Genomic DNA, 115,343 nt, shown 5'->3' on the forward strand with positions numbered 1-115,343 from the left:
GGGTTCTTTGGCTCAGGTAAATCACACTTTATCAAGATTCTGTCGTATCTATTGTCTAACCGCAAAGTCAGCCATAACGGTACAGAACGTAATGCATACTCCTTCTTTGAAGACAAAATCAAAGATTCTCTGTTCCTCGCTGATATCAACAAAGCGGTCCATCATCCGACGGAAGTGATTCTGTTCAATATTGATTCTCGTGCTAACGTCGATGACAAAGAAGACGCTATCCTTAAAGTCTTCCTGAAGGTGTTTAACGAACGGGTTGGCTACTGCGCTGATTTTCCGCACATCGCCCATCTGGAGCGTGAGCTGGCTAAACGCGGCCAATACGACGCGTTTAAGACCGCATTCTCCACTATCACTGGTTCAAGCTGGGAAAAAGAGCGTGATTCCTACTATTTCATCAGCGATGAAATGGCAGAAGCCCTAAGCCATGCCACAGGTCAAAGCGTTGACGCCTCGCGTCAATGGGTGGAACAGCTGGATAAGAACTTCCCATTAGATATCAATAATTTTTGCCAGTGGGTCAAAGAGTGGCTGGATGAAAACGGCAAAAACATCCTCTTCATGGTGGATGAGGTCGGCCAGTTCATCGGTAAAAATACGCAGATGATGTTGAAGCTACAGACTATCACTGAAAACTTGGGTGTGATCTGCGGTGGACGCGCATGGGTTATTGTTACCTCCCAGGCAGATATCAATGCGGCCATTGGTGGGATGAGCAGCCGCGATGGACAAGACTTCTCTAAAATCCAGGGCCGCTTTTCAACTCGCCTGCAGCTTTCAAGCTCCAACACCTCCGAAGTTATCCAAAAACGTTTGCTGGTGAAAACCGATGCTGCAAAACCCGCGCTGGCTAAAGTCTGGCAGGAAAAAGGCGACATTCTGCGCAACCAGCTTGCCTTTGATCCTACAACCACCGCTTCTTTGCGCCCCTACACCAGCGAAGAAGAATTTATTGATAACTACCCGTTTGTCCCGTGGCACTACCAGATTCTGCAGAAGGTTTTTGAGTCTATCAGGACCAAAGGTGCCGCCGGTAAACAGTTAGCCATGGGTGAACGCTCACAGTTAGAAGCGTTCCAGACTGCGGCGCAGCAAATCGCCCCGCAAGGTCTGGATTCTCTGGTGCCGTTCTGGCGCTTTTATGCCGCGATTGAAAGCTTCCTGGAACCAGCCGTCAGTCGTACCATCACGCAGGCCTGTCAGAATGGCATTCTTGATGAGTTCGATGGTAACTTACTGAAAACACTGTTCCTGATCCGCTATGTCGATGTGCTGAAAAGTACACTCGATAACCTGGTCACCCTTTCTATCGATAAAATCGATACCGATAAAGTCGAACTACGCCGTCGCGTTGAGAAAAGCCTGAACAAGCTGGAACGGGAAATGTTGATTGCACGCGTTGAAGACAAATACGTGTTCCTGACCAACGAAGAAAAAGAGATCGAGAACGAGATCCGCAACGTCGAAGTCGATTTCTCTGCAATCAATAAAAAACTGGCATCGATCATCTTTGATGACATTCTGAAAAACCGCAAATATCGCTACCCGGCTAACAAGCAGGACTTTGATATCAGCCGCTTCCTTAACGGGCACCCGTTGGACGGCGCGATGCTTAACGATCTGGTGGTGAAAATCCTCACACCAAAAGATCCGACCTATACGTTCTATAACAGCGATGCCGCCTGCCGTCCTTATACTTCGGAAGGTGATGGCTGTATTTTGATTCGCCTCCCAGAGGAGGGGCGCACCTGGACCGACATTGATTTAGTCGTTCAGACCGAAAAATTCCTCAAGGACAACGCCGGACAACGCCCGGAACAGGCCAGCCTGCTTTCAGAAAAAGCCCGCGAGAACAGCGTTCGCGAAAAAATGCTGCGCGTCCAGCTGGAGTCGCTTATTGCCGAAGCAGACGTCTGGGCGATTGGCGAGCGCTTACCGAAGAAATCTTCGACGCCATCCAGCATTGTGGATGAAGCCTGCCGTTACGTGATTGAAAACACGTTCGGCAAGCTAAAAATGTTGCGTCCTTACAATGGCGAAATCGCACGTGAGATTAATCACCAGCTTACTTTAGAAAATGATGCGGAACTGGATCTGGGCGACACAGAAGAATCCAATCCCGACGCAATGCGCGAAGTGGAAACCTGGGTCAGCATGAACATCGAGTTCAATAAGCCGGTCTATTTACGCGATATTCTGAACCACTTTGCTCGTCGTCCTTATGGATGGCCAGAAGAAGAAGTGAAGCTGCTGGTTGCTCGCCTGGCGCGTAAAGGCAAATTCAGCTTTAGCCAGCAGAATAACAATATCGAGCGTAAGCAGGTTTGGGAGCTGTTCAATAACAGCCGTCGCCACAGCGAGCTACGTCTGCACAAAATTCGTCGTCACGACGAATCACAAATTCGCAAAGCCGCCCAAACCATGGCGGAGATTGCCCAACAGCCGTTTAGCGAGCGTGAAGAACCCGCCCTGGTTGAACATATCCGCCAGGTCTTCTACGACTGGAAGCAGGAGCTGAATGTCTTCAGAGCAAAAGCGGAAGGTGGAAACAATCCAGGGAAAAATGAGATTGAAACAGGCCTGCGCCTGCTGAATTCCATTCTGAGTGAAAAAGAAGATTTTGCCCTGATTGAGAAGGTCACCAGCCTGGCAAATGAACTGCTGGATTTCAGTGAAGATCGCGAAGATTTGGTCGATTTCTACCGCAAGCAATTCACCACCTGGCAAAAGCTGGGGGCTGCGCTGAACGGAAGCTTTAAATCCAACCGCAGCGCACTGGAAAAAGACGCCGTGGCGGTAAAAGCGTTAGGTGAGCTGGAAAACATCTGGCAGATGCCGGAGCCTTACAAGCATCTCAATCGCATCACGCCGCTGATTGAACAGGTTCAGAACGTTAACCATCAGTTAGTTGAACAGCACCGCCAGCACGCCCTGGAACGTATTGACGCCCGCATCGAAGAGAGTCGTCAACGCTTGCAGGAAGCGCATACCACATCGGAGCTGCAAAACAGCGTTCTGCAGCCAATGCAGAAAGCCAGAAAGCGCGCTGAGGTCAGCCATTCGATTCCGGAAATTCTGGCGGAACAGCAAGAGACGAAAGCGCTGCAAACGGATGCTGAGAAGAAGATTAACCAGTGGATCGACGAGCTGCGTAAAAAGCAGGAAGCCCAGCTACGAGCAGCGAATGAAGCCACACGCGCTGCAGAATCACAACAGACCTATGTTGTGGCAGAAAAACCCGTTATCCAACCGGTACCGAAAAAAACACATCTGGTGAATGTAGCCAGCGAGATGCGCAAAGCCACCGGTAGTGAAGTGCTGGAAACCGCCGAGCAGGTTGAAAAAGCGCTTGATACGCTTCGTGCTGCCCTGCTGGCAGCCATTGAGGCAGGTGACCGGATTCGTCTTCAGTAACCCACATTTCAGGGCAGCGCTCTGCTGCCCTTTGCAGGATTTTCTATGAATACCAATAACATCAAAAAATATGCTCCACAGGCTCGTAACCAGTTCCGCGATGCAGTGATCCAGAAGCTAACCACGCTGGGGATTTCCGCCGATAAAAAAGGTACTTTGCGAATTGCGGATGCTGAGATCGTCGGCGAAACCGTGCGCTATGGTCAGTTCGACTACCCCAAATCCACCCTCATTCGCCGCGATCGTCTAGTCAAACGCGCCCGCGAGCAGGGCTTTGACGTACTTGTTGAGCACTGTGCCTACACCTGGTTCAACCGCCTGTGCGCCATTCGTTATATGGAGATTCAGGGTTACCTTGACCACGGCTTCCGTATGCTCTCTCACCCGGATAATCCTACCGGTTTTGAAGTGCTGGACCACGTGCCGGAAGTGGCGGAAGCGCTACTGCCGGAGAAAAAGGCGCTGCTGGTCGAGATGAAACTTTCCGGCAACCAGGACGAAGCCATCTACCGTGAATTGCTGCTGGCCCAGTGCCACGCCCTGCACCGCGCGATGCCGTTCCTGTTTGAAGCAGTCGACGATGAAGCCGAACTTCTACTGCCGGATAACCTGACCCGCACCGACTCTATTCTGCGCGGTCTGGTAGACGGTATTCCGGAAGAAGACTGGCAAGACGTTGAGGTTATCGGCTGGCTATACCAGTTCTATATCTCTGAGAAAAAAGATGCCGTTATTGGCAAGGTAGTAAAGAGCGAAGATATTCCTGCCGCCACCCAACTGTTTACCCCGAACTGGATTGTGCAGTATCTGGTGCAGAACTCCGTTGGCCGCCAGTGGTTGCAGACCTACCCGGACTCGCCGCTAAAAGGCAAAATGGACTATTACATAGAGCCCGCCGAACAGACGCCGGAAGTGCAGGCGCAGCTGGCTGCTATTACCCCTGCCAGCATTGAACCGGAAAGCATTAAAGTGCTCGACCCGGCCTGCGGTTCCGGCCATATTTTGATTGAAGCCTATAATGTGCTGAAAAATATCTACGAAGAGCGCGGCTATCGCGCCCGTGATATTCCACAGCTGATTCTGGAAAATAATGTTTTTGGTCTCGACATTGACGACCGTGCCGCACAGCTTTCCGGCTTTGCCTTATTAATGATGGCCCGTCAGGATGACCGCCGGATATTCACCCGCGAGGTGCGTCTGAATATTGTCTCCTTGCAGGAGAGCCTGCATCTGGATATTGCTAAACTGTGGCAGCAACTGAACTTCCACCAGCAAAATCAGACCGGCAGCATGGGAGATATGTTTGCCGAAAATGCCGTATTGGCCCATACCGACAGCGCGGAATATAAGCTCTTAATGCGCACGCTGAAGCTGTTCGTGAACGCCAAAACGCTGGGCTCGCTAATTCAGGTGTCGCAGGAAGAAGAAGCGGAGTTGAAGGCGTTTCTTGATGCGCTGTATCGCCTGGAGCAGAAAGGGGATTTCCAGCAGAAGACGGCAGCAAAGGCGTTTATTCCGTATATTCAACAGGCGTGGTTACTGGCTAAGCGGTATGATGCGGTGGTGGCAAATCCTCCGTATATGGGTAATGGTGGCATGAATAGTGAGTTAAAAACGTTTGCTAAAATAAATTTCCCAGACAGTAAAACAGATTTATTTTCCATTTTCATGCAGCATGCTTTTTCATTGCTCAATGCCCATGGTTTTAACGCACAGATAAACATGCAGTCGTGGATGTTTCTATTAAGCTATGAAAAATTAAGAGATTGGCTCTTAGAAAACAAAGCATTTATTACTATGGCCCACCTTGGGCCTCGAGCATTCAGCCAAATATCTGGAGAAGTGGTACAAACAACAGCTTGGGTGATCGGGAATTTTGAGCTAAAAAGAAACAAACCAGTTTTTTTTCGCTTGACAGAAGGAAATGAAATAGAAAAAAGTAACAACCTTAAAAACAAATATTTTATTTTCAACTCAATACAACAAGATGAATTTAAATGTATCCCTGGTGCGCCTATTGCTTATTGGGAAGAAAGTCATGTTCGGGATCTATTTATTAATTCTCAACAATTAGGTGAACAATGTGAGCCCAGAGTCGGTCTACAAACGAATGACAATGAGCGTTTTTTGCGTTTTTGGCATGAAGTAAGCCTCAACAATATATGCTTTAATGCAACTGATTCTGCTTCTGCTATCCAAAGTCATAAAAAATGGTTCCCTATTATAAAAGGCGGTGAGTATAGAAAATGGTATGGCAATTCAGAATATGTTGTTAACTGGGAAGATGACGGAAAAGAAATAATTGAGCTCGCCACAAAACTTTATGGCAGCCCTACCAGAACAGCCAAAAACATGCCTTATTATTTCCGAGAAAATATAGGGTGGTCAAGAATTTCGACGGGTAAAATTTCTCTTCGTTATTATCCAAATGGGTATATATTTTCCGATGCAGGCTCATCTATTTTCTTCGATAGGAAAGAAGATTTATTTTTTATCCAAGCGATACTAAATAGCACTATTTCTCAAAGGTTATTCAAAATATTATCGCCAACCATTACTTTTGAATCAGGAACAGTTCGCAAATTTCCAATCCCAAAAAACATCTCCAACTCAGAGAGAGAGGAGATAATAAAAACAACTCAGTCTCTTATTGAATTTCATAAAAAAGACTGGGGTGAACATGAAGCAAACTTAGGTTTTCAAGCACCTCTTTTAACTATTGCATTTAAACAAACCGAAACCATCGAGCAAGGTTGGATATATCTTTCTACTCATGTTGAAGATACTATACATTGCTGTTATGAACTTGAGATAAAATTGGAAAGATTGCTTTCGAAAATATATGGACTAGAAAGCTCGTATCATGATGAATTAACCTTAGTTAAAAATAAATACCTGAAAAACAAAGGTCCAGGAAGTTATATTATTGATATGTTGAGTTATATAAGTGGTGCCATGATGGGCCGTTATTCCCTCGATCGCGAAGGCCTGGTCTACGCCCACGAAGGCAACAAAGGCTTTACCGAACTTGTCGCTGAAGGTGCCTACAAAACTTTCCCTGCCGACAATGACGGCATCCTGCCGCTGATGGATGACGAGTGGTTTGACGATGACATCACCTCTCGCGTTAAAGAGTTTGTCCGCACCGTCTGGGGCGAAGAACACCTGCAGGAAAACCTTGATTTTATTGCCGAAACTCTCTGTTTATACGCGATAAGTCCTAAAAAAGGCGAATCTGCGCTGGATACCATCCGTCGCTATCTTTCCACTCGGTTCTGGAAAGATCATATGAAAATGTATAAAAAGCGCCCGATCTACTGGCTGTTCAGCTCAGGTAAAGAGAAAGCGTTCGAGTGCCTGGTCTATCTGCATCGCTACAACGATACGACGCTGGCGAGAATGCGTACCGAATATGTTGTGCCGCTGCTGGCGCGCTACCAGGCTAATATCGATCGCCTGAACGAACAGGTCGATGGTGCCTCCGGTGGAGAAGCCACCCGGCTGAAACGTGAACGTGATAGCCTGAGCAAAAAATTCAACGAACTACGCAGTTTTGACGATCGCCTGCGTCACTATGCTGATATGAGAATCAGTATTGATCTCGACGACGGCGTTAAGGTTAACTACGGTAAGTTTGGCGATCTGCTGGCGGATGTGAAAGCCATTACCGGCAATGCGCCTGAGGTGATTTAATCAAATAACTTACCTTCCCACACCACCGGGCTTCTGCCTGGTGGTGATCTCGATACGGGAAACCAGCCTTATTCAGGCATTCATCACCTCCAGTTCATGATAAAATGCGGCTTTGTGTCAGAACGCGGAACACGGTTCCCAAGGCGTTCAGACATCTTCGAACTTACCGAATCAACATGGGATTGTGACCTTGCAAAATCAGGAATTTATTGCCGGCCTTAAAGCAAAATTCGCCGAACACCGCATCGTTTTCTGGCACGATCCCGATAAGCGTTTCCTCGAAGAGCTGGGCAACCTCGAACTGGAGAACGTCACGCTGCTCGATATGACCGACCAGTCGCAGCTGGCGGTGAAAAAGCGCATTGAAATTGATGAGCCTGAACAGCAGTTTTTGCTATGGTTTCCCCGCGATGTGCCTACAAAAGAGTTCGACTGGCTGCTGGATATTCGTCTTTACAGTACGGAATTCCATGCCGACTTCGCCGCCATCACGTTGAATACGTTAGGCATTCCGCAGCTTGGCCTACGTGAGCATATCCAACGCCGGAAGGCATTTTTCAGCACTAAACGTCTTGCTGTCTTAAAAGGCCTGGTGACTGAGCAGGAAAACGAAGCCTCCCTTGATAAGAAGATGGTTGCGGTCATCGCTGGCGTGAAAACAGCAAAAACGGAAGAGATTCTGTTCAGCCTGATTACCCAATACGTTAATCAGCAAAAAGATAACGACAGCGACCTGGAAAACACGCTGGCGATGCTGAAACGCCACGACCTGGAAGGCGTTCTGTGGGACACTCTGAATCAGGAAATGGGCTACCAGGCCGAACAGCCTTCTCTGGAGAACCTGATCCTCAAGCTGTTCTGTACCGATCTCTCCGCGCAGGCTGATCCGCAGAAACGCGAATGGCTGGAAAAAAATATGCTGACCACGCCGTCAGGCAAAGCATCCGCGCTGGCCTTTATGGTCACCTGGCGTGCCGACCGTCGCTACAAAGAAGCCTATGATTACTGCGCACAACAGATGCAAGATGCGCTGCGACCAGAAGACCAGTATCGTCTCAGCTCGCCATATGATCTGCACGAGTGCGAAACCACACTGAGCATTGAACAGACCATTATTCATGCGCTGGTGACGCAGCTTCTGGAAGAGAGCACCACGCTTGACCGTGAAGCCTTCAAGAAGCTTCTGTCTGAACGCCAGAGCAAATACTGGTGCCAGACGCGTCAGGAATACTACGCTATTTATGATGCACTTCGTCAGGCTGAGCGGCTGCTGAATCTGCGCAATCGTCATATTGATGGTTTCCACTATCAGGACAGCGCAACGTTCTGGAAAGCGTACTGCGAAGAGCTGTTCCGCTTTGACCAGGCCTACCGCCTGTTTAACGAATACGCGCTGTTGGTTCACAGCAAAGGCGCAATGATCCTGAAAAGCCTGGATGACTATATTGAGGCGCTGTATTCCAACTGGTATCTGGCAGAATTAAGCCGGAGCTGGAATAAGGTTCTGGAAGCCGAAAACCGTATGCAGGAGTGGCGTATTGCGGGCGTTCCACGGCAGCAGAACTTCTACAATGAGGTGGTTAAGCCGCAGTTTAATAATCCACAAATCAAGCGCGTATTCGTGATTATCTCCGACGCGCTGCGTTACGAAGTGGCAGAAGAGCTGGGCAACCAGATCAATACCGAAAAACGCTTTACTGCCGAACTGCGTTCCCAATTGGGCGTGTTACCCAGCTATACCCAGCTGGGAATGGCGGCATTGCTGCCACATGACGAGATATGCTACCAACCGGGTAATGGTGACATCGTTTATGCGGACGGGTTGTCTACCTCAGGTACGCTTAACCGCGATACCATGCTTAAGAAATATAAAGGGATGGCAGTAAAATCGGACGATCTTCTGAAATGGAAAAATCAGCAAGGACGAGATCTTATTCGCGATTACGAAGTCGTTTATATCTGGCATAACACCATTGATGCCATGGGTGACAGCGCATCTACGGAAGAAAAGACCTTCGAAGCGTGCCGCAACGCAGTGGTTGAACTGAAGGATTTAGTGACCCGTGTAATAAACCGTCTTCATGGTACACGCATTATCGTCACGGCGGACCACGGTTTCCTGTTCCAGCAGCAGCCCCTTTCCGGGCAGGATAAAACCACGCTGCAGATCAAACCGGACAATACGATTAAAAACCACAAACGCTTTATTATCGGTCATCAGCTCCCTGCCGATGATTTTTGCTGGAAAGGAAAAGTGGCGGATACGGCAGGCGTGAGCGATAGCAGCGAATTCCTGATCCCGAAAGGGATCCAGCGTTTCCATTTCTCAGGTGGAGCGCGGTTTGTCCACGGTGGTGCCATGTTACAGGAAGTCTGCGTTCCCGTATTGCTGGTGAAAGCGCTGCAGAAAACGGCTGCCGAGAAGCAACCTCAGCGTCGTCCAGTAGACATTGTGAATTACCATCCGCTGATCAAACTCGTCAATAACATTGATAAAGTCAGCCTGCTGCAAACCCATCCGGTAGGTGAGTTATACGAAGCGCGAACTCTGAACATCTTCATCGTCGATAACGCCAATAATGTGGTATCCGGTAAAGAGCGAATCTGCTTTGACAGCGATAACAACACAATGGAAAAACGTGTGCGTGACGTTACGCTGAAGCTGATTGGCGCGAATTTTAATCGCCGTAATGAATACTGGTTGATACTGGAAGATGCGCAAACGGAAACGGGTTACCAGAAGTACCCTGTGATTATCGATCTGGCATTTCAGGATGATTTCTTTTAAGTGAGGCGATATGCAAACCCATCATGACTTACCCGTTCCAGCCGTCTCCGAAGGGGAACTCGTCGCAGAAGGTTACGATCTGGACGCCTTACTGAATCAGCATTTTCGCGGTCGGGTGGTGCGTAAAGATCTGACCAAGCAGCTCAAGGAAGGGGCTAACGTCCCGGTCTATGTGCTGGAGTATCTGCTCGGTATGTACTGCGCTTCCGACGATGACCAGATCGTCGAGCAAGGGTTGCAGAACGTTAAGCGTATTCTGGCTGACAACTACGTCCGCCCTGATGAAGCAGAGAAAGTGAAATCGCTCATTCGTGAGCGAGGATCCTACAAGATCATCGATAAAGTATCGGTAAAGCTCAATCAGAAGAAAGACGTTTACGAAGCCCAGCTCTCCAACCTCGGCATTAAAGATGCACTGGTTCCGCCGCAGATGGTCAAGGACAACGAAAAACTGTTGACCGGCGGCATCTGGTGCATGATCACCGTGAACTACTTCTTTGAGGAAGGACAAAAAACGTCGCCCTTTTCTCTGATGACGCTTAAACCTATCCAGATGCCCAATATGGACATGGAAGAGGTATTTACCGCACGTACGCACTTCAACCGCGACCAGTGGATTGATGTCCTGCTACGTTCCGTGGGTATGGAACCTGCTAACATTGAGCAGCGAACCAAGTGGCACCTGATCACCCGCATGATCCCTTTCGTGGAAAACAACTATAACGTCTGTGAACTGGGTCCACGCGGTACCGGTAAAAGCCACGTCTATAAAGAGTGTTCGCCAAACTCACTGTTAGTTTCCGGCGGGCAAACCACGGTTGCAAACCTGTTTTACAACATGGCTAGCCGCCAGATTGGCCTGGTCGGCATGTGGGATGTGGTCGCGTTTGATGAAGTAGCGGGGATCACTTTCAAAGATAAAGACGGCGTGCAAATCATGAAAGATTACATGGCGTCTGGCTCGTTTTCCCGCGGCAGAGATTCGATTGAAGGCAAAGCATCGATGGTGTTCGTCGGCAACATCAATCAAAGCGTAGAGACATTAGTCAAAACCAGCCATCTGTTAGCTCCCTTCCCTGCCGCGATGATCGACACGGCATTTTTCGACCGCTTCCATGCCTATATCCCCGGCTGGGAAATTCCGAAAATGCGCCCGGAATTCTTTACCAACCGCTACGGCCTTATCACAGATTATCTCGCCGAATACATGCGGGAAATGCGTAAGCGCAGCTTCTCCGACGCAATCGATAAGTTCTACAAGCTGGGTAATAACCTCAACCAGCGCGACGTTATCGCTGTAAGGCGCACGGTTTCTGGTCTATTGAAACTTCTTCATCCCAATGGCTCTTACAGCAAAGAGGACGTCCGAGTTTGCCTGACCTACGCCATGGAAGCCCGACGTCGTGTCAAAGAACAGCTTAAAAAGCTGGGCGGACTGGAATTTTTCGATGTGAATTTCAGTTACATCGATAACGAAACGCTGGAAGAATTCTTCGTCAGCGTGCCAGAACAGGGCGGCAGCGAATTAATTCCTGCTGGCATGCCCAAACCTGGCGTTGTGCATTTGGTCACGCAAGCGGAAAGTGGCATGACGGGTCTGTATCGCTTCGAAACTCAGATGACCGCAGGCAATGGTAAGCATAGCGTTTCTGGTCTGGGATCAAGTACCTCGGCTAAGGAAGCTATCCGGGTTGGATTTGACTATTTCAAAGGCAACCTCAGCCGCGTTAGTGCAACAGCGAAATTTTCTGAACATGAGTACCACCTGCACGTAGTCGAATTGCACAATACTGGACCAAGTACCGCGACCAGTCTGGCAGCACTTATTGCGCTGTGTTCCGTTTTACTGGCGAAACCCGTTCAGGAACAAATGGTCGTGTTAGGTAGCATGACGCTCGGTGGAGTAATCAACCCCGTTCAGGATCTGGCGGCTAGCTTACAACTTGCTTTCGATAGCGGCGCGAAAAAGGTCCTTCTGCCGATGTCTTCCGCGGTAGATATCCCGACGGTGCCAGCCGAGTTGTTTACCAAATTCCAGGTCAGTTTTTACTCTGAACCTGTAGATGCGGTTTATAAGGCGCTGGGAGTAAATTAAGACATACCGAGGAATGGATCACATTTCTCGGTATGTTAATGCCCATATTATTTTTATTTAATATAACATCATCCTAAATACATTTATTTTATGAAAAATTTCCCGGTAAAATAATAATGAAACTTATTGCTAACGGATTAAATAGAGAGTTTTTTAGATCATGTTTACCTCCTCCAGGTAAAGAAATTGATGGTGTTGTTGCCGCCATTGCTTATGGAGATGATAAAACCACGCTCCTCGATCATTGCATAAAAAACCATCACCGACTTGATATTTGGATGCGATATGATCATACAGTTCCTGTATCGCCTGCATTTTTATCAAAACTACTCGTTAACGTTAAAAATAATATTTTTTGTAAACTTATACCAGATTACCTGCACAGCAAAGTTATTTGGTGGAAGGGATATGGCGCTTATATTGGTTCAGCCAATTTAACTGAGCGTGCATGGTACTCGAATATAGAAGCTGGTATTTTCTTCACTGAGAGTGATTTATACAGTTCTAATTTAATTGAACAACTAGAGGAATTCTTCGATAACTTAGCATCGCTTGACTCTTGCGTTGATCTTAGTAAAGAGATTATTGATGAACAAAGACAATTATTAAAACTAAAAATCGAATTAGAGAAAAAAGAACGAGAGCTTATCAAAAAGCGGGAAATACCTGAATGGGGTGGTGTGAATTTTGTTGATAACAAAAAAACTAAAGATAGAAGGAAAGAGAGTTTCCATAAAGAATGGGAAAGCACATTTTCAATCATTAAGAGTATCTCAGACCAAATTAATGATTACAGACCTGTATGGATATCAGAAGATACTCCACAATTTTGGCAAACCGATCAATTTTTACACGCATACTATTATAAGAAAGTTCATCAACAAGATAATACTTATCCTTTTGAGGATTATCACCGTACCAATAGTAAAAACCCACAAGCAGCATTGATGAGTATGCTCTCCTGGTGGAAAAGCCAATCAGTTCCTCCGTCTAATGAGGATATTCATCTTGGGATTTACGCTCCCTATATTCGCGAACACTTTTCAAAAAATAATATTGGCTCATTGACAGAGGATAAGCTCTATCAAATATTCGCTTATACACATGCAACAATGGACCATGTGATAAAAATGAGCGCTGAAACATTTGGCTATTCAGCCAAAACATCCTTAAATAAGGAAGAGCGCGCCGTTTTATTCACAAAATGGATCATGGGCCAAACCAATCAAAAAGGCATGACTATTGCTGAATTGCTCAACTATGTCCTCTACGGTGGAAAGCCTTCCTTAATGTGGGAAAGGATCTATCTGGCAGGCAAAGACGAGGAGTACAAATTCCAGCATTACGGTATTAACTCTATTGCTGAAGTGGTCGGTTGGGCAAGGCCAGAAGATACGCCTCCCAGAAATGGCAGAACCAATAAAGCCTTGCGTGCATTAGGCTATCCAGTTCGAGTGAATATTTAGTATCGCCTTTCACTCAAACCTATAGCAACGCCTGTTTAAACATAAACAGGCGTCGAAAACTCAGGCAGGCAAATACGTTTTCTTGAGTGGAACTAATAGCTTAGTCTCTATATCCACTTGCTCATAGTTTTCCACTAACGCACGAACCAGATCGTCAAGCGTCCATAGCGTCAACGGGATTGTAGAACGATCGGCTTCATAGCGCGCATCCTTGCTGAATCCGCCTGTACTGACATACAGCCCGCGATCGTCTTTATGACGGCCACCGATAAAGCTACGAATTTGCTGGCTACTCATCTGTTCCCGCCGATGCTTTACCTCAACAATAATGCGTGGATTTTCGAACCCAAAGCCGTCAGGTGAAGCAATGATATCTTTCCCACGGTCAGCACCAGCAGGCGATACCTGAGTTTTATATCCCATGCTGCGTAACACGCCAGCGACCAGATTTTGCATCTCATCCCAGTCGAGACGGTTGATACGATCCTTGATACCTTCAAAAGCGATCATTTCCATGTCGCGCAGAGGATTAGAAACAACCTCATCCTCTTCACCTAAAACAGTTACTTCCGGCACGACATCTGAAACAGGCTTTTTGCCCTGCATTAATTCATTCACGGCAAACTCAGGCACCTGAAAAACCGTTAGCGTAGAGCCAAGGGTGTTTCTAGTTGCATCACTCAGACTATCGCGCTTAATCTCTTCCGCGTTCCACTTCACTTTACGGGCAATGCCCATGCCATCTTCAAGCCACTCGGCATGAAACTCAAAATCTGAGGCGATTTTCCCTATCAAATAAGTCCGATTAGAAGGTGAATAAGTGATAGCCCAGTCACCTTTCTGCATCTCATTCACAAAGCGCCAGACCTGGGAAGCACCGGAACGAACTGTGCCTGGCTTAGTCTGTGGCTCAAGCTCCTGATACCGGGTAAACAACTGCTCTCTTGAGCATCCCGTTTTCACATAGGGAGCGAGCTGCGACCAGCCGATTGCAACAACCTGTTTGTCCCTGAAGTCATCGTACAATTTTCCGCCATCACCGCGGATCATCCACATTTTAGTCGCCACAATAATTCCTTCTGAAAATGCCTCACCGTGCGGGCAGAAACTGTCTACCAGAATATGGTCATTCCATTCAACCATCTTATGCTGGAAAACAGTCGATAAGATGGCCAATCAAATTCCTACCCTAAACCTGACGCCTCTCAAGACTATTGTAAATTGCCTCAATCTCGCCCTTCAGGTTATCACCGCAATAAACCATTGATGTATCGTATCGTTCATATCGCGCTTCACGTGTCGCGCTAAACCAGTTGAACGATCCCACGCACAGCAAACCATCATCTCCAATAACAATTTTGCTATGAACACGATTGACCAGTTTTGTCGCAATACCAAGGGCGTTCAGTTTCTCCAGCGCCGCTTTGAGGTTCTGCTGCTTCTCTTTTCGCTTCTCAAAATCATTATGTTCAGTGTTGTAGCTTCTGTCAGTGACAATCGTGACGTTAATACCACGTGAACACGCCGCAATCATAGAATCAAGAAAACCGGTTTGCTCCAGTTTTTGCCAGGTCAGCCATGGAGAAACTATCGTGATGTGTTTACCGGTATTTTCAAACGTCTGATTCAGGAAATTATCATGCTGCTCCACACCATGGAGTGTGTATATTTTGGTCTCGGCAGTTTTTAAATCCTTACGCTCTTTATAGTCAAAAGAGAGCGCATTCTTTTCTGACTCAAAGAGATATTTTGCCAGTAATCCCCGCGGAGATGAGGCTGGCTGGATCTCAAACAGGTCCATATCGCCGAAGACCAGGAAACTGTCCTTCGCACGGGAGATAGCAACGTTCAGCATGCTGTTATCGCTATCAATAAACCCGCCATCCTCATGCTTTGAATAGACTGGCGAGAATATAACAATCGCTCTTTCCGCCCCCTGAAGAGAATGCACGGTGCCCACCGTGAGCGACGTTTCATTCGCGCCTGTACTGATGCCTTGTTTACCCAACGCCTGTTTGATGGTCGATACCTGAGCGCTAAAAGGCGTCACGATACCGACAACCTCATGAAGCGATTTGCCGTAATGCGCTTCAATATCTTGCTGGTTATCTGTCAGCCAGGCAGCTATCGTTTCAGCTTCAAGCAAATTATATCGACTTCCGCTACTTGCCAGTTCTCCTTTACCATCAATATGGAGATAACCCATGGCGGGCATTAAATTGCTCTCTTCACACCCTCTTTTAGGCAACAACTTACCGTGATAGCAGAGCGTATTGCAGTATCCAATAATATTATCGAAGCACCGGCGGTGTTCATATAAGTACATTCCACGAGCCAGTTCGGGATCATATTGATAGCGTGAGGCACACTGCGCTATTTTCATGACGCTGCCAGATGCGGCGCTTTTACCAAGCTCTGCGATTGCCGTATATTTCTCAGTAATCTCTTCTTGTGTACTACCTGACAGAATTTTTTCCGCCAGCATGTTACCTATATCAATAGCGGGAGCAATACTCCATATTGGCGGGATCTGTTCCGTATCACCAATCACTAATGCCTTTTTAGCTAAGGCAAACGAGGCAGCAGCCACTTCAGGAAGCACCTGCCCGGCTTCATCGACAATGAGTAAATCGGCAAAATCATATAAATAACTTTTCTCGAATTTACGCTGACCTTTGTGTTCACTTATCTGCATATTGCCGGGCAGCATATAGCAGGTCATGACCACGCATGGGGTAAGTTTCATTCGGCGTTGCCAGCGGGCGGCTACCCCTTTAGCACCTTTCTTGCCCTTCTCTTTTTGCAGATCATCGATCTTCGCCATATCCATTAGCCAACGACCTTCCCAGTAGTGGGTCGTCAGTAAGAATGCAGGGAAGCGAATCTGCGTATCAGCCAGTTCATCTGCCTGTGAGAAGCTCAGCTCCTCGTTGCCCTCATGCCCTAAATCAAGTGCCAGATTCTGCCACTTCTGAGCCGCCTGCTGTTCTTTAAGAACAATTTCATGGGCGGAGTCAATCTGCTGCCGGTAGGTTGTTTGCTCGCGCTCAGCGGAGTTGAGCAGTCCATCTATATTACGTTCGATGGTTTCAGGATCAGACCAATTATTTCCCGCAATCAACGCACCTAATTTATCTTCTAGAAACAGCTGTATTTGGTACTGCCGCTTACTGCGAACCGCTGGTAGCCATGAAAATAATGAATAGATCAGTGATTCACTGGCTCGATATTTTTTCCATTCCGCTTTAGCACTCTTCAGTAGAGTGACTTTTTGTTCTTGCCCGGAAAGTAATTTATTTAAATTAGCGAGATATTGCTCAATGTCGTTAGCAATAAGCTCACGCGCAGCCCGAACCTGGCTTAACGTTTGCCATGTTGCGTTCAGTCTTACCAGTTGTTCGAATTTTTCTGCCAACTGGCTATGCAGGAGTTCAATGACCTTTTCAGGGGATGAACAATCTTTTTCAGGAAAGGCTGCCTTAGCTTTCTCCAGATAAAACAGCAGTGCATCCTCTACATACTCTTTTGACTCAACCTGGTTGAAGAAATCTTCAGTTTGGTATTTTTTGGCTGCTTCGGCTTTACGAGTGCTTGAGGGGAAATAAGCGCCGAAGCTTTTCAGCTCTGGCAACCATCGTCCGGCCATAGCACCAGTACCCTGGGAAAAGTCTTTCCCGAACGCCTCGATAATGTTCGTTACAGCCTGGTTATTCGTTGAAGTTGCGATAATAACCGGAGGTTCTGCTTTTTTGAGAGCCGCTCTGGCCCATTGAGTGGCAATAATAGAAAGCACCAGCGTAGTTTTCCCGGTACCCGGAGGGCCGTTAACGGCAAGGATATCGCCATGCCTGGCATCCAGAAAATGGCTTAAGGTATCGCGCTGAGCCTTTGCAAGCGGGAACTTATCTCCGGAGTGTCCAAGCCTGTCGCTGAATTTTGCTTCCGGAGCGAGCAAAGACTCTGCAGCATGAACCTCCCGCGAGGCGAAACGATTGAAGAGCGGCACATCCTTTTTGCAAATAAGCAGGTGATCATAAAGCGAAAGGATATGGAAACTGGCACCGCCAGATTGCGCAGTTTTAACAATATAACCGTGCTCAGCGAGTTCATATTGCTCGGGATTTTTAATCCAGTCGCCGACAACGTTCTTCAGTAGTCTCTCTGAATCATCCAGATATTGACGCCAATCCTGCTGCCAGGCTGCATATCGTGCTTCTCGTTCTTCATCTGTTTCGGCGGTCTTATCAACGCTGTCATCAAAGTTGATAGAGAATGACGTATGTGTCGTTATGTATTTGTCATACTGCTCAATCTCACCAATCGAAAATGCTCCTTTTAGCAAAGGTTCAAGCAGGTCTCTGGGAATGGTGGTCGCTGGCGTCGGATATAAAAAACCTTCACGGCTCAACAGGGCTGGCGTCACTATCGGGGTAACAATATCAGGCGCACCAGCGGAACGGTCCTTTCCATGCTGCAGTAACCGGAAATAAACCTTTGGCCGCAAGATGACATCGACTGTTTCGACGTCGTCTTTTTCTCCTTCAAAAAATTTATCGACGATCGCTTCGTCAATACGTCCCGCCGCTATCCCATGCCAGTGAGTGAAATTTTTGGCATCTTTCCGTTCAAAACTGCCCTTTCCTGACTCAGCATCTGCAAGCGAGTTGCGCCAGTATGAGGCAAACCCTAAAGCATTTTCATCCATTATCAGTCCTATGACTCAATGAAATCCATTGATTTATCGAATATAAAATCACCGTATGGATAACCATTGTCCACGTTGAAAAGCTGGCTGCAATGTTTTGTTCACGCTTCGATAAAAATACTCGGGTTATACGGAGTTCAGGAGGCAAGCATATCCTGCTGCATGGCGCATAAAAGCTTTATAACCGAAGCAGCAGAGGGTTACCGGTTACACGGCACGCTCCAGAAGCCCGTGAGCCCTACTGGCAGCGTTCAATGCAATATTGGAACCTGTAAATTCAGACAATAGCGCTGTCGAAGATGGTTCTGTATGTAGGCTCTCCAGCTATTGTTTTGTCCGATGCTTGCGAATAAAAGCATTCAAAGTGTCGCCTTCACCATGCATGACAGAAAAAGAATATTCACATTCTTTCTTTATCAAGATTCCACATAACTCCTAGTGCAAATCTACATTAACTCCCTTTCCTTTCTGCGCTTTCTTCACACCGAGCTCACATGAACTGATTAATTCAACGTTACAGGGTTTCTTCAAACAATTCACACCATCAATAAAGCCCTGGAGAATGCATCTATTTGCGGTCGTATCACTGTAGGAGAAGGTCAGATATTTTATTTTCCCTTCGCATTCCAACACAACTTCCGCCGAACCTTCACGTGTTGCAGCATCACAACTTCCTGTTGAATATATTTTTACCATCTTCACTTTGTACCTTTCCCCCTACCAAACGAATCATTACATCCTATATCAAAGGCATTCTCGTCAAAACTTAACTATCTCAGTAAATTCTCACGATGCCATTCCAGATAACAATACGATTCAACAGAAAACGCCTTTATTTTCTCGGGCAACAAACACTGCTCTTTAACACTAATATCCAGCTCATTACTAATTAATAAACGCCCATCGTTCTCAAACGAAATCCATCCCTGATCAAATAGAATATCAATGTGCGCAGATAATATAATACCATTATAAGGATCAAGACGTTCATTCCCATTCTCGCAGGCAGCCCACGGTTTTATATGGCTGGCACGGAGTAACGGCGCAAACGTCGTCCCCGTAACAGGGCATGCCGGATACAACATGAGACAATCTTTCCGAAAGGTACCCTGCCCCAGCCGTGCCGCAATCAACTGCTCGCGTACAGTATCTTCAATACTTTTATCCTGCTGGATAGCCAGGCAATCACGTTGTGCCTGTTCCTCTCCATCAGACGATATTAACGAAAGAACGTGCTGCTCAATTGCACTATCAGAAAGCACACTCAATCGCTGATGCACACGCTGCGCTGAATGAGAAAGCGCAGCAGGAGCGCCCTGCTCGTCACACCAGCCGACACGCACATCACTAAGCCAGGAATCAAAACGGTCACGGCTATTTTTCAGACTATTGTGAAACTCGCTGGCGGTTTTACCCGCTCCAAAGCGAGGATAAAACAAGGCAAAAGCCTCTTTCCATTTCTGAACACCCAGTCCTACGGGTGGTTGAGATTTACCGTACTTCGACAAATACCACGCCACTTCAAGCAAATCGTCTTCCGAGCTATTCAATGTTACATCCTGTTTTTCCAGCGTAATTCATCACCAGATTATGTCTGAAAAGATCGTTAACTAAACTGATCAGGTTAGTTGTTTTAGAAAAAACATCTCACATCGGTTTTCACCATCAACAAGCACGACACGCAACCAACAACACAAAAAGGAATACGCCATGCCCCCAAATAGAATCCGCCTGGAGTGGCTGGCGCTGGACGAGGCCGCATAAGTCATCCAGCAGCACAACACCACATCACCTTATAAAGATTATCCAATAAACTGTCAGGTATGCTGGTTGCCGATACAACCAGCAATCAATGTGGCGAATATTAGTTCACCGTACCAATCAGCGCGGACATGAATGTGCTGAAGTTAGCGTATGTTTCAATGACATAAGCCGTAGATGCTTTATCGCGGCTCTCGAAACAGTCATCAGCGAAGTTGTAGGCAAAGACGGACAAAACATCTTCACCAATCAGTACCTTTTCAGAAAGGTTCGGATCGACATACATCTCGTTGTCACGTGTTTCAAAGTTGCGTATGTAGATATTCGACCATACGGGTTCACCGTTCTCCGCCTGCACCACGCTATATAGCGTCAAACCGTTGTACTTAAATCCATCCATGATTTTGAACATATCTGAGTAGTCCAGCCGTTTGAACATCAGGCGCTGGATATCCTCAAAAACCTTTCTCTTCTGTGCCTTCCATTCAGCAGGGGCTATTTGGCGCATCAAGTCTGCCATTACGTCTGGGTCTACTGAGTTGACTACCGGGTAATTATTTTCAACAAGCATTTTTTTGAGGATGCCAGGAGTGAGTTAACTCTTTAGCTGAGCAGGTAGCAAAGCAGGCATTGCTATTGTTCTTCCTTCCTCGTCGCAAAACTCGACAAGATAGCCCAATGTCGGGGTATCGAAAACGATGACAATCGTACCAACAGCCCCTTTTACCAGTCCTTCATTCGGTAAATCCTCGTCTAAAACCACTACGTCTAATTCGGCTCTTTTCATTTTTTTCTCTCATTTAACGAATATGGTTGTAAGTCGGGGAACTAGCGCGTCTGTTTCATACATCCAGCCTGTACGCACGATCGCTGTTTCACCGTTAACGCCTAAAATGGGCATATCGACAGCTATTGTTTGGCCATAATTATTTGCCTGCAACACTTTAGCTGGGGCCGATAATACGCCTTCCTGAATTCTTGCTGCTAAGACATTTGCATTAGTTGGGTTGTATCCCAGCGCTGACTCAAACACCCGGGCTTTATGCCCCCCTGTAGGATGTGTTGAATCTAAAGCATAGGCCGCGAGTTTTTTCGGGTCGATAACGGCGTGTTCAGCATTCACTAATGTACCACTCTCAGAGGTGAAACCTTTTACATATGGGCTTTCAAGTGCTGGTATTTTACTGAGCCCCGATAGTTCATCTATTTCGCTTAAAGGGTTCAACCTGCCCATTGTTAATCCTGCCGCAACAGAGGCACCCGCAATGATTAACCCTTTGTTGTTCATAATTTGATCGTAGCCCGCTGGAGCATCCCCACCAAGCTGCTGCGCTGTTTCATGGAAACCATCAATATTGCCGTTATACACACCACCAGCGGCCAGCATTCGGCCAACGGCTTTACTATTCAGCGTCTTCCCCGATGGTGCAGTTGTTGGCCCGTAATAATCGTAATGCATCCGTTGAGTGGGGGCAGGCTTCCTGCCTTGCCGATCGGCTATTGCGTAACGATAAGCGCTAGTAATTTCGCCCTTAAACCATGAATGCCGCGATGAGGCGGTAGGTGTAAAAATCAAATCACCATTATCGTCGATGTAAAATGGATTCCTGTCGCTACTCCAACGCCTAGAGATATCTACACCAACAAGCCAGCCAATTTGTAGTTCTTGCTCTACCTGATCGTAGATGGGATCTGCGTAGCTACGATCTTTTCGCTCATACGGTCTTTGATGTGGAGATACGGTATATTTCTTTTCTGGAAGACCAAAAGAGAGACTGTGACCGTTCGCTTCATAAGATAGATCGTAATGAATACACGCTTCTCTCAGCGAGACAGCTGGCGTCAGAATGTATTGAAAATCTTCTGGGTCTAATCGCCGTGTTAAATCGTGTGACCGGTAAAGTCGAAACATGTGAAATCCTTATCCTTGAATTTGATAAGGATTCTCCGCCCCGACAGATTAAAAATCAACCGCTGAATACACAGAATTTATAATAATTCGTTGCTGACAACTAATAAAGGCAGAATTTCAGTTCAAAAAAATACTTTAAATTCAGCCAGCAAATACCTACAGAAAATATAATAAATAATATTTATCATTTAAACCATAGCAGCCTTCTTAGCGTAATAGATTTCTCAGATATCCATTCCAGATAACAATACGACTCAACAGAAATGGCTTTATTTTTGAAGCAACAAAAGCTGATCATATTAGTTGTTTTAGTAAAAACTTCTCACACAGGTTTTCATAATCAACAAGCACTACACGCAAACTACAATAAAACAAGGAACGACCCGCCAAGGTTCATCTGAATGTAGAGACCGTTACAGTCAAAGTATCTGTATTCCGTGCCAGGTGGCCAAGGTGCGGATAGATAAAAATGAATAAAACGGAAAGACCATAAATTAAGAATGTTTACTTTCGAGAGGTAAATTATGTTTTTACTACAGTCGGATATGGACAATTACGGACGGAAATGGACACAAAAAAAGCCGCCCTTAAGCGACTTTGATTTGCATCTTATGGTGCCGAAGGCCGGACTCGAACCGGCACGTATTTCTACGGTTGATTTTGAATCAACTGCGTCTACCGATTTCGCCACTTCGGCACTGAAGGGGATGCGGAAACGTTTTGGATTATACCTGTCGCGCGCCGCCATGCAAGCGACGACGCGCTAAACCTGCGCTAAGTGCCCAAAAAACCAGCGCCCTTCGTCAGTCCAGCTCAGACACCGCCAGCCGAATCACCCTCGCCGCCTTCTGCTCCGGCAGCGCCAGCACCTTGGCCCACATCTCCTGCACCATATCGCAGGAGAGCTTCTCTTTGCCCACTGCCTTCTCCGGCATCTGCAGCAGCTGGATGTCCTCGCCATACTTATCGGCAAGCGTCTTCATAATCGGCCGCACATCCTCGACAGCCGCCTCACGCTCGGCCGGGGTCACGGTGTGGCGGTTTTTGCCGTAGGCCGCGCGCATCATGTCGGCGTCGGCCTGCATGCGCCGCGCCATCAAATCTTTATCCAGCATGCGCATCGGGTTGATGCCGCCCTTCACCATCGGGTAGAGGAAGCGGAAGCAGGCGTCGTCGCTCACCTTCTGGATGGCGGCGGTCTGCTCCATGTTGATGGTCATGTAGTTCACCACGTTGGCGTCCGGGGCGTTTTGCAGGCGCGACATCTGCAGATGCAGGATCTGCGGCTGGATGGTGTCGATAATCTGCTGCTCCGGCTCGCCCGCTTTTTGCAGGGCGGCCATCTGGTCGAGGATGCGCTGATGCAGCGCGGGCTCCTGCTCCTTAATCACCTGCCAGGCGGGCATCGCGTTGAGGGCGTTATCCATCTGTCGTTCCGGGGCGCGCTGCCTGTCGAAAAACACCCAGAACGCCACGGCGGCAGCCGCAATGACGACAATCACAATACGGGTCCACGTTTTATTCATCTCGCATCCTTATCCTTGAGTTATGCCGGTTTACACCGGCACGCCGCTGTGGAAGCGAAACTCGTTGTCCGGTGTCGAGATAAGTGTGGCTTCAATTTCGCCAAAAAGCTTTATACGCGGTGAGATATCGTCGTCGCTCACCTGCTGGGCCAGCGTCAGGTAATCCTGATAATGGCGCGCTTCCGAGCGCAGCAGCGAGAGATAGAACTTCTGCAGGTCGTCGTCGAGGAACGGGGCCAGCGCGGCGAAGCGTTCGCAGGAGCGGGCTTCGATGTAGGCGCCGCAGATGAGCTTGTCGATCAGCGTCAGCGGTTCGTGGGTGCGCACGTCCTTCAGCATCCCTTTGGCATAGCGGCTGGCGGTGATTTTGACGTACGGAATGTCGCGGGCCAGCATCGCCTCGCGGACCTGCCAGAAGTGGTGCAGCTCCTCTTTAATCAGCAGCACCATACTGTCGATGAGCGCCTGGCCCCACGGGTCGTCGGTTTTGGGCATCACGCTTTTGCCAATCTGCCTGTGCAGGGCGATGAAGTCCGGCTCCGGGCCGTCGCGGAAGGTAAACAGCTCGTAGGGTTTAAGCCAGTCGAGCAGCGCGTCAGCACCGCTTTCGTCGGCGACGTATTTACGCACGAGTAATAGCGCGGTCTGGGCGGCCTTGAGCTCGCACACCATGTGGTCGGTGAGCAGCAGCGGCAGGTTCGCCGGGTCGCGGGCTTTATCAATCCATGCTTGCGGGGTCGGGCACTGGAGGAAGTTAAGTACAGGGGCGAGTATCTGCGGGTAATCCATGGTTCTGCCTTGAAAAAGCGGTGGCGTGCGCCACCGCCTGAAACGCTTAGTGACGCACGCCGTCGTCGTCTTCGTCGACGTAATCTTCGTCGTCGCCCTCTTCGCCGTCTTCACCGTTCGGATCTTCGAAGTAGGTTCCCCAGCCGTCGTACTCCACGTCAAACTTCTCGGCCAGGTTCATCAGCTGTTCTACCTGCGCGTCGATCAACTCGGCCTTCAACGCGCCTTCGCTCAGGATGTCGCAGCAGATGACGGTGTCGCCCTCTTCCACTTCCAGCTCTTCCGGCTCGGTCACTTCGTAACCCAGTTTAAAAGCTTCCACCGCCATTTTTTCCAGCGCGTCGAAATCATCCGCAGAGAAATGGTGCTCGATGGTGTACAGCGCGTCCGGATCGCTACCGTCTTCCAGCAGTTCTTCAATAATCAGACGCGTCTCTTCGCGTTGCTCTTCCAGGTGTTCCGGGTTTGCCATGGCTCAATCCTCTTTAAAGTACGGCAGATACTTCTATTTTCACACACGGACGGGTTTGCCTCCACCTTTGTTGGAAAGATTTGTGAAACGGGGTTGCAAATGAATAATTACACATATAAAGTGAATTTTAATTCAACAAGTGGCGTTCGCCATGTGAGGATAAAATGTCTGATCTGTACAAGAAACACTTTCTGAAATTGCTCGACTTTACCCCTGCACAGTTCACTTCTCTGCTGACCCTTGCCGCACAGCTCAAAGCCGATAAAAAAAATGGCAAGGAAGTACAAAAGCTTACCGGTAAAAACATCGCGCTCATCTTCGAAAAAGACTCAACCCGTACACGATGCTCTTTCGAAGTTGCCGCATTTGACCAGGGCGCGCGCGTTACCTATTTAGGGCCGAGCGGCAGCCAGATTGGGCATAAAGAGTCAATTAAGGACACCGCGCGCGTGCTCGGGCGGATGTACGACGGCATTCAGTATCGCGGCCACGGCCAGGAAGTGGTTGAAACGCTGGCGCAGTACGCGGGCGTGCCGGTGTGGAACGGGCTGACCAACGAGTTCCACCCCACGCAGCTGCTGGCTGACCTGCTGACCATGCAGGAGCACCTGCCTGGCAAGGCGTTTAACGAGATGACGCTGGTCTACGCGGGCGACGCGCGCAACAACATGGGCAACTCGATGCTGGAAGCGGCGGCGCTGACCGGGCTGGATCTACGCCTGGTGGCCCCGAAGGCCTGTTGGCCGGAAGAGAGCCTGGTGGCAGAGTGCAGCGCGCTGGCGGAAAAGCACGGCGGGAAAATCACCCTGACGGAAGACGTGGCGGCGGGCGTGAAGGGCGCGGACTTTATCTATACCGACGTGTGGGTGTCGATGGGCGAAGCCAAAGAGAAGTGGGCGGAGCGTATCGCGCTGCTGCGCGGGTATCAGGTGAACGCGCAGATGATGGCGCTGACCGGCAACCCGAACGTGAAGTTCCTGCACTGTCTGCCGGCGTTTCATGACGACCAGACCACGCTCGGCAAGCAGATGGCGAAAGAGTTCGATCTGCACGGCGGGATGGAAGTGACGGACGAGGTGTTTGAGTCGCCGGCGAGCATCGTGTTCGACCAGGCGGAAAATCGGATGCATACGATTAAGGCGGTGATGGTGGCGACGCTTGGGGGTTGAGTCCTCTGCGCGTTGGTGCCCTCACCCCGGCCCTCTCCCACAGGGAGAGGGAGAAAACCCAGCCCGTAGGCCCGTGCAAGCGCAGCGCCGCCGGGCAAATCAGGCGACGATGCGGCTGATGCCCTTTCTCCCACAACCCGCTCTACTCAATTGATTTTTCACCCCGAAAAAGGTACGTTTTCGCCTTAATTCCAGCGTGGACATACCAGCATTATGCCGATTATTCAGTCTGTTGAACGTGCGTTGCAGATCCTCGACCTGTTCAACGAGCAGGCCACCGAGCTTAAGATCACCGACATCAGCAAACTGATGGGGCTGAGCAAGAGTACCCTCCACTCGCTGCTGAAAACCCTCCAGCTTCACGGCTATATCGATCAGAACCCGGAGAACGGTAAGTATCGCCTCGGCATGAAGCTGGTCGAGCGCGGTCATTTTGTCGTGGGCTCGATGGATATTCGGCAGAAGGCGAAAGGCTGGCTGACGGAGCTGTCCCGGCGAACCGGGCAGACTACCCATCTGGGGATCCTGGACGGGCGTGAAGGGGTCTATATCGAGAAGATTGAAGGCAAGCTCGCTGCCATCGCCTATTCGCGCATCGGCCGCCGCCTGCCGGTTCACGCCACCGCCATCGGCAAAGTGTTGATTGCCTGGCTGGGCGAGGCCGAGCTGAACGCCCTGCTGGAGGGCTATCAGTACACCACCTATACCCCTTCTACCCTTGCCTCTCGCGAAGCCTTAATGAGTGCCCTGGCGCAGACCCGCGAGCAGGGCTATGCCCTGGATAGCGAAGAGAACGAGCAGGGCGTGCGCTGCGTGGCGGTGCCGGTGTGGAACCACGAGTCCCGCGTCATTGCCGCCCTGAGCCTGTCGACGCTGACCTCCCGCGTGGACGACGCAGAGCTGGCTAATTTCCGCGAGCAGCTTCAGCAGGCCGGGCTCCAGCTCTCACGCGCGCTGGGCTACCCGGCCTGAGCCGTCAGACCGGCTCGTAGGTGAAGTAGTCGAAGTCAGCGTGGCAGCCGTCGCCGCTGATGTCCTCGCAGTGCAGTCCCACAAACGCGCCGGTGAAGAAGCCGCGCCCGCCGATATAGTCATCCGACAGCTTCCACGCCTCATACGTCACCGGCACGGTGTGCCACGTCTCGCCGTCGAACGAGTAGCTGTAGCGGTAGACCAGCGCATCCACATCCACCCTTAGCCAGACGCTCTCCGCACTCTCCGGCACGGGAATGGGCTGCTCGTGCAGCGGCCATGACGGCACGTTGTGGTCAAGCTGAATAACCTTAATCGTTCTGCCCTGCCCCTCCTCGTAGTCCACAAAGCAGTAGCTCCAGTTTTTGCTGTTGTAGTAGCAGGTCAGCCCCGCGCTCTGCTGGAAGTGCACCGGCGAGAACTGCATCCGCGTCTCGGCCCGGAAGGTGAAATGCTGCCAGCGGCGCGCCACGGTCGACTGGGTAAAGGTCGAGTTGAGCGAGTCGTTGCCGTACAACCGTAAATAGCCGGGACGGGCGGTGAGCGAGCCGAGGGTGTCGTCGAACGGAATGCGCAGAGTCTGCAATTCAGGGTCAAGCGTGCTGCCGTCGAAATCATCCCGCCAGCTACCCTGAACGGCGGCGGGCTGCTCCGCCACCTGCGGGCCTTTCACGGTCAGCTGCGCGTGCTTACCGCCCTCCACGTACGGCCAGCCATCGCGCCATTCAATGCGGGCGATGCCGGTCTCGCGCCCGAGCGGACAGTAGCCGCGTCCGCCGGAGGCCAGCAGCGGCACGCCGGGCAGGCGCAGCGGGCGGCTGGTAAGGTAGGCCATATACCACTCCCCGGTGTGGGTTTGCAGCAGCGAGCCGTGGCCGCTCTTTTGCAGCGGGTTCTCCGGCAGGTGCCAGCTGGTCATCATCGTCACGTCCGGGTGAAGCTCGTACGGCCCGTCGATGGTTTTTGCACGCAGCACCACGACGGCGTGCTCGTAGCTGGTGCCGCCTTCGGCAACCATCAGGTAGTACCATCCCGCGTGGCGATAAAGATGCGCCCCTTCGGTGTAGCAGAGCGGCGTGCCGGTAAACAGCGTTTTGCGCTCCGGCGAGAGGGTGCCGGTCTGCGGGTCAAACTCCTGCATCACGATGGTGTTGTGCGGGTTGCTGTGATGGCGCGGCCCCCACGGGCGGTAGAGGTAGTATTTGCGGCCATCGTCGTCGTGGAACAGGGACGGATCGAACCCGCCGTTGCCCATCGGGTTCGGCTCGCTCCACGGCCCTTCGATGGACGGCGCAGTGACGAGGAAGTTACGGCCATTTTTCCACGGCGAGTCGACAATCTTCACGTCGGTATAGAGCAGCCAGAATTTGCCGTCGGCGTAGCTCAGGCACGGCGCCCAGATACCGCCGGAGTCCGGGTTGCCCTTCATATCCAGCATCGACACGCGGTCCAGCGGCGTGCTGACCAGCGTCCAGTTTTTCAGGTCGCGGGAGTGATAGATGCGCACGCCCGGGAACCACTCGAAGGTCGAGGTGGCGATGTAGTAGTCCTCGCCCTGGCGGCACAGGGACGGGTCCGGGTTGAAGCCGGTGAGTATCGGGTTAGTGATTTCCATGTTGCCTCCGGTTAATGGGATGCGGCTGTCGCGGCGTCGGGAATGGCCTCGCCCTGCGCCGCGCGGTGCTTGATCAGCTGCTGGCTGATGGCCTCCACGCGGGCGTCGGTGAGCTTATAAAACGACAGCATGATGAACATGCCCGCATAGAGCACCACGGGCACCACGCAGAACAGAATTTTGATGGTGGTCAGCACCTCGACCGGCTGCACGCTGCTGCTGGCGGAGTAGTTCACGTACGCCAGGATCCAGCCCACCACTGCCCCGCCAATCGCCAGGCCAATCTTCAGGCTGAACAGGTAGGTGGAGAACACCAGCCCGTCGAGGCGGCGCCCGCTGCGGCTCTCCTCGTAATCCACCACGTCAGAGGCCATCAGCCACTGTAGCGGCGTGGTGGTGTTAAAGACGAACAGGAACAGGATGTTGAGGGCGAAAATCAGGGCAATATGCTCCGCCGGCGTGAAGAAGATCAGCAGGCTAATCAGAGAGTAAGCGACAATGATCCACTTAAAGGCGGTGACGCGGTCGAAGCGGCCCAGCAGACGAGACGAGCAGAGCGAGCCGAACATGGTGGCGAGGCTGCCGTAGAGTAAAAACTGCGTCGCCATCTCCGGGTGATCCATCACGTATTTCACGAAGTAGAGCGTCGCCCCGCCGCGCACCACGTTAGAGCAGGTCGCCATCATCTTGAAGGCACACATGATCCGCCACTGGCCGTTGCCCAGCAGCAGCTTAAGATCTTTCGCCACCGACGAGCCAGGCTGTACCTCAAAGGTGTAGCGCTCTTTGGTGGTGAAGAAGCAGACATAAAGCAGGACTACGCCGCTCAGACCCAGCACGCACATGGCGCCGAAATAGCCCACCTGCTCGTTCCCTTTGCCGATGATGCTGACCAGCGGCAGCGCGATGCCGCTGATGGCGAGCGACCCCGCGGCGGCGAGGAAGAAACGCCAGGACTGAAGGGCATGACGCTCTTTCGGGTCGGCGGTGATCACCCCCGGCATGGCGCAGTAAGGGACGTTAACGAAGGTGTAGACCAGAGTCAGCAGAATATAGGTCACGCAGGCATAGATGATTTTGCCCTGCGCGGAGAAGTCCGGCGTGTAGAAGGTCAGCATGCAGACGATGCCGAACGGGATGGCGCCCCACAGCAGGAACGGGCGGAACTGGCCGTAGCGGGTGCGGGTGCGGTCTACCAGCAGCCCCATCAGCGGATCGGTCACGGCGTCGAGCACGCGGGAAACTAAAAACAGCGTCCCCATTATGCCCGCGGAGAGACCGAACACGTCGGTGTAGAAATAGGCCAGCAGGAACATCGTGGCCTGCCAGACGAAGCCGCAGGCGGTATCACCCAGCCCGTAGCCAATTTTGTCTTTCATGGTTAATTGCGTCATCAGAATTACACCCTTATGTAGTGTGCTGAATTACAACATTGTGTTACTGGAGTGTAATGAGATGCTCAATTAACCAGCAATGGTCATATCTTATTTCTGAATTACGTTATTTCGCTTTTGTGACGCTAACGATATATCACAACCTATTGTTTAAAATAGAAAATTAAAGACAAGAAAAAACCGCCCGCGGAATATTTTCCGCAGACGACTTTCTCTCAAAAAATAATTAAAGGCCGAGTGCTTTTTTACCGGCGTTAATTACCTCAATGATTTTATCGGTGTCATAAATACAGCCTTTCCAGGTGCCGCCGCTCACGGACTGTAATGCCGCCCACAGCCGGGTATCGTCCGGCAAAAAGTCGTGAGCGTGCAGGTCCGGGTGCGTCTGCCTTACTGCCAGCTCGCGCGCCCCCTCTTCCGGCGTCAGCGGGTTGTCCGCGGTACCGATGAAGTTCACGCTACCGGTCAGAGTCAGGCGGTCCACGGCAATCTCAATGATGTCGTTATCGCGCAGCTTACCAATCGGCCCTCCCGCCAGCGCCTCCGGCGATACGTGGCCGAAGCAGGCCCCCGTCGACACGCCCGAGAAGCGCGCATCGGTGATTAACGACACCGTCTTGCCCCACGAGATATGCTTCAGCGCGGAGGTGAGCTGGTAGGTCTCTTCCATGCCGGTGCCGGACGGGCCACCGCCGATCACCACCATGATATCGCCCTGCGCAATCTCTTCCCGCTTGATGGCCCTGATTGCCTGCGCCTCCGAGACAAACACCCGCACCCGGCCAGTGTGGCGGTAAACTCCATCTTCACCCACCACCGACGGGTCGATCGCCGTGGCCTTGATCACCGATCCTTCCGGCGCGATGTTGCCCGTCGGGAAGCAGACCGTCGAGGTCAGCCCTTTCGCTTTTGCCTTCTCCGGCGGCAGGATCACGTCATCCGGCTCCACGCCGTCCTGCTCGCGCAGGCACTGGCGGAAGCGCTTACGGCGCTCCGAGCTCTGCCACCAGTCGAGGTTCTCGCCCACTGTCTGGCCAGTGACGGTCATGGCGTCCAGATGCAACAGCCCGAGATCGCGCAGGTGGAGCATCACCTCCGGCACGCCGCCCGCGAGGAAGGCGCGCACGGTCGGGTGATAGTCCGGGCCGTTGGGCAGCACGCTCACCAGGCGCGGCACCTTGCGGTTGACGCGCGTCCAGTGCTCAACGTCCGGAATAGTGCAGCCCGCTGCGTGGGCGATGGCCGGAATATGCAGCAGTAAATTGGTGGAGCCGCCGAACGCCGCGTGGATCACCATCGCGTTTTCGATGGCTTTGTCGGTGAGGATATCGCGCGTGGTGATGCCGCGGTTATCCAGTTCACTGACCGCGCGCGCCGACTGGCGGGCGATCTCCAGCCACACCGCCTGCCCGGACGGCGCCAGTGCAGAGTGCGGCAGCGCCAGACCCAGCGCTTCCGCCACCACCTGCGAGGTGCCCGCCGTGCCGAGGAACTGACACCCGCCGCCCGGCGAGGCGCAGGCGCGACAGCCCAGCTCGGCGGCCTCCTGCAAGGAGAGCTCATGGTTGGCGAAGCGCGCGCCGATGGTCTGCACTTTGCCCGCATCTTCTCCCACGGTGGGCGGCAGCGTCGCCCCGCCCGGCACCAGAATGGTCGGCAGATCGTGCATGGAAGCCAGCGCAATCATGGTGGCGGGCAGCCCTTTATCACAGGTCGCCACGCCGATCACCGCCCGGCGCGTCGGCAGGGAGCGGATCAGGCGGCGAAACACGATCGCCGCGTCGTTGCGGTACGGCAGGGAGTCGAACATGCCGTGCGTGCCCTGCGAGCGACCGTCGCACGGATCGCTGACGAAGGCGGCGAACGGGATCCCGCCGTTGCGGGTGATCTCCTTCGCCGCCGCCTGCATCTGCATGCCGATCTCCCAGTGCCCGGTGTGGTAGCCCAGCGCGACCGGGCGTCCGTCTCCGGCGCGGATGCCGCCCTGGGTGCCGATGATCAGCACCTCTTTGCCGGTGAGCTTGTTGGCATCCCAGCCCATCCCGGCGTTCTGCGTCATACCGAACAGGTTGCCGCTGGGGGATTCCATCAGCATCTGCGGTGTCAGCGGCAGCGTGCCCTGCGGCCCCGCCGCGTGGGTGATCACCGCATAAAACGCATCGTCCTGTGGGGTGAAAATTTTCTCAATGGTCATCGTTATCGTCCGGCTCAGCAGAGCTTGAGCTGTTGTAACAGGGTTTTCAGCTGCGCCTTGCGCGGCTCGTCCAGCGGCGAGGCTGGCGGCAGGACGTGCGTAGAAATAGGACGACCGCAGAGCACGATCGCCTCTTTAATGACGTTCACAAACGGCGTATCCAGCTGATACATCTGCGGGATTTGCAGCAGGGTCTGATGATACTCAGCCGCTTTCGCCACGTCGTTATCCCGCCAGGCTTTCAGAAGATTTACCGACACCTGTGGGGCAAAGTTGCCGCTGGCCGAGATCGCCCCGTCGCCGCCGAGCAGCAGGGTATTAAACAGATGATCGTCGTAGCCGCACAGCACCGTGAAATGAGGATGGGCGCCTTTAACGGTGTGGATCATGCTGCGCAGGTGGGCGACGGAATCGATGGTGTCTTTGATGCCGACGATGTTACTGCGCGAGTCGGCGAGGGTTTTCACCAGTGCCGGGGTCAGATCCTGCCCGGTCAGCGCCGGGAAGTTATAGAGCATCACCGGCAGCGTGACGCTGTCGACCACCTGCTCGAAGTAGCGGATCAGATTCGCTTCCGACACTTTCCAGTAGTAAGGGTTGATCACCACGATGCCGTCCGCGCCCGCCTGCTGCGCGTGCTGGCTCAGCTCAATGGTTTCCCGGGCGTTGGTGCCGCCGGTGCCGATCAGGACCGGCACACGACGATCGACATGATCGATCGCAAACCGGGCAATGGTTTTACGCTCTTCGGCGCTGAGCTGGGAGAACTCGCCGCCGCTGCCCAGGAAGAACAGGCCGTCGACGCCCGCAGCAATCAGATCGTCGATCAGCGCGGCGGTACCCGGTTTATCGAGCTGGCCATCGGCGGTAAAAATGGTGGAGACAGGGGGAATGATACCCGTGAACAACGCGGACTGCGGCATGAGATCTCCTTGCTGAATCATTTTGTTCTACATTATAGAACAGCGTTCATTAATTTAACGATCATACTATGACGCAGAAAAAGCGCAGGTAAATGGGAGATGAGGAGGGAGTGCGGGAAGTTTAAGCTGGATCACATTATGCGTGGGTGCGGTCTGGTTCCCTCACCCTAACCCTCTCCCAAGGGGAGAGGGAACTTTTACACCCTCTCCCCTTGGGAGAGGGCCGGGGTGAGGGGTTACTCTACCAGCATCTTCACCACAACCTTACGCACCTGCGCCGGCGCTCCCGCCGCGCACAGCGGCTTATGCACTTCGCCCGGCCAGAACACTACAAAATCCCCTTCGCTCAGCACCACGGTTTTCTCCTGCTCGCCTTCCGGCAGGAACGCGATGTCTTTGTCCGCCAGCCAGTCGGTGTCCGGCGTACCGTGCGGCAGGGTACTGAAGGTCATCCCTTCCTGACCTTTTAGCACAATCTGAATATCCAGATAGCGTGCATGGTATTCAGCGCGACGCTCGGCGAACGGCTGGGTCATGTCCTCCGAAACCAGATAAAACAGGCTGTTGCCATTGATGTCGTGCTTACCGGTCGGCGTTGCGTCGGTGACGTGGGCCTTAACGTGCTCAATGGCCTGGCGCAGCTCTTCTGGCAGCCAGGACTGGAGATGATGAATATTGCCAATAATCATGATACAACCCTCAGATTAAAACATTGTTTCATTTTTATGTTTTATACGAGAATTGCCTCTTCCATACCAGCCCTTTTTTGACAAGATTTGCGTCAGCGCATGTTTATCGGGAAATGTGTTAATCCACTGTTAATTGCACACAGGCATTTATGCAGTGGTTATGCATAACCTCATTTCATGCACTTTGCACACAGGATCTAACTCACTGAATTTAAAACATAACTCACAAAACCTGTTGGTGTATCACACTTTACCACTTTGGTTATTTCCTTTAAAAATCCATAATTATTTATTGATTTCTCTTAAGTGAAAAATAGTTAACTGTCATTATTGCATAGCTATTCCCGTGACAACATTTTATCCATTAAAATCAACAACATAACTAAATATTTCAAAGCGTGTGATTCTACAAAATAATAACAACTTCAAATATTGCCACCCGTTCCTGCTTAGCTATTCATCCCTTAATAATATGAAATTAATCATTATCTGATACGAATCATGCAATTGAAAATAAACTGCTCAATATCGGTTTTCGCGTGAGCAATGTCACAATAACCATTATTTAAGCGCCTACTATAAATCACGAAATCAATTGAGCTTAGCCGCCATGAAATTAAACACATCACATGGCGCATGCCCTTTTTATTCTGAAAAAAAGTTAAAGGAATAATTATGGAAAAGCATTACGTCGGTTCTGAAATTGGTCAATTGCGTAGCGTTATGCTGCACCGTCCTAATTTAAGTCTGAAACGGTTAACCCCCTCAAACTGTCAGGAGCTGCTATTTGATGACGTGCTCTCGGTTGAACGGGCGGGTGAAGAGCATGACATCTTCGCAAACACGCTGCGCGAGCAGGGTGTGGAAGTCCTGCTGTTGACCGACCTTCTTACGCAAACGCTTGATATTGCTGAAGCAAAAGCCTGGCTTCTTGAAACACAAATCTCCGACTATCGCCTGGGACCAACCTTTGCCGCCGACGTGCGCGGCTGGCTGGCGGATATGCCGCACCGCGAACTGGCGCGCAGATTAAGCGGCGGATTAACCTACGGTGAAATTCCGGCGGCCATTAAAAATATGGTGGTCGATACCCACACGGCGAATGATTTTATTATGAAGCCGCTGCCGAACCACTTATTTACCCGCGATACCTCCTGCTGGATATATAACGGCGTCTCCATTAATCCGATGGCGAAACCCGCCCGCCAGCGTGAAACCAATAACCTGCGGGCAATATATCGCTGGCACCCCGCATTTGCCGACGGCGAGTTTATTAAGTATTTCGGCGACGAGAATATTAATTACGACCACGCCACATTAGAAGGCGGCGACGTATTAGTGATTGGTCGCGGGGCGGTACTGATCGGCATGTCCGAGCGCACGACGCCGCAGGGCGTGGAGTTCCTCGCCAACAGCCTGTTTAAACATCGCCAGGCCGAGCGCGTGATTGCCGTTGAGCTGCCGAAACACCGCTCCTGCATGCACCTCGACACCGTGATGACCCACATCGATGTGGACACCTTCTCCGTTTACCCGGAAGTGGTGCGCAAGGACGCCCAGTGCTGGACGCTCACCCCGGACGGACGCGGCGGCCTGCTGCGCACTCAGGAAACCGACCTGCTGCACGCCATCGAGAAAGCCCTCGGCATTAACCACGTCCGCCTGATCACCACCGGCGGCGACGCCTTTGAAGCCGAACGCGAGCAGTGGAACGACGCTAACAACGTCCTGACCCTCCGCCCGGGCGTGGTGATCGGCTACGAGCGCAACGTCTGGACCAACGAGAAATACGACAAAGCAGGCATCACCGTGCTGCCGATCCCGGGCGACGAGCTGGGACGCGGTCGCGGCGGCGCGCGCTGCATGAGCTGCCCACTGGAACGCGACGGAATTTAAAGGAGCCATCATGGAACGAAAACCCACTCTGGTTGTGGCCCTTGGCGGCAACGCGCTGCTCAAGCGCGGCGAGCCGCTGGAAGCGGAGATCCAGCGTCAGAACATCGAGCAGGCCGCCCGCACCATCGCCGGCTTAACGGAACAGTGGCGCGTGGTGCTGGTGCACGGCAACGGCCCGCAGGTCGGACTGCTGGCGCTGCAAAACAGCGCCTACGACAAAGTCACTCCCTACCCGCTGGACGTTCTTGGCGCCGAAAGCCAGGGAATGATCGGCTACATGCTCCAGCAGGCGCTGAAAAACAATCTGCCCCAGCGCGAGGTCAGTGTCCTGCTCACGCAGGTGGAAGTGGACGCCGCCGACCCGGCGTTCAGCAACCCGACCAAGTACATCGGCCCGGTCTACAGCGAAGCCCAGGCTAAAGCGCTGGCCGCGGAAAAAGGCTGGGTGTTTAAGGCCGACGGCAGCTACTTCCGCCGCGTGGTGCCGTCGCCGCAGCCGAAGCGCATCGTCGAGAGCGACGCCATCACGGCGCTGATTCAGCGCGACCACCTGGTGATCTGCAACGGCGGCGGCGGCGTGCCGGTGGTGGAAAACGCCAACGGCTATCGCGGCATTGAGGCGGTGATCGACAAAGACCTCTCCGCCGCCCTGCTAGCGCGCCAGATCGAGGCCGATGCCCTGCTGATCCTCACCGATGCCGACGCGGTGTACCTCGACTGGGGCAAGCCAACCCAGCGCCCGCTGGCGCAGGTGACGCCGGAGCTGCTCAGAGGCATGCAGTTCGACGCCGGATCGATGGGGCCGAAAGTGGCCGCCTGCCGCGAGTTTGTTGAGGCCTGCAACGGCATTGCCGGGATCGGCGCGCTGAATGACGGCGCGGAGATCCTGGCGGGCGAGAAAGGCACGTTGATTCGTAACTGAGTCGTTTTCCCCTCACCCTAACCCTCTCCCAAAGGGAGAGGGAATGTACGCCCCCTCTCCCTGTGGGAGAGGGCCGGGGTGAGGGCATCAGACAGCTAAATTTTAAAAAGGATTTCCCCATGACCATTAACCTGAAAAACCGCAACTTCCTGAAACTGCTGGACTACACCCCGGCGGAGATCCAGTACCTGATCGATCTCGCCATCGAGCTGAAGGCCGCCAAAAAAGCCGGACGCGAAAAACAAACCCTGGTCGGGAAAAACATCGCCCTGATCTTTGAAAAAACCTCCACCCGCACCCGCTGCGCCTTCGAAGTGGGTGCGTTCGACCAGGGCGCGCAGGTCACCTACCTCGGCCCAAGCGGATCGCAGATCGGCCACAAAGAGTCGATGAAGGACACCGCGCGCGTGCTGGGCCGCATGTATGACGGCATCGAGTATCGCGGCTACGGCCAGGCCATCGTTGAAGAGCTGGGCGAGTACGCGGGCGTGCCGGTGTGGAACGGCCTGACCGACGAGTTCCACCCCACCCAAATTCTCGCCGATCTGATGACCATGCTGGAGCACTCTCCGGGCAAAACCCTGCCGGAGCTGAGCTTTGCTTACCTGGGCGATGCGCGGAACAACATGGGCAACTCCCTGATGGTCGGCGCGGCCAAAATGGGGATGGATATCCGCCTTGTGGCACCGAAATCCTTCTGGCCGGAGGCGGGCCTGGTTGAGCAGTGCCGCGCCATCGCCAAAGAGACCGGCGCGCGCATCACCCTCACCGACGACGTGGAGGAAGGCGTGCAGGGCACCGATTTCCTCTACACCGACGTGTGGGTCTCCATGGGTGAGCCGAAGGAAGCCTGGGCCGAGCGCGTTAGCCTGATGAAGCCGTATCAGATCAACGCGGACGTGATGAAGGCCACCGGTAACCCGAACGTCAAATTCATGCACTGCCTGCCGGCATTCCACAACGAGCACACCAAAGTGGGCCGCGAAATCGAAATGGCGTACGGCCTGAAGGGGCTGGAAGTGACGGAAGAGGTCTTCGAATCACCGAACTCCATCGTCTTCGACGAAGCAGAGAACCGCATGCACACCATTAAAGCGGTCATGGTGGCGACACTCGGCGACTAATCACCGCCCGGCGCGCCGCGGGGTGCGCCGGGTTCAGGAGAACATCATGGGCAAGTTCAAGTTTCCCTCCGCTTACACCATTCTCTTTTTTCTGATTGCCGTGGTTGCCGTGCTGACGTGGATTGTTCCGGCCGGGCAGTACCATATGGCAATGAACGAGGCGCTCGGTAAAGAAGTGCCGGTTGCTGGCACCTACGCGCACGTGGCAGCGCACCCGCAGGGGCTGGTTTCGGTGCTGATGGCGCCGATTGCCGGGCTGTACGATCCAGAATCCGGCCAGGCCGGGGCCATCGACGTGGCGCTGTTTATCCTTATCATCGGGGGATTCCTCGGGATCGTCACTAAAACCGGGGCGATAGACGCCGGGATCGAGCGCGTCACTACCCGACTACGCGGCCGCGAAGAGTGGATGATCCCGATTCTGATGGCGCTGTTTGCCGCAGGCGGCACGATTTACGGCATGGCAGAAGAGTCGCTGCCCTTCTATACCTTACTGGTGCCGGTGATGCTGGCGGCGCGGTTCGATCCGGTGGTTGCTGCGTCCACCGTGCTGCTCGGCGCGGGGATCGGCACCCTCGGCTCCACCATCAACCCGTTCGCCACGGTGATCGCCGCCAACGCCGCCGGGATCCCCTTCACCAACGGCATCATGTTGCGCATCGCGCTGCTGGTGATCGGCTGGATCATCTGCGTGGCGTGGGTAATGCGCTATGCCCGCAAGGTGCGCAAGGATCCGTCGCTGTCGATCGTGGCGGATAAGCAGGAAGAGAACCGCGCCCACTTCCTCGGCAACAAGGGCGAGCAGTCGCTGGAGTTTACCCCGGTGCGCAAACTCATCCTGGTGATCTTCGCCCTCGCCTTCGCGGTGATGATCTACGGCGTGGCGGTGCTGGGCTGGTGGATGGCGGAGATCTCGGCGGTGTTCCTCGCCAGCGCGATTATCGTCGGGCTGATCGCCCGCATGAGCGAAGAGGAGCTGACCTCAACCTTTATCAACGGCGCGCGAGATTTGCTGGGCGTCGCGCTGATTATCGGCATCGCGCGCGGTATCGTAGTGATCATGGATAAGGGCATGATTACCCACACCATTTTGCACAGCGCCGAGGGAATGGTCACCGGATTGTCGACGGTGGCGTTCATCAACGTGATGTACTGGCTGGAAGTGGTGCTGTCGTTTCTTGTGCCTTCTTCATCCGGCCTGGCCGTTCTGACGATGCCGATCATGGCGCCCCTTGCCGATTTCGCTAACGTCAACCGCGACCTGGTGGTTACGGCTTACCAGTCGGCGTCCGGCATCGTTAACCTGATCACTCCCACCTCTGCCGTCGTGATGGGCGGGCTGGCTATCGCCCGCGTGCCCTACGTGCGCTATCTGAAATGGGTCGCGCCGCTGCTGGGGATTTTAACGGTGGTGATTATGGTGGCGTTAAGCCTGGGCGCCCTGTTGTAATTTGCCGGATGGCGCTGCGCTTATCCGGCCTACGGATCGGTGCGGTGCCACCGGTTATTTCGGGAACTGATATGGGAACTATGATGGATTACGAAGAGTACTCTCCCAAAGAGCAACTACAGCTAACGGTCTGCCAGCGTCTGATCGCGGAAAAGAGCTATCTCTCCCAGGAGGAGATCCGCCGCGACTTACAGGAGCGGGGTTTTGAGACCATCAGCCAGTCCACCGTTTCACGTCTGCTCAAGTTGCTCGGTGTCATAAAAATTCGCAATGCCAAAGGGCTAAAGATTTATTCGCTGAATCCCCAGCTGCGCCCGGCCCCCGACGCGGCGCGTACCGTCTCTGAAATGGTGGTGAGCGTGGAGCACAACAGCGAATTTATCCTTATCCATACCGTCGCCGGATATGGCCGCGCGGTGGCGCGTATTCTGGATTATCACCAGTTACCGGAAATTTTAGGCGTGGTGGCCGGAAGCAGTATTGTCTGGGTCGCGCCCCGCGTGGTGAAGCGCACCGCGCTGGTGCATAAGCAAATTAATTATTTACTCAGAACGCATTAATATTCATAAAGAACCGTTTGCATTGAGTAAAGCGTGCATTAAATCGCTTGATCCCAAAAGCGAGCTGCGTATAATGCCCGACAATTTGCCGGGAGGAAGCATGGTCAAGCGTGTACGACATATCGTCTTACCGCGTCTGAAATCAGACGCTGGCCTGCCGTTTTTCTTCCCGTTGCTAAACCTATTCCCAGAGCCCCTCATTTGAGGGGCTTTTTTTTGCCCGGCGTCAGGAGATAAACATGAATCCGCTTTATCAAAAACACATCATTTCCATAAACGACCTCAGCCGCGAAGAGCTGGAACTGGTTCTGGAAACCGCGGCAAAACTGAAGGCCAATCCGCAACCGGAGCTGCTGAAGCACAAGGTGATTGCGAGCTGCTTCTTCGAAGCCTCCACCCGCACGCGTCTCTCCTTCGAAACCTCCATGCACCGCCTGGGCGCGAGCGTGGTGGGCTTCTCGGACAGCAGCAACACGTCGCTGGGCAAAAAAGGCGAGACCCTGGCGGATACCATTTCAGTCATCAGCACCTACGTGGACGCGATTGTGATGCGCCACCCGCAGGAGGGCGCGGCGCGTCTGGCGACCGAGTTTTCCGGCGGCATTCCGGTGCTGAACGCCGGTGACGGTGCCAACCAGCACCCGACGCAGACCCTGCTGGATCTGTTCACCATTCGGGAGACGCAGGGCACGCTTGAGAACCTGAACATCGCCATGGTCGGCGACCTGAAATATGGCCGCACCGTCCACTCCCTGACCCAGGCGCTGGCGAAATTTAACGGCAACCGCTTCTTCTTCATCGCGCCGGACGCGCTGGCGATGCCGCAGTACATTCTCGATATGCTGGACGAAAAAGGCATCGCGTGGAGCCTGCACGCCAGCATCGAAGAGGTGATGGGCAACGTGGATATTCTCTACATGACCCGCGTGCAGAAAGAGCGTCTTGACCCATCCGAGTACGCCAACGTGAAGGCGCAGTTCGTACTGCGCGCCAGCGACCTCGAGGGCGCGCGCGACAACATGAAGGTGCTGCACCCGCTGCCGCGCATCGATGAGATCACCACAGACGTGGATAAAACGCCGCACGCCTGGTATTTCCAGCAGGCCGGAAACGGCATCTTCGCCCGCCAGGCGTTACTGGCACTGGTTCTGAATCGCGAATTAGCTCTGTAAGGGGAGACGACCATGACACACGATAACAAACTCCAGGTTGAAGCCATCAAGCGTGGCACCGTGATTGACCACATCCCTGCGCAGGTGGGCTTTAAGCTGCTGACGCTGTTCAAACTGACTGAAACCGACCAGCGCATCACCATCGGCCTGAACCTGCCGTCGGGCGAAATGGGCCGTAAAGACCTGATCAAGATCGAGAACACTTTCCTGACCGACGAGCAGGTCAACCAGCTGTCTCTGTACGCGCCGGACGCCACGGTTAACCGCATCGACGATTACGACGTGGTGGGCAAATCCCGCCCAAGCCTGCCGGATCGCATCGAAAGCGTGCTGGTCTGCCCGAACAGCAACTGCATCAGTCATGCTGAGCCGGTTTCCTCCAGTTTCGCAGTGAAAAAACGCGCCAATGACATTGCACTCAAATGCAAATACTGCGAAAAAGAGTTTTCTCATTATGTGGTGCTGGCCAACTAATTGAGGTTGGTAATGAAATCCCGGCTGTTATAATGGCCGGGAACATTCTTAACGCTGTAATTCTGGAGAAAAAATGAGCAAAGTACTCGCGACGGAAAATGCACCAGCGGCTATCGGCCCATACGTTCAGGGCGTTGATCTGGGCAGCATGATCATCACTTCTGGTCAGATCCCGGTGAACCCAAAAACCGGTGAAGTGCCAGCCGACGTAGCGGCGCAGGCGCGTCAGTCGCTGGAAAACGTGCAGGCGATCGTCGAATCTGCCGGTCTGAAAGTGGGCGATATCGTCAAAACCACCGTGTTCGTGAAAGATCTGAACGATTTCGCCACCGTTAACGCCACTTATGAAGCGTTCTTCACCGAGCACAACGCCACCTTCCCGGCGCGCTCCTGTGTGGAAGTGGCGCGTCTGCCAAAAGACGTAAAAATTGAAATCGAAGCGATTGCCGTACGTCGCTAATTTATTTCAATAAAGAGAAGGCAGCTCAGGCTGCCTTTTTTATTGCGACCATTTTTACTCTCTCCAGGCAATGACGCATCCCCACTCCATTAATAGACTGACGCTGCCTTGTTATATTCTAATTAATGGATGAAGAATGAAACTCTCTAAGATCGCGCTGGCCGTTGCCACATTAGCGGTTGCGTCTTCCGCACTTGCACACGGATATATAGAATCCCCCGCCAGCCGCGCTTATATGTGTAAGCTCGGCCAGAATATTGACTGTGGCTCTGTACAATATGAACCGCAGAGTGTAGAAAAGACCTCCGGCTTCCCGACGGGCGCAATGCCGCCTGACGGCCAGCTTGCCAGCGCCGGTATTGCCAGCTACTCCCAGCTTGATAAGCAGAGCCTGAACGCCTGGACCAAAAGCCCCATGACGGCAGGCCCGCATGAATTTGTCTGGCACCATACCGCGCCGCATAAAACCACCAACTGGCGTTATTACATTACCAAACAAAACTGGGACCCCAATAAACCGCTGACCCGTGACCAGTTCGAATTAACGCCGTTCTGTACTATTAACGGGAATGGTCAGGCACCGTCCATGACAAAATCCATGACCTGTAATGTCCCGGAACGTACGGGCTACCAGGTTATTTATGGCGTGTGGGAAATTGCGGATACCGCAAACAGTTTCTATCAGGCCATTGACGTTGATTTCGGTAACGGCGGCAACGTCACGCCGGACGATACCCCAGCGGTAATATCCCAGTGGAGTAAAACCCTGAGCGGACAGATTGCCGGGAATAACCTGAACGTGGGCGATAAAGTGATTGCACGCTTCTTCGACGCCAACGGGGAAGTTGCCGCCCTGCGTACTGAAATGACCATCGGCTCTTCAGAACAAGGCGACGCTAACCAGTGGTCCTACGATCTGGCGCAGAAGATCAACACCACTCATAGCGATGTCCGCGTCGGTGTGAAAGATGAAGCCGGTGAAATCAGCCCGATTCACGGCGCCAACAGCGTATTCGTGAAAGACGGCAGCACGCTGAGATCCGTTGCCATCTCTTATGAAGAGCAAAAAGCGCAGGCGAGCGAGACCATCGCCGTTTCCGATCTGCAATACAGCAAAATCGAACATGGCAATGTGATTGTGACCTTCCATGTGAACACGCAGGGTGACGTTAATTTTGAAGCGCACGTGATGAACCACCACGGTGCCGAAAAAGGTTACCTGAAGCAGGATATGAATAACGTCAATCAAAACGTGACCATGACGCTGACTGACGTCACAGCGGGCCACCATATGCTGAAATACTACGCCACCAACAAAGACGGCACCCTGTTCGCGCAGGACGTGCTAAACCTGATGCTGGAAAGCGACGCGGCGGACAGCAGCGGCCCGCATGACTTTATCTTCCCGGACAGCATTGCCTCCTACAAAGCGGGCACCGTGGTGTTACAGCCTAAAAACGGTAAGACCTACGAGTGTAAACCGTTCCCGTATAGCGGCTACTGCGTGCAGTGGAGCAAATACGCGACCCAGTTTGAGCCAGGCGTGGGCGCGCACTGGAAAGAGGCGTGGGTGCTGAAGAACTGAGTTGCCTTCACGCCCGGCGGCACTTCGTTTGCCGGGCCTACACGTCACGTAGGCCCGGTAAGCGTAGCGCCACCGGGCGCATTTGTTACTGATTCCGCGTCGCCCTAAGCAGCGTCTCCAGCGGGTACACCGCCGCAATCACCACCTCGTCCTGGATCGTCGCCGCGTTATCCAGTTCGCTCTGGATCGACGCGATCTCGTTGTCGTCCAGCGTGCCCTGACGCGCCACCAGATCCGTCAGCCTCAGGCCAATCGAGGCCAGTTTATCCACCTCCTGGATCACCGGCTTAATGGCCTTCAGCTGATAGCTGTTTTCACTCAAGGCCAGCGCATCGCTGGTGTTGTTCTGCCAGCGGTTAAAGACGTGGCGCAGCGCGTCGGCGCTTTCCGTGTCTTCCGCGTCGCTCACCAGACGGTCCGCCCATTTATTCATCTGACGCACGGTCGCACTTTCCGCGTTTAGCGCGTCAGCGAGCCGGTTGAGCGGCTCAAACTGATGATAGTTTCCGGCCTGGAACTTAAGATGCTGGCGGGTGTAATACTGCGCCGGTTCAAGCGCCTGGGCGAGAATTTGCAGCGGAAGGGTATCCGCATTGTTGGCGAGGCGCGTGAACTGCACCTGCTGCTGGGTATGCTGCTGTAGTCCAGCCGACACCGTGGACCAACTGTCCATCGCCTGGAGCCGGGTATACATGTTGTCGATGTCGTTGACGTCCTTTGCCGACCATAGCCGCTCCGCCACCGCAAAGGCGCGCGGCCACAGACGGATATCCAGCACCGGCGCGACCACGTTTTCCGCCCACAGCGCGGCTTCACCGCCGAGCAGATTAGCCTCGTTCGCCGGGTCCGGCACCACCGGCGGTATGCCTTTTGGCACCGCGTCCAGACGCGTGCCGTCGATCGGGTAGCGGGCGTTACCCACCAGGAAATAGCCGCTGAGCTTATCGTTCTCAACAGAAACGACCGGACGCGTTTCACCCATCCAGGTATCAACGGTAAACGTTACCTGGTTGTCGTCCCGCCACTGAATGTTATCCACCGCCCGACGCGATTTCCCGGCAAAATCAATAAATCCACGCCACCCGGCATCGCCTTTCACCAGCGTAAAGCTGCCTTCCACCGGCTTGCCTTTTAGACGCGGCATGGAGAAAGCCCAGCTCTGGACGCTGTCGGTGTCCGCTATCACATCCACGCCGTTCAGCCCCTGCGGCACAATTTCATTGCGGTAGTGGTAGGCGGTGGATTGCGGCTGATCGAGGTAGAAACCGGTTGAGAGAATGCCCTTATAACCGTTCTGCGCCACCAGCCCCAGCGCGTCCTGTCCCTGCCAGGACTGGATCAGAATGCTTTTCGGCAGATCGGGATGGTAGATCTCATCCCAGCCAACCATCTGCCGGTGGTGCTTCTCAAGGATCGTCTCCAGCTTGCGGTTGAAATACGCCTGCAACGCGTGGCTGTCCGCCAGTTTGTTGTCGCGCATAAACGTCTGGATCGCAGCGTTCGCTTTCCACTGGCTGTCGTCAACCTCATCGCCGCCAATATGCAGATACGGATCCGGGAAGATCGCCGCCAGTTCGCTGACCATCGCGTCGGCAAAGGTATAAGTTGCCTCTTTGGTTGGATCCAGCACCGGCTTCAGCACGCCCCAGTGGCGCTCCATGGCGTAAGGCCCCGGCGCGCTCATCAGCTCCGGGTAGGCGACGGCAATCGCCGAGGCGTGGCCCGGCATATCAATTTCCGGCACCACGCGTATGCCGCGCTCGGTAGCGTAACGCACAATCTCGCGCATCTGCTCCGGGGTGTAGAACAGCCCATCGCTGGCAAGCTGGGTTAATTTTGGATAACGCTTCGAGGTAAAGCGCCAGCCCTGATCGTCCGTCAAATGCCAGTGCAGGACGTTGAGCTTTGCCGCGGCCATGCCGTCGATCTGGCGTTTAATATCCTGAATCGGGAGGAAGTGGCGCGCCGAATCGAGCAGCAGCCCGCGCCACGGGAAGCGCGGCGAATCTTCAATGGTCACCCACGGGATCGAGGTGTTTTCGGCGCCGTTCTGCATCAGCTGAAGCAAGGTTTCCATGGCGCGCAGCGCGCCGAAGCGGGTGTTGGCAGAGATATTTACGCCGTTGGCGTCCACCGTGAGTTTATAGCTCTCATCGCTGTCCGGCAGCGGCTGCGGCTTCACCTTTTTGGCGATGGCGATGCGGATGGTCGGCTTGTCAGGTTTTTCGGCCTGCGGCTGTAGCGTCCAGCCGGTTTGCAGCGCAATGCGCTGGCGCAGGCGGTTGACCGCATCCCCCAGATCGTCGCCGCTGACGCTCACAGAGAGTTGATTGTTAAGCACCAGCGCGCCCTGAGTGGTCGGACGTTCAACCTTCGCAGGCCAGGGCATTAAGGGAAGGTCACCTGCCGGGGCGGCAAAGGCGGAGGCGCCGAGCATGAGCCCGGCGGTTAAGAGGCTGTACCGTAACATGAATGTTCCTTATCTGACGGGCCAAATACAGGCAAAACATTCTGTTAACATGCGCTCAAATTGTCGTCAAGCGAATGCGCCGACGGAGATCACAGGTTGTTGAATTTGGGAGGAAAGCCAGCTGCCGGGTGGCGGCTTCGCCTTACCCGACCTACGTTCGGATCGTAGGCCCGGTAAGCGCAGCGCCACCGGGCTTGCCGTTACTGCCATCCATACCGGCGCGCATAGAACCCTTTCACCATCTGCGTCAGCACCATGTAGCCCGCGAGGATCGCCACCAGCCACGGGAAGTAGCTCAGCGGCAGCGCCTGAAGTTGCAGGTAGCTTGCCAGCGGCGAGAACGGCAGCGCGATCCCGAGCGCCATCACAATCCCCGTCATCACAATCAGCGGCCACGCGGCACGGCTCTGGATGAACGGAATACGACGGGTGCGGATCATGTGCACAATCAGCGTCTGAGACAGCAGTCCCACCACGAACCAGCCGGACTGGAACAGCGTCTGGTGTTCTGGCGTATTCGCATGGAACACAAACCACATCAGGCAGAAGGTCAGAATGTCGAAGATAGAGCTGATCGGCCCAAAGAACAGCATAAAGCGCCCCAGATCGGCGGGGTTCCAGCGCTGCGGCTTCTGGATCTGCTCGTCGTCCACGTTATCAAACGGGATCGCCACCTGAGAGACATCGTACATCAGGTTCTGGATCAGCAGGTGCAGCGGCAGCATCGGCAGAAACGGCAGAAACGCGCTCGCCACCAGCACGCTGAAGACGTTGCCGAAGTTGGAGCTGGCGGTCATTTTGATGTATTTGAGCATATTGGCGAAGGTGCGACGCCCTTCGATGACGCCCTCTTCCAGCACCATCAGGCTCTTTTCCAGCAGAATGATATCCGCCGCTTCACGGGCAATATCCACCGCGCCGTCCACGGAGATACCGATATCCGCCGCACGCAGGGCTGGCGCATCATTGATGCCGTCGCCCATAAAGCCCACTACGTGCCCTTCGCGACGCAGCAGAGTGACGATGCGCTCTTTATGCAGCGGCGTCAGGCGGGCAAACAGCGTGGTGCGTTGGGCAAGCTCGGCCAGCTCATCGTCGGACAGGTGCTCAATGTCGCTCCCCACGACGACGTCGCCCGCGTCCAGGCCGACTTCGTGGCACACTTTGGCCGCCACCAGCTCGCTGTCGCCGGTGAGGATTTTGACGGTGATACCGCTCGCTTTCAGCGCTTTTAGCGCCGGCGCGGTGGTCTCTTTCGGCGGATCGAGGAATGCGATGTAACCTTCGAGGATCAAATCGGATTCATCGATACGCTGGTAGTCACCTTCCCGCGCAGGCAGGAACTTGCTGGCTACTGCCACCACGCGCAGCCCCTGACGGTTCAGGTTATCGGTGACGCGTTTGATGCGGCGCAGCATGGTCTCATCCAGCGGCACGATCTCGCCGTTATGGCGCACCTGCGTGGAAACATTCAGGATCTCCTGCAATGCCCCTTTGCAGATCAGCTGATGTACGTCCGCCTGCTCGCTGACCACCACCGACATGCGGCGGCGCTCGAAGTCGAACGGGATTTCATCCACCTTCTGCCAGCGACCGGAGAGCGTGCGGGCAGACTCCTCGTCCACCCCTTCCAGCACCGCCACGTCGAGCAGGTTTTTCAGCCCGGTCTGATAGTGGCTGTTCAGCCAGGCGCTGTGGAGCACGCGCTCGCTGGTTTTTCCGGCGATGTCGGTGTGGTTCTCCAGCACGATTTTGTCCTGCGTCAGGGTGCCGGTTTTATCGGTGCAAAGGATGTCCATCGCGCCAAAGTTCTGGATGGCGTCGAGGTGTTTAACGATCACCTTTTGTTTAGAGAGTTTGACCGCCCCGCGCGCCAGCGTGGACGTGACAATCATCGGCAGCATTTCCGGCGTTAAGCCAACGGCCACGGAGAGCGCGAACAGCGCCGCTTCCCACCAGTCGCCTTTGGTGTAGCCGTTGATCAGCAGGACAATCGGCGTCATGACCATCATAAAGCGGATCAGCAGCATGCTGACGCGGCCAATACCTTTCTGGAACGCATTCGGCTCGCTCTCCTGCTCGCTGACGCGTCCGGCAAGCTGTCCAAACCAGGTATTGCCGCCGGTGGCGGTGACAATCGCCTGCGCGGTGCCGCTGACCACCGTGGTGCCCATAAAGCACAGGGTGTCGCACTCCAGCGGGTTCATCTGCTGCGGATCGCGGGTCCGCGCTACCTTCTCTACGGGCAGGGACTCACCGGTGAGTGACGCCTGCGCGACGAACAGATCCCGCGCCTGGATGACGCGTAAATCCGCCGGGATCATGTCCCCCGCCGCCAGCTTCACCAGATCGCCCGGCACCAGCTGGTCAATGGGAAGCTCAATCCAGGCGTTCTCGCCGAGGTCGTTAATCACGCGCGACACGGTGGCGGTGTTGCTGACCATCGCTTTCAGGGCGTCCGCCGCTTTGGTGGAGCGCGCTTCCTGAATAAAGTTCAGCAGCGTGGAGATCCCCACCATCAGGGCAATCACGCCTGCGGCAAACAGATCTTCAGTGGCGTAAGAGATAATCCCGAGCACCGTCAACAGCAGGTTGAACGGATTGCGGTAGCAGAGCCACAGGTGGACCCACCAGGGAGAGGGTTTCTGCGCCGGGATCTGGTTATCGCCATGTTCCGCGCGGATTTTTGACACTTCTTGCGCGTTCAGCCCTTCCGGGTGGCCGCCAAAGGCGCGCCAGACTTCGTTTTCATCCATCGCCGCCACGTTCAGGCAGCGCTCGGTCAGGGAAGCGGGGATTGCCGCTCCCGCCATGGTGTTGGCATTTGGCAGCGGATCGCGCGCAATCAGGCGATGTGGCAGGTGACGGCTCAGCAGCGCTTGCAGCTGCCGGGTGATATTCTTCAGCATAGTCATTCCCCCGCATCCGCAAAGGCGGACGCAGTTTTCCCGCAGGCGTGGCAAAGCCGTACCTGTCAGGCACTTAATTTATCAAGCAGGAACGTATGAACGTTGCTGCCTCACGCCGGTGAGACAGCAAAAGGCTGGCTTACCGGAAAGAAGGTTTTCTCCTGGTCAGGAGAGGTGTGGGATCGGGATCCATGTGGCCTCCGGTAAGTAAAAAGTTGGGTATCGGCACGCAGTATAGTGATTTATCCATACCGTTTGTGACTAATCGGGCGGTATTATAACGCCCTGCAAATAAACCGAACGTAAACCAGACTTTGCCCATAGCGAATTCGCAGGATAGCATTAGGCTCAATTGATTATTTTATCGTTGTTACAGGGAATACAGCATGCAGAACCGCCTTACGATTAAAGATATCGCGCGTTTAAGCGGCGTGGGGAAATCGACTGTCTCACGCGTGCTGAACAACGAAAGCGGTGTCAGCGAGCGCACACGCGAGCGCGTCGAGGCGGTGATGAATCAGCACGGTTTTTCCCCTTCCCGCTCCGCGCGCGCCATGCGCGGGCAGAGCGATAAAGTGGTCGCCATTATTGTCTCGCGTCTGGATTCCCTCTCCGAAAACCTCGCCGTACAGACGATGCTGCCCGCGTTCTACGAGCAGGGCTACGATCCGATCATGATGGAGAGCAAGTTCTCCGCGCAAATGGTGGAGGAGCATCTCGGCATGCTTCAGCGCCGTAATATTGATGGGGTGGTGCTGTTCGGATTTACCGGCCTAAAAGAGGACGTGCTTAAACCCTGGCAGCCGTCACTGGTGCTGCTGGCGCGCGACGCCAGCGGGTTTGCCTCTGTCTGTTACGATGACGAAGGGGCGATCGTGATCCTGATGCAGCGCCTGTATGAACAGGGCCATCGGCATATCAGCTATCTCGGCGTGCCACATGCTGACATCACCACCGGCAAGCGTCGCCATGAAGCGTACCTGGCGTTTTGTAAAAAACACAATCTTCCCGCCGTGGCCGCGCTGCCCGGTCTGGGTATGAAACAGGGATATGAACAGGTCGCCAGCGTGCTGACGTCACAAACCACCGCCCTGGTATGCGCCACGGATACCCTTGCATTGGGTGCGAGCAAATATTTGCAGGAGCAGCGCATCGGGGAACTGCAATTAGCGAGCGTGGGAAGCACGCCGCTGATGAAGTTCTTACACCCGGAGATTATCAGCGTTGATCCGGGTTACGCCGAGTCTGGCCGGCAGGCTGCCGCGCAGCTGATCGAGCAGATTACCGGGCGAACCGAGCCCCGTCAGATCGTTATTCCAGCCCATCTCTCATAATTCTTTTGAATAGATTATTGTGATCTTCGCCCGATTTCGGGAACGTTCCCATTTTCGCCGTCACGTTGAAGGAGTAGGCTTGCGCGCAGGTCATAACCCCTATCACCATCTGTCATGAGGTTTCATGATGAGTAAAGTCAAACAAACAGATATCGATCAGCTGATCGTCCTGGTCGGCGGACGCGATAACATCGCCACCGTCAGCCATTGCATTACCCGCCTGCGCTTCGTGCTTAACGATCCGGCCAAAGCCAACCCGAAGGCCATTGAAGAGCTTTCTATGGTTAAAGGCTGCTTCACCAACGCCGGGCAGTTTCAGGTGGTGATTGGTACCGAAGTGGGCGATTACTATCAGGCTCTGCTGGCGACTACCGGGCACTCTTCCGCCGATAAAGAGCAGGCGAAGAAGGCCGCGCGCCAGAATATGAAATGGCATGAGCAGCTGATTTCCCATTTTGCGGAGATCTTCTTCCCGCTGCTGCCAGCGCTGATCAGCGGGGGCTTAATTCTGGGCTTCCGTAACGTCATCGGCGATGTGCCAATGAGCGACGGCAAAACCCTGGCGCAGATGTACCCGGCGCTGCAAAGCATCTATGACTTCCTGTGGCTGATTGGCGAAGCGATCTTCTTCTATCTGCCAGTCGGGATCTGCTGGTCCGCGGTGCGCAAGATGGGCGGAACGCCAATTCTCGGTATCGTGCTCGGCGTGACGCTGGTCTCTCCGCAGTTAATGAACGCTTACTTACTTGGTCAGCAAACGCCAGAGGTGTGGAACTTTGGCCTGTTTACCATCGCCAAAGTGGGCTATCAGGCGCAGGTGATCCCGGCATTGCTGGCGGGCCTGGCGCTGGGCTTCATTGAGACGCGTCTGAAGCGCATCGTGCCGGATTACCTCTATCTGGTTGTGGTCCCGGTCTGCTCGCTGATCCTGGCGGTGTTCCTGGCGCACGCCTTTATCGGTCCGTTTGGCCGCATGATTGGCGACGGCGTGGCCTTCGCGGTCCGTCACCTGATGACCGGCAGCTTCGCGCCAATCGGTGCCGCGCTGTTTGGCTTCCTCTACGCTCCGCTGGTGATCACCGGCGTGCACCAGACCACGCTGGCGATTGATATGCAGATGATCCAGAGCCTCGGCGGTACGCCTGTCTGGCCGATCATCGCCCTGTCTAACATTGCGCAGGCCTCGGCGGTAACCGGCATCATCATCGTCAGCCGTAAGCACAACGAGCGAGAGATCTCCGTTCCGGCTGCCATCTCCGCTTACCTCGGCGTCACTGAACCGGCGATGTACGGTATCAACCTGAAATACCGCTTCCCGATGCTCTGCGCGATGATCGGCTCCGGTCTGGCGGGCTTGCTGTGCGGCCTGAACAGCGTGATGGCGAACGGGATTGGCGTCGGCGGCCTGCCGGGTATCCTCTCCATTCAGCCCGCGTTCTGGCAGGTATTTGCGCTGGCGATGGCGGTGGCGATTATCATCCCAATGGCGCTGACTACTGTGGTTTACCAGCGTAAGTTCCGTCAGGGCACGTTGCAGATTGTTTAATTCTCTCTTTCGGGGCGCAGTTGCGCCCCTTCGCATTTGCAGGAACGTACTATGAATACCCTTCCTCACTGGTGGCAGAACGGCGTCATCTATCAGATTTACCCAAAGAGTTTCCAGGACACCACCGGCAGCGGCACGGGCGATCTGCGCGGCGTAACGCAGCGCCTGGACTACCTGAAAACCCTCGGCATTGACGCCATCTGGCTGACGCCGTTTTATATCTCCCCGCAGGTGGATAACGGTTACGACGTGGCGAACTACACTGCCATCGATCCGACCTACGGCACGCTGGACGACTTTGACGAGCTGGTTGCCCGGGCGCATGAACGCGGCATCCGCATCGTGCTGGATATGGTCTTTAACCACACGTCCACGCAGCACGCCTGGTTCCGTGAGTCGCTGGATAAAGCGAGTCCGTACCGCCAGTTCTATATCTGGCGCGACGGTACGCCGGATACGCTTCCCAACAACTGGCGCTCCAAATTTGGCGGCAACGCCTGGCGCTGGCACGCCGAAAGCGAGCAGTATTATCTGCACCTGTTCGCACCGGAGCAGGCGGATCTCAACTGGGAAAACCCGGCGGTGCGCGCCGAGCTGAAAAAAGTGTGCGAGTTCTGGGCCGATCGCGGCGTGGACGGCTTGCGTCTGGACGTGATTAACCTGATTTCAAAAGATCAGGATTTCCCGGACGATACCCTCGGCGACGGTCGCCGCTTCTACACTGACGGGCCGCGCATCCACGAATATCTCCAGGAGATGAGCCGCGACGTCTTTACGCCGCGTAATCTGATGACGGTGGGCGAGATGTCCTCCACCTCGCTGGAGAACTGCCAACAGTACGCGTCTCTTGACGGCCGCGAGCTGTCGATGACCTTTAACTTCCACCACCTCAAAGTAGACTACCCCGGCGGCGAAAAATGGACGAAGGCGAAGCCGGACTTCGTGGCGCTAAAAACCCTTTTCCGCCACTGGCAGCAGGGGATGCACAACAAAGCCTGGAACGCGCTGTTCTGGTGTAACCATGACCAGCCGCGCATCGTGTCGCGCTTTGGTGACGAAGGGGAACACCGCGTGGCGGCGGCGAAAATGCTCGGCATGGTGCTGCACGGGATGCAGGGCACGCCGTATATCTACCAGGGTGAAGAGCTGGGTATGACCAACCCGCATTTCAGCCGTATCACCGACTACCGCGACGTGGAAAGCCTGAACATGTTCGCCGAACAGCGGGCTAACGGTCGCGATACGGATGAACTACTGGCGATTCTGGCGAGTAAGTCACGCGATAATGGCCGCACGCCGATGCAGTGGGACGCCTCGCATAATGCGGGCTTTACCGAGGCCGAGCCGTGGATTGGCGTCTGCGACAACTACGAAACCGTGAACGCCCGCGCGGCGCTGGACGACCCCGATTCGGTGTTTTACACCTATCAGTCGCTGATTCGCCTGCGCAAAACCCTGTCGGTACTGACGTGGGGAGACTATGAAGATTTGCTTCCGGATCACCCTTCCCTGTGGTGCTACCGCCGCCAGTGGCAGGGACAAACGCTGATGGTGGTGGCGAACCTGAGCCACGCGCGCCAGCAGTGGCAGCCCGCCCCCGTAGAGGGAGCATGGCGGGTGGCACTCAGCAACTATGACGAGGTTCCCTTCCGACCCGATACGTTGCTATTGCGCCCGTTTGAAGCTATCTGGTGGGTGCAGGAATAAACCTCAGGAGATACAGCATGCTGTATCTCTTTTTTTATGTTTAGCGATACGCTAAATGTACGACGATAACTTTTACAATATGGCGCACTCAAAATAAAAATAGCCTGCCAATTAAATAACCTCGGCAGGATATTATGAAAAAGATAATTATTAAAGCAACGTGTATTAGCGCATTATTATTGAGCACACAGGGATGGTGCGGGAATACGTCCGTCGACCTTCGCTTTGGTCATAATACGCGCTCAGACGTAAATGATTCACGCATTAAGGTCATGCATCAGGCGAATAACGGTTTTTACTTCTCCGTTGAAGCCGCACAAAACCATAATGATACGTTTTTTGGTGATACCGACAGATATAATCCCGACGACAAGGGGTTAACGGAAGCGGCACAGGAAATCGAAACGCGCTGGCGTTTTGATCTGGGAAATGGTTTCGCCGTTGCGCCTGGCATGGTGACGGTTTTCACCGCCAGCAATACGCATTACCGCCCCTTCATTCAGGGCTGGAAAGCCTTCGATAACGGTCTGAATCTCTCCGCCCGTTACCGCTATAACACCGTCAATGACGCGCACAGCGATAAAGAACTCGACGGCAGCGGTTATACTCGCCGCCAGTCACACCAGTTCGACATTTGGTTCGCGTATAACATCGGCAAATTCGGTATGTCCTATAACCCGCGCTTCCGCTGGCAGGATAACGTCGATCAGGGAACCGGGGATGACACCTACTGGGAGCATACCGTCGCGTTCAACTACAAGCTCGACGATGGCTGGACGCCATACGTCGAACTGGTTTCACTGGATAAAACGTACATCAATAATGACGGCAACCATGAAAATGATTATGCCGTACGTCTGGGAATAGTGAAGCAGCTCTGACGGCCTGACTACACCGTATCGTGCTGTAGCAGCCTACAGCCGATACGGTCCACGGCGCTTAACAGTTCAAGCTGCCCTTCCCGCTGATACAGCGAAACCGCGTTAATGTCGATTGGTAACGGCCAGCATAGCGTTGAGATCGACGCCAGTGTCGACCCCTGACGGGTAATCGCAATAATCTTCAACCCTTTGCGCAGCGCGTTACGCGCCATTTCAATCAGCGACTGCGTCTCCCCGGATTTACTGATCAACACCAGCGTCCCCTTCGATACGCGTGTCAACTGGTGCATGTCATTCAAAATAAGGTGCGGCAGGCTCGCCAGCGACAAAAAGCGCGACAGGTAGTTGAGGCTGGTGAGCGAGGCTCCCCGTGCGTAAAGATAGATATGGCTGGAATGCGTAAGCAACCTGGACACGTCTGTCACAATATCATCCGGCTGCGGCCCCACGTCGGGTGTAGCAGGTGCAGGTGTAAAATGGTCGCGTAAAAAACGGTACCGAAGCTCGGTATAGCTTTTATAGCCCATTTTTTTACATACACGATTAACGGATGTTGTCGTGGTAAAGGTATCACGGGCAATCTCTTTTGCCGATATATTAGAAATATTACACGCATGATGCTGAATGTATTCAAATATCAAACGTTCACTTCCCTGGAATGAATTCATCTATTACGCCCCGTTTAATCCCGAGATGATATTAACACAACAGAGAAATAGTCTCTGGAAGGCGCTTCACACATTGCATTTACGCGTATCACGATACGAAATTAGTATTAGCAAACATTAAAAACTGTTTTAGGTTCTCTTTATACTTCCCCTGTTTTCACATCCAGGGAATTATGACAATGACGAAACAAAAAGTTGTCGCGGTAACGGCCTGCCCGACAGGTATCGCACACACCTTTATGGCGGCGAATAAAATTATTGCATGGGCTAACGAGCACAATATCGAGGTAAAGGTCGAAACGCAGGGCAGCGACGGCGTTAAAAACCGCTTAACAAAACAGGATATCGCCTCCGCCACGGCCATTATTCTGGCAACCGACGTTCCCATTCAGGATGCCGAGCGTTTTGAAAACATTCCTCACCTTCAAACCCGCACACAAGAGCTGATCAAACATACCGATCGCTATCTGCGTCAGGCGCTGGCAAAGGAAAAAAACGTCACCACTGTCGCACAAGGAGACGATCTTCAGCGTTCGGCTTACCAGATTTTTATTGGCCATATTATGGCGGCCATCAGCTATATGCTGCCGGTGGTGGTGATGGGCGGGCTGATGATGGCGACGGCCAAAATAACCGGGCAGTTTATTAACATCGAACATTCGCCGTTCAGCGTGCTGGATAAAGTGGGCTTTATGACCATTAAGTTCATGTATCCCGTTTTTGCGATGTATCTGGCGTTTTCCATTGCCGGTAAACCGGCACTCATCCCCGGTCTTATTGGCGGCATCATGTCAGACGAAGTCTATAAGCGCTTCTTTGATATCGAAGGCTTTATGCCATCCGGCTTTTTCGGCGCCATTGGTATCGGCTTTTTTGTGGGCTATCTGGTACGCTGGCTCAATGATTCGATTCACGTCCGCCAGCAGCTCACCACCATTAAAACCATGCTGCTCGTCCCGCTGATCACCGGCATTACGCTGGTGATGGTCATGGAATATTTGATTAATCCGATTTTTGGCTCGCTTAACCAGCTGATGGTGGTCTTTTTTACCTCGGCAGGTGACACCGGGCGCGGGTTCTATTCCGCGATGATTGCCGCGGGCACCGCGTTCGACCTGGGCGGTCCGGTCAACAAGGCGGCAGGCTCGGTCGCGCTCGGCCTGAATGGCATGAGCGAGACGTTTGATTTAACCGCCCGCGAACTCTCCATCGTGATCCCCTCCATTGGCGTCGGCTTTGCTGCGTTCCTCAACGGCCGCTTTGGATTACCGGATGTCTTTAGCCAGGAAGAGAAAACCGTCGGTAGCACCTCGTTGTTGCTGGGCGTGATTGGGATCTCCGAAGGCGCGATCCCGTTCATCCTGAAAAACCCACGTCTGATCCCGGTGTTCATGACCGGTGCCGTCGCCGGCGCGCTGGTCGCCATTACCCTTGGCGTGAAGCAGACGCTGCCTCTGCCAGCCGTCTGGGGCTGGCCGCTGGCAACCAACGTGGCGGGCTACCTGGCGAGCGTCTTTATTGGCGCACTGATTTGCGCCCTGGGCGTGCTCTATGTCAGCCCAAAGAACGCCAGATAAGGGGAACGTCATGAATCAGATCCACGTCATTGCCCATACGCACTGGGATCAGGAGTGGTATTTCACCCGTCAGGACAGCATGGTGCTGGCGTCATATAATTTTGCGGACGTCATCAACACGCTGGAGCAGGACTCCGCTTACACCTGCTATCACCTTGACGGACAGATGGCGGTAGTGGAGGACTTTCTCGCCATCAATCCTGATTATCGCGCCAGGCTGGAAAAGCTGGTCAGAGAAAAAAGGATCTTCGTAGGGCCATGGTATACCCAGACGGACACCTACAACGTGCATGGCGAATCGATTATCCGCAACCTGAAGTACGGCATTTTTTCTGCCCGGACGCTGGGGCATGCGATGCAGGTTGGGTATCTTCCGGATACCTTTGGCCACAATGCGCAAATGCCCACGATCTTGCAGGGCTGCAATATCGACAATATCGTCTTCTGGCGCGGTATCGATCACGACAGGCACGCCAAAAGCAGCCAGTTCCTCTGGCGCGCACCGTCAGGTGCGACCGTCATCGCCTGTGCGATGGCGCTCGGTTATGGCGCGGCTAAAAACATGCGTTCGGAAGCCTCCCATCTCCGGGGAAAAATCTACCCGATGACCACACTTTTGCGTTCACGGGCCGGTCTAAACGACCTGCTCCTGCCCTGCGGCGGCGATCAGGTCAGCATCGACCCGGCGCTACCGAAAATCCTGGAGGTCGCCAGCGCACAGTCCCCGGATCAGGACCGTTACTTCATCAGCTCTCTGGAGCGTTATGTAGAAACCCTTCGCGCGCAGCGTGAACAGTTTGAGCTCCTGGAAGGGGAGCTGAAATCGCCGCGCTACACCCGCATCCATAAAACGATCGGCTCCGTGCGCTACGACATCAAAAAGAAAAACGATGAGGTTGAACAGTTCATCCTGCGACAGCTGGAGCCGACAATCGCAATGGCGCGTCACCAGGGGATTCCGGTCAACCTCGCGGTAGTCGACACCCTCTGGAAAAAGCTGTTGCGAAACCATGCCCACGATTCCATTGGCGGCTGTAATAGCGATGCCACCAACCGCGACATTCTGCATCGACTGGAACAAACCGAACAGCTGTGCCATAGCCTGTGGAATCTGGTGGTGAAAACCCTGGCGGCCGCCTGCGTTCAGGATGGCGACCTGCTGATCTTTAACCCGCTAGCTACCCCAACGCAGCGCGTGGTGATAACCACCCTGTATAGCCGGGCGGATAATATCGCCCTGACGCATCAGGGGCAGCCCATCCCTTTCGACGTCCTGGAAAGAGACATTCTGCCCGGCGGAACGGCGATCTCCCTTACCGCCGAGGGCGAGTGCGAGACGCCCCTTCTCCCTTATTACCGCTGGCACGTTGCGGTAAAGACACCGGTTCTGCCGCCGATCGGCTATCTCACCGTTAACGTTGAAGAAGACCCTGCGCCTTTCCTGGCGTCTGAAAAGATAAAGGGCAGCGAGATTGAGAATGCGCATTATCGACTGTCGCTGGATGCCGGAACGCTTACCCTGCATGACAAACGCAGCGGCAGACGTATCCCCTCTTTCTTTACCTTTGAAGACTGCGTGGACGCGGGCGACAGCTACGATTTTTCGCCGCTTGCGGGCGACGCGCCGACGCGCTGTTCGCATTTTACGCTCGTCGACGGCGTAAAAACGCCGCTTGTCGAAAAGCTGACCGTCAAGGCCACAATGCGTCTTCCGCAGGATCTCGCCAGCCGTCAGGATACGGCCCGAACGCCGTTATCCATTCGTCTGGTCTGCGAATTACGCCACGACGATCCGAATCTGTATGTCGAGGCTTCGCTGGAAAACAGCCACTGCGATCACCGGCTACGTTTACTGATCGGCAGCGATGTTCACACCCGTCACGCTATCGCCTCACAGCCCTTCGCAATCATCCAGCGCGAAACGGGATATGACGGTGAACGCTGGCAAGAACGCTATCGCGAGAAGCCCGTGGATATCGAAACCAGCGAGGGCATTATCGCTGTCACGGAACCGGGTAAAGCGCTGGTTGTGACTAGCCGTGGCATGAAAGAATTTCAGATTATCGGCAGCGAACCCGCTGCTATTGCCCTGACGATGTTTAAATCGACGGGCGTGCTCGGACGCAGCGATCTCGAATGGCGACCGGGTCGGGCCTCCGGCATCAATAATACGGTGGTTGAGACTCCTGATGCCCAGTTGCTGAAACCGTTGCGCTTTTCATTCACCGTCGCACTGGCCGACAACGCCGACCACCTCACGCTGCGCCAGCTGGAAAATCAGGCGGTTGGACAGCCCTTCACCTACCAACGGCAAACGCTACACACGCTCGATCACCGTCTTGAGCGCTTTTCGTTGCGTCTGCCCGAGCGCAGGCTTCCGGCAGAGTTCTCGCTACTGACCGTGCCGGAGCCGCTCATCCTTTCCGCTCTGCCCCATGCGCAGCTGCTGCATGGCACCGTCTTACGCGTATTTAACGCCGGGACACAACCGGCTCCCGTCCCGGAAAGTCTGGCAGTGTTACGGCAGATCAACTATCTGGAAGAGCCGATGCAACCGGTAACGGCGATCCTCCCCTCCGCAACCTGCGATTTTTTGATTGAGGCTTAATATGAACTTGCTGGCATTGACGCATCCCGATCTGGTGTTTATCAACCCGCCCCAACGCACGCCGGAAGCAGTGATCCGCTTGCTCACCGAGCCGCTCGCCAGGCGGAATGTCATCAACGATCGAGAGGCATTTATCGAAAGCGTTTTACAACGTGAAAGTGAAGGCCCTACCGCGCTGGGTGAAGCGCTCGCTGTCCCGCACGGTAAAACCGAGGCGGTGCAACAGGCGGCATTTTGTCTGGCGCTCTTTGACGATCCGATATGCTGGCCGGGGCTGGAGGGTGATGAAGAGGTGAGGATGGTTTTCCTGCTCGCCATTCCGCCAGCGGAAGCAGGCAGTACGCATATGCACCTGCTGACGACGCTGACCAGCAGACTCACGGATGAGCGGGTGCGTGAGCAATTGCTGGCGGCGCGTACGCGGGAAGAGGCGATGTCTGCGCTGAGTAATGAAGGTTCTCAAAAACAGGACGATGCCCCCGAAAGCTCTCTTCTCATCCCGTTGGTACTGGGCTGCATCGTTACCGTAGCCTTTTTGCAGGCAGGGTTGAGCTGGGCCTGCGGGGTGAGTTAATCGAGCAGCGCTCAGCACAGGCTCTGCTGAGCGCTTGTTTTTGTTGAATAATTAATCAGATTTTTCCTTCGAGTCTTTACAATTGCCCCAGCGCCCGCCGTTTGTACTCTCGTCTTTTTACTTTGTTCTGCATCAAAAAAATCGCAAACTTGTTTGATGCAAATCACTATATGTAGCACTTAAAATGCACGCCGACCCAACATCTTGTATTTATCGTCTACTATTCCAACAACAAGACGGCGCAAACGCTGGCCGGAATTGTGGATAACACGAGCTGGGCACGCGGGAAGTCTTTGCCGCGGCGAGGAATACGTCCGGTGAATACTTCTCCACCTTTGTGGATAACCTGTTTTTAAAATGGAGTGATCATGACACCGCATGTGATGAAACGTGATGGCTGTAAAGTGCCGTTTAAATCAGAGCGCATCAAAGAAGCCATTCTGCGTGCAGCTAAAGCAGCGGGAGTCGATGACGCAGATTACTGCGCCACCGTCGCAGAAGTCGTTAGCAGCCAGATGCATGAACGCAGCCAGGTGGATATCAACGAGATCCAGACCGCGGTTGAAAACCAGCTGATGTCTGGTCCGTACAAGCAGCTGGCGCGCGCCTACATTGAGTATCGTCACGACCGTGACGTCCAGCGTGAGAAACGCGGTCGCCTGAACCAGGAGATCCGCGGCCTGGTAGAGCAAACCAACTCGTCGCTGCTCAATGAAAATGCCAACAAAGACAGCAAAGTGATCCCAACCCAGCGCGACCTGCTGGCCGGTATCGTCGCCAAGCACTATGCCCGCCAGCACCTGCTGCCGCGCGACGTGGTGTCTGCGCACGAGCGCGGTGAGATCCACTATCACGATCTCGACTACTCGCCGTTCTTCCCGATGTTTAACTGCATGCTGATCGACCTGAAAGGCATGCTGACCCACGGTTTTAAAATGGGTAACGCCGAGATTGAGCCGCCGAAATCCATCTCCACCGCGACGGCGGTCACGGCGCAGATCATCGCCCAGGTGGCGAGCCACATCTATGGCGGCACCACCATTAACCGCATCGATGAAGTACTGGCCCCGTTCGTGGCCGAGAGCTTCAACAAACACCGTAAAACGGCGGAAGAGTGGCAGATCCCGGATGCCGACGGTTACGCCCGTTCCCGCACCGAGAAAGAGTGCTACGACGCGTTCCAGTCGCTGGAATATGAGGTAAACACGCTGCACACCGCCAACGGCCAGACGCCGTTTGTGACCTTCGGGTTTGGCCTCGGCACCAGCTGGGAATCACGCCTGATCCAGCAGTCTATTCTGCGCAACCGCATCTCCGGCCTCGGTAAAAACCGTAAAACGGCGGTGTTCCCGAAACTGGTGTTCGCCATTCGTGACGGCCTGAACCACAAGTTTGGCGATCCGAACTATGACATCAAGCAGCTGGCGCTGGAGTGCGCGAGCAAGCGTATGTACCCGGACATCCTCAACTACGACCAGGTGGTGAAAGTCACCGGTTCGTTTAAAACGCCAATGGGCTGCCGCAGCTTCCTCGGCGTGTACGAAGATGAGAACGGCGAGCAGATCCACGACGGGCGCAACAACCTGGGCGTCATCAGCCTGAACCTGCCGCGCATCGCGCTGGAAGCTAAAGGGAATGAAGCGGCCTTCTGGACGCTGCTGGATGAACGTTTACAGCTGGCACGTAAGGCGCTGATGACCCGCATCGCCCGTCTTGAAGGGGTGAAAGCCCGCGTCGCGCCAATTCTCTATATGGAAGGAGCCTGCGGCGTGCGCCTGAAGGCGGACGATGATGTGTCGAAGATCTTCAAAAACGGTCGCGCATCGATCTCTCTTGGCTATATCGGCATTCACGAAACGATTAACGCGCTGTTTGGCGACAAGCACATCTATGACAACGACGCCCTGCGTGAGAAAGGTATCGCGATTGTGCAGCGCCTGCGCGATGCGGTAGACCAGTGGAAAGAGGAAACTGGCTACGGTTTCAGCCTGTACAGCACGCCGAGCGAAAACCTCTGCGATCGCTTCTGCCGTCTGGACACCGCTGAGTTCGGCATCGTGGAAGGCGTGACCGACAAAGGTTACTACACCAACAGCTTCCACCTCGATGTGGAGAAGAAGGTGAACCCGTACGACAAGATCGACTTTGAAGCGGCCTATCCGCCCATCGCGAACGGCGGTTTTATCTGCTACGGCGAGTACCCGAACATTCAGCACAACCTGAAGGCGCTGGAAGACGTGTGGGATTACAGCTATCAGCACGTGCCGTACTACGGAACCAACACGCCAATTGATGAGTGCTACGAGTGCGGCTTTACCGGTGAGTTCGAATGCACCAGCAAAGGCTTCACCTGCCCGAAATGCGGTAACCACGACGCAGCCCGCGTCTCCGTGACCCGCCGCGTGTGCGGCTACCTCGGCAGCCCGGATGCCCGTCCGTTTAACGCCGGGAAGCAGGAAGAGGTGAAGCGCAGGGTGAAACATCTGGGGAATGGGCAGATCGGGTAAGTTCTGCGCAGGGTTTCCCCCTCACCCTACCCCTCTCCCTCAAGGGAGAGGGAACCGATCGAGCACATTGTTATTCCGGCCACCGGTTTTCTCCCTCTCCCTGTGGGAGAGGGCCGGGGTGAGGGCATCAGGTTAACGCTATGAATTATCACCAGTACTACCCCGTCGACATCGTCAACGGCCCCGGCACCCGCTGTACCCTGTTTGTATCAGGCTGCGTTCACGAGTGCCCCGGCTGCTACAACAAAAGCACCTGGCGCCTGAACTCGGGTATGCCGTTTACCGCTGAGATGGAAGACCGCATCATCAACGACCTGAACGACACGCGCATCAAACGCCAGGGGATCTCGCTCTCCGGCGGCGACCCGCTCCATCCGCAAAACGTGCCGGCGATCCTGAAGCTGGTAAAACGCATCCGCCGCGAGTGCGCGGGAAAAGACATCTGGGTCTGGACGGGCTATAAGCTGGATGAACTGAATGCGCAGCAGATGGAAGTGGTGGATCTGATTAACGTCCTGGTCGACGGCAAGTTCGTGCAGGATCTAAAAGATCCTATGCTTATCTGGCGCGGCAGCAGCAACCAGGTTGTGCATCATCTGCGTTGAATGAAGGCGGATATCCTCTGTCCGCCTGAACGTCAAAACCGACTCAAACTCTCCATCGCCTCAGCCTTAAACGCCGCAAAATTCTCGCACTGGCACAGGCGCGCCATCGCGCGTTCACGCAGGAAGGTGACAAAGATGTCGTAAATCGCCATTGCCTCTTCGTACTCGCTTTTGCTGATGGCGAGCAGGAAGATGACATGGGCGGTTTCATCTCCCCACTGAATGCCCTGCGGCGCCAGCACGGTGTAGACCACCGTTTTTTGCGCCAGCAGCCCGAGGGAGTGCGGCAGCGCGATGCCGTCGCCGAGCATGGTGCTGACAATGGCTTCACGCTCGATAACCGATTCCAGAAACTCCGCGCCGACAAAACCTTCCCCTTCAAGCTGCCCGCACAGTTCGCGGAACAGCGTTTGCTGGTCGACAGGCTTGTCGAGAATGCGGAAATGGGCCGCGTCGAAGTATTTTTCCAGCATCCACGGGCGGGTGCGATCCACCAGCACCAGCTTGCCGATCTGCTCTAACTGATAGTCGGTCGGGAACGGGGCGATCGTCACCACCGGTTTGGATTTTTCGCTGACGCGGGCGGTGGCGATCACAAAATCTTCGCTAATCATTTCTGCCAGCTCGTACTCGCGCAGGGTGAGCGTGCGCGTCACCTCAATCTGCGGATATTTACGCTGAAGTACCGCCTCGATCATGCGCACCATCGCGTTACCGGCGTCGCACACCAGCAGCACCCGCGGCTGGCGCTGGTAGCCGATATTGTAATGGCGCTCCAGCCCGACGCCGATATGCAGCACCAGAAAACCAATTTCGTTTTCGCTGATCACATACGGGGTGTATTTGCCCCAGCTCGACACCGCCGCGAGGGTCATATCCCACGCCATCGGGTAGTGCTGCTTGATGTTATCCAGCAGCGGATTGGGGATCATGATTTGATACCGCACGCGGGTAATCATGGTTTTGATGTGCGTGAGCAGATCTGCATGCAGTTGCTCATCGCTCAGCAGGTTGTAGTTATAGTGGGTGTTGATGTAGCGCAGAATGTAGTTAACCAGCGCTTCGTCGTCGTCGGCGTTAATGGCACTGGGGGCGATCTCCTGGATCTGCCGCGCCGCAATGTGCACGCACAGCCAGCTCTCTTCTGACGGCGACAGCGCTTTGCCCGCCAGTTGCTGAATGGTGACGGCGATATCTTTCGCCGCCTCACGCACGTTCTCTTCCACGTCTTCCGCGTGGAATTCCGGCAGCGGATACCCCTCGCTGATGCGCCGCACCGACACCGCGCAGTACAGGCGCAGGAACAGCTCGCCTTCATCGGTCAGGCGAATGTGATGGCGCGTCAGCGCATCGTGCAGCACCGGCACCATCTTTTCCGCCACCCCCGCGTTCAACGCCACGTCGGTCACCAGCGGGTTCAGGCTGTCCTGCTGCGCCAGCTCCCACAGAAGGTCGGTCAGGCAGGCGCGGATCGCCATCTCGCTGCCAAACAGCTTCATCCCGTGGCGCGGGCGGGTTTCCAGCGTCAGGTTGTAACGGTGAAACCACTCACGCACTTCCACCATGTCGCTCTGCAACGTGGCCCGGCTGACGAACCACTCATCGGCCAGATCCTCCAGCTTGAGGGAAAAGGCTGACGTCAGAAAACGCACCACCAGATAGTGCACGCGCTCCGGTCCGGTTCGCGGAATACGCAGCGCGCGCGGGTGGGACGCCTGCAATTGTTGATAGCGCACCACATCATTAATTTTGAGCTGATAGCCGTTGCCCCGGCTCAAAATGAACTGCGCGCCGTGGCTGGCCAGCAGCGCGTTCAGGGCGGTGATATCCGCCCGGACGGTTCGCGTGGAGACCGACAGCCGCTGCGCCAGCTCGTCCTGTGGCAGCGTCTCGTTTTGCAACAGATCGAAAAGTTGCGCTAAACGTTGGTTCGGAAATCGCACGTCGTTGTCCTCTTACTGCTCAGGGTGAAATGACCATCTGGGATGGGCTGCCGACCGGGGTATAGTCTGGCTCGGCGCTCAGCTTGCCGTCCGGCGCCACGCGGAAACGGGTAATGTTGTCGCTGCGCTGGTTCATGACGTACAGCCAGCGACCCTGCTTATCGAGCGTCAGGGTGCGCGGATAGTCGCCGCGCGTCCAGACATCATCCTGATGCGTCAGCGTACCCTCTGCCGTTACGGTAAAGTGCCCGATGCTGTTATGCAAACGGTTAGCGACATACAGCTGTTTCCCGTCGGCGCTTAGCGCCAGCCCGGCAGCAAAACTGGTGCCTTTATAACCGTCCGGCAAGGCTGAAACCGTTTTACCCTCTTTCAGCCTGCCATTACTGTCCAGCGCATAATGGGTGAGCGTAGACGCCTCTTCGTTAATCAGCCACAGGGCATCGCCTTTCGGCGTAAAGACGAAGTGGCGCGGCCCGGCCCCTTTTGAGGAGGCGCTGATAAATGGCGGATCGTTCGGAGTCAGCTTCCCGGTTTGATCGTCAAAACGGTACTGATAGATGCGATCCAGCCCCAGATCGGTGGAAAAAACGTATTTCCCGCCCGGATCGGCGGCGATCATGTGCGCATGTGGGCCGTTATGATCGCTGATGGCGAAACTGCCTTCGACGGCAGCTTCCGGCTTCGCCGCGCCCGGTTCGCCTTTGTCCTGATGGGTGTCCGTAGCATCGCCCAGGCTGCCGTCTGCGTTAACGGGTAGCACCGCGACAGTTCCGCTGATGTAGTTTGCCACCAGCAGATGTTTGCCGTTCGGCGTCAGGGAAAGATACACCGGCCCCGCGCCGCCGGAGGACACCTGATTCAGCTCGTTCAGCGCGCCGTTATCACCGATGCGCAGCGCCTGCACCACGCCCTGCTCCACTTCGCTTGCCAGATACAGCGTTTTGCCGTCGTGTGAGACGGTTAACTGCGCGGCGTTCGGCAGTTTGCTCACCAGTGTTTTATCGTTCAGCGCACCGGTTTGCGGATCGACGGTAAAGCGGTACAGCCCTTCACCGTTCGGATTATAGGTACCCACCCAGGCGTACTGGGTTTGAGCGATTGCAGAGGTAGCAAGTAAAGAGAGTGAAGCGACAAGCAGGGTACGGGTGTGCATGGTGGCTCCTTCGGGTGTGTGCGGTTTGTTTCCCCTCACCCCAGCCCTCTCCCAAAGGGAGAGGGGGTAAAGGTTCCCTCTCCCTTTGGGAGAGGGTTAGGGTGAGGGGCAGGTTCTACTTAACCAGCTTCTTCGTCATCGCCAGCAGCGTACGCACATCTTCCGGACGCGTATCACCGCTGGCTTTATCGATAATCGAGCTGTAGATATGCGGGATGATTTTGCTCACGCCCGCATCCAGGGCGATCTGCAAGATCGCCTCGAAGTTCTCCAGATCGATTCCCCCGGTCGGCTCCAGCCAGAAGTCGTGACGGGCGCAGGCTTCCGCCACCGCCTGGTATTCGTCACGGCATTTCAGGCCGCCCATCGGGAAGTACTTGATGGAGCTGCCGCCGAAATCTTTCAGCAGGGCGATAGCGGTTTCAACCGGCACTATGCCGTCCATAGCTGCGCTGCTCAGCGGGCCGGTGGAGATTTTCACCATGCCGACGGTGCCGGTCGGGGAGACCAGACCGTTGACCACGGACTCATTCTGCCCCAGCAGCGCGCGGCTGGTGGCCACGCCGGTAAAGACCTGGTTAACGTGCTGCGGCTGCACCTGGCGGGAGATTTCACTCACCATCGCCGACTGGTTCGGGTCGCCCGCGCCCAGCCCCACGGAGAGCGCATTATCAATCAGGGCTGCGTATTCGCGCATGTCCGCAACCGCGCTCGCCACGTCCGGGTAATTTTTGGAGAGCACGCCCACCAGCACGTGACCTTCCGCCGCCTCGTAAATGGCGCTGGCGTTGGCTTTCGATCCCGCCAGCACGTTCAGGCAGACGCGGTCACGGTAAAAGTTGGGGGTCAGTTTCATGCTTTTTTCTCCTGTCCTAATACTTCGCTAATGCGGCGGTACACGATGTTCAGCTGGTCAGCATTCACGCTGCGCACGTCCGCCTCGATAATCCCTTCGTTGGCCTTATAGCCACGGAAGTAAATGGCGTATTCGCCCTGTTTCAGCTTCGCCACCAGATCGCCCGTGCCGACGCCCGTAGCGGCTTCGTCGAACTTAATCTCGGTACGGGCGATATCGCGACCGGCGCTGTCCCAGACCACGCGCGCGGTCACGCCGTTCAGGGTGTTCAACGCGTCGATAAACGGCGTCATCTTCGCCACCATCTCGGCCCCGCTCTCTTTGGTCGCCGTCAGGTAGTGTTCGATGGCGCAGGTCAGGCCCAGGATACCCTCTTTGCCCACTTTCATCGCGCGACCAATGCCCGCCGTCTGGCGCTTCACCCACTCAACGTACTGGGTTTTGCCGATCACCAGCCCGCTGGTTGGCCCTTCGATCGCCTTCGCGCCGCTGTAGATCACCAGATCGGCACCGGAGCGGTAGTAGGCGTGCAGATCTTCTTCCGCCGCCGCATCGACGATCAGCGGGAGATCGTGCTTGCGCGCCACGACCGCCGCCTGCTCGACGCTGAGCATGCTTTTCTGCACGCAGTGGTGCGATTTGATGTAGAGGATCGCCGCCGTGCGCGGAGTGATCGCCGCCGCCAGCTGATCGGCAGAGCATTCGTTGGCGTAGCCCGCCTCCACCAGCTTGCCGCCGCCCAGCGCCACCATGGTGCCCACCGGCGCGCCAAAGTTCACGTTGTGGCCTTTCGGCAGGACGATTTCGTTGTTTTCAATCGGTGTGACGTGCAGGTTTTCCAGCAGCCAGTCGCTGTCTTTCACCAGCACCGCCGCCACGGACTGGGCAATGCCCGCCGACGCGCAGGAGACCACCGTCGCCCCTTCCACCTCCAGCAGCTTCGCGATGTATTCCCCGGTTTTATTGACCAGATCCTTCATCTCGAAATAGTGATTCATGCCGTCCATCGCCGCCTGCACCACTTCCGGGCGCGGCGTGGAGACACCCAGCGCCGTCATGCGGCCAGAGGTGTTGATAACCTGCTTTAAGTTGTACTTCTCATAAATCGAAGGCATGTTCCGTGCTCCCTTGTTCGGTCATGTAGCCCTTGCCCGCGCGGATAGCGGCAAGCGGCATCAGAATGTGTTCAGCCTGTAGGCTGTCGTTTTCGGCATCCGTCAGCACCGTCGGCTGGCGCTTGAGCGTAAACAGCGTCAGATCGGCGTCGAGGCCAGGCTGAATGCGGCCTTTGCGCGTCAGGCGCAGGCCGTCGGCGGCGTTGGCCGTGACACAGTCAATCACCTGCGGCAATGACATGCCGATGGCGAGGAATTTCGACATCACGCTCGCCAGCGAGCCGACCGGGCCGTTGATGCGGTTGCGGCAGTAAATATCCGAGCTGATGGTATGCGGCAGAATGCCCATCGCAATGGCGCGCTTCGCCACTTCAAAGCTGAAGCTCGCCGTGCCGTGACCGACGTCCAGGCGCACGCCGCGCTTCAGCGCAGACGTAATGGAGGCGCGTAGCTCGCCGGAGGGCGTCAGAATGCGGTTAGGCTTGCCGTTGTAGCAGTGGGTGATGATGTCGCCGGAGCTCAGCAGTTCGGCAATCTCATCGAGGTTCGGCGGGTTGTTGCCGATGTGCACCATCAGCGGCAGGTCGCTGTTCTCTTTCTGAATCGCTTTCGCGCGCTCCAGCGGGGTGATGCCGTTTTCACCGACCACGCTGCTGCTCATGCGCGCCTTCAGGCCAACGATAAAATCCGGGTGGCGCGTCACCGCCTGCTTCACCGCATCGGCGTCAATGTTCGCCATGTTGGCCAGCTCGTTCTGGGCGATCAGCCCCACGCGGGAGATGTTCAGCAGGGCAAACACCTCGGTGGAGGCTTTGCGAGTGATGGCGTAAAAATCGTCCACGTCGTCGGCTCCGGTACTGCCCGCGTCCACCACGGTGGTGACGCCGGTGGCAATGCCCACGCTGTCCGGCTCGTCGTGGTAAATCGGGGAGTTCGGGTAGCAGTGGACGTGGGAGTCAATCCAGCCCGCGCTGACGAACACGTCGCCGTTCAGCTCAACCGTTTTGCGGGCGGGAGCGTCAATGTCGCCTGTCGCGGCAATCTTCCCGTCCTGGATGGCGATATCGGTCAGGGTATCGTCGGCGAGGCGCGCACGGCGCAGGAGTAAATCAAACATGAGGATCTCCTGATAAAGCGGGCACCGAAGCGCCCGCGGGTATTAAAGGGCGACCGGGAACAGCCAGCCCAAAATCATTGCGCCGAGGATGGCGCCACCGGTAATCGGCTTCTGCCAGATGTAGAACAGCAGTGCGCCTACCAGGGAACCGACGCCGATTGGAATGGAGGCGGTCATGGCGCTGAGGATAATCAACGGCCCGAGGAAGCGGCCGGAGGCGTTACCCGCGCCCATCATCACGTCTGCGCCGTAGGTGGAGTTGCTCTGATTGATGGTGAACTTACGCGCCAGGATGATGACGTAGCCAATCGCCAGGCCAATCACCAGGCCGGTAATCAGCGCGGCAATGAAGTTGGTCACCGGGAACATGATCCCCGCGCCCAGCAGCAGCGCCGGAACGCCGAGGCCCACGCCGGTCTGGATCGCACCGCCGATATCGAGAATACCCACCAGCGAGCCTTCGATAATACGGGCGAACAGGAAGCTAGCACCGAACGCCGCCACCGCGCCGTAGACGCCGGTATCGATTCCCGCTTTCAGCATCGCCACGAAGGCCACTTCGTTAAACGCGCCGATGCCGTAGAGGTAGTACATGTGCGTCCCGGCGAAGACGCCGGAGGAGAGCAGGCCAACGAAGATCGGGAACGACCAGTCGGCATACCAAAAACCTTTATTCTGTTCCATTTAGAGGCTCCTGTTATTTACCGCTGAGCGAGTTGTGGATCATGTCGAGCCAGTTCGGCACGGTCAGATGGAAGGATTCGATCATCTTCATGTCGAAGCCGCGGAAGAAGCCGCTCAGCACGAAGAGCAGAACGATCGCCGCCATCATCACTTTGGTGACGTGGTTCCAGCCACTCTCTTCAACACCTTTACCAATCAGAATACCCAGTACCAGACCCGGTACGGCGTTACCCATGATCAGCTGTGCCGCGCCGCCAAAGATGGTGGCCCAGAAGCCCGATTTTTTACCCGCGTCGATGGCCGCCAGCCAGAAGATCACCGGCATCACGGTGTTGACCAGCAGGTTCGCCGCCGGTACCAGCACCTTCACGGCGGTCACCTGAAGCGCTGCCGGAACGGAGGAGGCGGTCAGGTTAAGGAAGGTCACGACAATCATGCCGATGATGCCGCAGGCAATCGCCATTTTGCGCGGGTCATGCAGCGTTTCACCGACGTTACGGTTTTTAATCATCAGTGCAGCAGCACCCCAGTTGGGGATGATGCGGTGGTCAACGTCCTGTGTGAAGGCACCTGCGGCCACGGAAGAGGCCCAGGCGTTAAAGAAGAAACCTAACCCAAAGGAGAAGTGGGACGCCGGATCCCCTTCGCAGGAGTTCAGTTCCCCCAACGTACGAAACGCGCCCATACCCTGAGTGGTAGGCGCATGAAACATGCGTGCAGCCCCGGCGCCAACACCGACGCCAACCAGGCCGCCAATGATGAGCGATTTTATTAATATAATTAAGAACATCAGTCTGCCCTTTTATGAATAATCAGCGTTGCGTGACGAAATCCACCTGGTCGAGATTGATGGCGGTCACGTTGACGGTCACATCCAGCTCCACGCTGTAGGTGCGTCTTTCCCGGCGCAAAAAGAAGAACAGAAACGCTTCTTTTCGCACCGCTTCTTGCGCCTGAACAACCTGCACATCCTGTGGCTCAATACGCAGTAAGATATGCGGTGAGGCTTTCATCACCGCAGCCTGAACGTGGTTGAGGGCGTCGGCAAAGGCGCGCGCTTTGGCGTCGCCCTTCCCCTTCACTCTCACCGTGGTTGTGAACTGTTCTTTCATGCTTACGCGCCGTATTTCTTCTGCCACGCCTGTACCAGACGCTCGCCCAGCTCTTCTTTATCCATAAAGCCAAAGCCCAGCACGTTGCAGCCTTCGTTGATGGCGGTCACCCCCTCATCCACGGAGCGCATGCCGTATTTGGCCTTGTAGCCATATTTGGTCTGAGCGGTGATGGCGCCCGCGCCGCCGCTGCCGCAGAAGGAGATCCCGAAGGTGGCGTTTTCTGCTTTCATCACGTCACCGAGCTTCATATCCGCTGCCATGCCCGGTACGACAACCGCGCGTCCGCCGGCTTTTTCCACACCCGCAGCCACTTTCTGACCTTTACCCAGGCGATCGCCAATCACGACTGTAATCTGTTCCATGTGTTGCTCCTTAAAGGTTGTCTTTCGCGACTTCGAAGTGAACGGAGAGCAGCCAGGCCTCTTCATCAGGAAGGTTGCCGAACTGCGCTACCACTTCACGGGCGAGTTGCATTGAATCTGGTGAAATTTCGTCGAACAGCTCTGCTTCAACCTCCGGCAGCGGCTCGCCGGTCACGGACCGGTGCGCCATTGCGCGAACGTGGGAGGTCAGCATCTGCTCCTGTACCGCGTTGGGAATGATGTTGTGCCGGGCCAGCAGGGCGTAGACCTGCTGAAGCATGGTGTTCGCGAGCTGTTCTGTTTGCACCGCCTGTTCCCCAACGTCGTTCATTACCGCTCCGTTAATCACTCGTCTTACCCCGTTAATGGCTCTGGAATAAAACTAACGTCGAGGGGGAATTGTTTGTAGCGAGTTGTTTTCCACTTCGAAGTGGAAAGGCGAGCAGCGGCAGTGATCTGTGCCACATAAATGCGGTGAATCTGTATAAATCGCTGGATTTACGTGATGAATATCACGCTATTACGCGGCATTAGACTGGTAAGCGGAGTGGAAAAGATTACGAGCAGGCTCGTAGAAATGTGACGTGGATAAGGTTTTCTTATGGGGATCCGCTAGAGTGGCGGCGGGTGCTTGAGACTGACCGTCTCAGGCATGGGACGGAAGTGGAAAGCCCCGCCTGATAAAAAATCAGGGCGGGGGCTCGAAACGACACGTCACACCGTGGAGTTCGCTACCTCGCCCGCTTAAAAGCAAGGAGGCATCCATGAAACGCAGAAACCCAAGTATCGGGGTTTTGATGATTATTTCTTTGACAATAATCATCTTAACGCTGGTGACGAGGAAAACACTGTGCGAGATCCGTTTTCGTAACGGCTCGCTTGAAGTGACAGCGCGGATGGATTGTCGCTCCGGCAAGTAGGGAGCAACGATGCGGGGGTGCAGCATGCGCCTCCGCATACGGGGAGAGGACGTACAGCTCAGGCACCCAATTAACGATACTTTTTGTGGTACGTGTTGCGGGTCGCGACAAACTGATCGGCTGCCGCCTGGGCTTCTTTCACTTTGCCTTCGTTCGCCAGCTTCAGCGCGCCGTCAATCTGGCCGACCAGCACGTCAAAACCGTGGCGGTAGTCTTTCATCTCGGCGCTGTCTGCCGCTTTGCTTTCCAGCTTCGGCGGCGTCGCTTTTTGCGCATCCAGCGCGGCTTCACGCATTTTAGTCAATGCGTCTTTCATGTCCGCCGCATTGTCCGTTTTCTGCACCACCTTCAGGTTTTCAGTGAGGATGTCCATGTTGTCTTCGAGATCGGCAGCAAACGCAGACGAGCCAAGAACCAGCGTTGAAGCCGCGACGATCGCTAACAGGTGTTTACGCATTGCTCACTTCCTTTTTTTATTATTAATCACGCTTTTACGAGGATTATTGCCCGGCGATTTTCATCTCCGGCAGTAATACAGAACCACACTGAATATTGCTGCGTGTTTCAATATCGTTACCGACCGTAACAATATTGCGCCACATGTCCTTCAGGTTGCCGGCGATGGTGATTTCGCTCACCGGATACTGAATTTCACCGTTTTCGACCCAGAAGCCCGCTGCGCCGCGAGAGTAGTCGCCGGTGATACCGCTCACGCCCTGCCCCATCAGCTCGGTGACCACCAGGCCGGTGCCCATCTCTTTCAGCATCTGTTCAAAATTCAGGCCCTGTCCGGCAATGCGCCAGTTATGAATGCCGCCCGCGTGCCCGGTGCTTTTCAGCCCCAGCTTACGCGCGGAGTAGTTGGTCAGCAGCCACTGGGTCAGAATGCCGTCTTTCACGATATCACGACGTTCCGTGCGCACGCCTTCGCTGTCAAACGGCGTAGAGGCCAGCCCTTTCAGCAGGTGTGGGTGCTCTTCGATGGTCAGCCATTCCGGCAGGATCTGCTTGCCCAGCGAGTCGAGCAGGAAGGTCGATTTACGGTACACCGAACCGCCCGCAATCGCTCCCACCAGATGACCAAACAGGCCGGTTGCCACTTCGTTGGCAAAAATGACCGGCGCTTTCATGGTGGAGAGTTTACGCGGCGAAAGGCGTGACAGCGTGCGTTCGGCGCACGCTTTTCCCACCCACTCCGGAGACTGCAAATCTCCCAGCGCGCGGCCAATGGTATACGCGTAATCACGCTCCATATCGCCGTTTTCTTCGGCGATGACGCAGCTGGAAAGCGAGTGGCGGGTTGAGCAGTACCCCTGCAACATGCCATGGGAGTTACCAAACACTTTAATGCCGTAGTGGCTGTTAAAGCTGCCGCCTTCGGTATTGGTGATGCGTTTGTCAGCCTGCAAAGAGGCCTGCTCGGCTCGCGCGGCCAGCTCAATGGCTTCATCCGGCGTCACTTCCGCGGGATGGAACAGATCGAGATCCGGCGCGTCAAACGCCAGCAGCTCTTTATCGGCCACGCCAGCGTAAGGGTCCGGGGAGGTGTAGCGCGCGATATCCAGCGCCGCCTGCACCGTACGGGCGATGGCATCCGGGCTCAGATCGGTAGACGACGCGCTGCCTTTACGATTCTGGTGATACACCGTGATCCCCAGCGCGCCATCGCTGTTAAATTCTACATTCTCCACTTCGCCATAGCGGGTGCTCACGCTAATGCCGGTGGTTTTGCTGACCGCCACTTCGGCGCCATCTGATTTACCTGAAGCGAGCGTCAGCGCGGTGGAGACGGCTTCTTCCAGGATCTTACGCTGCGCTTCAACTTGTGAGGTTACTTTCATCGCAAATGCCATACTGTAAGAGAGAGTTAAGTGAAGTCTAACAGAGAACCGTTTTTCAGTGCGCGTCTTAACTGGTAACATTAGCCTCTTTTTTTAAGGAGCCTGACATGACTAAGCAGCCCGAAGACTGGCTCGACGACGTTCCCGGTGATGACATCGAAGACGAAGATGATGAGATCATCTGGGTCAGTAAAAGTGAAATTAAACGTGACGCCGAAGAGTTAAAACAGCTTGGCGCAGAAATGGTAGAACTGGGTAAAAACGCGCTGGATAAGATCCCGCTCGACCAGGATCTGCGTGATGCCATTGAACTGGCACAGAAAATCAAGAAAGAAGGGCGTCGCCGCCAGCTTCAGCTTATCGGTAAACTGCTGCGTCAGCGCGACGTGGAGCCGATCCGTCAGGCGCTGGACAAACTGAAAAACCGCCACAACCAGCAGGTTGCGCTGTTCCATAAGCTGGAGCAGATCCGCGATCGTTTGATCGAGCAGGGTGATGACGCAGTACCTGAAGTGCTGAACCTGTGGCCGAATGCCGACCGCCAGCAGCTGCGATCGCTTATCCGCAACGCGAAGAAAGAGAAAGAAGGGAATAAGCCGCCGAAGTCTGCGCGCCTGATTTTCCAGTATCTGCGCGAGCTGTCTGAGAACGAAGAGTAATCTGTGCGGGTTTGCGCCGGATGGCAGCGTAAACGCCTTATCCGGCCTACAAGGTCGTGCGAAAAAATGTAGGCCCGGTAAGCGCTAGCGCCACCGGGCTTTTTTTTACTCTGCGGCCGCGGCTTTCTTCGCCAGACCGTCCAGCAGCTTCTGATGGATCCCACCAAACCCACCGTTGCTCATCACCAGAATGTGATCGCCAGGCTGTGCGGCTTTCACCACCATATCCGCTAAGACATCCACGTCCGCACTCCAGTGCGCTGGCTGAATGCAGGCGTCTGCCACTTCGGCCACCTGCCACGGAATATGCTGCGGTTGCAGCAGGAAGACTTCGTCGGCACGTCCTAAGGACGGCGCGAGATCGTCTTTGCAGATGCCCATTTTCATGGTGTTCGAACGCGGTTCCAGTACGGCCAGAATGCGCGCGGTGCCGCCAACTTTGCCACGCAATGCGGCAAGCGTCGCCAGAATGGCCGTTGGGTGGTGCGCGAAATCGTCATACACGGTAACGCCGTGGGCTTCACCGCGCAGCTCCAGACGGCGACGGGCGTTGATAAACGAGCCCAGCGCATTGGCGGCATCCGCAGGCAGTACGCCCACGTGACGCGCCGCGGCGATCGCCATCAGGCCGTTGTGCATGTTGTGCTCGCCCACCAGGCCCCACTTCACCTCGCCCACTTTCTCACCGTCGAGCAGCACTTCCCATTCGGAGGCATCCGCGTTGAGCTTTTTCGCCTGCCAGTGCCCCTGCTCGCCAACCAGCTCCTGCTCGCTCCAGCACCCCATCGCCATAGTCTGCTTCAGGTTGATGTCGTTCTCCGGCAGGATAATGCGGCCCTGACCCGGAACAATGCGCACCAGATGGTGGAACTGTTTCTGAATCGCTTTCAGGTCGTCAAAGATATCCGCGTGATCGAACTCAAGGTTGTTGAGGATCAGCGTGCGTGGGCAGTAATGCACGAACTTGGAGCGCTTATCGAAGAACGCGCAGTCGTATTCATCCGCTTCAATCACAAAGAACGGGCTGTCGCCCAGACGCGCGGAGACGTCGAAATTCCCCGGTACGCCGCCGATCACGAAGCCCGGCTTGTAGCCGCAGGCTTCGAGGATCCAGGTCGCCATACCAGCGGTGGTGGTTTTGCCGTGCGTCCCGGCAACGGCGACAACCCAGCGGTCGCGCAGGACAAAATCATGCAGCCACTGCGGGCCAGACATGTACGGGATATTGCGTTCCAGCACCGCTTCAACGCATGGATTCCCACGGGTCATGGCGTTACCCACGATCACCAGATCCGGCTGCGGCTCCAGCTGGCTGGCGTCATATCCCTGAATCAGAGAAATTCCCTGCTTCTCGAGCAGCGTGCTCATCGGCGGATACACATTGGCGTCCGAACCTGTCACTTCATGGCCCAGCGAGCGCGCCAGCATTGCCAGTCCGCCCATGAAAGTGCCACAAATCCCCAATATATGAATGCGCATACGTCACTATCCTTCTTCAATGTGGCGCACATTTTACTCACATGTCAGCGGCTGTGAAACGCATTTCAGGTAAATCCGTATTTTGCTGGCGCGATTCACCTCTGCGCTAATATTTGAATGTTTGTTAAGATTGTTGGACATCAACCGCTTTACTCAACATAAGATGCAGGGAAAGTGTTATGAAAACGTTAGGTGAATTTATTGTCGAGAAGCAGCACGAGTTCTCTCATGCTACGGGTGAGCTCACTGCTTTGCTGTCGGCAATAAAGCTGGGCGCTAAGATCATCCACCGCGATATCAACAAGGCCGGTCTGGTCGATATCCTGGGTGCCAGCGGTGCCGAGAACGTTCAGGGTGAGGTTCAGCAGAAACTCGACCTGTTCGCCAATGAAAAACTGAAAGCTGCACTGCGCGCGCGCGACATCGTTGCGGGTATCGCCTCTGAAGAAGAAGATGAGATCGTCGTATTCGAAGGGTGTGAACACGCGAAATACGTTGTTCTGATGGATCCGCTGGACGGCTCCTCCAACATCGACGTTAACGTTTCTGTCGGTACCATTTTCTCCATCTACCGTCGCGTCACGCCGGTTGGCACACCGGTGACGGAAGAAGACTTCCTGCAACCGGGCAGTAAACAGGTTGCTGCCGGTTATGTGGTGTATGGCTCGTCCACCATGCTGGTGTACACCACCGGCTGCGGCGTACACGCCTTTACCTACGATCCGTCCCTGGGCGTGTTCTGCCTGTGCCAGGAGCGTATGCGCTTCCCGGAGAAGGGCAACACCTACTCCATCAACGAAGGCAACTACATCAAATTCCCGAACGGCGTGAAGAAGTACATCAAATTCTGCCAGGAAGAGGATAAAGCCACCCAGCGCCCATACACCTCGCGCTACATCGGCTCGCTGGTGGCGGATTTCCACCGTAACCTGCTGAAGGGCGGTATTTACCTCTACCCAAGCACCGCCAGCCACCCGGACGGAAAACTGCGTCTGCTGTACGAGTGCAACCCGATGGCATTCCTGGCCGAACAGGCAGGCGGCAAGGCGAGCGACGGTAAAGAGCGTATTCTGGATATCGTGCCGGAAAGCCTGCACCAGCGCCGTTCATTCTTCGTCGGCAACCGCCATATGGTGGATGACGTTGAACGCATGATCCGCGAATTCCCGGACGCGTAACGCACGAAAAGGGGAGCCAGGCAGGCTCCCCTTTTTTTCAGGCCGTTTGCATCGTCAGCTTGAAGGAGGCCATCGCTTCCATCAGCTCGCGCGACTGTTCCTCCAGGGAACGAGTTGCCGCAGATGATTGCTGGACCAGCGCCGCATTTTGCTGCGCCGTTTCATCCATCTGATTGACGGCGATATTCACCTGCTCAATACCGCGGCTCTGCTCCTGGGACGCCGTCGCAATTTCACGCATCAGTTTGGTCATACGCAGTACTTCGGTGGCGATCTCGTCCATCGTCTCACCGGCCTGCTGCGCCAGCTCGCTGCCCTCGTTCACGTGGGTTTGCGAATCGCTGATAAGCGAGCGGATCTCTTTCGCCGCATCAGCACTGCGGCTGGCGAGATTACGCACCTCACCCGCCACGACCGCAAAACCTCGCCCCTGCTCACCCGCACGCGCCGCTTCAACGGAGGCGTTCAGCGCCAGAATATTGGTCTGGAAGGCAATGCCGTCGATGACGCTCAGGATATCGGCGATGCGCGCCGAGCTGCCGGAGATGTCGCGCATCTTCTCAATGACATAGCAGACCATTTCACTGCCGTGATCGGCGGTATCGGAGACCGACTTCGCCAGCTGGTGCGCCTGCTCGGCGTTATCGGCGTTAAGTTTCACCGTGGCGGTGATCTCTTCCATGCTGGCGGCCGTCTGCTCCAGCGAGGTGGCGGTGGATTCCGTGCGCTGGGCCAGGTTCATATTCCCGGCCGTCAGCTCGCGGCTGCCGGTATCAATCTGCGAGCTGGCGTCACGCACCCGCAGAACCGAGTCCATCAGCGACTGGCGCATCCCTTCGATCACCGCGTTAAGGCGATTAAATTCCTGGCTCGCCGGCGCGTTCAGGGTATGGGTTAAATCCCCGGCCGCCACATGTTCCAGCTGGGCAATTGAGGCTGAAAGCGGCTTGAGCAGCATATGGCGCAGCACCAGCCAGGCCAGCACGATAATGCCAGCCGTCAGCAGCGCCGCGACGATAATCAGGATCAGCACGCGGGTTTTACTCGCCTGCACGGCGCTCACCTCCGCTTTACCGCGCGCCTCGCTCCATGCCTGGAACGCCTGCATATCGTTATCAAACTGCTTCGCCACCGGGACCAGCTTGTTTTCCAGCAGATCGTAATAGCTGTCCGCGCTTTGCTCGTTCAGGGCTTTCAGCATCGGGCTGATACCCTGCTGGTTGTACACCGCCAGACTCGCGGCGACGTTATCCAGCAGCTTTTGCCCCTGCTCATCCGCCACGCCGCTGCCGATCACGTCCTTCAGCGTTTTCTGTGCCAGCGCCACTTCCTGGTTAATGGTTTTGACCGCCCTGGCCGCATCGTCCAGCAGGCCGACCTCCATCATGCGGACGGCCTGCCCCGCTTCGTTACGCGCGCGCAGGATCAGCGTATAGCCGGCATTCAGCTGCACCATCTGTTCACCCTGAAGATGATTGATGCGCTGGAGAGAAGCGGAACTTTGTGTAAGGGCATAAATGCCGATGCCGCTGACAATCAGCAGCAGAAGGGTCATAACGGCCAGTAAAGAGAGCAAGCCGGTACGAATCGATAGCGTTTTAAGCATGATGTTATTTCCGGTAGCGAGATATTTCTGGGCATAAAAAAAGAATATCGGCCGCTACCGGAAAATGTTTAGAGTTCAAGCAATTTCAGCATGTTATCGCTCTGTTAAAGATGTATTCACCCGGGTAACAGGCGAGCTCTGGCGGTTCTCCCACAGCACCGTCAGGCCGCGCTGGAGCGCGATAAAAATAAACAGCAGAATGCCGATGGCGATTTTGGTCCACCAGGAGCTGAGCGTGCCGTCGAAGTTGATATAGGTCTGAATCAGCCCCTGGATCGCCACGCCAAACAGCGTGCCGAGGACTGTCCCCACTCCGCCGCTGAGCAGCGTACCGCCAATCACTACCGAGGCAATGGCGTCCAGCTCAACGCCCACCCCCGCCAGGGCATAGCCTGCCTGGGTATAAACCGAGAATACAATCCCCGCGAGGGTGGCCAGCCCGGTCGAAAGCATGTAGATGCGAATAGTCGTGCTGCGCGTGGAAATTCCCATCAGGTTCGCGGACGTGGCGCTGCCGCCAATGGCATAAACCTGGTTACCAAATCGGGTACGGTGGGCGAGGAAGATCCCGATCACCACCACGCCCAGCATCAGCAGCCCCATTGCGCTCAGGCGCCCCCCGCCGGGGATTTTCCACGCCAGACTGGAGAGCGTGTCGTAGATCGGATGGTTAATCGGAATTGACTCCTCCGACACCAGATAGCTCACGCCGCGCAGGAAAAACATCCCGGCGAGGGTGATGATAAAGGCCGGAATTTTCAGCGCATCGATCAAAAGCCCCATAAAGGCGCCGAACGCACAACCCATGACCAGCACCAGCGGAAAAGCCAGCAGCGGCGAAATCCCCCAAAAGCCAATCGCCTTGGCAAGGAACACGCCGGTAAAGGCGATCACCGACCCAACGGAGAGGTCGATCCCGCCGGAGAGGATCACAAACGTCATGCCGACGGCGATAATGCCTAAAAAGGCATTGTCGGTCAGGATGTTGCAAATCACCCGCGTGGAGGCGAAGCCCGGGAACTGGGTCAGGCAATAGAGGTACCCCAGCACGAACACGCCCAGCGTGATCATTAACGGCAAATTACGTTTTATCATGACCGCGGTTCCCCTTAATGAGAGTGATAAAGCGCGGCGACTGCACGATAAGTACGATAAGCACCACGACCGCTTTGACGACCTGATTCAGCTCCGGCTGGAACCCGGAGAGCAAAATACCGGTATTCATACCCTGAATAATCAACGCCCCCACCACCGAGAGCAGCAGATTAAAACGTCCGCCCATCAGCGATCCACCGCCGATAACCACCGCGAGGATCGCATCCAGCTCGAGCCAGAGTCCGGCGTTATTGGCATCCGCTCCGCGAATATCGGCGGCCACGATCACCCCGGCAATCGCAGCACAGACGCCGCTCAGCACGTAAGTCAGCATCACCATCAGCCGCGTATTTACCCCGGCGTTTTTCGCGGCCCGAATGTTAATCCCCACCGCTTCGATGAACATCCCGAGCGCCGTTTTGCGGGTGAAAAGCCAGAACATCACCAGCGTCACCAGCGCGACGATCACCGGCGTCGGGAAGAACAGAAAATTACCGCTGCCGATCCACGCCAGGCTCGGGGAGTTAAAGGTGACGATTTGACCGGAGGTGATAAGCTGCGCCACACCGCGCCCGGCCACCATCAAAATCAACGTCGCGACAAACGGCTGGATCTTGAGCACCGCAACCAAAATGCCGTTCCACAGCCCGGCAAGCACGCCGGAGCCCAGCGCGGCCAGCAGGACCACCGGCAGGCTGTGCCCGGCGACGGTCATCGAGGCGGCGGTGGCGCCCGCAATCGCCATTACCGCACCGACGGAGAGGTCGATCCCGCCGGTGGCAATGACCAGCGTCATACCAATCGCCAGCAGCGCCACGGGCGCGGCACGGTTTAAGATGTCGATCGGGCTACCAAACAGGCGGCCATCCTGCACGACGATCTGGAAAAAATGCGGAGCCACCAGGCTATCCACCAGCAGCACCAGCAGCAGCGCCACGATTTGCGGCGTGCCGGTCGGCCAGGTGAAGCGGCGCTTCGCTTCGCCAGTTTGCGAAAGAGAACGGGACATCACATTTGACTCCTTACGCCGCGATGGCATTCATGATCGCCGGTACCGACAGTTTATCCAGCGGGATCTCTGCCACCTGCCTGCGATCGCGCATGATGATGACGCGATCGGCATAGCCGACCAGCTCCTCCAGCTCAGATGAGATCACCAGCAGCGCCAGACCGTCGGCGCAGAGCGTTTCGATAAGCCGGATGATTTCGGCGTGCGCGCCCACGTCGATACCGCGCGTGGGCTCGTCGAGGATCAGGAATTGCGGCCTGGTGAGCAGCCAGCGCGAGAGGAGAACCTTCTGCTGGTTACCGCCCGAGAGGAACTCGATGGGCTGTTCCGCGCTCGGGGTACGTATACCGAGCTGGCGGATGAAGCGCTCGGCAATCGCGTTCTGCTCGCGCTTAGGGATCGGACGCAGCCAGCCGCGCTGGGCCTGTAGCGCCAGAATGATGTTTTCCCGCACCGAGGCGGCGGCAATAATCCCGTCCGTTTTCCTGTCCTCCGGGCAGAAGCCCACGCCGAGGCACGACGCCTGATGCGGTGAACGTAGCGTTTGTGGTTTGCCTTTGATCAGCGCCGTTCCGCTGTCGGCAGGTTTGATCCCGAAGATGACTTCGGCGGTTTCGGTGCGCCCGGAGCCTAACAGCCCCGCCAGACCCACAATTTCACCGGGGCGTACCTCGAGGTTAAACGGCGCGATGGTCCCTTTTCTGCCGTAATCGTGAAACGCGGCGATCGGTTTTTCGCTCAGCAGCGTACGGCCCGCGCGCTGAAGCGCGTTGGTCTCGAGCTCGCGGCCCAGCATCATTTTGACCAGCTCTATCTGCGGCAGCTCGCGGGTTTCCCGGCAGCCGACAAAGCTGCCGTTGCGCAGCACCGTTATACGGTCGCTCACCTCGTAAACCTGATCGAGGAAATGCGTCACGAAAATCAGGCTGACGCCCTGATTACGCAGCTGGCGCATCAGGGTAAAAAGCATCTCCACTTCCTGGGTATCGAGGCTGGCGGTGGGTTCATCGAGGATCAGCACTTTCGCCGAGAGATCGATAGCGCGACAGATCGCGACGATTTGCTGCATCGCTACGGAAAAACGGTTCAGCGGTTCGCGCACGTCGAGAGAGAAGCCATACGATTCCATCAGCTTCGCGGCGCGCGCTTCCATCTCTTTGCGGCGCAGCAGGCCAAAACGTCTGGGTTCGCGGCCAATAAACAGGTTATCCGCTACCGACATGTTTGGCAGCAGGTTCACTTCCTGGTAGACCGTGCCGATCCCCAGTTGCTGGGCATGCGCGGTGTTTTTGGGCGAAATGGCGTTACCTTCCAGCCAGATAGCGCCGCGATCGGCGTGATAGACCCCGGTCAGGGTTTTAATCAGCGTCGACTTCCCCGCCCCGTTTTCGCCGAGCAACGCCATGATCTCCCCACGCCGCAGGCTGAAATCAACGTTATCCAGCGCCTTAACGCCAGGGAAAAATTTACTCAGGCCCTCTGTGCGGAGGATTTCCTGGTGTTGTTCGGTGGTCATGGTTTCCCCCTGCATCAGGCCGGATGACGCTACGCTTATCCGGCCTACAAAAGAGCGTATCGTAAGCCGGGTAAGCGCAGCGCCACCCGGCAATTTCACTGGATCAGTAGCCCATATTTTTCTTCTTCTCTAACTCTTCTTTCGCCGTGTCCGGCAGGTAGAGCGTGGATTTGGTGATGGTCAACTTCTCAGGCTGGGTGCCGTCTTTCTTGAATTTCTCCAGCGCATCGAATGCCGGGCCCGCCATATTTGGCGTCAGCTCCACGCTGGCGTTCGCTTCGCCGTCAATCATCGCTTTGTAGATGTCCGGTACGCCGTCGATCGAGCCGGTGAGGATATCTTTGCCCGGCTTCAGGCCCGCTTCTTTGATGGCCTGGATGGCGCCGATCACCATGTCGTCGTTGTGGGCGTAAACCATGCAGATATTTTTGCCGTTATTTTCTGCCTTGATGAAGCTTTCCATGACCTCTTTACCCTTGCTGCGGGTGAAGTCGCCGGACTGAGAACGGATGATCTTAATGTTTGGTGCTTTGGCGATGGCCTCCGCGAAACCTTTCTTACGGTCGATAGCCACGCTCGCCCCGACGGTGCCCTGCAACTCAACCACGTTACACGGCTTGCCATCCACCTGCTTCACCAGCCAGTCACCAATCAGTTTGCCTTCCAGCACGTTATCGGCGGTGACGGTGGTCATATAGAGAGATTTGTCTTTTACGTCGATGGAACGGTCGAGCAGGAAGACCGGAATTTCAGCATCTTTGGCTTCCTTCAGCACCGGCTCCCAGCCCGTGGCGACAACCGGGGCAATAAAGATGGCATCCACGCCCTGAGCGATAAACGAGCGCACCGCTTTAATCTGGTTCTCTTGCTTTTGCTGACCATCGGCGATTTTCAGCGTAATACCGCGCTTTTCGGCCTCACTTTTCGCCACATTCGTTTCAGCGGCGCGCCAGCCAGATTCAGATCCGACCTGCGAAAATCCAACGGTTAAGGGTGCGGCCATCGCCATAGACGACATGGCTGCCGAAACTGCTGTAACAAGAAGTAAGCGCTTCCACATATGAACGTCCTCGTAGGGTAGGTTATTGTTGGTTAAAAGATGTTCCGCGGATGAACTATAGCCAATGGAATATGTTACGGATTGCGTTACATCACACTTCAGAAAAGTGAATAAAACGTTAATCACAAGTTTGTAATCGCTTTCATTTCAACATTTAAAATGCGGCTGAGTTTATGGATTATCCTGTCATGGAAACGGTCTGAAAAGTGAAGGCGCGAGGGAGAGAAGACGAAAACAGGCGGAGACTTTCAGCGCCAGTTGGCTATAATACCTGCCACTTGTTTACCATCCATTTTAAAGGACACCGACATGAGCTTACTCAACGTCCCTGCGGGTAAAGAACTGCCAGAAGACATCTACGTTGTGATCGAAATCCCGGCCAACGCAGATCCAATCAAATACGAAATCGACAAAGACACCGGTGCGCTGTTCGTTGACCGTTTCATGTCTACCGCCATGTTCTATCCGTGCAACTACGGCTACATCAACCACACTCTGTCTCTGGACGGTGACCCGGTTGACGTACTGGTCCCAACGCCATATCCATTGCAGCCAGGTTCCGTCATTCGCTGCCGTCCTGTTGGCGTGCTGAAAATGACTGACGAAGCGGGTGAAGATGCGAAACTGGTTGCCGTACCGCACACCAAGCTGAGCAAAGAGTACGATCACATTAAAGATGTGAACGACCTGCCAGAGCTGCTGAAAGCGCAGATCGCCCACTTCTTCGAGCACTACAAAGATCTCGAAAAAGGCAAATGGGTTAAAGTTGAAGGCTGGGATAACGCAGAAGCGGCGAAAGCAGAAATCATCGCCTCTTTCGAACGTGCTGCTAAGAAGTAATTCTTACTGCTGAGACTAAGCCTCGCGCGTCGGGGCTTTTTTGTGCCTGTCGCTCCTGGTAACCCGTGCGATTGAGGAGTATCGCCCGGCGGCGCTACGCTTGCACGGGCCTACGGCGCAAAACGACAACGCCACCTTACGGTGGCGTTGTCGTTTTTCAGAACTGGTCTCTGTCTAACCAGTTACCGCTTTCAATCAACGTTAACCCGTCGACCGAACGTTGGTACACGTACATCCATGCACTGCCGTAAGGCGTCTGGATCAACTGGCGAGCGTATTCACCGCCCCTGGTGCGCAAGGCATCAAGTTCGGCCAGCGTGGCATTATCAATACGATAAACCTCACCCTGTACCGTTCCGTTCCCCGGAACCGCGCCTGGATAGTGGCCCAGACTGTACAACTGGTAGTTTTCGATTGTGTAATTTCCCAGCAACTGGGCGTTGGTCATCCAGTGGCTGTTGCCTTGCCTGGTTCGTAAACTGCCGTAAACAAATATTCGCATTGCTAAAACTCAAACTGATAGAGCAGATCAAGTGCCTGGTCTACGCCGGACACTGCTTCCAGATATAGCTTAGGCATCAGGCGATAACGTAACGTGAGTGTAGCCAGTGAGTCAAAGATCCCCACGCCATATTTTACCTGTAGACCCGGCAGTACATAGCCGCTGACCACTACCTGCGAAGAGTCACCCACGCCCTGAGTGTCCAGCGCCAGATTGCTTACGCCAAACGTCTCGCCGATTTTACCCACAACCTGACCACTTTGTGCAACCCCCAGACCGACTAACATTGATGTCATTGCCGCACCATCGCCCTGTTGGCTATCCAGACCCTGGCCGCGAAGGAGGTAAGAGAGCGCTTCCTGTTGCGACATGGCCGGGTCAGAGAAGATCTCTGCCTTAGGTTCATCGGCGGAGCCCGTCACGCGCACGCCTGCAATCACATCATCTTCGGTGGCTTCCGGGTTACGGATCGCTTCGATATTGAGTACCGGCTGATCCGGTGGACCGGAGAACAGCAGCTCGCCTTTACGCACAATCAAATCCTGCCCGTAGGCATGGAAGCGCCCTTCAGGAATATTGATTTGTCCATTGAGGCCAAGTCCCTGTTGATCCTGCGCCACTTTCAGGTCACCCGTGAGTCTCGCCTTCAGCCCAAACGCGTCCAAACGCACGTTATTCCCCACGTGCACGATAAGATTACTATTGATCGGTATGCCAGCGCTCTTCTGTTCAACAGGTTTCAGATTTTCATTGAGCATAACTTCGTCACTGGAGACGCCAACCGCGCTTTCCGGCACCTCGTGAACCACGATGCGCGCCCACGGTACGTCAACACGGCCGTCCAGGGTGAAGAGACTCGGCGTTGCCTCAAAGACCACGTCTGGCGACACGTCCAGGCGCACCATCGGCGGTACCGTGATACGCACCCTGCTGCCCTTGGCCGCAATACGGGCGCGCCAGTTGTCGAGCTGGCTCCAGTCTGCGTCACCGCTCAGGTTGATTTGTCCCTGCTGCGTCAGCACTGAGCCACTGAGGGTTGAGCTTTGGCCGTTAAAGTTCATCGTCAGCTGGCTTGGCTGCATATCGAACGGCATAAAGTTACCGTCAATGTCCACGCCGTTTAACCGCATCTGGCCAAACAGCTGTGGGCTTTGCGCATCCCCCGCCAGACGCAGGTTGGCGCTGAGCATCCCCGCCGCCTTTTCTCCCCGCGAGAAGATCGGATTCACCATCGCCAGGTTGAAGTTGCGAATATTGACGTTGCCGCCGAGATTGCGCCGCCCTTGCGGATCGGTAATTTGCACCTGTCCGTCAAACTGACCGTTGTTGGTCAGGCGGATCAGCCATCCCAGTTCCGCACGATTGTTACGCAGGTCAGCGTTCACATTCAGGGTGTCGAACGCCACCGGCAGCGGCGCGTCATTGACCTCCTGCGTCACCTTCACGTTACGCCCGGAGAGGGTAACGCTGCCCTGCGGCAGTCCCTCTTTGGTGATGTCCCACGCGACGTCCGCTTTGCCGCTGAAGACCCCGCTGGCCTGGGTGGTTTCCGGCATAAACGGTTTCAGCATCGCCAGGTCGAAACGGTTGAGGTTGATCTGCGCATGTCCTTCCGCGCCCGCATCAATGGTCTGCGGCACGCACAGCTCAGCATTCGGGTTGGTCCAGCAGTGTGGCCCAATGCTGATCTTTTGCTCCGCGTTGCGGTAATCCAGCGCGACAGACCGCGACAGCACCAGCGGGCCGACCGGCGTGCTGAAGCGGGTGTTATCCAGCACGCCTTTCCAGCGCGTCGCCTGGCGGTCAAAACTGCCCGTCAGGTGCAGCTGCCCGGAGACCGGCTCGCCCTGCACGCGTAGCTGGAGATCGTGCTGCTTTTCGTTACCTTTTGCCGCCAGCGTGACCAGACTGATGTTCACGTCCGGCTGAGAGATACGCTCCACGCGCAGATTCAGGTTTCCGCCGATCTGATCGGTGGATTTCACGTCTCCCTCGACACGTACGCGGGCAATAGAAAGTTCCTGCCAGCGCAGGTTATTGGCGGTGATGTCCGCCAGCAGCTGCGGCGCCTCCACCGTACCGCGAACCTTCACTAACCCCTTCGCCGTGCCGCCAAGACCCGGCAGGGCGTTATCGAGATTTGGCGCGTCGATGGTGGCATCCAGATTGAGGTCTTTCACGCCCAGCTCGCCTTTAATATCCGCCGTGTTGCGACCCAGCGCCACGTGCAGGCCCGGGATCACCCACTGGAGATAGCTGTTGCCCTTAAGCGAGCCCTCTACGTTGACTTTGTTCTGCTTCACGTTGCCGGTGAGCTTGAGTTCCGGCACGTCCATCTGCCAGGTGCCACCGTACAGGCTACCGCGGGTTTTGATCAGGCCATCCAGTTTTGACGGCCAGTCCGGGACCTCTTTAGCGGTGTTGATCCCGGTCAGTTTCAGCTCGCCGCGCCAGCTGATCGCCTGCTGCCAGTCGAGCAGCGCAGTCAGCTCGGTTTTTCCTTCCAGCGCCGCCACGGTCAGCTTGTCGAGGTTAACCTGCAACTCGTTACCCTTCGCATCCAGGGTGATATCGGCGGGCGGTACCCCCTGCCCCTTCACTGCTGTGCGGAACGACAGCGTGTAGTCGGTCATTTTGCCACTCAGCTTCAGCTTCAGATCGTCAGCCTGGAACTGTTTTTCGCCGGTGAACGGCCAGTAAAGCTGCTTGCTGACAACCTCAAGGTTGAGCGGTAAACCGGCCTCTGCCAGCTGGGTTTGCCCGCGCAGCACCATATCCACCGGTCCGGAGAGGTTCACGCCGAACTCCAGCTTCTCGCGCAGCGCGCCGCCGACTTTCACCTTCACCTTTTCGCCTTTCAGCGGATCGATGTTAAGGGCGCTGTTCAGCGTAATATCTACCGGCCAGTTGTCGCGCAGCAGCGCATTGCCTGAGGCGTTGACCGACCCCTGGTTAGTATCAATATCCAGCGTGTCGAGCTTCATGTTGCCGTCGATACTGCTGACTTTAAGCAGCATGTTGAAGACCGTCAGATCGGTATCGCCGGTCAGACGCAACTGCTCGCCCTTAAACTCTTCGATATTGAGGTTCAGCGGCAGATGCACGTCGGTCATCTCCGGCAGAACCGGTTTCGAGAAGAGATCTTTCAGCGTTTCGCCCAGCGGTTTTTCTTCCGGCTGCGGGTTCTGGATCTTCGGCTCGACGATCTCTTCCTGCGCCACGTCGGCCACCTTCGGCAGCGCAATCAGCAGCCCTTGCAGGGAGGTTGGGGTCAGAGTGAGGTTTTTCTCCTGCCAGCGCAGACCAGAGGTGAAATCCATCACGGATACCGTCGTGTCGTCGATTTTGATATTCACGTTATCCAGTGCGACCCGGTAAAGCGCAATCGGGTACGGCGTGGAGAGGTTCAGCGGGCCGCTGTCCTCTTCATCGACAGGCTCGGACTTCGGCATTTTTTTGGAATCTATCGCCACGTTAACGTCTTTTAGCGACAGATCGTTTACGCACAGCTGGCTGTCCCGCAGGCAGCCGAGCTTGACCGCCAGATGAAACTCGCCCGCGTTCACCGCCACGCCGGGCTGTTCATAACGGATATTTTTCAGGCGCAGATCGCGCCAGCCGCCCGTTACCTGGCCGATTTCCAGCCCTGGCACCCAGCGGTTCGCGGCGTTAAACAGCAAATGCAGGCCCGTGGTGGTGCCCACCAGAAACGCCACCGTACCGAGCAGTAATACGATAAAAATCAGCACCCCGAGGCTTATCTTCTTCCATAAACTCATAATTCAGGCCCCAGACCGATGTAAAACTGTAAACCGTGTTCGTCTTTGTCGCCCACCGGAACGGCGAAATCGAGCTTGATGGGCCCGACCGGTGACTGCCAGCGCACGCCTACGCCCGCGCCGGTTTTGAAATCGCTGCGGCGGATATCGTTCACCGCTTCACCGCCGTCAACGAACATCGCTCCCCACCACTTGCCGCTGACGTTGTACTGGTACTCCAGCGAGCCAGTCGCCAGTTTTGACGCCCCGGTCAACTGGCCTTTGTCGTTTTCAGGTGAGATCGATTTGTACTTATACCCGCGAATGCTGCGGTCGCCCCCGGCGAAGAAGCGCAGATCCGGCGGGACGCGTTCGAAATCACCGGTTTCGATCCAGCCGAGATTACCGCGCATCACAAAGCGGTGTTTGTCGTACAGCGTGCGGATCCAGACGTTTTGCGCCTGAAAAACGGAGAAGTCTACGTCGGAGCCCCAGGCGGTGTTGGAGTAATCGATGGAGTAGCGCTGAGAATCGCCCCAGGTCGGCATCAGGCCACCGCGCGAGCGGGTACGGCTGATCATCACGCCCGGATAAAGCAGCATGGTGGTGTTGGTGACGTTTGCCTGGGTAAAGTGGTCGAGGCTCCAGCGCAGGTTAATGGCGCGCTGCCAGCCGCTGGAGAGATCCCAGAAGCGTGATACCGCAAGCGTCGTCGAGTCCTGCTCGGTATCGTTCAAATCGGTACGCTTAAAGCCGCCCTGCACGAGGTAGTATTGCTCAAGCGGATTTTTCAGCAGCGGCATTTTATAGCTGAAGTCCAGCTGCTGTTCAGGCGCAGACAGGCTGACGCTGGTGGTCAGGCTGTGGCCGTAGGAGTTCATCCACGGTTTTTTCCATGAGGCTTTCACGCGCGGGCCGACGTCCGTGGAGTAGCCAACACCGGTCTCAATGGTGTTCTCGGTGCGCGGAGAGACCACGCCATGCAGCGGTAACACTTTCGTTTTACGGGATTTATCAAATTCCGGCGCTACCACCACGGAGTTAAACCAGCCCGTCGCGGACAAACGACGGTTCAGCTCGCCCAGATCGCTGGACTGGTAGTAGTCGCCCTTTTTAAACGGCACCAGATTTTGCAGATACTCGTCACGGATTTGCGATCCTTCGAAGGTCACATCGCCAAACCGGTAGCGCTCGCCGCTGTCGTAATCGATATCCCAGAATGCCTGACGTCGCTCAAGCGCAACGCCCAGCTGGCTTTTGTTGAACCGGCTGTCGAAGTAGCCTTTGCGCAGCGAAACGCTGGTTAAGGATTTTTTAAAACGATCGTAATCCCCGTGATTGAGCACGGTGCCCACTTTCGGACGGGTGCTGAGCAGATCCAGGTAGTCCCGATCGGTGCGCGCACCGCCGCGCAACACCACGTTCGTGCCGCCAATCAGGACGGGTTCGCCCGGCGAGACGCGGGCAATCAACACCTGGCGTCCTTTCGCCGGCGGCGGGCGTAAATCGAAATCGATGGTGGGTTCGTAGTACCCCAACGCCTTTAAGCCTTCGCGGATGGCGTCATCCACGCGCGCGCGAAAACGCCGATCCGGCGTGACCTCATCGCTCTGGATGGTAGAAAGCTGCGCACGCACGTTTTTTTCCAGCGCCCCGGATAACCCCTCAACCTGCAAACGGACATTCGCCGCGCTGGCAATCCCGCTGGTCAGCATTAAACTGACTAAACATAACTGGCGGATCTTTGTCACGTTTTCTCCTGAATATCCCTGTTTCCACCCTGGAAGCAAATGCAGTGCCGCTCCGCGGCAAAATACGGCCTGAAAGCCAAAAACCCAAATTACGGGTTGAAAAAGGGTGTAACACCCAAATATTTCTTATGATTAAATCTAGACTCATTCATCGCGTTTATTGTGTTCAATTAAACGCTTCGTGACAACCTTAACCGAAACAACGCTACCCGGGAGGCCCCACCGTGAGTTTATTCGATAAAAAGCATCTGGTATCACAAGCCGATGCGTTACCGGGACGCAACACCCCTATGCCAGTGGCAACATTACACGCCGTAAACAACCATTCAATGACAAACGTTCCTGATGGAATGGAGATCGCCCTGTTTGCCATGGGTTGCTTCTGGGGCGTAGAACGCCTGTTCTGGCAACTGCCGGGCGTGTACAGCACCGCTGCGGGCTACACCGGAGGATATACGCCTAACCCAACCTACCGCGAAGTCTGTTCCGGTGAAACCGGTCATGCTGAAGCGGTGCGTGTGGTGTATGACCCGAGCGTCATTAGCTATGAACAGCTGCTCCAGGTGTTCTGGGAAAACCATGACCCGGCGCAGGGCATGCGTCAGGGTAACGATCACGGCACCCAATACCGTTCGGCCATCTACCCGCTCACCCCAGAGCAGGAGGCCGCCGCCCACGCCAGCCTGACGCGTTTCCAGGAAGCGATGCAGGCGGCCGGTGATAAACGTCAGGTCACGACGGAAATCGCTACCGCGAAACCGTTCTACTATGCCGAAGACGACCACCAGCAGTACCTGCATAAAAATCCGTACGGCTACTGCGGTATCGGCGGCATTGGCGTTTGCCTGCCTCCCCAGCAGGCCTGATTACTGCAACAGCGCCACGCGAGCCGCGTGGCGCACAGCCTCTCCCTCCCGCCACGTTTTGCCGAAAACGTGACCTCTGGCAGGTTTACACGTCTTTACGCTATACTACCGCTGAAATAATCGGCTCAACGCTACGAGCTGAGTTCAATGTGTCTTCACACGAATGGTATCAACTCCCCTTCTGAGGATCTGGCGAGAAGCCGGATAAACTATGTTAAACAGTATTTTAGTAATACTTTGTCTTATTGCCGTCAGTGCATTTTTCTCGATATCGGAGATCTCGCTGGCTGCCTCCCGTAAAATCAAACTGAAGCTGCTTGCCGACGAGGGCAACATCAACGCATCACGCATTCTGAAAATGCAGGAAAACCCCGGCATGTTCTTTACCGTGGTGCAGATTGGCCTGAACGCGGTCGCCATCCTTGGCGGTATCGTGGGCGATGCAGCGTTTTCTCCGGCGTTTTATAGCCTCTTTGTTAAGTACATGTCCGTAGAGCTGGCCGAGCAGTTGAGCTTCATCCTCTCCTTCTCCCTGGTCACCGGCTTGTTCATTTTATTCGCGGACCTGACCCCGAAACGCATCGGTATGATTGCGCCAGAAGCTGTGGCTTTGCGTATCATCAACCCGATGCGCTTCTGCCTGTATGTCTTCCGTCCGCTGGTGTGGTTCTTTAACGGCCTGGCGAACGTCATTTTCCGCATCTTCAAGCTGCCGATGGTGCGTAAAGACGACATCACCTCCGACGATATTTATGCGGTGGTGGAAGCCGGGGCGCTGGCAGGCGTGCTGCGTAAGCAGGAGCACGAGCTGATTGAGAACGTTTTCGAACTGGAATCCCGTACCGTGCCTTCCTCCATGACCGGCCGTGAAAACATCATCTGGTTCGATCTGCATGAAGACGAGCAGAGCCTAAAGACCAAAGTGGCGCAGCATCCGCACTCCAAGTTCCTGGTCTGTAACGAAGATATCGACCATATCATCGGCTATGTGGACTCCAAAGACCTGCTGAACCGCGTGCTGGCAAACCAGAGTCTGGCGCTGAACAGCGGCGTGCAGATCCGCAACACCCTGATAGTGCCGGACACCCTGACGCTCTCCGAAGCGCTGGAAAGTTTCAAAACCGCCGGGGAAGACTTTGCGGTGATCATGAACGAATACGCGCTGGTGGTGGGCATTATCACCCTCAACGACGTTATGACGACCCTGATGGGCGACCTGGTCGGCCAGGGGCTGGAAGAGCAGATTGTTCAGCGTGACGAAAATTCATGGCTCATCGATGGCGGTACGCCGATTGAAGACGTCATGCGCGTACTCGACATTGACGAGTTCCCGCAGTCCGGCAACTACGAGACCATCGGCGGCTTTATGATGTTTATGCTGCGTAAAATCCCGAAACGTACCGACTCGGTGAAGTTCTCCGGCTTCAAGTTTGAAGTGGTGGATATTGATAACTACCGCATCGACCAGCTGCTGGTAACGCGTATTGATAGCAAACCGACCGTGCTGGTGCCGAAACTGCCGGATGCCGAAGAGAAGGTGTCGGCGTAATTTATGAAGGGCAGCGGTGAGCTGCCCTTTCTTTTACCCTCCGCGATTCACCCTAACTTTTAAAAAGGTGATGAATTCAAATAGATAAACGTCGAGTAAGATATATTGCTAAATTGATAAATTTTTCCACTGACTGTGATATATAAAGCGTTTTCTTTACTCTCTACTTTTGCTTCAGGATCCGTAGTTATCAGAAATGGAGCATACCCGTTCCTGACATCGCCTAAAAAAGCTTCTTCCGATTTTTTTGACGACGCCAGATAATATTTGTATACATTCGAAGTCGTAGCTCCCGCATTGCTTTCTGTAATATACAGTACAGAAACCTTCCCGATATTTTCTTTACGAATAATGTCTTGCTCGATATAGAGAAACTCATCAACAGCACACCATATGCCATAGGAAGAGATCAGGATTGGGAGTAATATATATATTTTCTTCCTAGAAACCAGCACGCTGAGCATAGTCTATCCCCGCTCTAATCCATGTTTGATCTGTAGGATCATCGCCATGAGGATCTCGTCCTTGATAGTTCTCAAAATCAGGAGAACTCGTTCCCGCCAGAATTTGAGCGATACCTGCACCTCGTAGCAATATCTCAGGTTTTATACCAGCAGCAATACCCACCGCTCCATAATGAAAGTTGCCGAAATTTTCGTATTGCCTGCCTAATTGATTTTTATAATCCCAGGGGCCATGCCCTCGAACCTGCTTGTAAAACCAAAGATATGTTAACGCTGATGGACCACGGTGAAAACGAGCTATCATCATGTTGCTTACAACTGATACTCCTACGGGGGAGAAGGAAGATATATCATAGGGAAGATGAGGATTCACTGCACTTACCGGATATCTCATTGTTTACCCCTTTCATTCCAGCTATCTGAAAAAAGCAGGTTTCCGTCACAATGTTTCCAAGTGATTTTTTCATAACGTACTTCTACACATTCAAGATGATTATGCTTCTCCTTTAATACATCTTTTGTATCATGCATTATTGGTGAAACCCCAACAATAGTAACGTTCTCCAAAAGCATATTGTTATATTCAACTTCTTGCCCGGCATCATTAATACGATACCATTTAAACTCTGCGCTTATTAATTTTTGGCCTGTACAAACGGCCTTAAATAGATAGGGAGACGAGGAATCAAACTCTTTCAAAAAAATGATGCTTGAATGTTTCCTTGTTCCTGTAATTTTTCCTGTCAATGGATCAGTAGGAATTGATACGTTATGTGAAAAACCATTAACCTCTATACTCGACTCTCTTCCTTTAACATCTACAGCCCCCTTAATTAACGCACCACCATCATCCTTCAGCCATAAATAAGCAGGAATAGCCATCATTAAACTCCTTTTTCAAAGTGAGATAACCATTGTTCCTGCGTAACGAGAAAAGACCAATATACAGTTAATCCTTTATTGTCCTGTATCAACAGTTACACACTAAAAAGTAAATTTAGATTCACTTAATAAAAGTGTGAAATCTATCCGCATCACAGAATGATTACGTGAAATATCCAGTAAATGAATATATTTGAAACTACGGCTACAAACATCAACGGCTCCCATCGGGAGCCGTCTTTTTAACTACTACTGCATAGCACGTTGGTTAAGCCATCTCAGTTTGCAGACGCATAACCTGACGGTTGACTTCGGACATCACAGACAAGTGCTGTTTGTCCTTCACTTTTGGGATAAGGATTTTGCCCTTATCGAACTCAAAAGCGCCAACATCCTTGATGTACAACCGTCCACGGAACAGGATCTTCACGTACTTCGCCACCTGAAGCGGGTTGTAGCGTTGGAAAATTTTCATTCTTGTATCTCCTGCGAATCATACGCTCTTGCGGTGCCACAATCGGCCCGACTGTCCTGAGCGCAAATTTTGATGCCCAATGACTATAGACCAGAACCTCGTACTTACCCAGTGTGCATAAGTTTATTTACCGTTTGATTACAATTATTCAGAATAATCTTTGCAAAGCGTGATACAGCGCAGTATATGCCGTCGTTTTTGCATGGATATGTGCGTTCGCCCGCAAACTGGCATCGGGATTGCGGGAAAAGCCTATTGATCGCACTTATGATTAAAAGCGCATGACCAAGTGGTCGGATCACCTGCTAACAATAAGGAAACACCATGACCCTACGTAACCTCCTGGCAGCAGCTTGCCTGTTGCTGCCGCTGATGGCTTCCGCACACAACATTGAAAAAGGACAACGTGTCCCGCCGGTCGGGATTGCTGACCGGGGAGAATTGATTCTCGACAATGATAAGTTTAGCTATAAAGCCTGGAATAGCGCGCAGCTTGCGGGCAAAGTGAGAGTTGTACAACATATTGCCGGACGTACATCCGCTAAAGAGAAAAATGCCACCCTCGTGGAAGCGATCAAAGCCGCAAAACTCCCGCACGATCGCTACCAGACCACCACCATCGTGAACACCGACGACGCGATTCCCGGCTCCGGGATGTTTGTGCGCTCAAGCCTTGAGAGCAATAAGAAGCTCTATCCCTGGTCGCAGTTTATTGTCGACAGCAACGGCGTGACGCGTAAGGCGTGGCAGTTGGAAGAAGAGAGTTCAGCGATTGTCGTGCTGGACAAAAACGGTCGCGTACAGTGGGTTAAAGACGGCGCGCTGACGCAGGATGAGGTGCAGCAGGTGGTTGCCCTGCTGCATAAGCTACTGACTCAGTAAAGTGATACCCGGAAGCCCGGATTCAGGAATGACTCGCGCGGGGTGTAGTCCAGTGGCTTACCCTGCCAGTCATGCACATGCGCGCCAGCGGCCGCCGCCACCGCATGCCCTGCCGCCGTATCCCAGACGTTCGTCGGCCCGAAACGGGGGTACAGCTGCGCCTGCCCTTCCGCCACCAGACAGAACTTCAGCGACGAGCCAATCGACGTCGTCTGGTGTTCACCCAGCTGTTGCAGATACTCCTCCAGCTCGCTGTCACTGTGCGAGCGGCTGATCACCACCAGCGGAGGACGAGCATCACGCACCTGGATCTGCTTACGCACGCCGCACTCTTCCTTCCAGGCTTTACCTTCCGCCGCGCTGTACATTACTTTCATCACCGGGGCGTAAACCACGCCAAGCACCGCTTTTCCTTTTTCAATCAGGGCGATGTTGACGGTGAATTCACCGTTACGCTTGATAAACTCTTTCGTGCCGTCCAGCGGGTCGACAAGCCAGTAACGCTGCCAGTGCTGACGTTCATCCCAGCTCTGGGGCGCTTCTTCAGAAAGGACCGGAATATCCGGCGTCAGGGCCTGCAAACCTTTCAGGATCACCGCATGCGCCGCGATATCCGCCGCCGTCACCGGGGAGTCATCCGCTTTGCTGACAACATCCATCGGTTTCGCACCGTCGTACACCTGCATAATGGCATCACCCGCATCCCGTGCGAGCTGACAAATTTTATCTAACATTCTCCACCTCTTCGTTAACGCAGTGGGCATAACTTATTGTTTTAGTTATATCGTAATGTGAACAATTCCGCTATCTGTGAAGCAATTCTGGTTTCAGCGCCCTTTTTTCTGGCAGCATTCACACTTCTGTAAGCAACAAATACTACATACATATTCTTTTGTGGCTTGGATCGAAAAAAGGACTCCTCAGATGATTAAGTTTAGCGCAACGCTCCTGGCAACGCTGATTGCGGCAAGCGTTCAGGCAGCGACGGTGGATCTCCGTATTCTGGAAACCACCGATCTGCACAGCAATATGATGGACTTCGATTACTACAAAGATACCCCTACGGAAAAATTCGGACTGGTACGCACGGCAAGTTTGATCAACGCCGCCCGCGGTGAAGTGAAAAACAGCGTGCTGGTCGATAACGGGGACTTAATTCAGGGCAGCCCGCTCGGAGACTACATGGCGGCGAAGGGGCTGAAAAAAGGCGAGATCCATCCTGTTTATAGGGCAATGAATACGCTGGACTATGCCGTCGGCAACCTGGGCAACCACGAATTTAACTACGGCCTGAAATACCTGCACGACGCGCTGGCAGGTGCAAAATTCCCGTACGTTAACGCCAATATCATCGACGTTAAGACGAAGAAGCCGCTCTTCACCCCTTATCTGATTAAAGAGACCGAGGTTGTCGACCAGGACGGTAAAAAACAGACGCTGAAAATCGGCTATATCGGTTTTGTGCCGCCGCAGATCATGACGTGGGATAAAGCCAACCTCGACGGGAAAGTGACCGTCAACGACATTACCGAAACCGCGCGCAAATACGTGCCGGAGATGCGGGCGAAAGGGGCGGATGTGGTCGTCGTCGTGGCGCACTCTGGCCTCTCGGCCGACCCGTATCAGGTGATGGCTGAGAACTCCGTGTACTATCTCAGCCAGGTGCCGGGCGTGGATGCGATCCTGTTCGGCCACGCCCACGCCGTCTTCCCGGGCAAAGATTTCGCTGCTATCAAAGGCGCGGACATCGAAAAAGGGACGCTCAACGGTGTGCCATCGGTGATGCCGGGCATGTGGGGCGACCACCTTGGCGTGGTGGATCTGGTGCTGAATAACGACAGCGGAAGCTGGAAAGTCACGCAGTCGAAAGCGGAAGCGCGTCCGATCTACGACGCAGCGGCCAAAAAATCTCTGGCAGGGGAAGATAAAAAGCTGGTCGACGTCCTGAAGCATGACCACGACGCGACGCGTGAATTTGTCAGCAAGCCGATCGGTAAATCCGCTGATAACATGTACAGCTTCCTCGCGCTGGTACAGGATGACCCGACCGTGCAGGTAGTCAACATGGCGCAGAAAGCCTATGCGGAGCACTATATTCAGGGCGATCCGGATCTGGCAAATCTGCCGGTACTGTCTGCCGCGGCGCCATTCAAAGTGGGCGGGCGGAAGAACGATCCGGCCAGCTACGTTGAGGTGGAGAAAGGCCAGCTGACCTTCCGTAATGCCGCCGATCTCTACCTCTATCCCAACACCCTCGTGGTGGTGAAAGCTACCGGGAAAGAGGTGAAGGAGTGGCTGGAGTGCTCTGCCGGGCAGTTCAACCAGATCGATCCGCACAGCAGCAAACCGCAGTCGCTGATTAACTGGGACGGTTTCCGCACCTACAACTTCGACGTGATCGACGGCGTGGAATATCAGATTGACGTTACCCAGCCCGCGAAATATGACGGCGAATGTCAGGCCATTCATCCGCAGGCAGAACGCATCAAAAACCTGACCTTCAACGGCAAAGCGATTGATCCGAATGCCACTTTCCTGGTGGTGACTAACAACTACCGCGCCTATGGCGGTAAGTTTGCCGGTACGGGTGACAGCCACATCGCCTTTGCCTCGCCGGATGAGAACCGTTCGGTGCTGGCGGCGTGGATCAGCGCGGAGTCGAAAAAGACGGGTGAAATTCATCCGGCGGTGGATAACAACTGGCGACTTGCGCCGATCCACAGCGACACTAAGCTGGATATTCGCTTTGAGACATCTCCGTCCGATAAAGCAGCCGCGTTTATCAAGGATAAGGCGCAGTATCCGATGCAAAAGGTCGCGACGGATGATATTGGATTCGCGATTTATCAGGTGGATTTGAGCAGGTAGCGATGATTGTGCCGGGTGGCGGCTTCGCCTTACCCGGCCTACCCGCAATCCTCGATCCCGTAGGCCGGGTAAGCGCAAGCGCCACCCGGCATTTCATGCCGCACGCTCTTCCCGGTTTGCCAGCACCTGCGGCGTATTGACCTCAATCCAGTCGGCCAGCGCGGCCACCTTCTCGCTTACCTCCCGCCCCAGCGGCGTCAGGCTATACTCCACATGCGGCGGCACGACCGGATACGACACGCGATCGACAAACCCGTCATGCTCCAGCGCCTGTAAAGACTGAGCCAGCATCTTCTCGCTGACGCCGCCCATCTTGCGGCGCAGATCGCTGAAGCGATGCGTCCCCTGACGTAACGCCACCAGGATCAGCACGCCCCAGCGGCTGGTTACGTGTTTGAGCACCTCCCGTGACGGGCACTGTTCCGCGAAGAGGTTGCCATCGCGCATTTGCTCGCTGAGCGTTGGTATTGTTGTTTTCATACTTACCTTTTTGTACGTACTTACTAAAAGTTAGTTATGGTGATAGTGTGCCACAACACCAGACAAACACGAAGGAGATTCATCATGATCGCGATTACCGGCGCAACCGGCCAGCTTGGCCAACACGTTATTGAAGAACTGCTGAAAACCGTTCCGGCCAGCCAGATCGTGGCTATTGTGCGTAACCCGGCGAAAGCCGAAGCGTTGCGTCAGCAAGGGGTCGTTGTGCGTCAGGCGGATTACACCGATGAAGCCGCATTTACCACCGCGCTGACCGGCGTGGATAAACTGCTGCTCATCTCCTCCAGCGAAGTGGGCCAGCGTGCCGTACAGCACCAGAACGTGATAAACGCCGCCAAAGCCGCCGGGGTGAAATTCATCGCCTATACCAGCCTGCTGCATGCTGACAAATCTCCGCTGGGTCTGCACGTTGAGCACGTCGAAACCGAAAATGCCCTGGCGGCCTCCGGCGTGCCTTACGCTCTGCTGCGCAACGGCTGGTACACCGAAAACTACCTGGCAAGCGCGCCGCCAGCGCTGGAACACGGCGTATTTATGGGTGCCGCAGGCGAAGGCAAAATTGCCTCTGCGACCCGTGCGGATTACGCGGCGGCGGCAGCGAAAGTGATTTCTGAAGAGGGTCATGCCGGCAAGGTGTATGAACTGGCGGGTGATAATGCCTGGACGCTGAGCGAACTGGCTGCGGAACTGAGCAAGCAGAGCGGTAAGCCGGTAACGTATCAGAACCTCAGCGAAGCCGATTTCGCCGCTGCGCTGAAAGGCGTTGGTCTGCCTGCCGGGCTGGCGGAGATGCTGGCGGACTCCGACACCGGCGCGTCCAAAGGCGGCCTGTTCGACGACAGCCGTACCCTGAGCAAACTGATCGGCCGCCCAACCACATCACTGGCGGAAAGCGTCAAAGCCATCCTGTAGTTGTTAAAAATTGGTTATTTTTTGTGGCATCCCCTCGGGTCATCTCTGATAATGAAGCGATGACCCACAAGGAGGCTCACCGTGCAAGGCGTACCGGAACAGTTCACTGATGAGAGAGACAGCGCGCGCTTTCGCCATCTGGCGCAGCTGCCGGGCCTGGAGCTTTATCACGCCCATATCTCTGACTACGCCTTTGAGCCTCACACTCATGAAGCCTTCGGTATCGGCACCATCGAAACCGGTGCCGAACGCTTCCGCTATCGCGGTACCCAGCATCTTGCCGCGGAAAAATCCGTCGTGACCATGAACCCGGACGAGATCCACACCGGGGAATCCGCCACCGAAGGCGGCTGGCGCTACCGGATGGTCTACATCGAACCCGACCTGCTGGAAGAGGTCACCGGCCTGCGTCACTGGTGGTTTAATGACGTCACGCGCCACGACCCTTTGCGCTCGCAGCAGATTGGCCGGTTAATTTACGGCCTGTGGCACACCAACGATCCGCTGGCGCAGAAGGGGCTGCTACTGGATTTGATTCAGACTTTTCAGCCACTGGCCCATCATGCGCCGGTGGTGCAGGAGGCCGCGCACCGCTTCAAACGCGTTCGCGATTATCTGCACGACAACTATATGCGCTCGCTGACCCTGGACGAGCTGGCTAACGTTGTCTCGCTCAGCCCGTACCATTTTCAGCGCCAGTTCAAAGCCCATTTCCACGTTACGCCCCACCAGATGCTGATGGCCATCCGGCTGTGGCGCGCAAAAGCCTTCCTCACCCACGGTATGCCTGCCGCCGAGGTGGCCGCCGCGACCGGGCTGACCGATCAGTCGCACCTGACCCGCGCCTTCACCCGTCGCTACGGTATCACGCCCGTGCGCTACCAGAAGCAGGTTATGCCGCGCTAATGCGCAACCTCATACAATACGCGCGCGTTTTGCCCTTCTACACTGAGCGCAAAGTGAATCAAGATGGATGGAAAAATGATTAGCGGCGTGTTGTATGCCCTGCTTGCGGGTTTGATGTGGGGGCTGATTTTTGTCGGCCCGCTGATTGTGCCGGAGTACCCGGCAATATTGCAGTCGACCGGACGTTACCTGGCGCTGGGTCTGATTGCCGTGCCGCTGGCGTGGCTGGGGCGTGCGCGTCTGCGTCAGCTGGGCCGCCAGGACTGGCTCACCGCGCTGGCGCTGACCATGATGGGTAATCTGATCTACTACGTCTGTCTGGCGAGCGCCATTCAGCGCACCGGTGCGCCGGTGTCCACCATGATTATCGGCACGCTGCCGGTGGTCATCCCGGTTTTCGCGAACCTGCTTTACAGCCAGCGTGACGGCAAACTGGCGTGGTCAAAAATGGCGCCCGCTCTGGTCTGCATTGCCGTGGGCCTGGTGTGCGTGAATATTGCCGAGCTTCGCCACGGCCTTGAAAACTTCAGCTTGTGGCGTTACGGTTCAGGGATCTTTCTGGCGTTTATCTCGGTTGTCTGTTGGGCATGGTATGCCCTGCGCAATGCACGCTGGCTGCGGGAAAACCCGGATAAACATCCGATGATGTGGGCGACGGCGCAGGCGCTGGTCACCCTCCCTGTCTCGTTGCTAGGCTATGTGGGCGCGTGTGTCTGGCTGGGTAGCCAGCAACCGGCATTTACCCTGCCCTTCGGACCGCGCCCGTGGGTATTCGTCGGGTTAATGGTCGCCATTGCCGTGCTCTGTTCGTGGGTGGGCGCGCTGTGCTGGAACATTGCCAGCCAGAAGCTGCCGACGGTGATACTGGGGCCGCTGATTGTCTTTGAGACACTGGCAGGGCTGCTCTATACCTTCCTGATGCGTCAGAGCGTGCCGCCGCTGCTAACGGCCTGCGGGATCGCGCTGCTGGTCGTTGGGGTGGTGATTGCGGTGAGAGCGAAGCCGGAAAAACCGATGGTCGTTCCGGCGTCGGAGGGGTGAGCTTTTCGCCCAGCGGCGCTTCGCTTGCAGGGCCTACAAAACCGTAGGCCGGGTAAGCGAAGCGCCACCCGGCACAGTATCAGAACGTTTCCCAGTTCGCTTCAGACGCCGCCGCGACGGGCTGCGCTTTAGGTGCATAGGTCTTAACCGGCGCGGCTTTCACCGCCTGGTTGCGGGTGATCTTAAACACCGCCACCGCGTCGTTCAGGCGTGCAGCCTGATCTTCCAGCGCCGCCGCTGCCGCCGCAGACTCTTCCACCAGCGAGGCGTTCTGCTGGGTGACGCGATCCATCTCCGCCACCGCCTGACCCACCTGGTCGATACCGCGGCTCTGTTCGTCGGAGGCCGACGCAATCTCACCCATGATGTCCGTCACGCGCGTAACCGCATTGACGATCTCCGCCATCGTCGCGCCCGCTTCATTTACCAGCTGAGAACCCGCGTTGACGCGTTCGCCGGAATCATCGATCAGCGCTTTGATCTCTTTCGCCGCCTGTGCGCTGCGCTGGGCAAGGGTACGCACCTCGCCCGCGACAACCGCGAAGCCACGTCCCTGCTCGCCCGCGCGCGCCGCTTCTACCGCCGCGTTCAGCGCCAGAATATTGGTCTGGAAAGCAATGCCGTCGATCACGTTAGTAATTTGCGCGATTTTGCTGGAACTGGTGGCGATTTCGTCCATGGTGCGCACAACGCCCTCGACCACGTTACCGCCCTTCTTCGCGGTGGAGGAGGCGTCCAGCGCCAGACGCGACGCCTGACGCGCGTTATCGGCGTTTTGCTTCACGGTGGCGGTTAACTGTTCCATGCTGGCTGCCGTCTCTTCCAGAGAAGCGGCCTGTTGCTCGGTACGAGAGGAGAGATCGTTGCTGCCCGCCGAGATTTCACCCGCGCCGGTGTAGATGGTATCAGCGCCTTCACGCACCACGCCCACCGTGTTGGCCAGCGCAGTCTGCATCTCCTGAACGTTGCGCGCCAGGATCGCCATTTCATTTTTACCCTCAGCCTGAATCGGCTGGGTTAAATCCCCTGCGGCAATGGCGCGGATATGGTTGATCACCTCTTCCAGCGGCAGCAGCAGCACGCGGCGCATCGCAATCCAGCTGGAAATAATCACCGCGATCACCAGCAGCATCACCGCAGAAAGGATCCACAGAATGCGTTTGTAGTCGCTTTCATTGTCCCGGATCCCTTTGGCGGTCAGCGCGGCCTGCGCCTCACGCCACTCGCGATAAACCTTTTGCATCGCGGTCTGCTTCTGTTCGGCATTTTGTTTGAACATATCTTCCAGATTGCCCTGCCCCAGCAGAACGTTCATTTGCGTCAGCGTGGCGGAGTAGACGCGGTATTGCTCTTCCAGACGATCGGCCAGGTGCTCGTCCATACCCGGCGTTTCCGGCAGCGCGTAGTATTTATCGTAATGGGTCTGGGCATCAGCCAGCAGGTTTTTCGCGGTATTGACCAGCTCGTTCAGCTGCCCGCCGTTAATCTGCGACGCCATGCTGCTTTGCAGGCGCAGCATACCGCGGTTGAGAGTGACGCGCGCCTGGTTCAGGCTGATCCAGGCGTCGGTAAACTCCGCGACGTTCTGGCTGGAAAGCTGAGAAACGGTGAAGTTCTCTTTATCGTTATTGAGTGCGTTAATGAAAATGCCAGCGGAGATCAGCTGCATGATGCCGAGCACAAGCAGCACCGAAATCAAAAGAGTAATGACTTTTATACGTTTAAACATGCGTTGCCTTTTTTATATACAGGTATTGTCTGACCTGTATCTATCGGCACGTTCGGCAGGTTGTTTACTGTTTCTCCACCTTTAAAAACTTTCGAAAGCCCTTTTCTGCATTCAATCAGCAAGTTAAAAGCACGCTTTTTTTGTGATCCCCTTCTCATTTTCACCCTTGCCTCTAAAGGGTTATAGTATCCACCTAAAGATGTATTTAAAATGCACCTTATATTCCTGATGATGAGGTAACTGTTATGGCCTTCCGCGACCAACCCTTAGGCGAGCTGGCGCTCTCCATCCCTCGCGCTTCTGCGCTGTTCCGTAAATACGATATGGATTACTGCTGCGGTGGTAAGCAAACGCTGGCGCGCGCAGCGTCGCGTAAAGAGCTGGATGTGGAGGCTATCGAAGCGGAGCTGGCTCAGCTGGCTGAACAGCCTGTCGACAAAGACTGGCGCACCGCGCCGCTGGCTGAAATCATCGACCATATCATTGTGCGTTACCACGATCGTCACCGCGAGCAGCTGCCGGAGCTGATTTTACAGGCGACCAAAGTTGAACGCGTTCATGCCGATAAACCTTCCGTACCGCGCGGCCTGGCGAAATACCTGACCATGCTGCACGAAGAACTTTCCAGCCACATGATGAAAGAGGAGCAGATCCTCTTCCCGATGATCAAACAGGGCATGGGCAGCCAGGCCATGGGGCCCATCAGCGTGATGGAAAGCGAACATGATGACGCCGGCGAACTGCTGGAAGTGATCAAACACACCACCAACAACGTCACACCGCCGCCAGAAGCGTGCACCACCTGGAAAGCCATGTACAACGGCATTAACGAGATGATCGACGATCTGATGGAACACATCAGTCTTGAGAATAACGTTCTGTTCCCGCGTGCATTATCGGGTAAATAAAAAAGCCCGGTGGCGCTAGCGCTTACCGGGCCTACAACATCCGCGAACGTAGGCCGGGTAAGCGTCAGCGCCACCCGGCAACATGCTTAGCGCATGCCCGCCATACGTTTCTTACCGATAAACAGCCAGCCAAGCCCCAGCGCGATAAACCACAGCGGCGTGACCATCAGCGCCTGTCGGGTATCTTCTTCCAGCGTCAGCAGCACCAGCACGAAGACGAAGAACGCCATGCACACCCAGCACATCATCTTGCCCAGCGGCATCTTGTAGATCGACTTCTCGTGCAGGTGTGGACGCTGCTTGCGGTACACCAGGTACGAGCAGAGGATGATGGTCCAGACGAACATAAACAGGATCGCCGACACCGTGGTGATCATGGTGAACGCGCCGATTACGCTCGGGTTGACGTAGAGCATCACCACACCGCCCAGCAGACAGATGCAGGAGAAGGTCAGCCCTTTCGCTGGTACCGCGCGTTTAGACAGTTTGGCAAACGCGCTCGGAGCAACGCCCTCCTGCGCCAGGCCGAACAGCATACGGCTGGTGGAGAAGACGCCGCTGTTCGCGGAAGAGGCCGCAGAGGTCAGCACCACGAAGTTAATCAGGCTCGCGGCAGCAGGCAGCCCCACCAGCACGAACAGCTCGACGAACGGGCTCTTGGTTGGCACCACCGAGCTCCATGGCGTCACGGACATAATGACGATCAGCGCGAACACGTAGAACATGATGATACGCAGCGGAATGGAGTTAATCGCGCGCGGCAGGGATTTCTCCGGATCTTTGGTTTCCGCCGCCGTGGTACCGACCAGCTCAATCCCGACAAACGCAAACACCGCAATCTGGAAGCCGGCAAAGAAGCCGCTGATACCTTTCGGGAACCAGCCGCCGTCATTCCACAGATGGGCAAACGAGGCCTGTACGCCGGTTGGCGACTGGAAGTGCGTCAGCACCATCACCAGCCCGACGACAATCAGCGCGATGATGGCGACGATTTTGATCATCGCGAACCAGAACTCCATCTCACCGAACATTTTAACGGTGGCGAGGTTCAGGCTCAGCAGCAGAACAATCACCGCCAGCGAAGCCACCCAGTCCGACAGGCCGGGGAACCAGAATTGGGCGTAGGCCGTAATAGCGACAACATCCGCCATGCCGGTAACCACCCAGCAGAACCAGTAGGTCCAGCCGGTAAAATAGCCCGCCCACGGGCCGAGCAGGTCTGACGCGAAGTCGCTGAAGGATTTGTATTCGAGATTCGAGAGCAGCAATTCACCCATTGCACGCATCACGAAAAAGAGCATAAAACCGATGATCATATAAACGAAGATGATCGACGGGCCGGCAAGACTGATGGTTTTGCCCGAGCCCATAAACAGCCCGGTGCCGATGGCTCCACCAATGGCAATAAGCTGAATGTGACGGTTCGTGAGATTTCGCCGTAGCGACTGTTCAGACGTCGCCTCTTCTGCGGCGGCGACTTTGACCTGATCTACCATGTGATATTTTCCTGTTTATGCCTGTCTGTGTTGTTAAGGCTCTTCTGGCCTTTATATACGCCAAATAAATGACGGACCCTGTGTAAGGACTAATCGATAGTAGGTAAGAATCGGCGGGATGAATACTATGATTTGAATATTATGTTAATAATATGTTGAAAGTGAGTGTCATATCACTCATACAGCGCGAAACAGCTCACAAAAATACACGTAACAGTTTCGTTTGCAATACAAAATGTTGATTTCGTCGTAACTCCGGGTTTTATCGCTATTTTCCTCTCCCCGATCGGAGAGAGGAAAATAAGAAAAACCGATTACAGGATTTCCAGCAGCTCGACTTCAAACACCAGGGTGCTGAATGGCGGAATGGACGCGCCAGCGCCACGCTCGCCGTAAGCCAGGTTGTGCGGGATAGTGAGTTCCCATTTGGAACCTACTGGCATCAGGGTCAGGGCTTCGATCCAGCCTGCGATAACGCCGTTGACCGGGAATTCAGCCGGTTCGCCACGCGCGACGGAGCTGTCGAACACGGTACCGTCGATCAGCTTACCGGTGTAGTGTACGCGAACGTGGTCGGTACGCGCCGGGATTGCGCCATCACCCTGATTGATTACGCGGAACTGCAAGCCGGACTCGGTGCTGTTCACGCCTTCACGCTCACGGTTCTCTTCCAGATATTTCACGCCTTCTGCCGCCATCTCTTCGAAACGCGCGCGACGTACGGCGTCAGCACGTTCGTGGATTTCACGCAGCGCACGGTGCACAACGTCAACCGGCACAGCGGGCTGCTTGCCTTCCAGCGCGTCAGCGATACCCGCCACCAGCGCTTCCGGTAACAGACCTTCCAGGCCGGATTCGCTCAGCTGCTGTCCTACCTGCAAGCCGATGCCGTAGCTTGCCTGCGCTTCGATAGTGTCAAAAGTCGGGGTGGTCATGGGTTTTCCTTCCATCACATTTAAAGTAGCGGGCAGCATATCAGCCATGCCCTTATGGGTAAAACTTTGTCTTAAGTAAAGGTGACAAACTGCGACGAAACGGAAACAATAGTAGCCGTCAGGATTTTCCCTAATATATGTCACGAAAGCTGGCTTTGTTACGCCCATCAGGCAGTTAGCAAACTACACTTCTCAGGACAGGATAAAAAGACGCGGAGCAGGAGGAGAGCCATGCCCGGGCGATTTGAACTGAAACCTACCCTGGCGAAAATCTGGCATGCGCCGGATAACTTTCGCATCATGGACCCGCTGCCGCCTTTGCACCGCAGAGGCATTATTATCGGCGCGTTGCTGATCGTCATCGGCTTCCTGCTTCCTTCCGGCAGTGACAACGTTGATACCGCGCCGGTCAGCCGGAATGCTGAGCTGGATATCCAGTCGCAAAGCCAGCCGCAGCCTGATTCACAGCCGATGCAGACGCAGCTGGTCACACCGTCTAACGATCCGGGCCAGGTTGCGCCGGTTGAACCTGAACCGGTTCAGGAAGATCAGGAGCAGGCCGCCGCCCCTTCAGAGCCACAGGCGCAACAGCCCACCGGCATTGAGCAGCAGTGGCGTTCGTATCGCGTAGAGCCTGGGAAAACTCTTGCCCAGCTGTTCCGCGACCACAATCTGCCAGCAACGGATGTGTATGCCATGGCGCAAGTCGAGGGGGCAGGCAAACCGCTCAGCAACCTGCAAAATGGTCAGATGGTGCAGATCCGCCAGAATGCCAGCGGGGTGGTGACCGGGTTAACGATCGATACCGGAAACGGGCAGCAGGTACTGTTTACCCGTCAGCCGGACGGCAGTTTCATCAGAGCACGTTAATGGCCCAGGCCGGGTAAGGCGATGCCGCCACCCGGCACTTTTGTTCTCAGGCACGCCGTTTATTCACCCACCAGATCCCCGAGCAGACCAGCACCAGCGCAATCGCGTATTTGATGTCCAGAATGTTTTCGCCGAGGAAGATGGCGGAGAGCACCGTCCCTGCTACAGGTATGACAAAGTTGAACGGGGCAATCATACTCACGCGGTTTACTTTCAGCAGCGCGCTCCACAGGGCGAACGCCACGGATGAGAGCAGCGTCAGATACCCCAGCACGGCGACGGCTTTCATGCTGTGCACCTCCAGCGTCCCGCCCGTGGCATAGCCTCCCGCAACCAGTGCCGCCCCGCCTATCCCAAGCTGCCAGCCAGTCATCACCGTCGGGTCAACGGTCTGGGAAATGCGTTTCCCGTAAAGCGTGGCCGCAGAGAGAATAAAGGCGGCCAGCACCACAAATCCGTCACCTTTCCAGACAAACTGGAACTCACTTAACCCGCTGTGGAAGTTCACCAGCATAACCCCGGCAAAGCCCAGAACACATCCCAGCGTTTTGTTATAGCTGAGTTTGTCGTTGTGGTAGATAAAGTGCGCCAGCAGCACGCTGAAGAAGGTCCCGGTGGCATTCATGATGGAGCCGTTCACCCCGGTCGTGTAGGCCAGGCCGATATAAAAGAAGGTGTACTGGAGGGAGGTCTGCGTCAGTCCGAGGATCGTGAGCTGGCCAAACTGCGTGGGCGTGAGCCTGCCAATCGGTTTTCGCTGGGCCAGGGCAAAAAGCAGCAGCAACGCGCCGGCAAACAGAAAACGGTATCCGGCAAAGACGACTTTGGAGGGGATATCATCGGTCGCGATTTGAAAGAGTTCGTAGCCACTTTTAATGGCCGGGTACGAGCTTCCCCAAAGCAGACAGCAGAGCGTGGCGCAGGCATAGGCCACATTTCGACGGGCAAAGACGGGCGTGGGCAGAGCAGTATCCATGACAAATCTCATAAATAAAATTGCGTTTCAATTTATTATCAGAGAATGCGTCAGGAATAGCGACCTTACAAGAGCAAAAGATGACGCAGGGTCACGCTAAAAAGCAAAACGCCGGCACAAGGCCGGCGCTTCGACGCGAGCAGAGTAAAAAATTACTCAGCTACTACGTTAACAACCAGTTTAGCGAACACTTCGCTGTGAACCTGGAAGTCAACTTCGTGCTCACCAGTGGTACGCAGAACGCCGTTCGGCATACGAACTTCGCTCTTAGCCACTTTAACGCCTGCCGCAGTAACTGCATCAGCGATATCGCGGGTACCGATGGAACCGAACAGTTTACCTTCGTCGCCAGCTTTAGACGCGATAGTAACGGTGCCCAGTGCGTTGATTGCTTCAGCGCGAGCGTTAGCAGCCGCCAGAACGTCAGCCAGTTTGGCTTCCAGTTCAGCACGACGTGCTTCGAAAAACTCTACGTTTTTCTTAGTAGCTGGAACAGCTTTACCCTGTGGAACCAGGAAGTTACGAGCGTAACCCGCTTTAACGTTTACCTGATCACCCAGGCTGCCCAGGTTTGCTACTTTATCAAGCAGAATAACTTGCATTACCTTATCCTCTTAAAGTCGTATTAATGGACCGTGCCCGATTACTGATGACGATCAGTGTACGGCAGCAGAGACAGGTAGCGAGCGCGTTTGATAGCGCGAGCCAGCTGACGCTGATATTTTGCACGAGTACCGGTGATACGGCTTGGGACAATCTTACCGCTTTCGGTGATGTAGTTTTTCAGCGTTGCGATATCTTTATAGTCGATCTCTTGAACGCCTTCCGCGGTGAAACGGCAGAACTTGCGACGACGGAAATAACGTGCCATATGGCTAGTCTCCAGAATCTATCAAATCAATCTGCTCGGCATGCAGAACCATTTTGCTCAGGCCGTTCTTTGCCTTGTGGCAAGAAATGAACCCCTGAACGATTACTGCACTACCGACCGTTAAACTGTGAGTAATGGCCTGGTTTTCGTGTCCGCTAATAATTACGGGCATTTGGCACCACGCCTGCCGGTGAAACCCGGCTTCCTCTTGCACAGAACGATGCTCAAGCACGAACTGGCAATGCGGAATTCCTGATGGGCTGACCTTTCGAAGGGGGGTCCTGCACACGGTGCCGGACAACACCAGACGGTTGGTCATCAGAAATTACTCTTCAGAATCCCCAGCATCAGAATCATCTGCGGTTTCGTTTGCGAAATCATCGCGACGCTCACGGCGCTCGTCTTTCGCTTTAACCATCGGAGATGCTTCGGTCACTGCGTGTTTGGTACGCATAACCATGCTGCGGATAACGGCATCGTTGAAGCGGAAGGTAGTTTCCAGCTCATCGATCACTTCCTGCGGAGCTTCAACGTTCATCAGAACGTAGTGTGCTTTGTGCAGTTTGTTGATCGGGTAAGCCAGCTGACGGCGACCCCAGTCTTCCAGACGGTGGATCGTGCCTTCTGCACCAGTGATGGCAGCAGAGTAACGCTCGATCATGCCCGGAACCTGTTCGCTCTGGTCAGGGTGGACCATAAAAACGATTTCGTAATGACGCATCGAATTGCTCCTTACGGATTATTCAGCCTCCTGTCTGGGTCAGCCGAGGCCCGGGGAGGCAAGGAACGTGTTAAAGGTCGGCTGAAAAATTGACGCGTCATAATACTTGCGCCCCCCAGGAAACTCAAGCTGATTGCACAAATAATTCGCACAAAGGGTAAAGCTGTTCTAAGTGGGTGATTTAAAATCGCACTCATCAGAAGCGCTGTTTTTTTGAACAACACCATCAGAAATGGTCACCCATCGCAACCCGGGTAGCGATTACACTTTAATCAGAGACACTGAACAGAGAAGGAGACATTACCCCGTATCACAGCACGCAGTCGTGGAGCGCATATCATGAAAAGAATCGCAATCGCCATTTTGGCTGCGCTTTTGCTCAGTGCAAACGCGATGGCAGCCATCAGAATAGACAGCCAACAGGCCAGAAACATGGATGATGTGCAGAGCTTAGGCGTTATTTACATCAATCATAACTTCGCCACTGAAAGTGAAGCAGATCAGGCGCTTAATGAAGAAACCGATGCGCAGGGCGCAAAATACTATCACGTCATGCTGACACGTGAGCCCGGCAGCAACGGTAATATGCACGCCAGTGCAGATATTTACCAGTAACGCTTTATCGCTAGCACCAGGAAAGCCAACGAAAATCAAAGCCATATATAATTTGCCCCCTGCCCGGGGGCTTTTTTTATGAATGGCTCCGGAATACCACCGGTTACAACTGTTTCGGTATTCCAGAGCACTTATTCACTTCTGCCCGTAGTAAGCATTCGGGCCGTGCTTACGCATGAAATGCTTGTTCATCAGGTAATCATCAATGCCCTGAAGCTGTGGGTTAATGCCGCGCGCAATCCACGCCATTCTGGCCACCTCTTCCATCACCACCGCGTTATGCACGGCGTCATGCGCATCTTTACCCCAGGAGAACGGACCATGCTGGTACACCACAATACCCGGCGTATGCAGTGGTTCCGTCTCACCCAGCGTTTCGATAATGACCCTGCCGGTGTTAAGTTCGTACTCGCCTTCGACCTCAGCCTGCGTTAACGCTCGCGTGCAGGGAATATCGCCTAAGAAGTAATCTGCGTGCGTCGTACCCAAAGCAGGGATCGCCAGCCCGGCCTGTGCCCAGGCGGTGGCGTGCGTGGAATGGGTATGCACAACACCCCCCAGAGACGGGTAACGCTGATACAGCGCCAGGTGGGTTGCCGTATCTGAAGAAGGGCGCCATTTGCCTTCAACGACGTGTCCTTCCAGGTCAACCACCACCATATCGTCCGCTTTCATGGCGTCATAGGCCACGCCGCTCGGCTTAATCACCACTAGCCCCTGCTCGCGATCGATGGCGCTTACGTTGCCCCAGGTAAACGTCACCAGTCCATAGCGCGGGAGATCCATATTGGCTTCAAAGACCTGCTGTTTCAGCTTAAGCATGTTCCGCCTCCATCAGCCCTGCCCGCGCCATGCGCTCGCGCACCCAGTCCCGGGCTTTCGCCACTTCTGCCGCCGGGTCGTCCGCGGTTTCGCTCCACATCTCAATCAGGTAAGGCCCGCAATAACCTGTCTGTTTGAGCGTCTGGAAGCACCGTTCGAAATCCACCACCCCGGTGCCGAACGGTACGTTTTTAAACACGCCAGGACGGGTATCTTTAACGTGCACCGCCACGATATGCCCGATGCCCGCCTGAAGCTCCATCTGTACATCGTTATCCCATGCCGACAGGTTTCCGATATCCGGATAAAGCTGGAACCATGGGTTGTTCAGATAGTGCGCATAGCCCAGCGCCTTGCTGATGGAGTTCATCAACGGATAATCCATGATCTCCATCGCCAGCGTCACCTGCGCACGGCTTGCCATCTCAACGCTCTCTTTCAGGCCCTCCCGGAAACGACGGCGCGTTTCATCGTTGGCTTCCTGATAGTAAACATCGTAACCCGCCAGTTGGATCACGCGGATGCCGACATCCTGTGCAAAGCGAATGGCTTTACGCATGATCTCCAGCCCTTCGGCGCGTACAGCATCATCTTCGCTGCCAAGCGGAAAACGACGATGAGCGCTCAGGCACATGGATGGCACGCGCACGCCGGTTTCGGCAATGGCGCTCACCAGCGCCAGACGCTGGTCGCGGCGCCAGTCCAGGCGAGAAAGACGCTCGTCCGTCTCATCCACAGACATTTCGACAAAATCGAAACCCAGCTGCTTCGCCAGCTGCAACCGCTCCAGCCAGCACTCCCCCGCAGGGAGTGCCTTTTCATAGATGCCAAGCGGGACCTGTTTTGACAACATACCCGCTCCTTAACCCCAAAGCTGTGCGATTGAGCGTTTGAACTGACGCGCCGCCTCCACCGGAGACGCAGCATCACGAATGCTACGACCGGCAATAAAGACGTGAATCGGGATACCCTGGAACAGCGGCAGATCCTCCAGCGCCAGGCCACCGGTGACGGTCACTTTGAAGCCCATATCGGCCAGACGTTTGATCGCGCTGATATCGGCTTCGCCCCACGCCACGCCTGCGGCCTGCGCATCACGGCTACGGTGATAAACCACCTGCTGGATACCCGCTTCGCGCCACTCCTGCGCCTGCTCCCAGGTCCAGAAACCAGTCAGTTCAATCTGCACGTCGCCGTTGAACTCTTTCGCCACGTCCAGCGCGCCTTTCGCGGTGTTGATATCCGCACAGCAGATCACGGTGACCCAGTCGGCGTTGGCTTCAAAGCACATGCGAGAGAGGATTTTGCCCGCGTCGGCGATTTTGGCATCCGCCAGCACGATTTTATGCGGATAGAGCGCCTTCAGGTCACGAACCGCACGAACGCCTTCGCCCACGCACAGAATGGTGCCGACTTCGATGATGTCCACTTCTTCCGCAATCAGACGGGTGGTTTCGTAAGCGTGAGACAGAGTCTGGTTATCCAGCGCGACCTGCAACATTGGTAATGACATTTTAAATTCCTCTTAAACGGCCGCCGCAGTGGCGTTATCAATTAAATCCAGCACGTCCTGCGCGGTACGACAGGCGCGTAAACGGTCAAAATTTGCTTCATCATCAAACAGATTGACGATCTGCATGATCCCCACCTCCTGGTGGGTGTTGGCATCGACAGCCGCCATGGTGATCAGAATGTCGACCGGGTCGTTATCTTCGTGGTTGAACACCAGTGGTTTTTTCAACGTCACCAGCGCAAAACCGGTTTTCTTGACGCCCTCTTCGGGACGGCCATGCGGCATTGCCAGCCCCGGGGCAATCACAAAATAGGGTCCAAACTGCGCCACGCCATCCAGAATGGCCTGGTAATAATGCGGCTCGACAACGTCCGCCTTAACCAGCAGGTCCACGCCCAGCTTCACCGCTTCCTGCCAGGTGCTGGCTTCGGCCTGTAAAAGGATGGAGTTATTCTCTGCCAGCGAATCACGTAGTTTCATGTGGCATCCTTACTTCACGTCTTGTGGGAAGTGTTCTTTGATCACTTCCAGCAGCTTTGGCCCGAAATCCGCAGGCGACAGCATGTTGCGTACGCCTACCACGTATTTGTTGCCCGACACGCTAATCTCGCCGGCAATGTGCGTTGAGGCGATGATGATGTCCGCGCCGTTCAGTTCACTTTTGTATTCACCCACTGCGCAGCTGTTCACCGTGTGGTCAATGTTTGACTGGGTTAAAAACTGGTCCACTTTCATCTTCATGATCATGGAGCTACCTTGCCCATTGCCACACACAGCCAGGATACGTACGGTCATAATCGAAACTCCTTAATGAGCAGACACTTCTGCTGTTTGTTTTTCTGCATCTTCTTCAGCCCGCAGCGAACGGCCAGCGAAGAACATATAAGCCAGGGCAATCAGGATGATGACGGCCATAAAGACCAGCCCGACGGACGCAAAGCCCTGCATCATCGGCGGCGCCAGAATTGACCAGTCCGCCATGCCCATCCAGGCGCTCATGCCGGTGAGCTTGACCGCCCACACGCACCCGAAGATTTCAATCATGCCCATCACCAGGCAGATCTTGAGCGCTGCGCGCCATCCGCCGAAGTGGTTAGCAAATACGCCAATAGTGGCGTTGGAGAAGAACATCGGGATAAAGCCAGGAATAATCAGGATTGAGGAGCCACAGCCCACCAGGATGCCGACCGCAATCAGCTGGCCGATGGTGCCCCACATAAAGCCCCAGACGACGGCGTTTGGCGCAAAGCTATAGATAGCCGCACAGTCAATCGCCAGCACCGCGCCAGGGATCAGGCGCTGGGAGATGCCGTTAAACGCTTCCGACAGTTCGGCGACGAACATACGCACGCCCTGGGTGATGATGAAAATGGCCACCGCGAAGGAGAAACCGGTTTGCAGGATATAGACCGTCCAGTGGGTTTTACCCGCCATCGCCTGCACCACGTCAATGCCAAAGGAGAGCAGGATGGCACCGAAGAAGATGGTCATCACAATTGCCGTGGAGACGATGTTGTCGTGGAAGATATTCAGCCAGCCAGGCAATTTGAGATCTTCAACACTCTCCTCTTTTTTGCCCAGGTACGGCGCGACTTTGTAAGCAATCCAGGAGGCGAACTGCTGCTGGTGACCGATGGAGAAGCCGCAGCCGTCCGTAACGTCCTGCGTTGGCTTATACATCATGTTGGAGGTGATACCCCAGTAAAGCGAGACCAGTATTGCCGTGCAGATGACGGTGGTCCACATTGGGTAGCCGAAGATATAGAGAGAAACCGCAATCAGCCCCGCCTGCTGGAACATGATGTGCCCGGTGAGCATGATGGTGCGAATACCGGTGATGCGGCGCAGGAGCACGTAAATGATGTTCAGCGCCAGCGCGAGCAGTACCGCATACCCAACCCAGCTGTACGCATCCCCCATACGATCGATGGTGGCCATCATGGACGCGTAAGTGTCAGAGATGGCGCCGTTAATGCCGTACACCTCTGACATTTTGGCAACAACCGGCTTAAACGTGCTGGTCAGAATGCCAGACCCCGCCTGCAACAGCATAAAACCAATGATGGTTTTGATGGTGCCTTTGATAATCACGCTGACGCTTTTGCGCAGCAGGATGTACCCCAGGCACGTCACGATACCCAGCAACAGCGGGGCGTTGGTCATTACCTGATTAAAGAACACGGTAAAGACGTTGTAGAGGATCTCCATAACTCTCTCCAGAAAATGAGAACACGAGGGGCAATCCCTGTGTGGTTGGTGTCATCACTCTATTAATCACAAATAATCATCACAAGATTGCATTTGATTATTTGTGACGGATCACGCAATTTATTTCCATGGTATTAGTAATGATTTTCACTACCA

At 54.9% G+C, this 115,343-nt stretch carries 99 protein-coding genes, 1 tRNA gene and 1 pseudogene (1 of these 101 only partly in view); 41 read left to right on the forward strand and 60 right to left on the reverse strand.

What is annotated here, in order from left to right:
* The 5 genes from brxC to ACOTYH_RS13810 all read left to right on the forward strand — a co-directional run.
* On the forward strand, window positions 1-3,423 hold the 3' portion of the coding sequence (brxC, locus tag ACOTYH_RS13790; protein WP_058688926.1) for a BREX system P-loop protein BrxC. The gene continues 219 nt to the left of window position 1, outside the view; the window shows 3,423 of its 3,642 coding nt (coding positions 220-3,642); the start codon falls outside the window, past its left edge; its stop codon occupies window positions 3,421-3,423.
* A gap of 45 nt (window positions 3,424-3,468) precedes the next feature.
* Window positions 3,469-7,116 (forward strand): BREX-1 system adenine-specific DNA-methyltransferase PglX, encoded by a 3,648-nt coding sequence (gene pglX / locus ACOTYH_RS13795; protein ID WP_063413557.1) that lies wholly within the window; start codon window positions 3,469-3,471, stop codon window positions 7,114-7,116.
* Between the two features lie 190 nt (window positions 7,117-7,306).
* Window positions 7,307-9,904: a BREX-1 system phosphatase PglZ type A gene (gene pglZ, locus ACOTYH_RS13800; RefSeq protein ID WP_080398104.1), complete on the forward strand. Its 2,598-nt coding sequence runs from the start codon at window positions 7,307-7,309 to the stop codon at window positions 9,902-9,904.
* Between the two features lie 10 nt (window positions 9,905-9,914).
* The gene (brxL, locus tag ACOTYH_RS13805; RefSeq protein WP_001193068.1) at window positions 9,915-11,999 is read left to right on the forward strand and encodes a protease Lon-related BREX system protein BrxL; all 2,085 of its coding nucleotides are present in this window, start codon (window positions 9,915-9,917) and stop codon (window positions 11,997-11,999) included.
* Between the two features lie 116 nt (window positions 12,000-12,115).
* A complete protein-coding gene (locus tag ACOTYH_RS13810) occupies window positions 12,116-13,465 on the forward strand; it encodes a phospholipase D-like domain-containing protein (protein ID WP_058688923.1) in 1,350 nt (449 codons plus the stop codon).
* Between the two features lie 60 nt (window positions 13,466-13,525).
* Here the strand turns inward: ACOTYH_RS13810 and ACOTYH_RS13815 are convergent, their stop codons facing one another.
* The 10 genes from ACOTYH_RS13815 to rraB all read right to left on the reverse strand — a co-directional run bounded on the left by ACOTYH_RS13815 (window position 13,526) and on the right by rraB (window position 24,630).
* Window positions 13,526-14,515 carry a restriction endonuclease gene (locus tag ACOTYH_RS13815; protein WP_086626231.1) on the reverse strand — a complete coding sequence of 330 codons (990 nt, stop codon included), beginning with the start codon at window positions 14,513-14,515 and terminating at the stop codon, window positions 13,526-13,528.
* Between the two features lie 139 nt (window positions 14,516-14,654).
* Window positions 14,655-18,170 carry an AAA domain-containing protein gene (locus tag ACOTYH_RS13820; protein WP_058688922.1) on the reverse strand — a complete coding sequence of 1,172 codons (3,516 nt, stop codon included), beginning with the start codon at window positions 18,168-18,170 and terminating at the stop codon, window positions 14,655-14,657.
* A gap of 770 nt (window positions 18,171-18,940) precedes the next feature.
* The gene (locus ACOTYH_RS13825) at window positions 18,941-19,720 is read right to left on the reverse strand and encodes an HNH endonuclease (protein WP_058688920.1); all 780 of its coding nucleotides are present in this window, start codon (window positions 19,718-19,720) and stop codon (window positions 18,941-18,943) included.
* Between the two features lie 314 nt (window positions 19,721-20,034).
* Window positions 20,035-20,502 (reverse strand): YrhA family protein, encoded by a 468-nt coding sequence (locus ACOTYH_RS13830; protein ID WP_058688919.1) that lies wholly within the window; start codon window positions 20,500-20,502, stop codon window positions 20,035-20,037.
* A 24-nt stretch (window positions 20,503-20,526) separates the two neighbouring features.
* On the reverse strand, window positions 20,527-20,718 hold the full coding sequence (locus ACOTYH_RS13835) for a DUF4926 domain-containing protein (RefSeq protein ID WP_058688918.1): 192 nt from the start codon (window positions 20,716-20,718) through the stop codon (window positions 20,527-20,529).
* 9 nt (window positions 20,719-20,727) lie between these two features.
* Window positions 20,728-21,843 (reverse strand): DUF6883 domain-containing protein, encoded by a 1,116-nt coding sequence (locus ACOTYH_RS13840; RefSeq protein ID WP_058688917.1) that lies wholly within the window; start codon window positions 21,841-21,843, stop codon window positions 20,728-20,730.
* Between the two features lie 612 nt (window positions 21,844-22,455).
* Window positions 22,456-22,540 (reverse strand) — tRNA-Leu (locus tag ACOTYH_RS13845).
* A 106-nt stretch (window positions 22,541-22,646) separates the two neighbouring features.
* Window positions 22,647-23,369, reverse strand: a complete 723-nt coding sequence (locus tag ACOTYH_RS13850) for a hypothetical protein (RefSeq protein WP_063413548.1) — start codon at window positions 23,367-23,369, stop codon at window positions 22,647-22,649.
* 30 nt (window positions 23,370-23,399) lie between these two features.
* Window positions 23,400-24,158, reverse strand: coding sequence for a tRNA isopentenyl-2-thiomethyl-A-37 hydroxylase MiaE (gene miaE, locus ACOTYH_RS13855; RefSeq protein WP_047740995.1), 759 nt, complete (start codon window positions 24,156-24,158; stop codon window positions 23,400-23,402).
* A 46-nt stretch (window positions 24,159-24,204) separates the two neighbouring features.
* The gene (gene rraB / locus ACOTYH_RS13860) at window positions 24,205-24,630 is read right to left on the reverse strand and encodes a ribonuclease E inhibitor RraB (protein ID WP_006810300.1); all 426 of its coding nucleotides are present in this window, start codon (window positions 24,628-24,630) and stop codon (window positions 24,205-24,207) included.
* A 99-nt stretch (window positions 24,631-24,729) separates the two neighbouring features.
* On the opposite strand from rraB, the gene argL reads away from it, so the two are divergent.
* The 3 genes from argL (at window position 24,730) to xynR (ending at window position 26,771) form a co-directional block, all read left to right on the forward strand.
* A complete protein-coding gene (gene argL, locus ACOTYH_RS13865; protein ID WP_214598919.1) occupies window positions 24,730-24,825 on the forward strand; it encodes a putative translational regulatory protein ArgL in 96 nt (31 codons plus the stop codon).
* Entirely contained in the window at window positions 24,795-25,799 is a 1,005-nt protein-coding gene (gene argF / locus ACOTYH_RS13870) for an ornithine carbamoyltransferase (protein WP_196348239.1), read from the forward strand. The genes argL and argF (ACOTYH_RS13870) overlap by 31 nt, the downstream gene beginning before the upstream one ends.
* A gap of 213 nt (window positions 25,800-26,012) precedes the next feature.
* Window positions 26,013-26,771, forward strand: coding sequence for a DNA-binding transcriptional repressor XynR (gene xynR, locus ACOTYH_RS13875; RefSeq protein WP_032652348.1), 759 nt, complete (start codon window positions 26,013-26,015; stop codon window positions 26,769-26,771).
* Window positions 26,772-26,775: 4 nt separating this feature from the next.
* On the opposite strand, the gene ACOTYH_RS13880 is transcribed toward xynR, so the two are convergent.
* The 5 genes from ACOTYH_RS13880 to ACOTYH_RS13900 all read right to left on the reverse strand — a co-directional run bounded on the left by ACOTYH_RS13880 (window position 26,776) and on the right by ACOTYH_RS13900 (window position 33,586).
* Complete coding sequence (locus ACOTYH_RS13880) at window positions 26,776-28,386, reverse strand: glycoside hydrolase family 43 protein (protein WP_063413547.1); 1,611 nt, start codon at window positions 28,384-28,386, stop codon at window positions 26,776-26,778.
* Window positions 28,387-28,397: 11 nt separating this feature from the next.
* Entirely contained in the window at window positions 28,398-29,780 is a 1,383-nt protein-coding gene (locus ACOTYH_RS13885; RefSeq protein WP_017694629.1) for an MFS transporter, read from the reverse strand.
* Between the two features lie 226 nt (window positions 29,781-30,006).
* Entirely contained in the window at window positions 30,007-31,974 is a 1,968-nt protein-coding gene (gene yagF / locus ACOTYH_RS13890) for a xylonate dehydratase YagF (RefSeq protein ID WP_063413546.1), read from the reverse strand.
* A gap of 14 nt (window positions 31,975-31,988) precedes the next feature.
* A complete protein-coding gene (gene yagE, locus ACOTYH_RS13895; protein WP_265188123.1) occupies window positions 31,989-32,897 on the reverse strand; it encodes a 2-keto-3-deoxygluconate aldolase in 909 nt (302 codons plus the stop codon).
* 236 nt (window positions 32,898-33,133) lie between these two features.
* On the reverse strand, window positions 33,134-33,586 hold the full coding sequence (locus ACOTYH_RS13900) for a YhcH/YjgK/YiaL family protein (protein ID WP_015572526.1): 453 nt from the start codon (window positions 33,584-33,586) through the stop codon (window positions 33,134-33,136).
* Window positions 33,587-34,261: 675 nt separating this feature from the next.
* On the opposite strand from ACOTYH_RS13900, the gene arcA reads away from it, so the two are divergent.
* The 5 genes from arcA (at window position 34,262) to ACOTYH_RS13925 (ending at window position 39,538) form a co-directional block, all read left to right on the forward strand.
* Window positions 34,262-35,482 carry an arginine deiminase gene (arcA, locus tag ACOTYH_RS13905; protein ID WP_017383903.1) on the forward strand — a complete coding sequence of 407 codons (1,221 nt, stop codon included), beginning with the start codon at window positions 34,262-34,264 and terminating at the stop codon, window positions 35,480-35,482.
* A gap of 10 nt (window positions 35,483-35,492) precedes the next feature.
* Window positions 35,493-36,404: a carbamate kinase gene (gene arcC / locus ACOTYH_RS13910; protein ID WP_017383904.1), complete on the forward strand. Its 912-nt coding sequence runs from the start codon at window positions 35,493-35,495 to the stop codon at window positions 36,402-36,404.
* 119 nt (window positions 36,405-36,523) lie between these two features.
* Window positions 36,524-37,528 carry an ornithine carbamoyltransferase gene (argF, locus tag ACOTYH_RS13915; protein WP_003863360.1) on the forward strand — a complete coding sequence of 335 codons (1,005 nt, stop codon included), beginning with the start codon at window positions 36,524-36,526 and terminating at the stop codon, window positions 37,526-37,528.
* A 46-nt stretch (window positions 37,529-37,574) separates the two neighbouring features.
* Window positions 37,575-38,978, forward strand: a complete 1,404-nt coding sequence (locus ACOTYH_RS13920) for a YfcC family protein (RefSeq protein WP_003863365.1) — start codon at window positions 37,575-37,577, stop codon at window positions 38,976-38,978.
* A gap of 80 nt (window positions 38,979-39,058) precedes the next feature.
* Complete coding sequence (locus ACOTYH_RS13925) at window positions 39,059-39,538, forward strand: arginine repressor (protein ID WP_003863366.1); 480 nt, start codon at window positions 39,059-39,061, stop codon at window positions 39,536-39,538.
* A gap of 3 nt (window positions 39,539-39,541) precedes the next feature.
* On the opposite strand, the pseudogene ACOTYH_RS13930 reads toward ACOTYH_RS13925, so the two are convergent.
* Window positions 39,542-39,659, reverse strand: a pseudogene (locus ACOTYH_RS13930) (hypothetical protein).
* Between ACOTYH_RS13930 and ACOTYH_RS13935 the strand changes: the two are divergent.
* The 5 genes from ACOTYH_RS13935 to gbpA all read left to right on the forward strand — a co-directional run bounded on the left by ACOTYH_RS13935 (window position 39,639) and on the right by gbpA (window position 43,229).
* Window positions 39,639-39,743, forward strand: coding sequence for a pyrBI operon leader peptide (locus tag ACOTYH_RS13935; protein ID WP_071524139.1), 105 nt, complete (start codon window positions 39,639-39,641; stop codon window positions 39,741-39,743). The pseudogene ACOTYH_RS13930 and the gene ACOTYH_RS13935 sit on opposite strands and share 21 nt — an antisense overlap.
* A 34-nt stretch (window positions 39,744-39,777) precedes the next feature.
* Complete coding sequence (pyrB, locus tag ACOTYH_RS13940; protein ID WP_033487898.1) at window positions 39,778-40,710, forward strand: aspartate carbamoyltransferase; 933 nt, start codon at window positions 39,778-39,780, stop codon at window positions 40,708-40,710.
* A 12-nt stretch (window positions 40,711-40,722) separates the two neighbouring features.
* Window positions 40,723-41,184 (forward strand): aspartate carbamoyltransferase regulatory subunit, encoded by a 462-nt coding sequence (gene pyrI, locus ACOTYH_RS13945; RefSeq protein WP_003863370.1) that lies wholly within the window; start codon window positions 40,723-40,725, stop codon window positions 41,182-41,184.
* 73 nt (window positions 41,185-41,257) lie between these two features.
* Window positions 41,258-41,644, forward strand: a complete 387-nt coding sequence (gene ridA / locus ACOTYH_RS13950) for a 2-iminobutanoate/2-iminopropanoate deaminase (protein WP_003863373.1) — start codon at window positions 41,258-41,260, stop codon at window positions 41,642-41,644.
* A gap of 136 nt (window positions 41,645-41,780) precedes the next feature.
* On the forward strand, window positions 41,781-43,229 hold the full coding sequence (gbpA, locus tag ACOTYH_RS13955) for an N-acetylglucosamine-binding protein GbpA (protein ID WP_045907041.1): 1,449 nt from the start codon (window positions 41,781-41,783) through the stop codon (window positions 43,227-43,229).
* An 85-nt stretch (window positions 43,230-43,314) separates the two neighbouring features.
* On the opposite strand, the gene ACOTYH_RS13960 is transcribed toward gbpA, so the two are convergent.
* Both ACOTYH_RS13960 and mgtA read right to left on the reverse strand, forming a co-directional pair.
* Window positions 43,315-45,699 carry a beta-N-acetylhexosaminidase gene (locus ACOTYH_RS13960; protein ID WP_305870812.1) on the reverse strand — a complete coding sequence of 795 codons (2,385 nt, stop codon included), beginning with the start codon at window positions 45,697-45,699 and terminating at the stop codon, window positions 43,315-43,317.
* 200 nt (window positions 45,700-45,899) lie between these two features.
* Complete coding sequence (mgtA, locus tag ACOTYH_RS13965) at window positions 45,900-48,608, reverse strand: magnesium-translocating P-type ATPase (protein WP_086626230.1); 2,709 nt, start codon at window positions 48,606-48,608, stop codon at window positions 45,900-45,902.
* A 386-nt stretch (window positions 48,609-48,994) separates the two neighbouring features.
* Here mgtA and treR point away from each other — a divergent pair, with 386 nt between their 5' ends.
* The 4 genes from treR to ACOTYH_RS13985 all read left to right on the forward strand — a co-directional run bounded on the left by treR (window position 48,995) and on the right by ACOTYH_RS13985 (window position 54,076).
* A complete protein-coding gene (treR, locus tag ACOTYH_RS13970; RefSeq protein ID WP_017383908.1) occupies window positions 48,995-49,942 on the forward strand; it encodes a trehalose operon repressor TreR in 948 nt (315 codons plus the stop codon).
* A 127-nt stretch (window positions 49,943-50,069) separates the two neighbouring features.
* A complete protein-coding gene (gene treB, locus ACOTYH_RS13975; protein ID WP_020480548.1) occupies window positions 50,070-51,488 on the forward strand; it encodes a PTS trehalose transporter subunit IIBC in 1,419 nt (472 codons plus the stop codon).
* 51 nt (window positions 51,489-51,539) lie between these two features.
* Window positions 51,540-53,195, forward strand: coding sequence for an alpha,alpha-phosphotrehalase (gene treC, locus ACOTYH_RS13980; RefSeq protein WP_063659300.1), 1,656 nt, complete (start codon window positions 51,540-51,542; stop codon window positions 53,193-53,195).
* A 134-nt stretch (window positions 53,196-53,329) separates the two neighbouring features.
* The gene (locus ACOTYH_RS13985; RefSeq protein ID WP_017694639.1) at window positions 53,330-54,076 is read left to right on the forward strand and encodes an oligogalacturonate-specific porin KdgM family protein; all 747 of its coding nucleotides are present in this window, start codon (window positions 53,330-53,332) and stop codon (window positions 54,074-54,076) included.
* Window positions 54,077-54,084: 8 nt separating this feature from the next.
* Here ACOTYH_RS13985 and ACOTYH_RS13990 read toward each other — a convergent pair whose 3' ends face one another.
* A complete protein-coding gene (locus tag ACOTYH_RS13990) occupies window positions 54,085-54,744 on the reverse strand; it encodes a MurR/RpiR family transcriptional regulator (protein ID WP_015572516.1) in 660 nt (219 codons plus the stop codon).
* A gap of 179 nt (window positions 54,745-54,923) precedes the next feature.
* On the opposite strand from ACOTYH_RS13990, the gene ACOTYH_RS13995 reads away from it, so the two are divergent.
* The 5 genes from ACOTYH_RS13995 to nrdG all read left to right on the forward strand — a co-directional run bounded on the left by ACOTYH_RS13995 (window position 54,924) and on the right by nrdG (window position 62,615).
* Window positions 54,924-56,321, forward strand: coding sequence for a PTS fructose transporter subunit IIC (locus tag ACOTYH_RS13995; RefSeq protein WP_071788669.1), 1,398 nt, complete (start codon window positions 54,924-54,926; stop codon window positions 56,319-56,321).
* A gap of 10 nt (window positions 56,322-56,331) precedes the next feature.
* Window positions 56,332-58,929, forward strand: coding sequence for a glycoside hydrolase family 38 C-terminal domain-containing protein (locus ACOTYH_RS14000; RefSeq protein WP_421637788.1), 2,598 nt, complete (start codon window positions 56,332-56,334; stop codon window positions 58,927-58,929).
* A gap of 1 nt (window position 58,930) precedes the next feature.
* Window positions 58,931-59,503, forward strand: a complete 573-nt coding sequence (locus ACOTYH_RS14005; RefSeq protein ID WP_063405024.1) for a PTS sugar transporter subunit IIA — start codon at window positions 58,931-58,933, stop codon at window positions 59,501-59,503.
* 368 nt (window positions 59,504-59,871) lie between these two features.
* Window positions 59,872-62,010, forward strand: coding sequence for an anaerobic ribonucleoside-triphosphate reductase (gene nrdD, locus ACOTYH_RS14010; protein WP_086626221.1), 2,139 nt, complete (start codon window positions 59,872-59,874; stop codon window positions 62,008-62,010).
* 140 nt (window positions 62,011-62,150) lie between these two features.
* On the forward strand, window positions 62,151-62,615 hold the full coding sequence (nrdG, locus tag ACOTYH_RS14015) for an anaerobic ribonucleoside-triphosphate reductase-activating protein (protein WP_023302982.1): 465 nt from the start codon (window positions 62,151-62,153) through the stop codon (window positions 62,613-62,615).
* A 32-nt stretch (window positions 62,616-62,647) separates the two neighbouring features.
* Here nrdG and ACOTYH_RS14020 read toward each other — a convergent pair whose 3' ends face one another.
* The 10 genes from ACOTYH_RS14020 to ACOTYH_RS14065 form a co-directional block, all read right to left on the reverse strand.
* Window positions 62,648-64,558, reverse strand: a complete 1,911-nt coding sequence (locus tag ACOTYH_RS14020; RefSeq protein ID WP_421637789.1) for a BglG family transcription antiterminator — start codon at window positions 64,556-64,558, stop codon at window positions 62,648-62,650.
* 19 nt (window positions 64,559-64,577) lie between these two features.
* Window positions 64,578-65,714, reverse strand: a complete 1,137-nt coding sequence (locus ACOTYH_RS14025; protein WP_045911372.1) for a lactonase family protein — start codon at window positions 65,712-65,714, stop codon at window positions 64,578-64,580.
* Window positions 65,715-65,829: 115 nt separating this feature from the next.
* On the reverse strand, window positions 65,830-66,570 hold the full coding sequence (gene dagF, locus ACOTYH_RS14030; RefSeq protein WP_015572511.1) for a 2-dehydro-3-deoxy-phosphogluconate aldolase: 741 nt from the start codon (window positions 66,568-66,570) through the stop codon (window positions 65,830-65,832).
* Window positions 66,567-67,685, reverse strand: a complete 1,119-nt coding sequence (locus ACOTYH_RS14035; RefSeq protein ID WP_017383914.1) for a DgaE family pyridoxal phosphate-dependent ammonia lyase — start codon at window positions 67,683-67,685, stop codon at window positions 66,567-66,569. The genes dagF and ACOTYH_RS14035 overlap by 4 nt, the downstream gene beginning before the upstream one ends.
* Entirely contained in the window at window positions 67,669-68,802 is a 1,134-nt protein-coding gene (locus tag ACOTYH_RS14040; RefSeq protein WP_039271920.1) for an amidohydrolase/deacetylase family metallohydrolase, read from the reverse strand. The genes ACOTYH_RS14035 and ACOTYH_RS14040 overlap by 17 nt, the downstream gene beginning before the upstream one ends.
* A gap of 42 nt (window positions 68,803-68,844) precedes the next feature.
* Window positions 68,845-69,486, reverse strand: coding sequence for a DUF4310 family protein (locus ACOTYH_RS14045; protein WP_015572508.1), 642 nt, complete (start codon window positions 69,484-69,486; stop codon window positions 68,845-68,847).
* 13 nt (window positions 69,487-69,499) lie between these two features.
* The gene (locus tag ACOTYH_RS14050) at window positions 69,500-70,276 is read right to left on the reverse strand and encodes a DUF4311 domain-containing protein (protein WP_006810337.1); all 777 of its coding nucleotides are present in this window, start codon (window positions 70,274-70,276) and stop codon (window positions 69,500-69,502) included.
* A 22-nt stretch (window positions 70,277-70,298) separates the two neighbouring features.
* A complete protein-coding gene (locus ACOTYH_RS14055; RefSeq protein ID WP_006810338.1) occupies window positions 70,299-70,598 on the reverse strand; it encodes a DUF4312 family protein in 300 nt (99 codons plus the stop codon).
* Between the two features lie 2 nt (window positions 70,599-70,600).
* Entirely contained in the window at window positions 70,601-70,963 is a 363-nt protein-coding gene (locus ACOTYH_RS14060; RefSeq protein ID WP_006810339.1) for an SFCGS family glycine-rich protein, read from the reverse strand.
* Between the two features lie 10 nt (window positions 70,964-70,973).
* Window positions 70,974-71,312 (reverse strand): PRD domain-containing protein, encoded by a 339-nt coding sequence (locus ACOTYH_RS14065; protein ID WP_026080657.1) that lies wholly within the window; start codon window positions 71,310-71,312, stop codon window positions 70,974-70,976.
* Window positions 71,313-71,727: 415 nt separating this feature from the next.
* Here ACOTYH_RS14065 and ACOTYH_RS14070 point away from each other — a divergent pair, with 415 nt between their 5' ends.
* Window positions 71,728-71,883 (forward strand): Hok/Gef family protein, encoded by a 156-nt coding sequence (locus ACOTYH_RS14070; protein ID WP_017383916.1) that lies wholly within the window; start codon window positions 71,728-71,730, stop codon window positions 71,881-71,883.
* Between the two features lie 70 nt (window positions 71,884-71,953).
* On the opposite strand, the gene cybC is transcribed toward ACOTYH_RS14070, so the two are convergent.
* Both cybC and pmbA read right to left on the reverse strand, forming a co-directional pair.
* Window positions 71,954-72,340 (reverse strand): cytochrome b562, encoded by a 387-nt coding sequence (gene cybC / locus ACOTYH_RS14075; RefSeq protein WP_421637790.1) that lies wholly within the window; start codon window positions 72,338-72,340, stop codon window positions 71,954-71,956.
* Window positions 72,341-72,383: 43 nt separating this feature from the next.
* The gene (pmbA, locus tag ACOTYH_RS14080; protein ID WP_015572506.1) at window positions 72,384-73,736 is read right to left on the reverse strand and encodes a metalloprotease PmbA; all 1,353 of its coding nucleotides are present in this window, start codon (window positions 73,734-73,736) and stop codon (window positions 72,384-72,386) included.
* Window positions 73,737-73,831: 95 nt separating this feature from the next.
* On the opposite strand from pmbA, the gene yjgA reads away from it, so the two are divergent.
* A complete protein-coding gene (gene yjgA, locus ACOTYH_RS14085) occupies window positions 73,832-74,383 on the forward strand; it encodes a ribosome biogenesis factor YjgA (protein ID WP_003856072.1) in 552 nt (183 codons plus the stop codon).
* A 105-nt stretch (window positions 74,384-74,488) separates the two neighbouring features.
* On the opposite strand, the gene mpl is transcribed toward yjgA, so the two are convergent.
* A complete protein-coding gene (gene mpl, locus ACOTYH_RS14090; RefSeq protein WP_017694649.1) occupies window positions 74,489-75,862 on the reverse strand; it encodes a UDP-N-acetylmuramate:L-alanyl-gamma-D-glutamyl-meso-diaminopimelate ligase in 1,374 nt (457 codons plus the stop codon).
* 179 nt (window positions 75,863-76,041) lie between these two features.
* Between mpl and fbp the strand changes: the two genes are divergently transcribed.
* The gene (gene fbp / locus ACOTYH_RS14095) at window positions 76,042-77,040 is read left to right on the forward strand and encodes a class 1 fructose-bisphosphatase (RefSeq protein WP_003856070.1); all 999 of its coding nucleotides are present in this window, start codon (window positions 76,042-76,044) and stop codon (window positions 77,038-77,040) included.
* Window positions 77,041-77,077: 37 nt separating this feature from the next.
* On the opposite strand, the gene ACOTYH_RS14100 is transcribed toward fbp, so the two are convergent.
* The 5 genes from ACOTYH_RS14100 to ytfQ all read right to left on the reverse strand — a co-directional run bounded on the left by ACOTYH_RS14100 (window position 77,078) and on the right by ytfQ (window position 83,326).
* Window positions 77,078-78,646: a methyl-accepting chemotaxis protein gene (locus ACOTYH_RS14100; protein ID WP_047637821.1), complete on the reverse strand. Its 1,569-nt coding sequence runs from the start codon at window positions 78,644-78,646 to the stop codon at window positions 77,078-77,080.
* 93 nt (window positions 78,647-78,739) lie between these two features.
* Window positions 78,740-79,741 carry a galactofuranose ABC transporter, permease protein YjfF gene (gene yjfF / locus ACOTYH_RS14105; RefSeq protein ID WP_017383921.1) on the reverse strand — a complete coding sequence of 334 codons (1,002 nt, stop codon included), beginning with the start codon at window positions 79,739-79,741 and terminating at the stop codon, window positions 78,740-78,742.
* Window positions 79,728-80,753: a galactofuranose ABC transporter, ATP-binding protein YtfT gene (gene ytfT / locus ACOTYH_RS14110; protein ID WP_017694652.1), complete on the reverse strand. Its 1,026-nt coding sequence runs from the start codon at window positions 80,751-80,753 to the stop codon at window positions 79,728-79,730. The genes yjfF and ytfT overlap by 14 nt, the downstream gene beginning before the upstream one ends.
* 10 nt (window positions 80,754-80,763) lie before the next feature.
* Window positions 80,764-82,266, reverse strand: a complete 1,503-nt coding sequence (gene ytfR, locus ACOTYH_RS14115) for a galactofuranose ABC transporter, ATP-binding protein YtfR (protein ID WP_047637823.1) — start codon at window positions 82,264-82,266, stop codon at window positions 80,764-80,766.
* A 103-nt stretch (window positions 82,267-82,369) separates the two neighbouring features.
* On the reverse strand, window positions 82,370-83,326 hold the full coding sequence (gene ytfQ, locus ACOTYH_RS14120; RefSeq protein ID WP_017383924.1) for a galactofuranose ABC transporter substrate-binding protein YtfQ: 957 nt from the start codon (window positions 83,324-83,326) through the stop codon (window positions 82,370-82,372).
* 309 nt (window positions 83,327-83,635) lie between these two features.
* Here ytfQ and ppa point away from each other — a divergent pair, with 309 nt between their 5' ends.
* Entirely contained in the window at window positions 83,636-84,166 is a 531-nt protein-coding gene (gene ppa / locus ACOTYH_RS14125) for an inorganic diphosphatase (protein WP_006810347.1), read from the forward strand.
* A 157-nt stretch (window positions 84,167-84,323) separates the two neighbouring features.
* Here the strand turns inward: ppa and ACOTYH_RS14130 are convergent, their stop codons facing one another.
* From ACOTYH_RS14130 to tamA, 3 genes are read right to left on the reverse strand one after another with little or no spacing between them, the layout of a single operon-like run.
* A complete protein-coding gene (locus ACOTYH_RS14130; protein ID WP_017383925.1) occupies window positions 84,324-84,668 on the reverse strand; it encodes a gamma-glutamylcyclotransferase family protein in 345 nt (114 codons plus the stop codon).
* A 2-nt stretch (window positions 84,669-84,670) separates the two neighbouring features.
* Window positions 84,671-88,447 (reverse strand): autotransporter assembly complex protein TamB, encoded by a 3,777-nt coding sequence (gene tamB, locus ACOTYH_RS14135; RefSeq protein WP_421637791.1) that lies wholly within the window; start codon window positions 88,445-88,447, stop codon window positions 84,671-84,673.
* Complete coding sequence (gene tamA, locus ACOTYH_RS14140; RefSeq protein WP_017694656.1) at window positions 88,444-90,177, reverse strand: autotransporter assembly complex protein TamA; 1,734 nt, start codon at window positions 90,175-90,177, stop codon at window positions 88,444-88,446. The genes tamB and tamA overlap by 4 nt, the downstream gene beginning before the upstream one ends.
* Window positions 90,178-90,401: 224 nt before the next feature.
* Between tamA and msrA the strand changes: the two genes are divergently transcribed.
* Window positions 90,402-91,043 (forward strand): peptide-methionine (S)-S-oxide reductase MsrA, encoded by a 642-nt coding sequence (gene msrA / locus ACOTYH_RS14145; protein WP_006810351.1) that lies wholly within the window; start codon window positions 90,402-90,404, stop codon window positions 91,041-91,043.
* A gap of 211 nt (window positions 91,044-91,254) precedes the next feature.
* Window positions 91,255-92,592, forward strand: a complete 1,338-nt coding sequence (locus ACOTYH_RS14150; RefSeq protein ID WP_006810357.1) for a hemolysin family protein — start codon at window positions 91,255-91,257, stop codon at window positions 92,590-92,592.
* A gap of 59 nt (window positions 92,593-92,651) precedes the next feature.
* Here the strand turns inward: ACOTYH_RS14150 and ACOTYH_RS14155 are convergent, their stop codons facing one another.
* The 4 genes from ACOTYH_RS14155 to ACOTYH_RS14170 form a co-directional block, all read right to left on the reverse strand.
* Window positions 92,652-93,056, reverse strand: coding sequence for a hypothetical protein (locus ACOTYH_RS14155; protein WP_058688902.1), 405 nt, complete (start codon window positions 93,054-93,056; stop codon window positions 92,652-92,654).
* Complete coding sequence (locus tag ACOTYH_RS14160) at window positions 93,034-93,450, reverse strand: polymorphic toxin type 44 domain-containing protein (protein ID WP_072204054.1); 417 nt, start codon at window positions 93,448-93,450, stop codon at window positions 93,034-93,036. Before ACOTYH_RS14160 ends, ACOTYH_RS14155 begins: the two co-directional genes overlap by 23 nt.
* The gene (locus ACOTYH_RS14165) at window positions 93,447-93,938 is read right to left on the reverse strand and encodes an Hcp family type VI secretion system effector (protein WP_033487883.1); all 492 of its coding nucleotides are present in this window, start codon (window positions 93,936-93,938) and stop codon (window positions 93,447-93,449) included. Before ACOTYH_RS14165 ends, ACOTYH_RS14160 begins: the two co-directional genes overlap by 4 nt.
* 268 nt (window positions 93,939-94,206) lie before the next feature.
* The gene (locus ACOTYH_RS14170) at window positions 94,207-94,413 is read right to left on the reverse strand and encodes a DUF1107 domain-containing protein (RefSeq protein WP_003856054.1); all 207 of its coding nucleotides are present in this window, start codon (window positions 94,411-94,413) and stop codon (window positions 94,207-94,209) included.
* Between the two features lie 324 nt (window positions 94,414-94,737).
* Between ACOTYH_RS14170 and ACOTYH_RS14175 the strand changes: the two genes are divergently transcribed.
* Window positions 94,738-95,295 (forward strand): YtfJ family protein, encoded by a 558-nt coding sequence (locus ACOTYH_RS14175; RefSeq protein WP_017383934.1) that lies wholly within the window; start codon window positions 94,738-94,740, stop codon window positions 95,293-95,295.
* Here the strand turns inward: ACOTYH_RS14175 and cysQ are convergent.
* On the reverse strand, window positions 95,289-96,029 hold the full coding sequence (cysQ, locus tag ACOTYH_RS14180; protein ID WP_015572488.1) for a 3'(2'),5'-bisphosphate nucleotidase CysQ: 741 nt from the start codon (window positions 96,027-96,029) through the stop codon (window positions 95,289-95,291). The two genes, ACOTYH_RS14175 and cysQ, sit on opposite strands and share 7 nt — an antisense overlap.
* Before the next feature lie 190 nt (window positions 96,030-96,219).
* Here cysQ and ACOTYH_RS14185 point away from each other — a divergent pair, with 190 nt between their 5' ends.
* A complete protein-coding gene (locus ACOTYH_RS14185) occupies window positions 96,220-98,163 on the forward strand; it encodes a bifunctional 2',3'-cyclic-nucleotide 2'-phosphodiesterase/3'-nucleotidase (RefSeq protein ID WP_421637792.1) in 1,944 nt (647 codons plus the stop codon).
* Window positions 98,164-98,256: 93 nt separating this feature from the next.
* On the opposite strand, the gene ACOTYH_RS14190 is transcribed toward ACOTYH_RS14185, so the two are convergent.
* Complete coding sequence (locus ACOTYH_RS14190) at window positions 98,257-98,643, reverse strand: winged helix-turn-helix transcriptional regulator (protein ID WP_254309534.1); 387 nt, start codon at window positions 98,641-98,643, stop codon at window positions 98,257-98,259.
* A gap of 84 nt (window positions 98,644-98,727) precedes the next feature.
* Between ACOTYH_RS14190 and ACOTYH_RS14195 the strand changes: the two genes are divergently transcribed.
* From ACOTYH_RS14195 to ACOTYH_RS14205, 3 genes are all read left to right on the forward strand, one after another.
* The gene (locus tag ACOTYH_RS14195) at window positions 98,728-99,576 is read left to right on the forward strand and encodes an SDR family oxidoreductase (protein ID WP_126495449.1); all 849 of its coding nucleotides are present in this window, start codon (window positions 98,728-98,730) and stop codon (window positions 99,574-99,576) included.
* An 81-nt stretch (window positions 99,577-99,657) separates the two neighbouring features.
* Window positions 99,658-100,482 carry an AraC family transcriptional regulator gene (locus ACOTYH_RS14200; RefSeq protein WP_126495450.1) on the forward strand — a complete coding sequence of 275 codons (825 nt, stop codon included), beginning with the start codon at window positions 99,658-99,660 and terminating at the stop codon, window positions 100,480-100,482.
* Between the two features lie 75 nt (window positions 100,483-100,557).
* Window positions 100,558-101,523, forward strand: a complete 966-nt coding sequence (locus ACOTYH_RS14205; RefSeq protein WP_017383939.1) for a DMT family transporter — start codon at window positions 100,558-100,560, stop codon at window positions 101,521-101,523.
* Between the two features lie 79 nt (window positions 101,524-101,602).
* Here the strand turns inward: ACOTYH_RS14205 and ACOTYH_RS14210 are convergent, their stop codons facing one another.
* Complete coding sequence (locus ACOTYH_RS14210; RefSeq protein WP_032103134.1) at window positions 101,603-103,252, reverse strand: methyl-accepting chemotaxis protein; 1,650 nt, start codon at window positions 103,250-103,252, stop codon at window positions 101,603-101,605.
* Window positions 103,253-103,497: 245 nt separating this feature from the next.
* On the opposite strand from ACOTYH_RS14210, the gene ytfE reads away from it, so the two are divergent.
* Window positions 103,498-104,160 carry an iron-sulfur cluster repair protein YtfE gene (ytfE, locus tag ACOTYH_RS14215; protein WP_015572484.1) on the forward strand — a complete coding sequence of 221 codons (663 nt, stop codon included), beginning with the start codon at window positions 103,498-103,500 and terminating at the stop codon, window positions 104,158-104,160.
* An 86-nt stretch (window positions 104,161-104,246) separates the two neighbouring features.
* Here ytfE and cycA read toward each other — a convergent pair whose 3' ends face one another.
* Window positions 104,247-105,656 carry a D-serine/D-alanine/glycine transporter gene (gene cycA / locus ACOTYH_RS14220; protein ID WP_032652302.1) on the reverse strand — a complete coding sequence of 470 codons (1,410 nt, stop codon included), beginning with the start codon at window positions 105,654-105,656 and terminating at the stop codon, window positions 104,247-104,249.
* A 314-nt stretch (window positions 105,657-105,970) separates the two neighbouring features.
* Window positions 105,971-106,591, reverse strand: a complete 621-nt coding sequence (gene fklB / locus ACOTYH_RS14225) for an FKBP-type peptidyl-prolyl cis-trans isomerase (protein ID WP_008502892.1) — start codon at window positions 106,589-106,591, stop codon at window positions 105,971-105,973.
* 231 nt (window positions 106,592-106,822) lie between these two features.
* Here fklB and ACOTYH_RS14230 point away from each other — a divergent pair, with 231 nt between their 5' ends.
* Window positions 106,823-107,461 (forward strand): OapA family protein, encoded by a 639-nt coding sequence (locus tag ACOTYH_RS14230; protein ID WP_015572481.1) that lies wholly within the window; start codon window positions 106,823-106,825, stop codon window positions 107,459-107,461.
* A 46-nt stretch (window positions 107,462-107,507) separates the two neighbouring features.
* Here the strand turns inward: ACOTYH_RS14230 and ACOTYH_RS14235 are convergent, their stop codons facing one another.
* The 5 genes from ACOTYH_RS14235 to rpsF all read right to left on the reverse strand — a co-directional run bounded on the left by ACOTYH_RS14235 (window position 107,508) and on the right by rpsF (window position 110,029).
* On the reverse strand, window positions 107,508-108,437 hold the full coding sequence (locus ACOTYH_RS14235) for a DMT family transporter (protein WP_017383942.1): 930 nt from the start codon (window positions 108,435-108,437) through the stop codon (window positions 107,508-107,510).
* 152 nt (window positions 108,438-108,589) lie between these two features.
* The gene (gene rplI, locus ACOTYH_RS14240) at window positions 108,590-109,039 is read right to left on the reverse strand and encodes a 50S ribosomal protein L9 (protein ID WP_006810372.1); all 450 of its coding nucleotides are present in this window, start codon (window positions 109,037-109,039) and stop codon (window positions 108,590-108,592) included.
* A 41-nt stretch (window positions 109,040-109,080) separates the two neighbouring features.
* Window positions 109,081-109,308, reverse strand: coding sequence for a 30S ribosomal protein S18 (rpsR, locus tag ACOTYH_RS14245; RefSeq protein ID WP_000135199.1), 228 nt, complete (start codon window positions 109,306-109,308; stop codon window positions 109,081-109,083).
* A gap of 4 nt (window positions 109,309-109,312) precedes the next feature.
* A complete protein-coding gene (gene priB / locus ACOTYH_RS14250; RefSeq protein ID WP_003856035.1) occupies window positions 109,313-109,627 on the reverse strand; it encodes a primosomal replication protein N in 315 nt (104 codons plus the stop codon).
* 6 nt (window positions 109,628-109,633) lie between these two features.
* On the reverse strand, window positions 109,634-110,029 hold the full coding sequence (rpsF, locus tag ACOTYH_RS14255; protein WP_003856034.1) for a 30S ribosomal protein S6: 396 nt from the start codon (window positions 110,027-110,029) through the stop codon (window positions 109,634-109,636).
* 339 nt (window positions 110,030-110,368) lie between these two features.
* On the opposite strand from rpsF, the gene yjfY reads away from it, so the two are divergent.
* The gene (gene yjfY / locus ACOTYH_RS14260) at window positions 110,369-110,644 is read left to right on the forward strand and encodes a DUF1471 family protein YjfY (protein WP_017383944.1); all 276 of its coding nucleotides are present in this window, start codon (window positions 110,369-110,371) and stop codon (window positions 110,642-110,644) included.
* A gap of 135 nt (window positions 110,645-110,779) precedes the next feature.
* Here the strand turns inward: yjfY and ACOTYH_RS14265 are convergent, their stop codons facing one another.
* Genes ACOTYH_RS14265 through ulaA form a run of 6 tightly spaced genes read right to left on the reverse strand, consistent with a single transcriptional unit; the run spans window position 110,780 to window position 115,187 of the window.
* Window positions 110,780-111,466, reverse strand: coding sequence for an L-ribulose-5-phosphate 4-epimerase (locus tag ACOTYH_RS14265; RefSeq protein WP_032671496.1), 687 nt, complete (start codon window positions 111,464-111,466; stop codon window positions 110,780-110,782).
* Complete coding sequence (locus tag ACOTYH_RS14270) at window positions 111,459-112,319, reverse strand: L-ribulose-5-phosphate 3-epimerase (RefSeq protein ID WP_015572478.1); 861 nt, start codon at window positions 112,317-112,319, stop codon at window positions 111,459-111,461. The genes ACOTYH_RS14265 and ACOTYH_RS14270 overlap by 8 nt, the downstream gene beginning before the upstream one ends.
* Before the next feature lie 9 nt (window positions 112,320-112,328).
* A complete protein-coding gene (ulaD, locus tag ACOTYH_RS14275) occupies window positions 112,329-112,979 on the reverse strand; it encodes a 3-keto-L-gulonate-6-phosphate decarboxylase UlaD (protein ID WP_017694667.1) in 651 nt (216 codons plus the stop codon).
* 12 nt (window positions 112,980-112,991) lie between these two features.
* Window positions 112,992-113,459 carry a PTS ascorbate transporter subunit IIA gene (ulaC, locus tag ACOTYH_RS14280; protein ID WP_017694668.1) on the reverse strand — a complete coding sequence of 156 codons (468 nt, stop codon included), beginning with the start codon at window positions 113,457-113,459 and terminating at the stop codon, window positions 112,992-112,994.
* Between the two features lie 9 nt (window positions 113,460-113,468).
* Window positions 113,469-113,774 carry a PTS ascorbate transporter subunit IIB gene (gene ulaB, locus ACOTYH_RS14285; RefSeq protein WP_003856022.1) on the reverse strand — a complete coding sequence of 102 codons (306 nt, stop codon included), beginning with the start codon at window positions 113,772-113,774 and terminating at the stop codon, window positions 113,469-113,471.
* Between the two features lie 12 nt (window positions 113,775-113,786).
* A complete protein-coding gene (gene ulaA, locus ACOTYH_RS14290; protein ID WP_017694669.1) occupies window positions 113,787-115,187 on the reverse strand; it encodes a PTS ascorbate transporter subunit IIC in 1,401 nt (466 codons plus the stop codon).
* Window positions 115,188-115,343 lie beyond the last annotated feature (156 nt).

The sequence above is a fragment of the Enterobacter cloacae complex sp. SHL001 genome (assembly GCF_049236825.1).
Lineage (GTDB): Bacteria > Pseudomonadota > Gammaproteobacteria > Enterobacterales > Enterobacteriaceae > Enterobacter > Enterobacter hormaechei_C.

Coding starts and splice junctions, on each gene's coding strand:
- ACOTYH_RS14205 (WP_017383939.1), top strand. CDS start 100,558: ATGATTAGCGGCGTGTTGTATGCCCTGCTTGCGGGTTTGATGTGGGGG.
- ACOTYH_RS14070 (WP_017383916.1), top strand. CDS start 71,728: ATGAAACGCAGAAACCCAAGTATCGGGGTTTTGATGATTATTTCTTTG.
- ACOTYH_RS14035 (WP_017383914.1), bottom strand. CDS start 67,685: ATGCCTTCGATTTATGAGAAGTACAACTTAAAGCAGGTTATCAACACC.
- pyrI (WP_003863370.1), top strand. CDS start 40,723: ATGACACACGATAACAAACTCCAGGTTGAAGCCATCAAGCGTGGCACC.
- ACOTYH_RS14005 (WP_063405024.1), top strand. CDS start 58,931: ATGAACTTGCTGGCATTGACGCATCCCGATCTGGTGTTTATCAACCCG.
- ridA (WP_003863373.1), top strand. CDS start 41,258: ATGAGCAAAGTACTCGCGACGGAAAATGCACCAGCGGCTATCGGCCCA.
- treB (WP_020480548.1), top strand. CDS start 50,070: ATGAGTAAAGTCAAACAAACAGATATCGATCAGCTGATCGTCCTGGTC.
- ulaD (WP_017694667.1), bottom strand. CDS start 112,979: ATGTCATTACCAATGTTGCAGGTCGCGCTGGATAACCAGACTCTGTCT.
- treC (WP_063659300.1), top strand. CDS start 51,540: ATGAATACCCTTCCTCACTGGTGGCAGAACGGCGTCATCTATCAGATT.
- ACOTYH_RS13920 (WP_003863365.1), top strand. CDS start 37,575: ATGGGCAAGTTCAAGTTTCCCTCCGCTTACACCATTCTCTTTTTTCTG.
- cybC (WP_421637790.1), bottom strand. CDS start 72,340: ATGCGTAAACACCTGTTAGCGATCGTCGCGGCTTCAACGCTGGTTCTT.
- ACOTYH_RS14170 (WP_003856054.1), bottom strand. CDS start 94,413: ATGAAAATTTTCCAACGCTACAACCCGCTTCAGGTGGCGAAGTACGTG.
- yjfF (WP_017383921.1), bottom strand. CDS start 79,741: ATGATAAAACGTAATTTGCCGTTAATGATCACGCTGGGCGTGTTCGTG.
- ACOTYH_RS14165 (WP_033487883.1), bottom strand. CDS start 93,938: ATGGCTATTCCTGCTTATTTATGGCTGAAGGATGATGGTGGTGCGTTA.
- ACOTYH_RS14050 (WP_006810337.1), bottom strand. CDS start 70,276: ATGTTCTTAATTATATTAATAAAATCGCTCATCATTGGCGGCCTGGTT.
- brxL (WP_001193068.1), top strand. CDS start 9,915: ATGCAAACCCATCATGACTTACCCGTTCCAGCCGTCTCCGAAGGGGAA.
- ytfE (WP_015572484.1), top strand. CDS start 103,498: ATGGCCTTCCGCGACCAACCCTTAGGCGAGCTGGCGCTCTCCATCCCT.
- ACOTYH_RS13815 (WP_086626231.1), bottom strand. CDS start 14,515: ATGATCCGCGGTGATGGCGGAAAATTGTACGATGACTTCAGGGACAAA.
- ACOTYH_RS14155 (WP_058688902.1), bottom strand. CDS start 93,056: ATGCTCAGCGTGCTGGTTTCTAGGAAGAAAATATATATATTACTCCCA.
- ACOTYH_RS13900 (WP_015572526.1), bottom strand. CDS start 33,586: ATGATTATTGGCAATATTCATCATCTCCAGTCCTGGCTGCCAGAAGAG.
- ACOTYH_RS14160 (WP_072204054.1), bottom strand. CDS start 93,450: ATGAGATATCCGGTAAGTGCAGTGAATCCTCATCTTCCCTATGATATA.
- ACOTYH_RS14185 (WP_421637792.1), top strand. CDS start 96,220: ATGATTAAGTTTAGCGCAACGCTCCTGGCAACGCTGATTGCGGCAAGC.
- rpsF (WP_003856034.1), bottom strand. CDS start 110,029: ATGCGTCATTACGAAATCGTTTTTATGGTCCACCCTGACCAGAGCGAA.
- ACOTYH_RS14045 (WP_015572508.1), bottom strand. CDS start 69,486: ATGGAACAGAATAAAGGTTTTTGGTATGCCGACTGGTCGTTCCCGATC.
- ACOTYH_RS14210 (WP_032103134.1), bottom strand. CDS start 103,252: ATGTTTAAACGTATAAAAGTCATTACTCTTTTGATTTCGGTGCTGCTT.
- mpl (WP_017694649.1), bottom strand. CDS start 75,862: ATGCGCATTCATATATTGGGGATTTGTGGCACTTTCATGGGCGGACTG.
- ACOTYH_RS14000 (WP_421637788.1), top strand. CDS start 56,332: ATGAATCAGATCCACGTCATTGCCCATACGCACTGGGATCAGGAGTGG.
- ACOTYH_RS13850 (WP_063413548.1), bottom strand. CDS start 23,369: ATGAATAAAACGTGGACCCGTATTGTGATTGTCGTCATTGCGGCTGCC.
- pmbA (WP_015572506.1), bottom strand. CDS start 73,736: ATGGCATTTGCGATGAAAGTAACCTCACAAGTTGAAGCGCAGCGTAAG.
- ACOTYH_RS13820 (WP_058688922.1), bottom strand. CDS start 18,170: ATGGATGAAAATGCTTTAGGGTTTGCCTCATACTGGCGCAACTCGCTT.
- yjgA (WP_003856072.1), top strand. CDS start 73,832: ATGACTAAGCAGCCCGAAGACTGGCTCGACGACGTTCCCGGTGATGAC.
- yagF (WP_063413546.1), bottom strand. CDS start 31,974: ATGACCATTGAGAAAATTTTCACCCCACAGGACGATGCGTTTTATGCG.
- rraB (WP_006810300.1), bottom strand. CDS start 24,630: ATGGCAAACCCGGAACACCTGGAAGAGCAACGCGAAGAGACGCGTCTG.
- ACOTYH_RS13880 (WP_063413547.1), bottom strand. CDS start 28,386: ATGGAAATCACTAACCCGATACTCACCGGCTTCAACCCGGACCCGTCC.
- rpsR (WP_000135199.1), bottom strand. CDS start 109,308: ATGGCACGTTATTTCCGTCGTCGCAAGTTCTGCCGTTTCACCGCGGAA.
- ulaB (WP_003856022.1), bottom strand. CDS start 113,774: ATGACCGTACGTATCCTGGCTGTGTGTGGCAATGGGCAAGGTAGCTCC.
- yagE (WP_265188123.1), bottom strand. CDS start 32,897: ATGCCGCAGTCCGCGTTGTTCACGGGTATCATTCCCCCTGTCTCCACC.
- ACOTYH_RS13960 (WP_305870812.1), bottom strand. CDS start 45,699: ATGTTACGGTACAGCCTCTTAACCGCCGGGCTCATGCTCGGCGCCTCC.
- dagF (WP_015572511.1), bottom strand. CDS start 66,570: ATGAAACTGACCCCCAACTTTTACCGTGACCGCGTCTGCCTGAACGTG.
- miaE (WP_047740995.1), bottom strand. CDS start 24,158: ATGGATTACCCGCAGATACTCGCCCCTGTACTTAACTTCCTCCAGTGC.
- priB (WP_003856035.1), bottom strand. CDS start 109,627: ATGACCAACCGTCTGGTGTTGTCCGGCACCGTGTGCAGGACCCCCCTT.
- mgtA (WP_086626230.1), bottom strand. CDS start 48,608: ATGCTGAAGAATATCACCCGGCAGCTGCAAGCGCTGCTGAGCCGTCAC.
- ACOTYH_RS14190 (WP_254309534.1), bottom strand. CDS start 98,643: ATGAAAACAACAATACCAACGCTCAGCGAGCAAATGCGCGATGGCAAC.
- ACOTYH_RS13990 (WP_015572516.1), bottom strand. CDS start 54,744: ATGAATTCATTCCAGGGAAGTGAACGTTTGATATTTGAATACATTCAG.
- ulaC (WP_017694668.1), bottom strand. CDS start 113,459: ATGAAACTACGTGATTCGCTGGCAGAGAATAACTCCATCCTTTTACAG.
- cysQ (WP_015572488.1), bottom strand. CDS start 96,029: ATGTTAGATAAAATTTGTCAGCTCGCACGGGATGCGGGTGATGCCATT.
- ACOTYH_RS13835 (WP_058688918.1), bottom strand. CDS start 20,718: ATGAAAAGAGCCGAATTAGACGTAGTGGTTTTAGACGAGGATTTACCG.
- ACOTYH_RS14195 (WP_126495449.1), top strand. CDS start 98,728: ATGATCGCGATTACCGGCGCAACCGGCCAGCTTGGCCAACACGTTATT.
- fklB (WP_008502892.1), bottom strand. CDS start 106,591: ATGACCACCCCGACTTTTGACACTATCGAAGCGCAGGCAAGCTACGGC.
- ACOTYH_RS14235 (WP_017383942.1), bottom strand. CDS start 108,437: ATGGATACTGCTCTGCCCACGCCCGTCTTTGCCCGTCGAAATGTGGCC.
- ACOTYH_RS13985 (WP_017694639.1), top strand. CDS start 53,330: ATGAAAAAGATAATTATTAAAGCAACGTGTATTAGCGCATTATTATTG.
- ACOTYH_RS14150 (WP_006810357.1), top strand. CDS start 91,255: ATGTTAAACAGTATTTTAGTAATACTTTGTCTTATTGCCGTCAGTGCA.
- treR (WP_017383908.1), top strand. CDS start 48,995: ATGCAGAACCGCCTTACGATTAAAGATATCGCGCGTTTAAGCGGCGTG.
- pglX (WP_063413557.1), top strand. CDS start 3,469: ATGAATACCAATAACATCAAAAAATATGCTCCACAGGCTCGTAACCAG.
- ACOTYH_RS13935 (WP_071524139.1), top strand. CDS start 39,639: ATGGTCAAGCGTGTACGACATATCGTCTTACCGCGTCTGAAATCAGAC.
- argF (WP_003863360.1), top strand. CDS start 36,524: ATGACCATTAACCTGAAAAACCGCAACTTCCTGAAACTGCTGGACTAC.
- cycA (WP_032652302.1), bottom strand. CDS start 105,656: ATGGTAGATCAGGTCAAAGTCGCCGCCGCAGAAGAGGCGACGTCTGAA.
- ACOTYH_RS14040 (WP_039271920.1), bottom strand. CDS start 68,802: ATGTTTGATTTACTCCTGCGCCGTGCGCGCCTCGCCGACGATACCCTG.
- ACOTYH_RS14265 (WP_032671496.1), bottom strand. CDS start 111,466: ATGCTTAAGCTGAAACAGCAGGTCTTTGAAGCCAATATGGATCTCCCG.
- ACOTYH_RS14025 (WP_045911372.1), bottom strand. CDS start 65,714: ATGCACACCCGTACCCTGCTTGTCGCTTCACTCTCTTTACTTGCTACC.
- yjfY (WP_017383944.1), top strand. CDS start 110,369: ATGAAAAGAATCGCAATCGCCATTTTGGCTGCGCTTTTGCTCAGTGCA.
- nrdD (WP_086626221.1), top strand. CDS start 59,872: ATGACACCGCATGTGATGAAACGTGATGGCTGTAAAGTGCCGTTTAAA.
- ACOTYH_RS13885 (WP_017694629.1), bottom strand. CDS start 29,780: ATGACGCAATTAACCATGAAAGACAAAATTGGCTACGGGCTGGGTGAT.
- ACOTYH_RS13925 (WP_003863366.1), top strand. CDS start 39,059: ATGATGGATTACGAAGAGTACTCTCCCAAAGAGCAACTACAGCTAACG.
- fbp (WP_003856070.1), top strand. CDS start 76,042: ATGAAAACGTTAGGTGAATTTATTGTCGAGAAGCAGCACGAGTTCTCT.
- tamB (WP_421637791.1), bottom strand. CDS start 88,447: ATGAGTTTATGGAAGAAGATAAGCCTCGGGGTGCTGATTTTTATCGTA.
- ppa (WP_006810347.1), top strand. CDS start 83,636: ATGAGCTTACTCAACGTCCCTGCGGGTAAAGAACTGCCAGAAGACATC.
- ACOTYH_RS14055 (WP_006810338.1), bottom strand. CDS start 70,598: ATGAAAGAACAGTTCACAACCACGGTGAGAGTGAAGGGGAAGGGCGAC.
- argF (WP_196348239.1), top strand. CDS start 24,795: ATGTCTGATCTGTACAAGAAACACTTTCTGAAATTGCTCGACTTTACC.
- arcA (WP_017383903.1), top strand. CDS start 34,262: ATGGAAAAGCATTACGTCGGTTCTGAAATTGGTCAATTGCGTAGCGTT.
- rplI (WP_006810372.1), bottom strand. CDS start 109,039: ATGCAAGTTATTCTGCTTGATAAAGTAGCAAACCTGGGCAGCCTGGGT.
- argL (WP_214598919.1), top strand. CDS start 24,730: ATGAATAATTACACATATAAAGTGAATTTTAATTCAACAAGTGGCGTT.
- ACOTYH_RS14175 (WP_017383934.1), top strand. CDS start 94,738: ATGACCCTACGTAACCTCCTGGCAGCAGCTTGCCTGTTGCTGCCGCTG.
- ulaA (WP_017694669.1), bottom strand. CDS start 115,187: ATGGAGATCCTCTACAACGTCTTTACCGTGTTCTTTAATCAGGTAATG.
- ACOTYH_RS14100 (WP_047637821.1), bottom strand. CDS start 78,646: ATGCTTAAAACGCTATCGATTCGTACCGGCTTGCTCTCTTTACTGGCC.
- ACOTYH_RS13810 (WP_058688923.1), top strand. CDS start 12,116: ATGAAACTTATTGCTAACGGATTAAATAGAGAGTTTTTTAGATCATGT.
- ACOTYH_RS13830 (WP_058688919.1), bottom strand. CDS start 20,502: ATGCTTGTTGAAAATAATTACCCGGTAGTCAACTCAGTAGACCCAGAC.
- ACOTYH_RS14270 (WP_015572478.1), bottom strand. CDS start 112,319: ATGTTGTCAAAACAGGTCCCGCTTGGCATCTATGAAAAGGCACTCCCT.
- arcC (WP_017383904.1), top strand. CDS start 35,493: ATGGAACGAAAACCCACTCTGGTTGTGGCCCTTGGCGGCAACGCGCTG.
- ACOTYH_RS13840 (WP_058688917.1), bottom strand. CDS start 21,843: ATGTTTCGACTTTACCGGTCACACGATTTAACACGGCGATTAGACCCA.
- xynR (WP_032652348.1), top strand. CDS start 26,013: ATGCCGATTATTCAGTCTGTTGAACGTGCGTTGCAGATCCTCGACCTG.
- pyrB (WP_033487898.1), top strand. CDS start 39,778: ATGAATCCGCTTTATCAAAAACACATCATTTCCATAAACGACCTCAGC.
- gbpA (WP_045907041.1), top strand. CDS start 41,781: ATGAAACTCTCTAAGATCGCGCTGGCCGTTGCCACATTAGCGGTTGCG.
- ACOTYH_RS14060 (WP_006810339.1), bottom strand. CDS start 70,963: ATGGAACAGATTACAGTCGTGATTGGCGATCGCCTGGGTAAAGGTCAG.
- ACOTYH_RS14130 (WP_017383925.1), bottom strand. CDS start 84,668: ATGCGAATATTTGTTTACGGCAGTTTACGAACCAGGCAAGGCAACAGC.
- ytfR (WP_047637823.1), bottom strand. CDS start 82,266: ATGACCACCGAACAACACCAGGAAATCCTCCGCACAGAGGGCCTGAGT.
- ACOTYH_RS13995 (WP_071788669.1), top strand. CDS start 54,924: ATGACGAAACAAAAAGTTGTCGCGGTAACGGCCTGCCCGACAGGTATC.
- ACOTYH_RS14230 (WP_015572481.1), top strand. CDS start 106,823: ATGCCCGGGCGATTTGAACTGAAACCTACCCTGGCGAAAATCTGGCAT.
- ytfQ (WP_017383924.1), bottom strand. CDS start 83,326: ATGTGGAAGCGCTTACTTCTTGTTACAGCAGTTTCGGCAGCCATGTCG.
- nrdG (WP_023302982.1), top strand. CDS start 62,151: ATGAATTATCACCAGTACTACCCCGTCGACATCGTCAACGGCCCCGGC.